The sequence below is a fragment of the Nocardia sp. SSK8 genome (assembly GCF_037034205.1).
GTDB lineage: Bacteria > Actinomycetota > Actinomycetes > Mycobacteriales > Mycobacteriaceae > Nocardia.
Genome location: NZ_JBAGKD010000009.1, coordinates 111,740 through 227,082 on the forward strand (window position 1 = coordinate 111,740; position 115,343 = coordinate 227,082).

The following is a 115,343-nucleotide window of genomic DNA, read 5'->3' on the forward strand; positions in this document are numbered from 1 at the left end:
TCGTCGGCCATACCGAGTCGGTGGCCACCAATCCCGAACTCGCGAAAGCCGACGCCGGAGTCTGATCCCCGGCCCGCCCGCCACACACGGTGCGGCGGGCGGGCCGTCACCGCACCAGATCGCTCAGCCGCTGCCAGTCGATCCGGCAGCGCACCAGCGACTCGACGATCGTCTCGCCCTCCGCGGGCTGAAGTTCGAGATGAGGCACGTACTGGCCGAGTACGTGATCGAGTACGAAGATCTTGATCATGCTGACGCTGTCGTCGGTGACCCACACCAGCCAGTACCACGGGATCCCCGCGAGGGCGTACTCCGTCTTCTTATCCGCGATGTCGACCTTTTCGGTGCCAGGGGAGACAACCTCGACCGCGATCTTCACCAGCGACGCGGGCAGCGGGCGCAGGTCATTCGGTGCGCAGTCGAACAGCGCGACATCGGGTCGGCGGATCGTCGCCCGGGGGAATTCCCACAGCACAACGTCGAAGTCCGTATCGACATCCAGGCAGCCGCCGTTCTGGCTGACGTGGGCCTCGGCCGCGGCTTCCAACAGGTCGGCGATTCGCCGTCCTGTCTTCTGATGCGCGCGGTTCGGTGCTTCGGCGCGAACGATATCGCCATTGACGACTTCGACCTGGCGGCAGTAGTCCTCCGGGAGTTCACGCCAGATCTCCAGGGTCACCGGCTCCGGCTGCAGGTTGTCGCTGGTCGCCCAGTCGAAGATGGCGGACACTCGGGCTCCTAGGTTGTGCTGAACTTGTGCACGAACATGCCCTATCTTGCCAGGAAAGTGGCAGGCCACTTCCGGAACCTGCGCTACCGCACCCCGATGGTGGGGGCGCCCGCGATCGTGAAGCCCGGCCGCGAAGTCGGCGCGAGGGGCCCGCGGGCCTGCGGCGGATTCGCACAGTCGCGTCGCGGACGGACAGGACCGCCACGGTCGGTAGTCTGCCCCGCATGACAGCTCGCACGCTTCCCCGATTCGTGGCCGCAGCTCTCCTGACCGCCGCGATTCCGCTGGTAACGCCTACCGCGCAGGCCACAGCGGCCCCCTGCGCCGAGATCGAGGTGGTCTTCGCCCGCGGCACCGCCGAGCCCGGCGGCGAACTCGGTCTCACCGGCACCTCGTTCGTCGAGGCGGTGCGCCTGAACTCCGGCGGCCGCACGGTCGGCGCGTACGGGGTGAACTACCCCGCCAGCGGCGATTTCACCGACCGGCTCGCCTTCGCCCGCACCGTCGTGCGCGGCATCGAGGACACCCAGCGCCGCGTCGAGGAGATCGCCGCGAACTGCCCCGGCACCCGCATCGTGCTGGGCGGCTACTCCCAGGGCGCGGCGGTGGCGGGCTTCGCCCTCGGCACCGGCGTCCCCGCGGGCGTCCCCGCCGAATACCACGCCGACCTGCCCGAGCCGCTGGCCCCCGAGATCGCCGACCACATCGCCGCGGTCGCCCTGTTCGGCAAACCCTCCGAGCGCTTCCTCACCGACGCGGGCGCCCCCGTCATCACCGTCGGCGCCCCCTACGCCGCCAAGACCATCGACCTGTGCATCCCCGCCGACAACATCTGCGACGGCTCCCCACTGGCCCAGCCCAACGCCGTCCACACCCTCTACGCCGTCAATGGAATGACCCTCACCGCAGCGGAATTCGCCGCCAAGCGCTACTGAAACACCAAACGGCCGGTCGCGCATACACTGCGCAACCGGCCGTTCGTTCACAACCCAACCAACACGGGTTCTCGGCCGCCTCGCGCCCGAGGAGCGAGACGTAACGGCGAAGCCGAAGTATCGCTTCTCGGGCGCGAGGCCCCAGGGGCCGAGAACCCCGCGGCGCCAGCCGCAAATGTCACGAGTAGATCTTGTCGACTTCGCTCGCGTACTGCTTCATGACGACGGCGCGCTTGAGCGACATCTTCGGGGTGAGCTCGCCACCCTCCTGGGTCCAGTCGACCGGGAGGATGCGGATCTTCTTGATCGCCTCGGCCTTGGAGACCTTCTTGTTGGTCTCGTCGACCGCCGCCTGCACCTCGGCGACCAGCGCCGGGTTCTCGATCAGCGACTCGATCGCGGTGTCGGCGGCGACGCCGTTGCGGTCCTTCCAGCCCGGCAGGGCCTCCGGGTCCAGGGTGATCAGGGCGCCGATGAACGGCTGCCCGTCACCGACGACCATGACCTGGCTGATCAGCGGGTGCGCGCGCAGGGAGTCCTCGAGCACGGCGGGGGAGACGTTCTTGCCGCCCGCGGTGACCAGGATTTCCTTCTTGCGGCCGGTGATGGTGACGAAGCCGTCGGCGTCGATGGCGCCCAGGTCGCCGGTCTTGAACCAGCCGTCGACGAAGGCTTCCTCGGTGGCCTCGGCGTTGCCCCAGTAGCCGTCGAACACCACGCCACCCTTGAGCAGCAGCTCGCCGTCCTCGGCGATCTTGGCCGCGTGGCCTTCGATCGGGCGGCCGACCGAGCCGACCCGGATCTGGTTCTTGGTGTTCACCGTGAACGCGGCGGTGGTCTCGGTCAGGCCGTAGCCTTCGTAGATCGTCACCCCTGCGCCGCGGAAGAAGTGGCCGAGGCGCGCGCCCAGCGGGCCGCCACCGGAGACGGCGGCGATGCACTCGCCACCCAGGGCCGCGCGCAGCTTGCTGTAGACGAGCTTGTCGAAGACGAAGTGCTTGAGCTTGAGCAGCAGGTCGGGGCCGCCCTTCTCCAGCGCCTCGCTGTAGGCGATGGCGGTCTCGGCCGCGGCGTCGAAGATCTTGCCCTTGCCGCCGTCGTGCGCCTTCTGCTTGGCCGAGTTGAAGACCTTCTCGAACACGCGCGGCACCGAGAGGATGAAGTTCGGCTGGAACTCGCCGAACTGCTCGACCAGGGTGGTCCAGTCCGAGGAGTGGCGGATGAGCACCTGCGAGTCGAAGGCGATCAGCGCGACCGCGCGGGCGAACACGTGCGCCAGCGGCAGGAACAGCAGGGTCTTCTGACCCGGCTTGACGAAGTCACCGAGGGCGACCTGGCCCGAACGCGACTCCGCGTAGAGGTTCGCGTGGGTCAGCTGCACGCCCTTGGGGCGGCCGGTGGTGCCCGAGGTGTAGATCAGGGTGGCGGGGGAGGCCGCGCCGACCTGCTTGCGGCGCTCGTGCACGACCGCGTCGTCGAGGTCGGCGCCACGCTTGGTGAGCTCCTCGACCGCGCCCTTGTCGATCTGCAGGGTCTCGGCCAGTGCGGGCAGCGCTCCGGCCTCGATCTCGTCGATGGTGCCGCGGTGCTTGTCGTTCTCGACGACGAGCAGCTTGGTCTCGGAGTCCTGCAGGATCCACTTGGCCTGCTCGGCGGCCGAGCTGTCGTAGATCGCGACGGTCACGCCACCGGCGGCCCAGATCGCGAAGTCGAGCAGCGTCCACTCGTACCGGGTGGCGGCCATGATGGCGACCCGGTCGCCCAGCTCGATGCCCGCGGCGATCAGGCCCTTGGCCACGCCGGTGACGGCCCGCTCGAACTGTGCCGCCGTGACGTCGTTCCAGCCGCCGCTGCCGTTCGGGACGTTGAACAAGACCGTGTTCGGCGTCTCCTCGGCGAAGCGGAAGACGTTGTCGGAATTGTTCGCATCGTCCGGGATGGTGTAGGAAGCCGGAACTTCGAACTCTCGCATCTGTGCCCTTCCAGTGGGTTCTACTCGCCAGTAATCTACGACACTCTCGGCCGGGTCGCGATATCGCCGCCCGAATTGCCCGTCACCAGGCTTTATCGTAAATCGTCTATCGATACCGGCTGAATTGCTTCTCGCAGGAACTCTGCGAGTTCGCTGAGTGCCTGCGCGGCCTCGGTGACCAGCGCGGCCTGCAGTTGCGCGACATGCCACAGGCCACGGGTTTCGCTGAAGCGGACGTGCACACCGGCCCCGCGCAGGGCCGAAACCAGCTGTTGGCACTGATCGTGTAACAGTTCGCTCACATCGACCTGCACGTAGGTGGGAGGCAGGCCGATCAGCTCACCGAGCAGGGGCGCGTAGCCCGCCTCGGTGACGGCGGCGTCGCCCAGATAGTGGGCGGCGCACGCCTGCGACCACGCCCGGTTGATCACCAGGTCGCGGTCGCGGGAGGGCACCTGGGTCGGGTCGACCCAGGGTGCGATCAGGCCCAGCGCGGCAGGCGCGATGCCGTGCCGGGCCAGCAGTCGCTGCGCCAGCGCCAGCGCCAGGCCGCCACCGGCCGAGTCACCCGCCACACAGATCTGCTCGGGCCGGTAGCCGACGTTCTCGACCAGGTCGAGGAACGCGGCCTCGGCGTCGTCGAGGCCGGCCGGGAACGGGTGCTCGGGGGCCAGCCGGTAGTCCAGCGAGTACACCGCGCAGGCGCTCTCCCTGGCCAGCTGGGCCACCAGCGAGCGGTGCGTGGCCAGCGAACCGACCACGTAGCCGCCGCCGTGCAGGTACAGGATCGCGCCCGCGGCGCGCTCCGGCGGGACCGCGTGGGTACGCGAACCCGGAATCGCGGTCTCAGCGATGACCCGCTCGGCCGGGCGGCCCCCCAGCCGCAGGCGCTGGACGATCGAACCGTCCGGCACCGGCTGCAGCAGGGAGACCGCGTCGAGCAGAGCGCGTTGCGCCGCGATCGGCAGGCGGGCGTGCAGGGTCACCCGGAAGACCGGGTCGAGCACCGCGCGCACGATCGGCAGCGGAATCTTGAACTCGCGCATGGGCGTTGTCCTGAGGTCAGTGCGGCATGAAGCGGCCGTTGACCACGGCCGAGATCCGGTTGTAGCCCGAGGCCAGGAAGCGCACGCTCACGTCGAGCACCTTCGCCTCCCAGCCGATCAGCACGCGCGCGTGACCCTTGCGCACACCCTCGGTGATGGTCTGCGCGGCCATCTCCGGGCTGTGGATCGCCAGGTACTTGTCGAACAGCGAGGCGGTGTTGGCGCCGTCGATGCCCTCGGCGTAGGTGGCGTTGCGGGCCACCGCGGTCTTGATGCCGCCGGGGTGCACGCAGGTCACCTTGACCGGCGCCTTGGAGATCTTCATCTCCTGGTAGAGCGCCTCGGTGAAGCCGCGCACGGCGAACTTGGCCGAGTTGTAGGCCGCCTGGCCGGGCACGGTGACCAGGCCGAACAGGCTGGAGACGTTGACGACGTGACCGTCGCCGGAGTCGATCAGCATCGGCAGGAACGCCTTGGTGCCGTTGACGACGCCCCAGAAATCGACATCCATGATGCGTTCGATGTCTTTGAAGTCGGTCTTGACCACGTCACCGTGGTAGGCGATACCGGCGTTGTTGTAGATCTGGTGCACGACGCCGAAGTGCGCCTTCACCGAGTCGGCGTAGAGCAGGAACGCCTCGCGCTCGGCGACATTGAGCCGGTCGGCCTTGACCTGCGCGCCCAGCGCCTCGGCCAGGCGCACGGTCTCGGCCAGGCCCTCGGCGTCGATGTCGGACAGCGCCAGCTTGGCGCCCCGGCGGGCCAGGTTCTCGGCCAGCGCGCGGCCGATGCCGGACCCGGCACCGGTGATCACACAGACCTTGTTCGTGAAGTAAGCATCTTTGCTCACTGTGCTGCCACCACTTTCAGTTCGGTGTCGGTGTCGATCGAGGAAGTCGTGTTGTAGGCCGCGACGTCGAAGTTCTTGGTCAGCCTACGGAACTGGAAGGTGAAGTCCGGCCACAATGTGGTGTTGTTGCCGTGCTTGTCCAGGTACCAGCTGGCGCAGCCGCCGTTCATCCAGACGCTGTCGGCCATCTTGTCCTGCAGCTCGGCGTTGTACACGCGCACGGCCTCGGGGCTGACCTCGACGGTCTTCAGTGCCTTGTTGTCGATGGTGGCCAGGGCGTCGGCCACGTAGTTGATCTGCGATTCGATCATGTACACCATCGAGGTGTGGCCAAGGCCCACGTTCGGGCCGAGCAGGAAGAACATGTTCGGGAAGTTCTCGATGGCCGAGCCCTTGTAGCCGCGCTGGCCGACCTCGTCGAACTGCTCGGCCAGGGTCTGCCCGGTCTTCCCGATGATGCCCTCGAAGGCGGGCGAGTCGGTGACGTGGAAGCCGGTGGCCACGATCAGCGCGTCGATCTCGCGCTCGGTGCCGTCCTTGGTGACGATCGAGCCCGCCTTCACCTCGGCGATACCGTTGGTGACGACCTCGACATTGTCGCGGTCGATGGCCGGGTAGTACTCGTTGGAGATCAGCATGCGCTTGCAGCCGATGCGGTAGTCCGGGGTGACCAGCGCGCGCTTGACCGGGTTGCGGACCTCGGCGAGCAGCTTGGCGCGCGAGATGGTCTCGAAGATCTTCATCAGCGCGGGGTACTTGGCCAGGCCGACGACCTGGGTCTCGCGGGCGGCGTAGATGGCCGCGCGGGACAGGCGCTGCACGCCCGGGATGTACTTGAACGCCAGGCGCTCGGGCAGCAGGTAGGGGCGGTCCATGCGCGGCAGCAGCCACGGCGCGGTGCGCTGGTAGAGGTCGAGGTGGGCGACCTTGCCCGCGATGGCGGGCACGATCTGGATGGCCGAGGCGCCGGTGCCGATCACGGCGACGCGCTTGCCGGTCAGGTCGACATCGTGATCCCAGCGGGCCGAGTGGAAGATGTCGCCGGAGAAGTCGTTGATGCCCTTGATATCCGGGAGCGAGGGCTCACAGAGCGCGCCCACCGCGGAGACGACGGTGTCGGCGGTGAAATCGCCCTTGCTGGTGGTGATGTCCCAGCGCGCGGTCTCGGCGTTCCATCGCATGCCGAGCACATCGCAGTCGAACAGGTGCTTGTCCAGCACATTGTTCTGCTCCGCGACGGTGCGGATGTAGGCCTGGATCTCGCCCTGCTTGGAGAACGAGCGCGACCAGTCCGGGTTCAGTGCGAAGGAGTACGAGTACAGGTGTGAGGGCACGTCGCAGGCGGCGCCGGGGTAGGTGTTGTCGCGCCAGGTGCCGCCGACATCGCTGCCGCGCTCGAGCACCAGGAAATCCTCGCGACCCTGCTGACGCAGGCGGATGGCCATGCCGAGGCCCGCGAACCCGCTGCCGACGATGATCGTCTTGATGTGGCGGGCAGCGCTGCGGTCGACGACTTTGTCTGTAACCTTGCGACTCATGTACAGCAGACTACGGTCTTATTGAGCCGGAGTCAACAGCTATTGAATGAAGTTCAGTAGCGCTACGATGGGCGCGTGACCATGAGGACTACCGGCGAGACCAAGCGCATCCGGCTCAGCCCCGAGGAACGTCGGCTGCAGCTGATCACCCTCGGCGCCGAGATGCTGGCAGGGCGCTCGCTCGAGGACATCTCGGTCGACGACATCGCCAAGCAGGCGGGCATCTCGCGCGGGCTGCTGTTCCACTACTTCGCGTCCAAGCAGGAATTCCACGAGGCCATCGCCCGGCACGTGATCGAGGAGTTCTACACCGCGATCGCCCCGAACCGGGAGCTGTCGCTGTTCGACATGCTGCGCGACTCGATCGAGCGCTTCGTCGACTACGTCACCGAGCACTCGGCGTCGTATCGCTCGGTACTGCGCGGCCCGGCCAGCATCACCCCGGAGATGTCGGGCTACGTCGACAGCACCCGCGCCACCATCGCCGACCTCATCGTCAGCGAACTACCGCTGCCCCCGACCGATCCGGATCTGGCCCGGCTCACCCTCGCCATTCGCGGCTGGATCGCCTTCGTCGAGGAAACGATTCTGACCTGGATGCTCGAAAAGCCGGTCAGCCGTGAGCAGTTGGTGGACCTGCTGGTGGAATCGCTGCCCGCGCTGGCCTTGAGCCCGGCGCTGATCGCGGCGCTACAGAGCTGAGGTGTCGGCGCGGATTGTCGCTGAGCGCTGAATCGTCGGTACTGATCGCCGCTCCGATGCCGCGCGGTGTATGCGGACCTGGCGACGAAGCCGACCGACCGCACGGCGCCCGCGGCGGCGAGTGTCAGCGTGGGCCGCCGCTGAGCCGAGCGCTCAGTTGCCGCTGAGCACGTGCCCCGGGCGCCGTGCCGCAGCTTGGGGATCAGCGCGTCGCTGCTCGGCGGGCCAGTAGCTGGATTGTCAGTACGCCCACGCAGGCGGCCACTGCGACCACCACGAGCACCGTGATCGACGGCGAGTTCCAGAAGACCAGGACCAGCGCCGCCAGGCCCACGACGGCCCAGCTCGCCATGCCCGGTCGGCGGCCCGCGGCCGCCCAGCCTGCCGCGATGCGCGCCCGTACCGCCCGCGCCGGTCGCGACGGCCCCATCAGCAGCGTGAACAGCACCAGGACGGCTCCGTAGGCGGCGACCGCGCGCAGCTTGCCGCGCACCGGATCGGTGACGGTGTCGAACAGCAGGCGCGCGACCTCGGGGCTCAGCGGCACCGCGGAGAGATAGAAGTGGCGGCCGAGCGCGAGCGCCACCGCGAGCAGCGCCATGGCGGCGATCAGGATGGCGCCGTGCAGGGCGACCGCGCGGCGGCGGGTGCCCGGCGGGGCGATCGCGATCGCGGCCACGGCCAGCAGCAGCGCGAGCACCGGCAGGGCGGTGGCGGCCCGGTCGAGCAGTCGGGTCGCGCGCTGGGCCTGCGCGACCCGTTCGTCCTGGAAGACGACCACTTCCGCGTGCGCCGTGCGCGATTCGGGGACCTCCACCCCGCGCTCGCTCAGCCGCTGCCGCACCGCGTCCACCACCTGGTCGAGCGGGACGCGCACGGTGCCGTCCTCGTCGACCTCGAGCGGGCCGGACCCGGTGAGCACCCCACTCACCGCGGTGTGCGCGCCACGATTGGCCGAGGTCCACAGTTCGGCGAAGCGCTCGCTGCGCACCACCGATTCGGTGGTCTCGCGCACCAGGTTGTCGAGTTCGGCGCGCACCAGGGCGGGCAGGGCGCGCAGGGCGGCCCGCAGGCGGGGTGAGTCGGCGGCGGTCTCGTCATCGGTGAGCGCGGCGGCGAGGTCGTCGGCCAGGGCGGTGTCGTCGAGGCGGGTCAGGATCGCGGCGCTGACCTGGTCGGTCACCGTGTCCTGGATGGCCGGTTCGGTGGCCAGCGGGGCCACGATGGCGACGTAGCGGTCGGTGTCGAGCAGATCCGAGTGCACGTAGCGGGCCGCGACCCCGGCGAGCACCAGCAGGCCGGTGAGCAGCAGGAGCACGACGGTGACGGTGAACCGGAACCGGCTCGCCCTCGGGGTGTGCTGCGCGTCCATCGGCCCTCCTCGGCGGAAGTGCTGGATGGGCTCAGAATACGACCGCGCGCGATGATCGCCGCCGCCCCCGGCCGGGCGGGCGCGTTGCGGGATCGAGACCGTTGTCCCGGCTAACGGACCGGGCCCCGCGCACGACATACGGGCACGGGGCGAGCACGTCTTTCCACACCCGGCAAGACCTCAAAACTGTTGTGCCCCTTGGTGATTCGTATACCGAATCGAGACGGTTACGGTGGTTAACGGCTGCACGGAAGGGTGCGAAGTACGAAACATGACTCTCCCGAACAGCAAGTCCTCGCTTCCCCGTCGTGTCGGCGTCGCCACCCTGGCGGCCGCGGCCGCTCTGATCGGCCTCACCGGCCCGGCCACCGCGATCCCCAGTGATCCGGTCGTCCAGTTCACCCCCACGCTCAGCCGGACGCCCGGCGCGAATTGCGCGGCGATCATCAATGCCCGGACGGTGCCGCAGCCGCAGTCCGGCCAGTTCGGCGTGAAGGTGGAGATCACCCAGACCGGCGACTTCTGCCAGTCCTACCGCATCGCGGTGCGTTTTCGGAACCTCGACACCGGCTACACCGACGGACAGTCGCACCGCGTCGAGAACGGCGCGCTCGTCGGCCTGCCCGACGGCGTGATGACCGGTATGGGTATGGGTCCGGGCGCGGGCGATATCGAAGCGTGGATCGTCACCACCGACGAGACCCTGCCGCAGCATCAGGAGCTCGAGCACATCTCCGGCCGGGCGAGCTTCACGCTCGGCTGATCAGTCGGAACCCCGGGGGCGGGCGCGCAGATGGGCGCGCTCGCCCTGTTTGCCGAAGAGGCTGAGGAATTCGACGGGCTGGTCGTCGGCGGCGCCGAACCAGTGCGGCACATGGGTGTCGAATTCGGCGGCCTCGCCGGGAGTGAGCACGATGTCGTTGTCGCCGAGGATCAGGCGCAGGCGGCCGTTGAGCACATAGAGCCACTCGTAGCCCTCGTGCACCTGCGGGGTGTCGGGGCGGTCGCGGGCACCCGGGGCGATGATCATCTTGAACGCCTGGATGCCGCCCGCGCGCTTGGTCAGCGGGAGCATGGTCATGCCGTGGCGGGTGATCGGGCGCAGGTGGATGCGCGGATCGCCGGTGGCGGGGGCGTCGACGAGTTCGTCCAGGGTCACCCCGTGCGCCTTGGCCAGCGGGAGTAGCAGTTCGAGGGTGGGTTTGCGGTCGCCGGACTCCAGGCGCGACAGGGTGCTCACCGAGATCCCGGTCTCCTGGGACAGATCGGCCAGGGTGGTGCGGCGCTGCTTGCGCAGGGCGCGCAGCCGGGGGCCGACCGAGTCGAGGGTCTGTTCGAGGTCGTCCATGCCCTCCAGTTTGCCATAGCGGCAAACAACCTTGCCGGTTCGGTGGTGCCGGGTGCACCGTGGTCGGCGAAGGAGGTCGAGATGAACGATTCGTATGACGTGGTGGTCATCGGCGGCGGCGCCGCCGGGCTGAGCGGGGCATTGATGCTGGCGCGCTCGCGGCGCTCGGTGGTGGTGATCGACGCGGGGTCGCCGCGCAACGCGCCCGCCGACGGGGTGCACGGGCTGCTGGCCCGGGACGGAACGCCGCCTCGGGAACTGGTCGCGCAAGGGCGGGCCGAGGTTGTCGGGTACGGCGGGGAGATCGTGGACGGGGTGGTCGTCGGGGTCGATCGGATCGACGGAGACGGCCAGGTCATCCCAGCCGAACCGCTGGACGGTGTCGAGTCGCTGGGCTCTGCCGTGGCAGGTCGCACCGACGCGGCGGGTCGTGATGGCGCGGTGGATCGCGTTGTGGTGGCCGATCGTGTCGAGGCGGCAGGTCTCGCTGACGCGGTGGATCGCCGTGGTGCGGGTGTGCTTGCCGGAGTGGGGGATTCCTACGTATTTCGGGTGTCGCTCGCCGATGGGCGGACCGTGCGGGCGCGGCGCGTGTTGGTGACCACCGGTCTGACCGATGTGCTCCCCGAGATTCCCGGGCTGCGCGAGCACTGGGGGCACGATGTCCTGCACTGCCCGTATTGCCACGGCTGGGAGGTGCGGGACCGGCGCATCGCCGTGCTGGCGAGCGGTCCGATGTCGGTACACCAGGCGCTGCTGTTCAGTCAGCTCAGCGATGACGTGGTGTTCCTGACCCACACCGCGTCCGCGCCCGCTGAGGAGGATGCCGAGAAGCTGACCGCGCGCGGTATCCGGATCGTCGATGGCGAGGTCGTCGAAGTTCGGTCGACGGGCGACCGGCTCGCCGGAGTCCGGCTGGCCGACGGCACGGTCCTCGACCGCGACGCCCTGGTCGTGGCGCCGCGCGCGAGCATCCGCGCCGATTTCCTCACCGGCCTCGGCCTCCCCGCGCAACCACACCCCGCCGGTATCGGTGACCACCTCCCCGCCGACCCGGTCGGCCGCACCACGGTGCCCGGGGTCTGGGTCGCGGGCAATGTCACCGATCCGTCCGCCCAGGTCGGCGCGGCCGCGGCGGCGGGTGCGATGGCGGGCGCGCAGATCAACGCGGAACTGGTGATGACCGAGACCACCGCCGCGGTCGCCGCCCGCCGGGCAGCCTCGGCGGCCGTGCTCTCCTGATCCCGTCGGCGGCTGGTCCACGGCGCTGTCCATGCCTCGCGGACCAGCCGCCGCGCTGCGTCTGAGCAGCGATAATGCCCACTTGGTGCCGCTGCCGGTGTGCCATACTGGGCGGTGTCAGATGATCGCCGTACGACGAGCGAGGAACCGATGACAGCGGAGCCGATGCCACCGGGGGGACGGGCCCCGTTGAGCTGGCCGGTCCCGCCACCGGGGGGATATTTCGCCGAGGACCTGGACCATCTGAGTGAACTGCCGCCGCACACTCAGTTGATCGACGGGAGCTTGGTTTTCGTGAGTCCGCAGATGATGTTTCACCTGCTCCTCATCCGATTCCTCGAGTGGCAGCTGCTCGCGCAGATTCCCGGGGAGTACACCGTCATCCGTGAGATGACAGTGACGCTGGGTGCGCGGCAGCGACCTGAACCCGACGTCATGGTTGTCGACACGGCGGCATTCACCGGGCTCGACCAGACCACGTTCCGTCCGGAGGACGTCGTCCTCGCGATCGAGGTCGTCTCCCCGGACTCCGTCGAACGCGACCGTCACCGCAAGCCCCAGCTCTACGCCGAAGCTGGTATCCCACACTTCTGGCGCGTCGAGAATGTCGACGGCCGCGCGGTGGTCTACGCCTACCAGCTCGACCCGGCGACAGGGAAGTACTCGACCACCGGCATCCACCACGGACGCATGAAGGTCGACCTCCCCTTCCCGCTCGACCTCGACCTCGCCCGCGCGGTCGACCCCAAGGGCTCCGCCGACTGACCTCTCCGATTCAGCGCTGCGCGATCGCGGCATCGATCGCGGCGGTGAGCAGGGTGTGGGCTCGGGCGGGGGAGATCTGGCCGAGGGTGGCGTGCAGGGCCAGGCCGTCGAGGAGGGCGAGGAGGGTGTCGGCGGCGGTGGTGGAATCGGGGTGGTCGGGGAGCATTGCGGCGAGATGGTCGCGGAAAGACCGGCCATTGGTGGCCATGGTCGCGGCGACCTGGGGGCGGACGGAGGCGAAGGCCAGATAGCCGATGAGGCTGCGGGCGTCGGCGGCCGAGTCGGCGTCGGTGGGGAGTAGTGCCGTGAGGATCTGGCGCAGGTCGGGGTCGGGGCCCGCGGTGGCGACGCGGGTGGCGATCCGTTCGGCGATGGCGCCTGCCGCGTACTCCATCATCGAGTCCTTGCTGGGGAAATAGTGCTGCACCTGCCCTGCTGAGACGCCCGCCTCGGCGGCGACATGGCGCAGGCTGATGGCTTCGAGTCCGTCGCGCGCGAGTAGTCGCATGACCGCGTCGCTGATCGCCGCCCGTCGCGCCTCGTGATCCACCCGTTTCGGCATCCCGCCATCTTTTCACGATGCGTTCGTATTGCCATATGCCCCCGCTCATCTTTACAATGCATTTGTATTGCAAAGGAGGGTTCGATGCGTGCGATGTGGCGGCTCGGCCTGGGCTTCGTCCGGCTGGAAACGGATATGTGGGTGAGTCTCGCGCGGGCGCTCACCCGCAGGCCCGACACCGCCGACGGTGCCCCGATTCGCTACGCGGGCGCGGAATCCCCTGTGCTGTGGGCGTTTCTGGCGGTGAGCGCGATCGAGATCCCGGCCGTGCACTTCCTCATCCCGTGGGCGCCGGTGCGGATCGTCGCGCTGGTACTCGGTATCTGGGGAGTGCTGTTGATGCTCGGCATGATCGCCGCCCACCACGTCTATCCCCATGTGCTCACCGCCGAGCGCCTGCGGGTGCGCTACCTGCGCCGCACCCGGCTCGACCTCCCCCTGGCCGAAGTCCGCGCGGTCCACCGGGACCTGAGCGGCTACGACGGCGGAAAGTCCGTGCAGCTCAACGGCACTACGCTCGCCGTCGTCGCGGGAAGCTCGACGAATATCCGCGTCGATCTGACCCGACCGCGCACCTTCGTGACACCGCAGGGCGAGTTCACCACCTCGATCATCGCCTTCTGGGCCGACGACCCGGGCGCGGCCGTGTCGGCGATCCGCGCGGAGATCGCGGCGCTCCGCCGGACCGGGGCACATGACGACCGTTAGGACAGCGGCGGACCCAGCCAGGGCATGCGGAGGTGGGCGCCGCCTCGGGCGTCAGAACGGCGGCAGACCGCGCCGAGTCCGAAGACAGGCGCTTGGCGTGGTAGGTCGGCGGGTTCGCGCCGGAGCAGGATGCCGCTGGTGTCGGTATGGCTGTGGCCCCGCACCGGCAGGTCGACCGGCGTGATCCTTGGTCGGTTACTTGTGGCCGCTGCCGTGGTCGTGGGCGCAGGTGTCGGTGCGGCGGCCGTCGGTGGATGCCTGGCCCGCACCGTGGCCTTCGAGGGCGGCGAAGGGGCCGCACTGGTGGGGCGCGATCCAGACGTGGACCATCGGGTTGCCCGCGCCGGGGTTGATCGAATTGGGCGGGCAGTTGCCCTGCTCGTCGGTGACGCCCGCGACCTGGGGGCCGTTGTCGCCCGCGCGCCAGCAGAGGTTGTCGTGGACGTGCCACTGCATGAGGGCGCCGCCGTAGTCGACGAGGTCGGGGTCGTCGATCTTCTTGCCCTTGGCGATGTACATGGCCGAGACCAGCGTGCGCTGGGTGCCGTCGACGCGGTAGACCAGCGATTCCGGTCGGGTGGCGTCGAGGAAGGCGTCGTCGCGGATATAGCCGGTGTTGATGTAATGCTCGTAGCCGGTGGCGGAGTCGCCGATCGAACGGAAGCCGAGCGCGCCGACAGTGTTCACGTCGGCGAAGGCGGGCAGGCCGTCCAGGGTGCTGCGGATGAGGGCGGCGGCGCGCTGTTCCTGCTCAGCGGTGACGCCGGGAACGCCGGAGACATCGATCGGCTGGGCGGGATCGAACGGGCGCGGCCAGGCGTCGCCGGTGTCGGGGTGGTCGCCGTGGGAGTGGTCGTCACCCGCCGCGTGCGCGTGGTCGCCGTCGCCGTGACTGTGCACGTGCCCGACACCGTTGAGCATCGCGGCGAGGGCCAGCACACCGACGGCGGCGGCCGCGATACCGGAACGCAGCGGCGGCAGGCTCGCCCCGGGCCGCACCAGCCCGATCCCCACCGCGACCACGGCCAGCGCACCCAGCGCGGCACACACGGTATCGGCGAGTTGCGGTGCCTCCGCGGTCAATCCGGCGATCCACGGCACATCGGCGAACCGCGTGAACACCCACACCGCCGCCGCGAACGCGTTCACCGCGAGCACCGACAGCGCCACCACCTTGCGCTCGACCACCAGCACCAGCAGCCCGGCCACACACTGCGCCGCCGCGAGCACCACCATCAGCCGCGCCAGCGTCGCGTGCTCGGTGTGCATCCCCGCCGCCAGGAAGTGCACCGCCCCCGCCCCGATCGACGCCACCGCGCCGACCAGCAGATACCCGTTCCGTGTGCCCGTCATCCCGACTCCTGTCCCGTCCGTCCGGCGGACACTACCGGCTCACCGTGAGCCGCACCGGGCAGCCGGATAAGAGAACTCTGTCAGTGCGCGCGAGGAGCTGCCCCCTGCGTGCGCCTCCGGTTTCGATCGGACCGGCGAGCGGGACCTCCCCGGCGGCGGCGTACGTCCGCGGGAGACGCGCGACCTGAGGTCCGATCCGGTCGGCGGTACCGAAGGATCGCCCCGGTACCTGATCCCTGTGCGCCACGGTAGGGCCGTCGGCTCGGTGCGCGTCTAGTGTTGTCCCGGTGGGAGGCATTCGGGGGCGCGCGAGAGCGGGAGGTGGCGGCAACCGCCTGGTCCCCGCCGTGATCGGGTTCGTTCTCGGGCTGCTGGTACTGGCGGTGGTCATGGTGCTGGACAGCCAGATCCACCCGCACCGCGTCGTCGACCAGAACCGGCAGCCGGATACGGTCAGCTACGCCGATGGGTCGACCCACTACGTGGCGATCTACGAGACGCGCACCCTGCTCGGCAGGGACCGCCACCACGAGATCTATTCCGGCCGCGACCCCTCCCTGTCCTACGGCCACTTCGTCCGCGTCGACTTCACCGCCACCGACAACCTGGAATTCGCCGCGGTCGACTGGCTTCCGGAAGGCGTCCGTCTCCGCTTCGATTCCGGCCATGAGCTGTTCATCCCCGCCGAGAAGTTCATCGGCGGTCGCTGAACGGCGGCAACGCGTCCCGCGCCTCGGCAAGGCGGAGGCCGCGGCAATCGGTCACCAAAGAAGTTGTGGGACTGAGGAATTCGTGGTTTGCTATGCGGTTCCGATCCTCGGGACTGGGTAAGAGGAGAAGGTTTTCGGATGAGTTTCATCGGTAAGGTCGGCGCTGCGGTGGTGGCGGTGGGCCTTGCGGCCGGGTCGGTGCTCGGTGCGGGTTCGGCGGACGCGGCGGGCGATCTGTGGGGGGCGTACGCGTTCAGCGGACAGCAGTGGGAGAGCTGGTCTGCGGTGGACTGGCCCAGTGCGGAGGAGGCGGCCGCTTCCGTGCGGGACCAGTGTGGTGGCGGGGAGGACTGCCAGGTCATGACGTGGGCCAACGGGTGCGGGGCATTGGTGTGGAGCGACCAAGGATGGGTCACGGGCGCATCGGGACCCACCCGTAGCGAGGCGATTCGCAAGGCCATCGACAACATGTCGGAACACGTCCCAGTCGCGCGATTGGCCAACTTCGGGTCCTCCCAGCTCAGTGGTACCGAGGTCGTCGACGTGCTGTGCACGGCGAACGCGCACTGACCGACCGGCCGAATACGGCGAACGCCGGGTGAATCGCGTCGGCCCGCACCGGGTGTGTCGTGCAGTGGCCCACCAGGGGACGCGAGTTGCCCGGACCATCGCGGGCACCTAGATTCGATCCGACCCGGGGGTGCCGAGCGATGTCGCGCCCTGGATGGCGGCGGTAGAAGGTGGGCAGGGGTGGAACGCGGAACACTGTTCGCCGGTTACACGATCGAACGGCTCCTCGGCACCGGCGGGATGGGCGCGGTGTATCTCGCCGAGCACCCGCGGCTGAACCGCCGCATCGCGATCAAGGTGCTGGGCCACGGGCTGTCACTGGACAGCAAGGCGCGCAACGCCTTCGAGCGTGAGGCGACGGTCGCCGCGCGGCTCGAGCATCCCAATATCGTCTCCGTCTACGATCGCAGCGGTCCGCAGGACCCGGTGCTGTGGCTGTCGATGAAATATGTCGCGAGTGGGGACGCGATCGGTCTGCTCGAGGCCGAGCCCGGCGGGCTGAACCCGGCCCGCGCCCTGCGCCTGATCCAGGGCGCCGCCGCGGCGCTGGACTTCGCGCACGAACAGGGTGTGCTGCATCGCGACGTCAAACCCGCGAACCTGCTCGTCGAACGTGACGCGGCGGGCCGGGAAACGGCGCTGCTCACCGACTTCGGTATCGCCCGCACGCTCGACGACACCGTCACCCTGTCCGGGATGGCGGCGACCTTCGCCTACGCCGCACCCGAACGGTTCCATGGTTCCACGGTGGACCATCGGGCCGACATCTACTCCCTCGGCTGCACGCTGTTCCAATTGCTCACCGGCCGAACACCTTTCCCGCGCGGCGACCAGGCCGCCGTCATCGCCGCGCACCTCGGCGCACCCCCCGCCCCGTCCGAGCGATCTGCGCCCCGAACTGCCCGCCGCCATCGACGGGGTGATCGCGACCGCCATGGCGAAACGCCCGGAGGACCGATTCGTCACCTGCGCCGCCCTCGCCTCCGCGGCGAGCCGTGCCTTCGCGACCGTCGCGCCGAATGATCGCCCGGACCCGCGGTTCGCCACCACCGTGGTGCCGGTACACGCCGGTTTCCCGGATGCCGGGGTCGTGGTGCCGCGCGGTGCGGAGCCGGAACAGGCTGCGCGGCGGCGTATTCCGCTCGTGCCGTGGGTGCTCACCACCCTGCTGACGATGGCGACCGTCGTGCTGCTCGTGGTCATGACGACCACCGACCTGGTCCGGGGGGAGAACCCGCGCGTCTACACCACACAGAGTGTCGGGAATGCCTGCGAGCTCATCGACACCTCGGCGATCGGCGAGTTCGGCGGGTCGCTGGGTCGGCCGCCCATTCACTCCGAATCCACGGACTCCGATCCGTATTCCAGTCATCACTGCTCGATCGGCTGGCGCTACGCGGCCGTCACCGTCCTGGTCCGGGTGGTGAACGACGGCCGCAGGCCATCGCATTTCTACCAGGCCGCCCTGGAGTGGGCGCGCGGCTCCGCGGGGACGCTGTCGGCCGACCGCCGCCTCGGCCTCGGCGACGACTCGTACTTCTATGTGCGCGCACCCACGTATCCATACGGTGCCACCTGCGATATCGGCCTCATGGACGACAACGTCGTCGTCTCCGTCCGGCTGACGACCGCCGAGGAATCGGACGTGAAAGAAGCGGACCTCGCGACCGCCTGTGAACATCAGGGCCGAACGATGTGGGAGCGCCTGGCATGACATCCCGGAACCGGCCCGCGCTGCGGTGGCTCGCGACAGCGGTCTCGGCGTGCGCGCTCGTCGTGGTCGTGGTGATCGCGGCCGCGATGTGGCTTGGACGTGCCACCACCGCCGAACCGACGGAACCGATACCCGGAACCCCGATCGACACTCCCGGTTCGCAGAAGTACCGCGACCACGGCAGTGGGAACTACTGCGAGCTGATGGACCTGGCGGAACTGGCCAGGCACGGCAGTGCCGGGTGGCGGCAGGACACCGCGACGAAGGGCTACTGTGCCGGTGAATTCGGTGATCTCCATGTGTCGCTGAATGTGCGGGTCACCCGGCCGGACGGGGATCGGCGGCGGTCCCACGATCAGTTCAAGGACCTCGTCGGCAACAGCTTCGCCGAGCCGGACGTCAGCTTCGAGTACCTGACCGGCCTCGGCGAGGCCGCCTTCGTGGCAGCGGAGACCGCGTCGTTCGGCAGACCGCCGACCAAGGTACGCATCGGCGTCCTCGACGAGAATCTGGAAGTCGATACCACCCTGGTGGTCACGAGCGACCGGATCACGAGCACCGAACTCCGTCGGCTGACCGAACAGCACGTCCGCGCGGTGATGCGCCATCTACTGGCCTGAACCGGCCCGGGCTCGAAGAGGCGACTACTCGTAGATGTCGCGGCGGTGACCGGCTGTGACTACGAGAATGATCAACTTGCTGTGGGATCGAGCGCAGCGCGCGGCGGGCGTACACCGATGTGTGTACACCACAGGGCTCGCGCCCGGAAACGGCGGACGCCGGGTGGATCGGAGGATCCACCCGGCGTCGGGCGTGAGGGGAAACCGATCAGCTGGTCGGTTCGAAGGCCTCGGCGATGATCTCGGCCTGTTCCACGGCGTGGACCTTCGACGAACCCGAGGACGGGGCCGACATGGCGCGCCGCGAGATGCGGCGGAGCTTGCCGAGGTGGTCGGGCAGGACCTCGGGGAGGTTGAGGCCGAAGAAGGGCCAGGCGCCCTGGTTGGCCGGTTCCTCCTGGACCCAGGCGATATCGGTCGCGTTGGGGTACTTGGCCAGGGCCTCGTTGAGGCGGTACGTCGGGATCGGGTAGAGCTGTTCGACCCGGACGATGGCCACGTCCTCGCGCTTGTGCTTGGCCTTCTCGGCGGCGAGCTCGTAGTAGAGCTTGCCGGAGGTCAGCAGGATGCGCTTGACCTTGGCGGTGTCGCCGATGCCCTGCTCGTAGGTGGGCTCGTCGAACACCGAACGGAACTTCGACTCGGTGAAGTCCTTGATGTCGGACACCACGGCCTTGTTGCGCAGCATCGACTTCGGGGTGAAGACGATCAGCGGACGGCGGATGCCGTCGAGCGCGTGGCGGCGCAGCAGGTGGAAGTAGTTCGCCGGAGTCGACGGCACCGCCACCGTCATCGAGCCCTCCGCGCACAGCTGGAGGAAGCGCTCGATGCGGCCGGAGGTGTGGTCGGGACCCTGGCCCTCGTGGCCGTGCGGCAGCAGCAGCACCACATCGGACAGCTGGCCCCACTTGGCCTCACCCGAGGAGATGAACTCGTCGATGATCGACTGCGCGCCGTTGACGAAGTCACCGAACTGGGCTTCCCACAGCACCAGGGCGTTCGGGTTACCCAGCGAGTAGCCGTATTCGAAACCGACGGCGGCGAATTCGCTCAGCGCCGAGTCGTGCACCGCGAACCAGCCCGGCTTTTCCGAGCCGATGTTGTGCAGCGGGGTGTACTCGTTGGCGTTGATGCGGTCGATGATCACCGCGTGGCGCTGGGTGAACGTGCCGCGGCGCGAGTCCTGACCGGTCAGGCGCACGTCGTGGCCCTGGTCGATCAGCGAGCCGAAGGCCAGCAGTTCGGCGAAGGCCCAGTCGACCTTGCCCTCGTAGGCCATCTCGCGGCGCTTCTCCAGCACCGGCTTGACGCGCGGGTGCACATTGAAGCCGTCCGGCGGGGTGTTGAACGCGTCGCCGATGCGCTGCAGGATCGACTTGTCGACGGCGGTCTGCACGGTGGCAGGCACCTTCTGGTCGTCCTCGACCGACTCCGAGGGCTCCGGGCTGTACTTCTCCAGCTCGCGGACCTCGTTGAACACGCGCTCGAGCTGCCCCTGGTAGTCGCGCAGCGCGTCCTCGGCCTCCTTCATGGAGATGTCGCCACGGCCGATCAGCGATTCGGTGTAGGCCTTGCGGACCGAACGCTTGGTGTCGATGACGTCGTACATCTCCGGCTGGGTCATCGAGGGGTCGTCGCCCTCGTTGTGCCCGCGGCGGCGGTAGCAGACGAGGTCGATGACGACGTCCTTGCGGAACTTCTGGCGGAAGTCCACGGCCAGGCGCGCGACCCAGTCGCAGGCCTCCGGGTCGTCACCGTTGACGTGGAAGATCGGCGCGCCGATGAACTTCGCGATGTCGGTGGAGTATTCGGTGGAGCGGCTGTTCTCCGGCGCGGTGGTGAAACCGATCTGGTTGTTCACCACGATGTGGATGGTGCCGCCGACCCGGTAGCCGCGCAGGCCACCCAGGTTCAGCGTCTCGGCGACCACGCCCTGACCGGCGAACGCGGCGTCACCGTGCAGCATCAGCGGCATGACCGAGAAGCCCTCGGGGCCATCGCCCTTGTCGAGCAGGTCCTGCTTGGCGCGCACCAGACCCTCGAGCACGGGGTCGACCGCCTCCAAGTGCGAGGGGTTGGCGGTGAGCGAGACCTCGATCTCGTTGTCGCCGAACATCTGCAGGTACTGGCCCTGCGCGCCGAGGTGGTACTTCACGTCACCGGAGCCGTGCGTGGCGGCCGGGTTCATGTTGCCCTCGAACTCGGTGAAGATCTTCGAGTAGGGCTTGCCGACGATATTGGCCAGCACGTTGAGGCGGCCGCGGTGCGGCATACCGATGACGACCTCGTCGAGCGAGTGCTCGGCGCACTGGTCGATGGTGGCGTCCATCATCGGGATGACGGCCTCGGCGCCCTCGAGCGAGAAGCGCTTCTGGCCGACGTACTTGGTCTGCAGGAAGGTCTCGAACGCCTCGGCGGCGTTGAGCCGGTTCAGGATGTACTTCTGCTGGGCGACCGTCGGCTTGACGTGCTTCTGCTCGACCCGGTCCTGGATCCACTGCAGCTGCTCGACGTCGAGGATGTGGGTGTACTCCACACCGACGTGGCGGCAGTAGGCATCGCGCAGGATGGAGAGCACATCGCGCAGCTTCATCCGCTCCTGGCCGTGGAAACCAGCGACGTTGAAGGTGCGGTCCAGGTCCCACAGGGTCAGCCCGTGCTCGGTGACATCGAGGTCGGGGTGGCTGCGGAACTTGTCCTTGACCAGGCGCAGCGGGTCGGTGTCGGCCATCAGGTGACCACGGTTGCGGTAGGCCGCGATCAGCTCGAGCACGCGGGCGCTCTTGTCCACGCCGCGCTCGCTGATGTCCTTGCGCCAGCGCACCGGCTCGTACGGCACGCCCAGGCCGTGGAAGATCTCGTCGTAGAACTCGTCGGAGATCAGCAGGTTGTGGATGGTGCGCAGGAAATCGCCCGACTCGGCACCCTGGATGATGCGGTGGTCGTAGGTCGAGGTGAGCGTCATCAGCTTGCCCACGCCGATATCGGCGATGCGCTCGTCGCTCATGCCCTGGAACTCGGCCGGGTACTCCATGGCGCCCGCGCCGATGATCGCGCCCTGGCCCGGCATCAGCCGCGGCACGGAGTGCACGGTGCCGATGGTGCCCGGGTTGGTCAGCGAGATGGTGACACCGGCGAAGTCGTCGGCGCCGAGCTTGCCCTCGCGGGCGCGGCGGACGATGTCCTCGTAGGCGCCGTGGAACTGGCCGAAGCTCATGTCCTCGGTGCCCTTGATGGCGGCCACGACCAGCGAACGGTTGCCGTCCTTGCCCGCGAGGTCGATGGCCAGGCCCAGGTTGGTGTGCGCGGGGGTGACCGCGTTGGGCTTGCCGTCGATCTCGGCGAAGTGGCGGTTCAGGTTCGGGAACGCCTTGACCGCCTGCACGATCGCGTAGCCCAGCAGGTGGGTGAACGAGATCTTGCCACCGCGGGTGCGGGCCAGGTGGTTGTTGATCACCAGGCGGTTGTCGATCATCAGCTTGGCCGGGATCGCGCGCACCGAGGTGGCGGTGGGGATGGTCAGCGAGGCCGACATGTTCTTGGCGATCGCGGCGGCCGGGCCGCGCAGCACCTTGGACTCGTCGGCGGCAGCGGCGGCCTTGGGTGCGGCGGTGGCCGGTGCGTTCGACACCGGGGCAGGGGTGGTCTGCGGTGCGCGCGCGGTCGCGGCCTTGGGCGCCGGAGCCTGCGCGGGCGCCGGGGCGGCGGCCGCGGGCTTGGGCGCGGGAGCGGGCGCGGCGGCCGGAACCGGCGCGGGAGTGGGAGCCGCGGCGGCGGCCGGAGCGGCGGCGGGGACCGGTGCCGGGCTGCTACCGGATTCGGCGCTCGCTTCCGGGGTGTAATCCGCGAGGAACTCGTGCCAACTCGCGTCGACCGAGGACGGGTCCTGTTTGAACTTCTGATACATCTCGTCGACTAGCCACTGGTTCTGTCCGAACTGGGAAGTTGAGCTGCTCACAGCTGGTGTTCGCCTCATTTCGTTCTTCGCGCTGCGACGTTTGTGACGTGCCCGGCAGGGGTATCAGCGGATGGCTGCCGATGCGCCCTCACCGAGCATATGCCCAGCGGCATATCGACGTTGCTACTGACCCGATCTCCTCACCTACGACCGGTCCCGCGCCGACAGTATTCCCTCGGCTTCGGCACCCGCCGCCCAGAGTCGCGCGTAACGGCCGCCGCGGTCGCGGAGTTCCCGGTGGGTCCCGAACTCGATGACACGTCCCGCGTCGATGACGCCGATCAGGTCGGCGCGCGCCGCGGTGGACAGCCGGTGCGCGACCACCACGGTGGTCCGGCCCCTGGCCAGCGATCGGCTCGCTACCAGCACCGATGTCTCGGTCTCCGGGTCGAGGGTGGAGGTCGCCTCGTCGAGCAGCAGCAGGTCCGGATCGACCAGTTCGGCGCGGGCCAGGGCGATCAGCTGACGCTGTCCGGCGGACAATCCGCGCCCGCGTTCACCGACCGGCTGGTCCATTTTCCGGGGTAATCCGTCGATCATTTCCGCCGCGCCGACGGAGGCGGCCGCGGTGCCGATGTCCACTGCCGAGGCGAAAGGTTGCCCGAATGCAATGTTGCTCGCCACGTCGCCGGTGAACAAGTGAGCTTCCTGAGGCACAATTCCCAGCCGCCGCCGGTAGTCGGTGAGCACAAATTTACGTAAATCGACCCCGTCGACCCGGATCGCGCCCGCAGCGGGGTCGTCGGGAAGGTCGTAGAGACGCGCCAGCAGCTTCACGATGGTCGACTTGCCCGCGCCGGTCGCTCCGACCAGTGCCAGCGTGGCGCCCGCCGGGACGGTGAAGGAGACACCGTCGAGCGCGGGGGTGGGCGCGCCCGGATAGCGGAAGGCGACCTCGTCGAACTCGATCTCGCCGTCGAGGCGGGCCACCGGCACGGCATCGGGCGGATCGGGCACGATCGAGGACTCGGTGCGCAGCAGGTCGCCGATGCGGCGCAGGCCCACCCTGGCCTGCTGATAGCCGTCGAAGACCTGCGAGAGCTCCTGGATCGGGCTGAACAGCAAACCCAGATACAGCACGAAGGCGACCAGCGTGCCGGTGGTGGTGCGCCCGTCGGCCACGGCGGTGGCGCCGAGATAGACCACCACGGCCAGCGCCAGATCGGCCCAGGCCAGGCCGAAGGAGAAATAGGCCGCGATGGCGCGCTGGGCGCGCATGCGGGCGTCGCGATAGCGGTGCGAGTACTCGGCGAAGCGGCGCGCGGCGACCGGCTCGGTGCGCGCGGCCTGCACCGCCCGCAGCCCGGCGATGTTCTCCTGGAAATCGGCGTTGACCACCGAGACCCGCTCCCGGGAGACGGTGTAGGCGCTCGACGAGACCCGCCGGAAGGCCAGCGTGGCCAGCAGCATCGGCGGCACGGTGGCCAGCACCACCAGGGCCAGCCCGGCATCGATGAACACCAGGCCCACCGCGACGCCCAGCAGGGTGATCACCGCGACCAGGCCGGTCGCGACGCCGGTCTGCAGGAAGGTCGACAGGGCGTCCACATCGGTGGTCATCCGGGTCATGATCCGGCCGGACAGCTCGCGCTCGTAGTAGTCCAGGCCCAGCCGCTGCAACTGCGCGTAGCTGCGCACCCGCAGGCCGAACAGCACCCGTTCGCCGGTGCGGGCGGTGAGCACGGTGACGGCCGCGCCCACGACCAGCCCGGCCAGCACCAGCCCGACACCTGCCAGCCCGGCGCGGACCAGCGCGGTGTCGTCGGCGGCGGTGACGCCGGTATCGATGGCATAGCGGACCAGCGGCGGGAAGGCGACGCCGATCAGCGCGTCGGCGGCGAGCAGGGCCATCACCGCGAGCACCAGCCCGCGCACCGGCCGCAGCAGCGCGCGCAGGCCGAACTCGGGCTGGGGTGCGCGCAGGTCGCCGGGCAGGCGGGGCGGTTCGGTGGCCGGGGGCAGGGCGGCGACGGCGGCGCGCAGTTCGGGGGTCTCGCTGAGTTCGGTGGCGGTGGCCGACATCGACCGGGGTTTGCCGAGGTCGATGCGCGGGCGGTCGGCGGCGGCACCGCTCGGCAGGGCCGCCGCGACGGGCGCGGGCAGCCGGATGACGCGGTCGGCCTGGGCCAGCGTGGACTCGCGGTGGGCCAGGATCAGCGTGGTGCGCCCGCCGCGGTCGGGCAGCCTGCGGAAGATCTCGGCCTCGGTGACGGCGTCGACGGCGGAGGTGGCGTCATCGAGGACGAGCACGCGTGGGCGGGTGAGCAGCACCCTGGCCAGCGCGATGCGCTGCCGCTGCCCGCCGGACAGTGTCAGGCCGCGTTCGCCGATCACCGTGTCGTAGCCCTCGGGCAGCGCGGTGATGAACTCGTCGGCGGCGGCCGCCGTGGCCGCGGCCCGGATCTCGGCGTCGGTGGCCTCGGGGCTGCCCAGGGCGATATTGGCGGCGATGGTGTCGGAGAACAGGAACGGATCGTCGAAGACCACGCCGAGCGCGCCGCGCAGGTCCCCGGCACGCAAGTCGGCCAGGTCGGCGCGGGAGCCGTCGGCGCCGACCAGGCTGATCCGGCCCGCGTCGGGGGCGTAGAAGCGGGGTAGCAGCAGCGACAGGGTCGACTTGCCGGAACCGGCCGGGCCGATGATCGCCACCGTCTCGCCGGGACGCACGGTGAGATCGAGCTCGCGCAGCACCGGCTGCTCGGGATCGAAACCGAAGCGCACGCCCTCGAACTCGATCCCCAGCGGCCCCTCCGGCAGCGCGACCGGCCGGTCCGGGTCGACGAGCACCGGTGCCGCGTCGATCACCTGGAACACCCGGTCCACCGCGGCCTTGGTGAGCTGGCCCATGATCACCACCGAGGTGATGGTGCGGGCCGAGGCGGTCATGGTGGCGAGGTAGGCGGTGAAGGCCAGGAAGGTGCCGACACCGATGGCGCCGTGCCGGGCCAGCAGCCCGCCGACGACGATCACCGCGACCAGCCCCGCTTGCGGCAGCGCCGACACCACCGGCGCGAAGCGGGCATTGATCTTGGCCGCGCGCAGCCGTTCGGCGTAGAGCTCGCGGCTGTGCCGCTCGAGGATGTCGACCATCCGGGCTTCCTGCCCGAAGCCCTTCACCACGCGCACACCGGTGACGGTCTGCTCGACGTGTTCGGCCAGGTCCGCCGCGCGCTGCTGGGCCGACCAGGTCGCCGCGTAGAGCCGGGGCCGCAGCCGCAGCACGACCACCGCCATGGCCGGGGCCACCAGCAGCGCGGCCAGGGCCAGCGGCGGGCTCAGCCACACCATCACCACCGCCGAGAGCACGAACTGCAAGACGGCCAGCCCCGACCAGGGCACCATCGCCAGCAGGCCCTGGACCAGCTGCAGGTCGGTGATCGAGCGCGAGACCACCTGACCGGTGCGGATCGCGTCCTGCCCGGCACCGTCGAGCCGTTGCAGCGCCGCCAGCAGCGCGACGCGCAGCGTGTGCTGGACCTCGAGCGAGAGCTTGCCCGCCCACAGCCTGCGCGCGAAGGTGGCGCCGAAGCGGGCCACCGCGAGCCCGGCCAGCAGGGCCGCCGCGCCGCCGATCACCGCGGTGTCGCCCGCCTCGGCGGCGTCGACCGCGCGCTTGGTGGCCAGCGGCGCCGCGATGGCGACCGCCGCCCCGGCCAGCACCGACAGCACGATGCCCGCGAGCAGCCGAGGATGACCCAGGCACAGCCGCCAGAGCCTGCGGATCCAGCCCGCCTCCGCGCGCACTACAGATCGCGGGTGCGCAGGTCCCACCATCCGGCGGCGCCCACCGCGGCGGTCCACAGCACCAGCACCACCAGCGCGGCCGGGGTCGGCGCGAAGACCTCGGCCTCCTGGAATGACCCGGCGCTCACGCCCGCGACGGTCGCCGACACCGGCAGGATCGCCGCCATCCCGCCCGCGCCGAAGCCCTTGGCCACCAGCCAGATCAGCGGCTCGAGCACGAAGGCCCAGCCGAGCACCAGCCAGATCGCACCGCTCAGGGTGCGCAGCAGCAGCCCGGTACCCGCGCCGAGCACGGCCCAGCACATCGCGACCAACAGTCCCGCGCCGAGCACCTCGAACAGTTGCCAGCCGAGCTCGAACTTGCCGCGCCCGGCCGCCAGCAGCACCAGGAAACTCACCAGTTCGGCGACCACCGCGGTGGCCAGCGCGAACCCGGCCGTCACCAGGTATTTCGCGGTGACGAGCCGGTCGCGGTCGGGGGAGAGCTGCACCGACAGCGCCATGGTCTTGTGCCGGTACTCGCCGCCGGTGGCGGCGATGCCCAGCAGGGCGGCCGCGGTGAACACCGCGATCATCCCGAGGTAGAGCCCGATGGTGGCGGCGCCGGTCGCGGGCTGACCCGTCGGATCGGCGGGCCCGGACATCAGCGCCGTGATCAGCGTGCCGACCAGCGCGAGCACCACCGGCGCGCCCAGCAGCAGCCGCACGCGCGGGACGGCGAGGATCTTGCGCGCCTCGGTCTCGGCACCGGGCAGCAGGTCGGCGGGCAGCACAGCGGTCATCGGGGCATCCCATACGAGGTCGGCGCCGGGGCGAAGCCGCCGGGAGTCACGGGCGGGGTGGGGGCGTGGTGGGCGTGCCTGCGCGGTTTGGTCAGCGAGGCCAGCACCCGATCGGGATGGATCGGGTCGGACACGATGCTGCCGATCCGCACCTGGGCGGCCGCGGCGACCGACCGGATGGTGGCCTCGCTCGCCTCGGCCACCGCCAGGCGCCCGTCCGGGCGCATGACCGCGTCGGTGAAGCCCTGCGCGGCCAGCGCGGTGGCCAGCGCGATGGACGGTTGCGCGGCGACGACCAGCCGGTCGGGATGGCCGCGGCGCAGCTTGGCTGGCGTGCCCTGCCAGACCACCGCGCCCTCGCTGAGCACCACCAGCTGATCGGCCACCGCCACCACATCGGCGAGGGTGTCGGCGCTCACCAGCACCGCGCCGCCGCGCTCGGCGTGCCCGCGCAGCAGACCGGACAGCCAGCCGCGCTCGAGGCCGTCGGCCCCGGCGAACAGATCGTCGAGCACCAGCAGCGGGGGATCGGCCAGCAGCGCGATGGCCAGGGCCAGCCTGGTCTGCTGCACCGGATGCAGCCGCTCGACCGTGCTCTGCGCGACCGCGGCCAGCCCGGTGTGCTCGAGCACCGCGGTGACCCGCCGCCGCGACGCCCCGACCACCGGCGCGTAGCAGGCCAGCTGATCGCGCACCGTGCGCGCCGGATGCAGTCCGCGCGGGGTCAGCACCGCGCCGAGCGCGGCGGGACCGGAACCGGGCACGCCGATCTCGATCGCGCCGCTGGTCGGCCGCTGCAGACCCAGCACCATCCGCAGCACCGTCGACTTGCCCGCGCCCGCGGGCCCGACCAGCGCGGTCACCGACCCGGCGGGCACCGCGAAATCGATCCCGTCGACGGCGACGGCCTGCACGAACTGCTTCCCGACACCGCGCACGCGGACGGCGTCACCGCGGCCCGCGCTCACCGGTTGTTCACCTCGGCGGCGTCCAGCGCGGGCAGCGGGTCGGCGTCGATCACGTTGTGCAGCGGGGTGGCCCAGCGCGCGGGGGCGGGCCCGAAGGCCTTGCGCGCGTTGTCGATGGTCACCTTGCCCAGGGCCCGGTTGCCCGCGCCGCCGATGGCCGCGCCGATCCCCGCGGGCAGCACCTTGCCCGCCATCAGCGCGGCGCGCTTGGTGATGAAACGCTTGATGAACTGCTGCAGCAGCGAACTGTTGATGGCGCCGAGGCCGGGCACCTTGCCCGCCAGCGCGCCCGCCCAGTTCTTCGAGGAGGTGCGCAGCCCCTTCTGCACGATCGCCATGCCGGTGTCGCCGAGGACCACCGCCAGCACCATCGCGCGCCGGGCCTCCTTGTTCTCCGGCTCGATGCCGTGCACATAGGCCTGGGCCAGCGTGAACAGGGCCGAGGCCTCCATGAAGAACGCGGTCTCCGCGCCGACGGCGCTGAGCGCGGCCAGCGTGCCGACACCGGGCACGGCCGCGGTGGCACCCACCGCGGCACCGCTGCCGGTGACGGCGAGCAGGTACTGCTTCTCCAGCCGGTTCACGATCTGGGCGGGATTTTCCCCGGGGTGGCGTTCACGGAGGAATGCGACATACCGGCGCACGGCGGGCGCCTGCAGCCTGGAACCGGTGTCGAGTACATCGACCACGGCCTTTTCGATCGCGTTCTTGAACACGGCGTCGTCCTCCTCTTCGCCCAACGAGTCGAACTGTAGGGCACTTCCGTGCGGGACAGCTCATCATGTCAACGACCACCGACATCCCGGGGTTCCGTGCGTTCTACGCTGACCGGATGAGTGAAACGAAGCCCACCCGGTTGACGCGCGAATTCACCGACGCCGGTGCCGAGATCGCCACCATCACCCTCGCGCACCCGCCGCTGAACCTGTTCGATCGCGCGTTGATGGAATCGCTGATCGCCGATATCGACGCGGTGCGCGCGCAGCCGCCGCGCGCGCTGCTCATCGACGCCGAGGGCAAGGTCGTCTCCGGCGGCGTGGACGTCAACGTCTTCGACGGGCGCACCGTCGAGGAGGGCGCGCAGCTGTGGCGCGAGCTGTTCGAGCAGATCATCCACCCGATCGAGGCCCTGCCGTGCCCGGTGGTCTTCGCCGCGCACGGGCTCACCCTGACCGCCGCCTTCGAGATCTCGCTGGCCTGCGACATCATCCTGGCCGCGCCGAAGGCGAAGTTCGGCCTGGTGGAGACCGTGGTCGGGCTCACCCCGTCGATGGGTGGCCCGCAGCGCCTCGCCGAGCGCGCGGGCTCGGGCCGGGCCCGCGAGTTCGTGATGACCGGTGATCTCTACGACGCGGCGACCATGGCCGACTGGGGCGTGGTCAACGCGGTGCACGACGATGTCGCCGCCGCCGCGCGGGCCCTGGTGACCCGCCTCGCCGACGGCCCGACCAAGGCCCACGCCGCCACCAAGCAGATCATCGAGGCGTGGCGTTCCGGCGGTGTGGCGCACGCGGATTCGGTGACCCCGCAGGTCTCCGGCGAGCTGTTCGCGACCGCCGACCTGCGCGGCGCGGTGCGCAGTTTCCTCGAGATCGGGCCGGGTAAGGCGACCTATCGCGGCGAGTGAGCGCGCCGAGTGCCTGACAGGAATGTGATCCACGTCATATAGTTCAGGTGCGGTGCTGCATCGACGTACGTGGAGGTCCGGATGGGTCACAGCGAGCACGAACCGGGCGCGACCATCATCGAGTTCCCCGCGCAGGGGGCGGCGGCGTCGCTGCGGCGCGGTGCCGACGGCGTGCTGCGCTATGGCGATCTGCACCCCGCGCTCACCGAACTGCTCGACCTGCGGGTGCACGCCTTCACCGGGCGCGAGGCCGTCGTCGAGGTCGGCGGCCCGCGCCTGACCTATCGCGAACTCTGGTACAGCGCCGCGCGGATCGCGGGCGGGCTGCAGGCGCACGGCATCGGCTCTACGGCGACCGGGTCGCGGTGCACATGCCGACCAGTGCCCGCTGGGTGCAGGCCTTCCTCGGCGCGCTGCTCTCCGGCGCGGTGCCGGTGCTGGTGCCCGACGCCCTGCCCGCGCCGGTCGCGCGGCGGGTGATCGCCGACAGCAGTGCCGATTTCGTGCTCGGCCCCGACGGCGCGCTGCCCGACGGCACCGCCTATATCGACGACGGCGCCGCCCTCGACGACCCGGCCCTGCTCTGCTACACCGGCACCGCCGCGCGTCAGCCGGTGCCCGCGGGCGTGGAATTGAGCAACGAGAACCTGCTCTCGGCCGTCTCGTCGGTGGTGGGCGCGCTCGGTCTGCCCGCCGACGGGCTGCGCAATCTGGTGCTGCTGCCGCTCGCGCACGCCAGTGGCTGTGTGGACCAGCTGTTACCGACCTTCGCCGTCGGCGGCACGGTCGTGCTCGCGCCGGGGGCCCGGCGCCTGGCCGAGGTGCTCGACGCCGAACGCGTCGACACCATCTCGGCCACCCCGCGCATCTTCGCCGGGCTGCTCCCGGAACTGGCTGTGCGGCAGGCGGGTTCGGCCGTGCGCCGGATCAGCAAGGCGTGTCACCGGTCCGAACGCGCCGCCGCCGCGGCCCCGGCCACCCTCACCGCGGCCCTGCGCGCCCGGTTCCCGGCGGCCCGGCAGTGGTCGGTCTGGGGCGCCACCGAGACCAGCGGCATCGGCCTGATGGTCGACGACACCGACCTGACCGACACCGGCTCCACCCTCGGATTCGCCTTCGGCGGTACCGAATTGGCCCTGGCGGGCCCGCAGGCCGACCAGGGGCGCGGCGAATTGCTCTGCCGCGGACCGAATGTCAGCCGCCGCTACTGGAACGACCCGGTCGCCGCCCGCGCCCGCTTCAGCGGATCCTGGTTCCACACGGGCGACCAGGTGAGCATCGATCGCGACGGTCTCGTACGCATCGCCCCGAAGCGAGCCAGCGGTCTGTAGGGCTTCGCGCCGCTCCTGCCCCCGCCTCGGATGCGAGGCCCGCAGGGCCGAGAATCCCGCGGCGCCAGCCGCAAATGTCACAGCAGCCGCTGGTGGAGGGCCTTGCGGAGGTCGCCGGTCAGCCCGATCGCCTTCAGATAGCCCTCGGTGTCGCCGTACTGTTCGCGCACCGTCGCGTCGGCGGTGCGCAGGTACTCCTCGTGCACCCCGAGCAGGTCCGCCGACAGCGCGGCTCCGTTGCCGATCTTGGGCTCGAGTAGTCGGCGCAGGGGTTCCACGGCGGCGTTGCTGGCCAGGAAGTCGGTGTACACCTGCTCCTCGGTGACGCCCACCGCGCGCAGCACCGTGGCCACCGCCCAGCCGGTGCGGTCCTTGCCCGCCGCGCAGTGCACCAGCGCGGCGCCCGCGCCCGCGGCGATCGAGCCCGCCAGCCGGGTGATGGCGGTGTGCGCCTCGGGGAGCACGGGGAACTGCCGGTACACCTCGATCATGTGGGCCTTGGCGGAGCTGGTCTTCGCCTCGTGCGGCGGCGCGTCGTCCATGCGCGAGTCGAACGGGGTGACGTGTAGGCGCACGCCCTCGGGCAGGGTGTCGTGGCCGATGTGGGCGATCTCGGCGTGGCCCCGCAGATCGTGCACGTCGGTGACCCGCAATTCTCGCAGCGTCACCAGCCCCTGCGCGTCGAGTCCGCTCAGCTGGGCCGAGCGCAGCAGCACGCCGGGGCGCACGGTGGCGCCGTCGGCGGTGCGCAGCCCGCCCACATCGCGGAAATTGAAGGTGCCGCTGACGGCGAACTGATCGGCAGAGGGGGAGAGAGTCACTTGTCCAGGTTATCGGCGGTTCCGTACGCGACGCGCCCGAGTTCGCAGAACGGCCACGCACTGTGTCGTGTCCGTTTCGCCGGGTGTCGTTGTGACGTCGCCCACGGGCGGGGAGTGATCGGTCGTGAACTTGTACAATCGACCAGTATGCGCTTTTCGGGGCGTGGGGGCGCCGGATGTTTTGCAGTGCGATCAAATTAAGGCCGTATGGTCGGTTTTAAAAAGGGTCGCATTCGGATAACAAAACAATCTTTGAGTCTGAAAAGGACGGCTGAAGCAGTTCGTGAATCCAGAAAACCTTCTAAGATCGAGCTCGCTGGATAGGACGACCGTCATCGGACGACCTGTCTACAGTGCTCGCACCGCCGCGGGCAGCGAAATTTGTTGCCGAGGAGTTGTCGTTGAGCGCCAGTTCTGAACTTACCGAAGCGCCGTTGCGGTCCGCCGTCTGCGATGCCATCGAGCAGGCCGCCGCCAGTGTCGACGTCAGTGGTCTGCGGGCCCTGCGGGTATTCCTGCACGCGGGCATGAGCGCCTACTGGCCGTTGATCAAGGCCGCCCCGGCCCGGCAGGTCGCCGCCTACGAGACCGCTCTGCACACCCTGCGCCAGCGCTGGTCGCCCTCCGGCGAGACCATCGGCGATCCGACCGCCGCCGCCATGTTCCGGCAGATGGACGCCGAGGCCGTGGCCTTCCTCGACATGTGCGCCCAGCGCTCCGGCACGCAGTGGATCGAGCCGCTGGACTCGGTGGCCACCTACCTGGTGTCGGTCCTCTACGGCGCCGTGCTGCGCTGGCTCGCCGACGGCAACGACGAGACCACCCTGGTGGTCATCGACGACCTGGTCGGCTGCCTGACCCTCAAGGCCGTCGAGGTCTGATCGCGACAATGCTGGACGACTGACCAAATCGGTGGTTCAGTAGGAGAGTGACCTCCACGACAGCCCTGCCCGAGCTGCACGCGGCGACCGCCGAGCTCGACCCGCCGCTGGCCGCCCTCGACCTGGCCGCCCTCGACGCCAATGCCGACGACCTGGTCCGCCGCGCGAACGGCGTGGCGATCCGCGTGGCCAGCAAGTCGGTGCGCTGCCGGGCCGTGCTCGAACGGGTGCTCGGCACCGGCCTCACCGCGCGCGGTGGCTTCGCCGGGATCATGGCCTATTCGCTGCGCGAGGCGCTCTGGCTGGCCCGTCTCGGCGCCCGCGACATCCTGCTCGGCTACCCCGTCCTGGACCGGGCCGCCCTGGCCGAACTCGCCACCGACCCCGAGCTGCTGCGCGCGATCACCCTGATGATCGACGACGTCGACCAGCTCGAACTCACCCGCGCCGCGCTCGGCACCGACCTGGTCCACCCCCGCGTCTGCCTCGACGTCGACGCCGCCCTGCGGATCGGCCCGCTGCACCTGGGCACCCGCCGCTCGCCCCTCCGCGGCCCCGAGCAGGCCGCCGCGCTGGCGAGCGAGGCGCGGCGCCGGGGCTTCGACGTGGTCGGCGTGATGACCTACGAGGCGCAGATCGCGGGCCTGCCCGACAGCAACCCCGCGGTGCGGGTGGTCAAGCGGCTCTCGGCGCTCGAGATCGGCCGCAGACGCACCCGGGTGCTCGACGCGGTGCGCTCGGTGACCGGCCCGCTCGAGCTCGTCAACAGCGGCGGCACCGGCTCGATCGAGGTGTCGATCACCGACCCCGAGGTCACCGAGGTGACCGCCGGTTCCGGTCTCTACGTGCCGACCCTGTTCGACCACTACCGCTCGTTCACCCCGCGCCCCGCGCTGTTCTTCGCCACCCCGGTGCTGCGCAAGCCGACGCCGACCATCGCCACCGTCTTCGCGGGCGGCTACATCGCCTCCGGTCCCGCCGGGCCCAGCCGGGTGCCGCTGCCCGTCTGGCCCACCGGCCTGAAACTGCTCGGCGCCGAGGGCGCGGGTGAGGTGCAGACCCCGCTGGCCGGGGCCGCCGAGGTCGCGATCGGTGATCGCGTGTGGTTCCGGCACGCCAAGGCGGGGGAGCTGTGCGAACGCTTCGCCGAGATCCACCTCGTCGACGAGTCCGGCACCCGCACCACCGTGCCCACCTATCGCGGTGAAGGGCAGTGCTTCGGCTGAGCTGTCAGCGCAGCAGCTCGACGACCTCGGCGTCGGCGAGCTGGTGGAAATCGGCGTAGGCCATGCCGACTCCGCCCAGATCGGCGGGCGTCCACAGGCACACCAGCTCGTCGCACTCCGGGCGCACCCGGCGCGCGGCCTCCGGCGAGGACACCGGCACCGCCACCACGATCCGCGCGGGTTCCTGCTCCCTGGCCACCCGGCAGGCGGCCGCGACGGTCGCCCCGGTGGCCATGCCGTCGTCGACGATGATCACCGTGCGCCCGGCCAGCGGGATCGGATCGCGCTCGCGCAGCATCGCCTGCCTGCGCGCGAGTTCGGCCAGCTCGGTCTGCTCGACATCGAGGAAGGCCGCCTGCGAGACCCCGCTGCGGTCGACCACGTCCCGATTGAGCACCACCACCCCGCCCTCGCCGAGCGCGCCCATGGCCAGCTCCGGTTGCCAGGGCAGGCCCAGCTTGCGCACCAGCAGCACGTCCAGATCGCCGCCGAGCACCGCGCGCACCGCCGCGGCCACCGGCACACCGCCGCGCGGCAGGCCGAGTACCAGGGGGTCGGTATCGCGCAGATGCTCGAGGGCCGTGCCGAGAGCGTGGCCCGCCGCTGCGCGATCCGGATACACCATCGTCTTCGAACGCTACTCCGCGCCGGGCTCCGGCGATACGCGCTCGACCACCGCGAAGCGGCGCAGCGACAGGCTGGGATTGGCGGTGCGCACCCGGGCCAGATGCGCCGGATCGACGGTGGCGACCAGCACGCCAGGATCGTCACCGAGCTCGGCCAGCACGGCACCGGCCGGGTCCACGATCATCGACGCGCCCGCTCCGCGCGGGGCGCACTGATCGGCGGCCGCCACGTAGACGGTGTTCTCGATCGCGCGGGCCCGCAGCAGGGTGGTCCACTGGTCCACCTTGGCCGGGCCGGGAATCCACTGCGCGGGCAGCAGCAGCACGTGCGCGCCCGCCGCGGCGACACGCCGGGCCCCCTCCGGGAAACGCAGATCGAAACAGGTCTGCATGCCGAAGATCACACCGTCGACGGCGAAGGTGGCCGGTTCGAGCAGCGGTCCCGGCACCACCACCTCCGATTCCCGGTGCCCGAACGCGTCGTAGAGATGCACCTTCCGGTACACCGCGCGCACGGTGCCGTCGGGCCCGTGCGCCACCAGGGTGTTGCTGATCCGCGCCGATTCGGTCGCGGGCCGCTCGACCATCCCGGCCACCAGGAACACCCCGAATTCGGCTGCGAGCGCGCCGAGTCCGGTGGTGAACGGGCCGTCGAGCGGTTCGGCGATCGCCACGACCCGCTCGTCGAGGCGGGTCACCGCAAACATCGAGTATTCCGGCGCGAGCACCACCCGCGCCCCGGCCTCGGCGGCGGTGCGCACGTGTTCGCGCAGGGCCGTCAGATTCGCGGCGGGGTCGGTCGTCGGGGCGAATTGGACGACCGCGATCGGCACCGCCACCGGCGCCGGTTCCTGATGCGCTGACCCGTTCTGCAGTTGCATAGGTCTCACCGTATTCACCTGGTGGTTGGGACAGCTACCGCCAGGCAGTAAACTCCTGGTCAATGAGTACCAATGAGGTCGACAGCGTTCCTGCCGACGACGACAGGCACGACGACGGCCCGACCTTCGCCGACCTCGGAATCGATGACCGCGTCCTGCGGGCCATCGCCGATGTGGGCTACGAGTCGCCGTCCCCGATCCAGGCGGCGACGATTCCCCCGCTGCTCTCCGGCGCCGACGTGGTGGGCCTGGCCCAGACCGGCACCGGCAAAACCGCGGCATTCGCGATCCCGATCCTGATGGGTCTGGACACCGCGCAGCGCAAGCCCAGCGCCCTGGTGCTCGCGCCCACCCGCGAGCTCGCCATCCAGGTCGCCGAGGCCTTCGGCAAGTACTCCGCGCACATCCCCGGACTGCACGTGCTGCCCATCTACGGCGGGCAGAGCTACGGCGTGCAGCTGTCGGGCCTGCGCCGCGGCGCGCACGTCGTCGTCGGCACGCCCGGCCGCGTGATCGACCACCTGGAGAAGGGCACGCTGGATCTGACCCAGCTGCGCTACCTGGTGCTCGACGAGGCCGACGAGATGCTCAAGATGGGCTTCCAGGAAGACGTCGAGCGCATCCTGCGCGATACGCCCAACGACAAGCAGGTCGCGCTGTTCTCGGCGACCATGCCGGGCGCGATCCGCAAGATCTCCAAGCAGTACCTGCACGACCCGGTCGAGATCACGGTCAAGTCCAAGACCCAGACCAACACCAACATCACCCAGCGCTACGTGCAGGTCTCGCACCAGCGCAAGCTCGACGCCCTGACCCGCGTACTCGAGGTCGAGGACTTCGAGGCGATGATCATCTTCGTGCGCACCAAGCAGGCCACCGAGGAGCTGGCCGAGAAGCTGCGTTCGCGCGGTTTCTCCGCCGCCGCGATCAACGGTGACATCGCGCAGAACCAGCGTGAGCGCACCATCGGCCAGCTCAAGTCGGGCGCGCTGGACATCCTGGTCGCCACCGATGTGGCCGCGCGCGGTCTGGACGTGGACCGCATCTCGCACGTGGTCAACTACGACATCCCGCACGACACCGAGTCCTACGTGCACCGCATCGGCCGCACCGGCCGCGCGGGCCGCTCCGGTGAGGCGCTGCTGTTCGTGGCCCCGCGCGAGCGGCACCTGCTCAAGGCCATCGAGCGCGCCACCAAGCACCCGCTGACCGAGATGCAGCTGCCCAGCGTCGACGATGTCAACGCCCAGCGCGTGTCGAAGTTCGGCGACTCGATCACCGAGAACCTGTCCTCGGACAATGTGGCGCTGTTCCGCAAGCTGATCGAGGACTACGAGGCCGAGCACAACACTCCGCTCGTCGACATCGCCGCGGCCCTGGCCGTCGCCTCCTACGACGGCGACAACTTCTTCATGGCGCCCGAGCCGGAGCCCGCCCCGCGCCGCGAGCGCGAGTTCCGTGACCGCGACCGCGAGCGTGCCCCGCGCCGCTACGACGACGAGGACCGCGGCCCGCGCCCACCCTCGTTCTCCCGCGAGACCGGCCAGGAGCTGGCCACCTACCGGATCAGCGTCGGCAAGCGGCACCGGGTGGTGCCGGGCGCGATCGTCGGTGCCATCGCCAACGAGGGTGGCCTGCGCCGCAGCGATTTCGGGCACATCAGCATCCGCCCGGACTACAGCCTCGTCGAGCTGCCCGCCGACCTGCCGCACGAGACCCTGGAAGCCTTGCGCCGCACCAGGATCAGCGGCGTGCTGATCCAGCTGCAGCCCGATCAGGGCCCGCCCGCGCAGCGGCTCAACGCCCGCGGCCCGCGCCGCGATCGCGATGCCCGGCCGCGCACGGATCGGCGCAAACCGCGTTCCTGACCGGCGGCGCGCGCACCAGCGGGTGGGGTCACCGCGGCGGGGTAGGTTCGACATGTCCGCGGGTAGCGCCCTGGTCGCCCGCGACGCTGGTTAAGGTGTTGCCGTCGGGTGTGCGTGAACACAGGAGGGCCGCGTTTGTTCGTGTCCGGTGATCGGGTGATCGGTGCCGTCGGCGATCTCGCACGCGCGGCGAACTGCGAGTTCGCGCTCCTGCGGGCCGTCGACGCCGCCCTGGGCAACCTGCCCGCCGCACCGGATTCCGCCGCGCCCCTGCTCCGCTCGCGCCCGCCTGCCCCGGAGTTGCTCGCGCACTTCGGTTCCCGCCTGCCCCGCATTCCGTCCCCGGAGATCCCCGGCGCCGATGCGGCCGCCCGCATCGCCGCCCTCACCATCGCCGCCACCTGTACCGCCGATGCGGTCCGCGCGGGCGCGGAGGCGATCGTCGGCGCGGTCTTCTTCGACGGCCGATTCGCCTGCGGGGTCGACCTTCTGCTGCGCACCGGCGACGGCCCCCGCTACACGATGTACGCGTCCATCGGCTCCGACACGGTCCGGCTGCCCGCCGGTCTGCGCCACCCGGCGATGGTCGGTGCCGCGTACGACGGGCGCAGGGTGGACCGGCCTGGCACCCCGGCGGGCGACGGCGGACCGCTCGACTCCGAGCAGCGCCCCTGGGGCAACTCACCCGGCGCGACGGTGCGAGACACCGACCGGCGCGGTGGGTTCGATGCGGAGAGTCCTTCTCGGGCAACTGGATCCGTCCGGGCGGATACCGGTTCGGGGGATCTCGGCAACGTGTGGGCAGGGGCCGCAGACCGAGCCGGGGCGGGAGACGCGGGCGACGCGAGGCCGGGCAGCATCGGTGGTGCCGGGCAGGTGGATACAGGCGGCCCGAGGCCGGGCGGTTTCGGCGGTGGCGGGCAGGTGGACGCAGGCGGTGTGCGGCCGGGCGCCGCGGGCGAATCGCGGCCGGAGGGTGCCGATCCGCGGCTCGGCGGTGCGGACGGGGCTCGCGCGCTGCGCCGGGAAGCGGTCGCGGGCCGGACACCGTTCGAGCGGGTGGCCGCGTCGGTGCAGGTGACTCCCGTCGATCCGGTGCGCGAGGCACTCTGCGCGCGGCTCGAATTCGCCGCCGTGACACAGGAGCTCGCGGCGCTGGGGGCGAGTGTCGATCCGGTGGCGTATCTTTCGGGCCCGCACGGCGAAGAGCGCACTGCGGCGGCCGAACTCACGCCGCTGTACCGGGCCCGGCGGGCGCGCGTCGAGCACATCATCGAGGACAAGCTGGCCGAACTGCTGCCGGTGCAGTGGGGCGACCCGCGGTATCTGGCGTGCGGCCGCTGCCCGAGCTGCCGGACCGCCGTGGCGACCGCGCGGGATCTGTTGCTGGTGGCGGGAATCCGGCCCATCCAGCGCGCGCGATTGCGGGAGGCGGGGGTGCTCACCGTCGACCGGCTGGCCACCACCAGCACCCCGGTGCCCGGCCTGACCCCGCGCACCGTGCACGCCCTGCGCCGCCAGGCCGAGATCCAGCTGCACCGCGAACGCACCGGCGAACCCACCTACGCGCTGCGCGACGCGACCGCGCTGGGCGCGTTGCCCGCCCCGTGCCCCGGCGACCTGGCCCTGATCCTCGATCTCGACCATCACGGCGCGGTGCGCGCCGTCGAACTGGCCGACTCCGGCGCCGTCGTCTATCGGCCGGAGGTCCCGCCGGTGGCCGATGCCGCGCTGCTCGACGAACTGCTCGACATCATCGCCGAACATCGCGCCGCCCACCCGGATGTGCGTGTCTACCACTACGGTTCGGCTGTGCGCACCGCGCTGCTGGACTGGTCGGGCCGGGTCGGGGCGGGCGCCGATCTGCTCGACGCGCTGCTGGCCGCCGGTGCCCTGGTCGATCTCGCGCCGATCGTGCGCACGGCCGTGCTCATCGGCGAACAGTCCTACGACACCACCGGTCTGGCCGCCCTGCTCCCGGAAACGCGCAGCCGCGCCGCCACCGTGCTCGCCCTGCGCGACTGGCTGCTCGACCGCGCCGCCGCCGCGGGCATCGAGGTGCCGGGCAGCCGCTTCGCCGTGGCCGCCGCCGATTTCCCGCCCTCGCTGCGCACCGGCTCGCTGGAGGCCGCGCTCACCGAGTTCGCCGCCGACAGCACCGGTGACGCCGCCCGCGCCGCCGCGCTCACCGCCGCCGTGCTCGGCTACCACCGCCGCGAACGTCAGCCGCGCTGGTGGGCGCATATCGACCGGCTCGGTCATCCGGTCGGGGAATGGGCCGACGAACCCGGCGTGCTCATCGCCGAGTGGGGCACCGTCGACACCAAATGGCATCGCACCCCGCAACTTCCGACCATGCGCCGCTATCTCACCCTCACCGGGCGCCTCGGCACCGGCGCCACCCTCACCCCCGGCACCCAGATGGTCACCATCTACGACGGTGCCGCCGCCGCGGGCATGACCCAGACGCTGGGCCGTCGCGCCACCGCGACCGCCACCGTGCTCGGCAGCGCGATCGACGCCAACTTCGACGACACCGTCCGCCTGGAGGAACTGCTGCCCGCGGGCTGCCCCTCCTACGACGACCTGCCCGCCGCCATCGCCCCCGGCCCGCCCGACGGCGAGGCCGAGATCGAGGCGGCCCTGGAATCCACCGCCCAGAACCTGCTGATGACGCTGCCGTGGGTACCCGAGAACGCCGTCTACGACCTGCTGCTGCGCCGCCCGCCCCGCCTGCGCGACGGCCTGACCCTGCCCGAGGTGCACGGCGATCCGGCCGCCGCGCTGGCCACCGCCGTGGGCGCGCTGGACGCCTCCTACCTGGCCGTGCACGGTCCGCCCGGCACCGGCAAGACCGGCACGCTCGGGCACGCCATCGAGCGGCTGGTCACCCGGCACCGGTGGCGCGTCGGGGTGGTGGCGCAGTCGCACGCGGTGATCGAGCGGATCTTCGACGCGGTGGTCGAGGCGGGGCTGCTACCCGAGCTGGTGGCCAAGAAGGATGTGGCCTCGGTGGGGCCCGAGTGGTCGGCCATCGACGCCGCGCGGTACCCGCGTTTTCTCGACAACGCGGTCAACGGCTGCGTGATCGGCGGCACCCCGGCCGATTTCGTCGACGACGCGCTGATCCTGCCCGGCAGCCTGGACCTGCTGGTGATCGCCGACGCGGGGGAGACCTCGGTGCCCGACACCGTCGCGGTGGCGGTGAGCGCGCGCAATCTGCTGCTCGTCGGCGACCCGCAGCCCTCGCGTGCCCAGGCCGCCCACCCGCTGCCGGTGCAGGTCTCGGCGCTGGGCTGGCTCTGCGACGGCGCGCGCACGCTGCCCCCGGCCTACGGCTATTTCCTCGACCGCACCTGGCGCATGCACCCGGCGGTGTGCGCGCCGGTGTCGGCGGGCTGCTACGACGGCAAGCTGCGGGCCAGCGAGACCGTCACTCTCGCCCGCGATCTCGCCGGGATCGCCCCCGGCGTGAGCACGGTGCTGGTCGAGCATCGCGGCAACGCCACCGAGGCCGACGCCGAGGCCCGCGAAGTGGTGCGCCGGGTGCGCCTGCTGCTCGGCGAGACCTGGACTTCGGCGGGGCGTACCCGCAAGCTGCACCCGCACGACGTCTTCGTGGTCGCCCCCTACGCCGCCCAGGTGGCCCGCATCCGAACCCTGTTGGCGCGCGCCAAGATCGAGGACGTGCTGGTGGGCACCCCCGACCGTTTCCGGGGGCGCGAGGCGGCGGTCGTCCTGCTGTCGATGACCACCTCCACCCCCGCCGACGCCCCCTTCGGGATGCGCGCCATGCTCTCACCCACCGTCATCCACGCCACCCTGAGCCGCGCGATGTGGAAGGCGATCATCCTGCGCTCGCCGCTGCTCACCGAATACCTCCCGGACACACCGGAAGAACTCTCCGCGCTCAACGGATTCCTGCGCCTCGGAACCGACCCCACCGCGTAGCGACCCACCGCGAGTCCGGGGTCGGGGGTCAGACGTTGCGGAGTAGGTGGCGGAGCCAGTCGACGGAGGATTCGGCGGTGGCGGGGGTGATGTCGACCTGGTGGGCGGTGTGGACGAGGTAGCGGCCGTCGCCGGTGAGATCGATCCAGGACAGGACGCCGGAGGGATCCTTGTGGCGGCCCGCGGCGACCAGGATCTGGCCGATGCCGGTGCGTGGGCGTTGCAGGAGTTTGCGGATGCGGGCGGCTTCCGACGGGCCCGCGACGGGGGCGGTGACGAGGTCGCGGCTGTCCTCGCGGACCTTGGCCACCGGGGCGCCCAGGCGGGGCAGGCCACCCGGTCGCTGAGCGGGGAGCCGCGAGAAGATCTGGGCGGCAAGCCGTTTCGTGCTGCCGACCTGCACGTGCACCGGGCCGCCGCGATCCTCGGCGCTGCCGGGCTCCTGCACCGCGAGCACGGCGATATCGGCGCTCACCGCCCCGTACATCCGCACCGGGACCGCGGTCCGGCCGCACACCTCGACGCGGATCTCCGGGTCGGCCAGCACCCGCAGCGCGGCCGAGAGGTCGGCGTCGAGCGTGCGGGCGCACCAGGCGTCGAGGGCGGGGCGCTGCGCGGCGAGTTCGGCGGTGTCGCGGGCGGACGCGCGGACGGCGAGCGGATACGGGATCCGGTCGCCGTCGGTGCGCGCCCAGGCCAGCGCGAACTGATCCGGGGTGAGATGCCAGTTCACTCCCGTTCGGTCCACTCACCCAGCACGGCGGGGCTGGTCGGCTCCATCCGGCCGATCAGCGCGTTCACCTCGTCGGCGGGCTCGAGATAGGTCGGCTCCTCATCGAGGAAGCGCAGGAACTCGTCGTCCTCGTCCTCGGGTTCCTCCGGCGGCGCGGGATGCCGCGGACCACCCGGCGCCCGCTGATTGTCGGCCGCCGCCATGGCCCCACCCATCAGCCCACCGATCGCCCCCGCGCTCATCCCGGCCGCGGCCTCACCCCCGGCAGCCGCCGGATCGCGATCCGTCCGCGCCTCGGTGGCGGCGGCCCCGGTATCCGCCGCGGGCGTGGTGCCTGCGGTATCCGGGCGTACCGCGGTCGGATCGGCAGGCGAAGCGCCTGACGCGGTATCGGGATGTACGTCGGTCGCGGTCGTGCCAGCGGGTGAGGTACCTGCCGCAGTGGTGTCCGGGTGTGCGTTGGTCGCGGTCGGGACGGCGGGTGACGTTCCTGCTGCGGTGGTTTCCGGGTGTGCGACGGTCGCGCTGGGGATGGCGGGCGAGGACGCGGCAGGCACGGTGGCGTCGCCGGGGTGGGCTGTGGCGCCCGTGGCGGGCGCACCCGCGCCGAGGGGTGTCGTCGTGGGCGCATCGTCTGTATTGCCGGAGCCGCCCGTTGCTGATGCGTCCGCCGGTTTTCCGGAACGGTCGCGGCGATTGCGGGGGTCGGTGCCCGGGACGGACCCTGCGACGTAACCCGGTGTCGTGGCCGGGGACCCGGCGGTGGCGGCCGTGGTGGAGGCAGTGGTGACCTGGCCCGGCTGTGTGGCGGCGAGTGTGGTCGGCGCGGCGGCTGCGGGCACCGTGCCCGGGGCCGCGGTTGTCGCCGGGGTGGTGCCGGTCGCGGGGGTCTGCGGCTGACCGGGAGTGCCCGCGGTGGTGTCGCCGGGGAGCACGGTCACTACCCCGGCCACCTGGGTTTCTCCGGTGGTGGTCGTGGACGGATCGGTCATCGCCGGGTTCGCGCCGGTGAGGGTGACCGCGGGGGCGCCCGTGGTGGGCGGGGTGCCGGTGCCGGGGGCGGTGGCCGTGGCGGTGTCGAGGACGGGGAAGGACGGCACGCCCGAGCCGGTCGGCACCAGGGCTCCGCCGTAGATCGTCTCCATGGCCCGGACCGCGTCCAGTCGCGCGTTCTCGGCCTGGCGCACCACGGTGGCGTTGTCGGCGGCCTGCTGGGAGTCCAGCAGGGCGGCGGCCGGATCCGGCTGGGCCGCATCGGGTTCGGCGATGGCGGCGCGCACGGATTCGGCGGCGTCGCCCGCGCGGGCCAGCCGCACGCCGACGGCGGTGAGCACATCGGCGATGCGCCTGCCCGCCTGCTCGAACTCGCTCACCGCGTCGACCGCCTGCTGGGCGGCCGCGCCGCGCCAGCCGTCGGCCAGGGCCGCGCGGATCTCGCCGTGCGCGTTGTCGACCTCGTCGCCGAGACCGGTGGACGCGCTGAGGAAGGCGTCGCCCGCCACGGCCAGGGCGGCCGGGTCGAGCTGCTGCACGGCCCGGTGGATCTCGGCGTGCGAGAGATTGTCGAAGACCTCGACCACGGGCGCGTAGTCGGGATCGGTGCCGGAGATGCTACGCATGGCCGTCCCCCTGCGGGTCGAGCGCGGCGACCGCGCCCGCCAGCGCCTGGTCGCTGTCGCGGTAGGCGGTCCCGGCGGCGCGGAACACCATGGCCAGCTCGCGCGCGGTGCGCGCGTAGGCCCGCAGCTGATCCAGCGCGTCACCGGTCTTGGACTCGAAGCCGGTGCGCAGCGCGGTCCCGGAGGCGAGATCGCCGAAGCCCGGCAGCGTCTGCGCCGCGCCGAGGACCTGCAACTGCGCCTCCACCGCGTCGGCCAGCCGCTCGTAGCGCAGCGCGCAGCGCTCGGGCGCGCCGTCGGCGACCAGCACCCCGTCGATCCACAGCCCGCCCTCGTCGACGGCCGTGCCCAGCGCCGCCGTATTCGGCAGCCCCGTTCGATTCGGTTGCACCGTTTCCCCCTTCGTCGTTCATCGCGCGCAGGTCAGGACCCACTGCGCGATATCGGCCGCCACGCGCTGCTGTACCGGTTCGTGCAACAGGTCGTGGCCCGCGTCGGCGTACTCGCGCAAATCTACCGATCCGTGCCGCGCTGTCCATAGCCGGATCACATCGATCGGCGCCCGCCGATCGTCGACCCCGTGCACCGCCAGCACCGCCAACCCTGGGCTGAGCGTGATCTCAGTACCCCTGCGCGGGGTGCCACAGAGCACCAGTCCGGCGATGCCCGCGCTCGCTCCGGCGGCCACTCCTACATCGCGGCTCGCCCCGGAGTCGACGGCCACATTGGAGCTCGCCGCGGAGTCGGGGGCCACACTGAGGCTCGTTCCAGAGTCGACGGCCATATCCGGGCCTGCCCCGGAGGCGACGGTCGGGTTGGGCGTCCCTCCGGCGGCCGGGGCCGCACTGGGGCTCGCTCCACCAGTCATGGCTGTGTCGCGGCCTGCTTCGGTGGCCACGGCTATATCGGGCCTCGCATCGGGGCCCACGGCCGGGCCGAGGTGCGCTTCGGCGGCTACGGTCAGCGCGGTGGCCGCGCCGAGCGAATGGCCCATCAGGAAAGGGGCGGACCCGTGTTCGGCGTGGGCCAGGGCGAGGAGCAGGCGAGCGTCGGCGGCGAGTTCGGGGAGGGTGCCGGGGGCGTCGGGATCGCCTTCGCTCAGGCCCTGGCCCGAGGTGTCCAGGGTCCACAGCTCGATCCGGGCCGGGCGGAGGGCGGCGGCGAAGCGGTGGTAGTGCCCGCTGTGCTGACCGGTGCCCGGCAGCAGGACCAGCGTGGCCGCGGGCCGTTCGAGGGACCACCGCCGGTAGTGCAGGCGGCCGCGGTCGCTGTCGAAATAGGGCACCGTCCGATTATGGCTGTCGCGGGGCGGGCGAGCGTAGGGGGAGTGCACCGGATTTCGGGCGCGGACTTGTGACATCGCGGCGGGCCCGGTCGAATTGCTCTGTGCGACAAGATCAGTCCGTGCGGGGTTCGGCGTGCAGGCTGTCGTGCGCGGGGGCGGTGCGCGGTGCAGAGTGCGCTCACCATCGATGCGCCGGAGCCGCTAGACTTCCCGCGTCGAACTGAGTCAACAGAGTCGAGGTTTGTGCATGTTGTCGTTCCGCCGTTGCGTCGCCCACGTTGTCGTCGGCGCGGCCGTCGTGACCACTGCCTCCCTCGGCACCGGTGCCGCGGGCGCGGAACCGGTCGCCGCCTGCGCGCAGGCACGCGAGGACATCGCCATCCGCTCGAGTGTGCCGCTGCTGGACTGGTCGGAGAACTTCGGCATCGACGCCGACGGCGCGCTGTGGGTGGCGCGGGTGATGCGCGGGGAGGTCCAGCGCTACGACGCCGACGGGCGGCTCACCGCCACCGTCGCGATCCCCTCGCCCGGCGCGGTCCGGCTCGGCCCCGACGGCCTGCTCTATGTGGTGACCGGCAATTCGCCGCTGTCCGGCGCGGGCGGCATCGTCCGCTTCGACCCCACCGCCGCCGACCCCGAACCGGTCTCCTTCGCCACCGGCTTCCCGCACCCGAACGGCGCCGCCTTCGACGACGAGGGCAACCTCTACGTCACCGCCTCCGACGGTGTGCACCGGCTGCGCCGCGACGGCAGCGAGGACATGGACTGGTGGGCCGGGGTGGCCGTCGAGGGCCCCAACGGCATTGCCGTGGTGGGTGATTCGGTCTACGTCACCGCGAACTTCGTCGCCGATTCCGGCCCGGTCGGCCGGGTACTGCGCCTGTCGCGCACCGACCCCGCCGCCAGCACCACCATCGCCGACCTGACCTCCTTCGGCGCCCTGCCCGACTTCGTCGACGATCTCGTCGTCCGCGACGGCGACCTCTACGTCACCACGCTGGCCGGTCACCTCGTCCGCGTCGACCCGGTCACCGGCGCCGCCTGCAACGTGCTGTCGACCCAGCCGCTCACCGCGGTCGTCGCCGACCCCGCCGACCCGTCCGCACTGCTGGCCGGTTCGGAAGAAGGCACCGTCCTGCGCATCCGCCCGCTGGGCTGATTTCTTTCCGAAAGCCGCACCACGACCAGTGATTCCGGGCCGCACGGGCGGCGGCGGGTGGCGCGAGCGCGTACGCCGCGTTGCCTGCGGCGTCACCGCGCCGATGAGCGCCACCGCGGCCGAGCCCGGTGGCGGTAGGTCGGCCGCGCGCGGAGCCGCGGCACGGACGCCGTGACCGATTGCCCGGCAGTCGTTCCCGGCGCGACTCGGCCGGTGCGCCGGGCGGGCCGAAGATCAGCCGACGAGCTGCCCGGCGCCGTTCAAAGACTCGCGCCGACCCGCTGAGGGTGTCCGGGCGGATCAGCCGCCGACGGTGACCGCGGACGGCGCGCTCGGCGGCTCCGGAGCGGGTGCGGGCGCCGGGGTCTCCGCGGGGGCCGGAGCCGGTGCGGGAGCGGGGGTTTCGGGGGCCGGAGCCTGCGAGGTGTTGGGACCACCCGAGGACGATTCGCCCGAACCGGGGTTGGTGAGTTCCGGTTCCGGCGCGGGCGGGGCCGCGGGCGCCTCGGTCTGCTCGACCGGCAGATCCGGGACGACGAAGGTGCCCACGGTCGGGGTCATCACGCAGCGCGCGCCGGGGTAGTCGATGGAGCCCCACATGGAGGCGATCACAGTACCGGCCCCCGTGTGCACGGTCTTCGACAGCGACGGCAGGTGGTATTCGGTCTGGTCGTCGAGGGCGATGATGCCGCTCTGACCGGTGTTCACGTTCACCCAGGCCACGCTGAGCCCCGAGGACAGCGGCACACCGGTGTGGCGCGGGCTCGCGCTGAAGCGCATATCGCCCGGCGTCAGGCTGAACTCATCGCGCGGGCCGGGGCCCTCGTAGGTGGCGGCGGCGATGATCGTGGTGATCGGGCCGTTGCTGCCGCAGCCGAAAGTCGGTGCGGCATAGGTGAACGGGGTGAACTGCGCCGAGATGTCGCGCAGCGCGTCGCCGCCGACGATCTTCGTGAAGCTGGTCAGCGCGCCGACCCCCGCCTTGGTGGCGGCATCGTCGGCCGCGATCTCGGTGAGGTGGGTGAGGCCGTCGTCGAGCGGTGCGGCTCCGGCCGGTGCCGCCAGCAGCGCCAGCGCGCCGATGCTCGCCGCGGTGACCGTCGCCGCCCTGCTTGCGATGGATCTGCCGTTCACCCGTAACTCCTCGAGGATGCTCGTCGCCGGTTCCCCGGCTCGTCTGGCAACGTACCAGTTCGCCGACGCGGTCGGGGACCGCCGCGGGCACCGCGACGACGGGTCCGCGCCGGGTGTGATGTAGTCGACATCCGGGTTTACCAAGGGGTAGGTTTTCTCTCGACGGCTACGAGACGCTGGGAGACCCGTATGAAGTTAGCCTTGTCCCCCGAAGAGCTCGCCTTTCGCGACGAGCTCCGGCAGTTCTACCGGACCGAGATTCCGGCCGAGATCCGCGACCGGGTGAAATACGGCCACGAATTGTCCCGCGACGACATCGTCACCGCGAACAAGATCCTCAACGACCACGGCCTGGCCGTGCCCAACTGGCCGGTGGCCTGGGGCGGCAAGGACTGGACGCCTATGCAGCGCCACCTGTGGCTCGACGAGATGCAGCTGGCCTCGGTGCCCGAGCCGCTGACCTTCAACGCCTCCATGGTCGGCCCGGTCATCGCCCACTTCGGCTCCGAGGAACTCAAACAGCGGTTCCTGCCGCCCACCGCCGCCCTCGACATCTGGTGGTGCCAGGGCTTCTCCGAACCCGACGCGGGCTCCGACCTGGCCTCGCTGCGCACCACCGCCGTGCGCGACGGCGACTCCTACATCGTCAACGGCCAGAAGATCTGGACCACGCTCGGCCAGTACGCCGACTGGATCTTCTGCCTGGTCCGCACCGACCCGAACGCGCCCAAGAAGCAGGCGGGCATCTCCTTCCTGCTCTTCGACGTGAAGTCACCCGGGGTCACCATGCGCCCGATCAAGCTGATCGACGGCAGCTACGAGGTCAACGAGGTGTTCTTCGAGAACGTCCGGGTGCCCGCCGACCAGCTCGTCGGCGAGGAGAACCAGGGCTGGACCTACGCCAAGTTCCTGCTCGGCAACGAACGCACCTCGATCACCGGCGTCGGCAAGACCAAGGTCAAGATCGGCCTGGCCAAGGACCATGCCCGCTCGGTCAGCACCGGCCACGGCACCCTGCTCGACGATCCGGTCTTCGCCGCCCGGGTGGCCGAACTGGAGAACGAGCTGCTGGCCCTGGAACTCACCCAGCTGCGGGTGGTGTCCAACTCCAGCGACGGCAAGCCCAACCCGGCCTCCTCGGTGCTCAAGCTGCGCGGCTCGGAGTTGCAGCAGGCGGCCACCGAGCTGCTGCTCGATATCGCGGGCGCCGACGCGCTGCCGGTCGACGCCGAGAACATCGCCTCCCCGCCGTGGGCCCAGCACAGCGGCCCCGGCTATCTGAACTACCGCAAGGTGTCCATCTACGGAGGCTCGAGCGAGGTCCAGCGCTCGATCATTTCCTCCACGATCCTCGGATTGTGAGGCGCTGACATGGATCTCGCACTGACCGAAGAACAGACGATGCTGCGCGACACCGTGCGCGATCTGCTGCGCCGTTTCTACGACGGCGAGGCGCTGGCCAAGGTCGGCGAGACCGACCCCGGCTGGAACCGCACGGTTTGGAAGCAGCTCGCCGACCTGGGCGTGCTCGGCCTGACCATCGACGAGGACGACGGCGGCGCGGGCGCGGGCCCGGTCGAGGCCATGCTCGTGCAGGAGGAACTGGGCCGCGCGCTGGCCCCGGAACCGGTGCTGGACGCGGTGGTCATCCCGGCCGAGCTGCTGAAGCTCACCGGCAGCGCCGAACAGCGCGCCCGGCTGCTGCCAGCGTTGGCCGCCGGGGAGAAACTGCTCGGCTTCGCCCACGCCGAACCGGGCAAGCGCTGGCCGTCCACCGAACTCGGCACCACCGCGAGCGGCCAGGGCGATTCCTACACGCTGACCGGCGTGAAGAACCCGGTGCTGCGCGGCGACTGTGCCGACGAGCTCATCGTCAGCGCGGTGCTCCCGGGCGGGGGCGTCGGCCTGTTCCTGGTCGACCCGACCGCCGCCGGAGCCGTGCGGCGCACCTACCGCACCTTCGACGGCCGCCGCGGCGCCCAGCTCGAACTCGACGGCGCGGCCGGGGAACTGCTCGGCGACACCGTCGACGCGGCCGAACAGATCGCGCTGGTGCAGGGGTACGCGCAGGCGGCGCTGTGCGCGGAATCGGTCGGCGCCATGGAGATCGCGCTCACGCTGACCACCGAGTATCTCAAGACCCGCAAGCAGTTCGGCGTGACACTGTCGAAGTTCCAGACGCTGACCCAGCGCGCGGCCGACTGCTACGTCTCGCTGGAGCTGGCCCGCAGCATGAGCCTCTACGCCACCGCGGCGCTGGCCGACGGCGGCAACGATCCGGTGGTGGCCTCGCGGGCGCGCCTGCAGATCGGCAAGTCCGCCGAGCACATCGGGCAGGAGGCGATCCAGATGCACGGTGGCATCGGTGTCACCGCGGAGTATCCGGTGAGCCACTATGTCGCCCGGCTGACCGCGATCGGGCAGACGCTCGGTGGCGCGCTGGAGCATCGGCGGGTGCTGGCCGATCGGGTGGGCTCCTACGATCTGCCCGAGTTCTAGGCGGTCGCTGTCGAGGGTGCGTGCCCGGTTCGGGTGCGCACCCTCGTGCTGTCAGCCCTCGAAGCGCGGGGTGGGCTGGGTGACCGTCGTTTCGGTGGTCACCGGGGGAGTCGGCGTCGCGCCGGTGTCGGCCGGAAGTGGGCCCGCGGGTGCCGGGGCCGGGTGGCGGTCGGTGCCCGCCGATGCCGCCGGGCGCTGCTCGGAGGTCTCGGGCGCGGTGGGGGTCGCGTGGTCGTAGGCGTGGGTCGGCGGGAAGACCGGCTCGGTGACTTCCTCGTCCTCGTCGTAATCCGGGGTCGGAATCCGCAGCGGGGTGGTGAGCCGGGGCGGGAGCGTCCGGGTCGGGCTCGGCGTGGTGACGCGCGGGGTGGTGGTGATGCGGGGCCGGGTGGTGGTCACCGGCTGGTCCTCGACGGTGGTGGTCTCGGGCGGATGCGATTCGGTGGTCGCCTCGGACGGGCGCGGATTCTCGCTCGGCTCGCCCTCGGCGGGCGGCTCGGAGGGTTCGGTCTCGGTGGAGCTGAGGCTGAACGGTTTCCGCGGCGACATGTGCGGGGCGATCCGCCAGGTCGGGGACGGCGGGATCGCGATGGAGTAGGTCGTGGAGGTGACCTCGTCGGCCACCGGGGCCGGGGCCACGGCCAGCTCGGCTTCGATCGGCGGGGGCGGAACGTAGACATCCTGCTGTCCGACACCGCACGCACCGATGATGATCAGTCCGAGCGACACCGCGCCAACAGCGATTGCCGGACCTACGACCTTGGCCCTGCTGTCATCCATCGCCTACTACTCCTCGTCGGCTTCGAGTCGCCTCACAGTAGTGCAGGTCGGCCGAAACAGCGCATTTTAAATGGCGGTGGTCCACATATCGGATTGATCTCTTCAGCGTGTCGTGGGGACGTGTCGCGCGCGTTCGGCGTCCCCGAGTCGTAGCGTGTGTGAGCAAAGTTACGCATGAGACGCCCGGAACGAAACCCCTGACGCGCGAGGTCTGCGCGACGCAAGAATCTGATCGGCGTCATCGAGGGAGAATCTGATGGGAGCTTACTCGACACCCCGGCTGGAAGAGCCCCAGATCCAGCGCGCGCTGTCGACCGCATCGGGCAATCGCGGTGTGGCGGTGGTGGCCCGGGTCTTGGGCTGGCTGTTCTTCGTCGGCGGACTCGTCGGCGCCGGGCTCGGCCTGGCCGGGCTGCACGTGGAGATCACCGTGGCGGGCCTGATCCTGGCCTGCACCGCGGGCCTGATCCTGCTCAAGCTACGCACCGATCGGGATGCGCTCGAAACGAACTGAGGCACACCGAAATCCGGCTGCGTCCCGCGCCCGTCCGGCCTACCGTCGACGGAGTGCGGATCGACATCACCGGTGACGCGACCCGGTTCCTGACCCAGGCCGAGACCTTTCTGCGCGGGGATCCGCTGCGCTACACCGTCGTTGCCACGGTCGCGGTCAGCCAGTCGCGCAACAACACCGCCGGGACACGGTTCCTCACGGTGCGCGACGACGACGGTGTGCGCGGCATCGCGCAGTGCACCGCCGACGGCCGCGCCTATCTCGCCGCTGTTCCGCCGGAGGGTATTCCGGCCGTCGTCGAGGTGTTGATGGGCCTTGACACTCCGCTGGTCAGTGTCGAAGGACCGGCCGCCGAGATCGAGGCCTTCCTCACCCACTGGCCGGGCACCCACGAGCGGGGACACACCGCCCGGCTGTTCGAGCTCGGCGCCCTGCGCACACCGGAGGTTCCCGGCACACCCCGGCTCGCCGGACCGGGTGACCTCGACGTCGGCCTGCGGATGGTCCAGGAGTTCCACGCGGAGACCGGATCCCCGCGCGGTGTCGCCCGCGGTGTCGCCGAACGGCAGATCGCGGCCGGGCTGTGGTGGCTGTGGGAGCGTGACGGTGTCGCGAGCGCGTTCGTCGCCCGGCAGACCGAGGCGTTCGGGTGGGCCAGGATCGGGCCGGTCTACACGCCACCGTCCCTGCGCGGTAACGGGTACGCCAGCGCGCTGACCGCCGCGGTCTGCGGGGTGATCCGCGCCGAGGGCACCGAGGTCTGCCTGTTCGCCGACCTGGCCAATCCCACCTCGAACAAGATCTACCGGGCCATCGGCTTCGCGCCGGTATGCGATTTCGTGCACCACCGGCTGGCCGCTTAGACCAGCGGCGCGGCGTACCACCAGTCGAGCATCCGCGCCTCGTCGGTGGTGGTGGTCCGCTGCGCCACGGTGGTCGTGCTCTCGACGACGACCTCGTTCACCGACGCTCCCGAGGAACTGTCCTCGGCGGGCATGTTCACGATCTTCACGACGAACACCACCACCAGCACGACCAGGATGATCAGGGCGATCCAGCCGCCCGGCGTGGCCTGCCAGCGCGATTGCCGCTTGGGTCCGAGATAGGACTCGGCGACGGAACGTTCTTGTTTGCCGGGCCGCCCGGTCCCGGCACGATCCCGAACCGCCTGGGCGCTACCCCGGGCGTCCACCGAACCCGCCCACGCGGGCGCGGCGCCCGGCCGCCCGCCCGGCATCGCCTGATTCGCGTGCGGCCATGCCGTGCCCGGCGTTTGTCCCGCACCGGGCCACGAGCTGCCCGGCGCTCGCCCAGCGCCGGGTAACCCCGCGCCAGGGTGTGGTCCGACACCCGGTGAACCCGCGCCAGGAGCCTGCCCCGCAGCGGACCATGCCGCGCCGGGAGTCTGTTCGGCGCCCGGCCGGGATTCGGCGGTAGTGCCGGGCCAGGACTGGCCTGGCCCGGAAACCACACCTGCGGGCCAGGATCCGGCGCTGGAGACGGGCCAGCCTTGGCCCGGGGTGGCGCCTGGGATCGGGTGGCCCGGTGCCGGGGTGTGGGGTGAGTTCGGGGGATAGGTGCGGGTCGGGGCGGCGGCGGGGTAGGGCTGGGCGCCGGTGAGGGCTTGCTCGGCGGCCGTGGCGAATTCGGCGCAGGTGGCGAAGCGTTCGGCGGGGCGCTTGGCCATGGCGCGGGCGATCACCGCGTCGAGGGCGGGTGGGAGGTCGGGGCGCAGGGCGCGGGCGCTGGGTGGGCGGAGTTGCAGGTGGCCGGAGATGACCGCGACGGGGTTGGGTGCCTCGAACGGTGTGGTGCCGGTGAGCAGGCGGAACAGCGTGCAGGCCAGCGAGTACTGGTCGGCGCGGCCGTCGAGCGCGATCCCGGACAGCTGCTCGGGGGAGGCGAAAGCCAGGGTGGCGGTGAAGGTTCCGGTCTGGGTGAGTTTGGCGGCGCTGTCGTCGTGCAGGCGCGCGATCCCGAAATCGGTGAGGTACACGCGCTCGCCGCCGTGGGCCTGCTCGAGCAGGATATTGGCCGGTTTCACGTCCCGGTGCAGCACCCCGCGGCTGTGCGCGAAGTCCAGTGCCGCCGCGGTTTCGGCGACGACGCGCACCGCGCGCGCCGGGTCCACCGGCATCGGCAGCGAGGCCGCGTCGGAGCCCTCGATGTAGCGCATCGAGATCCACAACTGCTCGTTCTCCACCCCGCGGTCGTAGACCGTCACGATGTTCGGATGCTCGAGCTGGGCGACCAGATCGGCCTCGCGCTCGAAGCGGGCCCGGATCTCGTTGTCGGAGTACAACTCCCGGTTCAGCAGCTTCATCGCGGTGCGCCGGGGCAGCCGCGGATGGCGGGCCAGGTATACCGACCCCATGCCGCCGCGGCCGAGCAGCCGTTCGATGGTGTACCCGGCGAAAACGCCGGTCTCCTCGTGCATCACGTCAGTTCAGCGGTGCCGAGCGCCACCAGCGCAGCACGTCGTTCGGGTCGCCGTAGCCGTCGGTGAACATCAGGAACTGGGCGCGGTCGGGTTCACCGGTGAACTGGGTGATGATCTTGTTGCCGTTGTCGGTGTACTTGTAGTTGGTGTACTGCTTGCCGCCGTTGGTGTCGGTGGACTTGGTATTGCTGGGCAGCCCGTCGATCACCGCCTGCACATCGGCGGCCGAGTTGTAGACGTAGAACCGGTAGAACGGATCGTCTCCGTCGGAGCCGCCGCCGTCGTAGCAGCGCCACTGCCACACCCATGCACCGAAATCCGGGTCGCCGTCGCTGGTCGTCGGCGTGTAGCCGGTGTCGGTCTCCCAGCAGGTGGCCTGGTTGTAGCCGGTCTCGCCGTCGACGGTGGCGGGCACCATCCGGCTGAACGCGGCGCTGATCGCGTCGGCGTTCGGCGTCACCTGCTTGCCCGCCACCACACTGGTCGTGGTGGTGGAACTGGTGGTGCCGCCGGACTTGTCGTCGCTGACGGCCACGCCGATCGCGATGAGCAGCACGATCACCAGCAGCACCGCCACCACGATGCCGATGATCAGCCCGTTGTTGGACTTGCCTGCCGGGCGCGGACCCTGCGGATACTGGGCGAAATTGCTCGGCGGCGAGGTGGGCGGCGTCGGGTACTGCGGCCGCGACTGCTGGGCATACGGGGCCTGCCCGCCGGTGTTCTGCGGGGTGGGCAGCTGGTTGGCGGTCATCGGGCCCTGGGTGCCCGCGCCGGTCATCGGCGAGGCCACCGGGTACGGCGCGCCTGTCTGCGGGAGGGCGCCACCCGTGGTGGGACGCGGGCCACCGGTCTGCGGCATCGCGCCACCGGTGGTCGGCCGTGGACCGCCGGTCTGCGGGTACGCGCCCCCGGTCTGCGGGTAGGCACCGCCGGTCTGCGGGTACGCACCGCCGGTGGTCTGCGGGTAGGCGCCGCCGGTGGCCGGATGCGGGCCACCGGCCAGCGGATGGGCGCCGCCGGTCCCGGGACGCGGACCGGCGATCGGCAGGGCGGGCGCGCTCGGATTGTTCAGCGCGGCCAGCGCGGCGGCGGCGAAGTCCGAGCAGGAGTCGAAGCGGTCGTCGGGGCGCTTGGCCATGGCTTTGGCCAGCACCGCGTCCAGCGCGTAGGGCAGGCCGGGGCGCACGCTGCTCAGCGGCGGCGGTGGCTGCTGCAGGTGTCCCTGGATGACCGCGGCCGGGTTGGTCGCGGTGAACGGGCCGGACCCGGTGAACAGCCAGAACAGCGCGCACGCCAGCGAATACTGGTCGGAGCGGTGATCCAGCGCGGCGCCGGTGAGCTGTTCGGGCGAGGCGTAGGCCAGGGTGGCGGTGAAGGTGCCGGTCTGGGTGAGATGACCGGTGTCGTCGCGCAGGCGGGCGATGCCGAAGTCGGTGAGGTAGACCCGTTCGCCGCGGCCCGCGCCGGACCGGGCCAGCAGGATATTGGCCGGTTTCACATCGCGGTGCAGCACGCCCATGCCGTGCGCGTAGTCCAGCGCGTCGGCGGTCTCCTTGACGATCTGCAGGGCGCGCGCGGGCGGCAGCGTCTGCGGGTCCACCGAGGCGGCGTCGATGCCGTCGATGAACTGCATGGAGATCCACAGCTGTTCGTCGTCGAGCCCGCGGTCGTAGACGGTGACGATGTTCGGATGATCCAGGCGCGAGACCAGATCCGCCTCCCGCTCGAACCGCGCCCGCACCTCCTGATCGAAGAACATCTCGCGATTGAGCAGCTTGAGCGCGGTCATCCGCGGTAGCCGCGGGTGCTTGGCCAGATAGACCGAACCCATGCCACCACGACCGAGTTGCCGTTCGATGACATAGCCCGCGAAGACATCTCCGTTGGCCAGCATGTCTGCTCCACTTCCCGCCGTGCGCCGGGACCCACCAGCGCACACGCGTACAGCACGAAAGCCGCGGCCGGGTGGCCCGCCACGGGGAAAATCACCGAAACCTTAGCAGCCGGTACCGACCCCGGCGGCGGCCTCGATCACGACGGACGACGAGGCTGCGGCGGCACGATATAGCCGGGATGGTTACGCCCACCGGGGAAATCGATGGTCGCCGGGCGCGGTGCGACCCGGCGCCCCGGCCCCGACGGTGGCCGCGCGGCGTGCGGATGCGGCTGCGCGGGCGTGGCCGACGGCGGTGGGGACGCCTGGGGATAAGGCTGCGGTGGGGTGTTCGGCCGCGGATAGCCGGTGGCCTGCGGATACTGCTCGCGGGCGCGCAGCACCACACCGGTGGCGGTGGGCTGCGGCTGGTGGTGCCACGGACCGGGCGCGGCGAACAGCGCCGCCTTGGCGGCCTGCGCGAACTCCGCGCAGCTGGCGTAGCGCGCCCCGGGCCGCTTGGCGGTGGCCCTGGCCAGCACCGTGTCCAGGGTGGCGGGCAGGTCGCCGCGCAGGCTGCGCAGCGGCGGCACCGGCGCGCTCAGATGCGCCTGGATGACGGTGGCCGGGTTCGGTCCGGGGAACGGCACCGAACCGGTCAGCATCCAGAACAGCGTGCAGGCCAGCGAATACTGGTCGGCGCGATGATCCAGCGGCGCCCCGGCCAGCTGTTCGGGCGCGGCGTAGGCCAGGGTGGCGGTGATGGTGCCCGCCGAGGACAGCGTGGTCTCGCTGTCGCGCACGGCCGCGATGCCGAAATCGGTGAGTACCACCCGTTCCGGGCGCCCGATCGGCGGCTTGGCCAGCAGGATATTGGCCGGTTTCACATCCCGGTGCAGTACGCCGCCCGCGTGCGCGAAGTCCAGCGCGGTCGCGGTCTCGATCACGATCTGCACGGCGCGGTCGGGCGTCAGCACGTTCACATCGGCGGTCGCCACATCGGTTCCGGCCACGAACTGCATCGAGATCCAGAGCTGGTCGTCCTCGGTGCCGCGGTCGTAGACATTGACGATGTTCGGGTGCTCGAGCTGCGCGACCAGATCGGCCTCACGCTCGAAACGCTGCCGGATCTCGGCATCGGCGGACAGCTCGCGGCTGAGCAACTTGAGCGCGGTCAGCCGGGGCAATCGGGGATGACGCGCCAAATACACCACGCCCATCCCGCCCTGACCCAGGACACGGCGGATCGTGTACCCGGCGAACACGTCGCCTTTGCGCAACACGCGAAGTCACCCCCTCCAGGGCAGAGCACCCGTCGAAAATTCTACCGATGTATCTCGGGTAGCACCCAGAGTGCAACATCGTTGCCGACCACCACGGTGTGCGGCCCAAGGGGGCCGCACACCCGCGGCGCCAGCCGCCATAATGACAGCATGCGCATTGGAGCACACGTTCGTGATGAGAGCGATCCGATCGGCTTCGGTGAGAAGCTCGGTGCCGAGGTCATCCAGATGTTCGTGGTGGATCCGCAGAGCTGGGACAAACCCCAGCCGCATCCCAGGGCCGCCGAGATCCTGGCCAGTCCGATCGATGTCGTCGTGCACTCGTCGTATCAGATCAATGTGGCCAGCCTGAACAACCGGCTGCGAATGCCCTCGCGCAACGCGGTGGCCCAGCAGGCCGCGGCGGCGGCCGAGCTCGGCGCGTTCGGCCTGGTCGTGCACGGCGGGCATGTGCGTTCCGACGCCGAGCGCGATACCGGAATCGATAACTGGCGCAAGCTGTTCGAACGTCAGCAGGACAAGGGCGGGTTCGCCGTGCCGATCCTGATCGAGAACACCGCGGGCGGCAATCACGCCATGGCCCGCCACTTCGACGCCATCGCCCGGCTCTGGGACGCCGTCGGCGATTACGGCGCGGGCTTCTGCCTCGACACCTGCCACGCCTGGGCGGGCGGGGAGGAACTGGTCGGCGTGGTCGAGCGGATCAAGGCCATCACCGGCCGGATCGACCTGGTGCACCTGAACTCCTCGCGCGACGAGTTCGACTCCGGCGCCGACCGGCACGCCAACTTCGCCGACGGCACCATCGACCCGCGGCTGCTGGCCGAGGTCTGCCGCACCGCGGGCGCGCCCGTCATCCTGGAGACCCCCGCCGAAGGTGTCGCCGAGGACCTGGCCTACCTGCGCGAGAACCTCGGCTGAGGGTTGGGATCAGCCGGAAGGAAAACCTGTCTGCCGAACGGATTTCGCGGTGTGCTTGATGCATCAGCAACCGATCGAAGACAGTGAAGGTGATCCCATGACGGTCGACCACGCCACCCCCGCCACCGTGACGGTGACCAAGCTCGGCGCGCACATCGGCGCCCAGGTGGACGGCGTCCGTCTGGGCGGTGACCTGGACGCGGCGACGGTCGCGACCATCCGCCGCGCGCTCAACGAGCACAAGGTGATCTTCTTCCGTGGTCAGCAGCACCTCACCGAGGACGGCCAGCACGAGTTCGCGGCGCTGCTCGGCAGCCCGACCGCCCCGCACCCGACGGTGACCTCGCAGGGGGTGAAGAGCCTGGCCATCGACTCCGAGAACGGGCGCGCCAATTCCTGGCACACCGACGTGACCTTCGTCGACCGGATTCCCAAGGCCTCGATCCTGCGGGCGGAGCGCCTGCCCAGCTACGGCGGCTCCACCACCTGGGCCTCCACCGTCGCCGCCTACAACTCGCTGCCCGATTCGCTCAAGCTGCTCGCCGAGAACCTGCGGGCGGTGCATACGAATGTGTACGACTACGCGGCGCGCAATGTCGAGCCCATTCGCCCGAATTCGGAGAAGTACCGCGCGGAGTTCCAGTCGACCTACTACGAGACCGAGCACCCCGTCGTGCGGGTGCACCCCGAGACCGGGGAGCGGGCGCTGCTGCTGGGCCACTTCGTGAAGAACTTCGTCGGCCTGTCGACCAGCGAATCGCAGGCGCTGTTCCGTCTGTTCCAGGATCGCGTCACCCGCCTGGAGAACACCACCCGCTGGAACTGGGCAGACGGCGATGTCGCCATCTGGGACAACCGCGCCACCCAGCACTACGCCGTCGACGACTACGACGACCAGCCCCGCCGCCTGACCCGCATCACCCTCGCCGGTGACATCCCGGTGGGTGTCGACGGCAAGCCGAGCACCGTCATCGAAGGAAACGCGGACCACTACTCGGTGGTCGAGCAGGTCGAACTGCTCGCCTCGTAATCAGCGACACCGGGCCCGGCACCGCCACCACCACGGTGTGCGGCCCGCCTCGCGTCCGAGGGGCGAGACGTAACGGCGCAGCCGGAGTATCGCCCCTCGGACGCGAGGCCCAAGGGGGCCGCACACCCCGCGGCGCCAGCCGCCATAATCACAGCATGGAAATTCGGCCTCTGGATGGCGTGCGCGTACTGGAACTCGGTAACTATGTCGCCGCGCCCACCGCCGGACGGATTCTCGGGGACTTCGGGGCCGAGGTGATCAAGGTCGAGCGGCCCGGCACGGGCGACGAGCTGCGGAATTGGCGGTTGTACGGGGGTGACACCTCCATGCTGTACCGGACCGTCAACCGGAACAAGAAGTCGATCGTGCTGGATCTGCGGACCGAGGCGGGCCGGGCGGTGGTGCTCGAGCTGGTGAAACAGTGCGATGTGCTGCTGGAGAACTTCCGGCCGGGCATGCTCGAGAAGTGGGGGCTGGGGCCGGAGGTGCTCGAGGCCGCCAAGCCCGGGCTGGTCATCACCCGGATCTCGGCCTATGGACAGACGGGTCCGATGGCGGCGCGGCCCGGGTTCGCGGCGGTGGCCGAGGCGGTCGGTGGCCTGCGTGAGCTGGTCGGCGACCCGGATCGGCCGCCGGTGCGGGTGGGTGTCTCGATCGGTGACTCGATCGCGGGCATCTACGCCGCCTTCGGCACGGTCATGGCGTTGTTCCAGCGGGAACGGGTCAGCGGGACGGTGCCGCAGGCCGAGCGGATCATCGATGTCGCGCTCAACGAATCGATCCTGTCGGTGATGGAATCGCTGGTCCCGGACCACTTCGCCTACGGCATCAATCGCGAGCGGGTCGGCGGCCGGATGGAGGGCATCGCGCCGAGCAACGCCTACCCGACCAGCGACGGGTACAGCATCATCATCGGCGGCAACGGCGATGCCATCTTCCAGCGCTATATGACGGTCATCGATCGTCCCGACCTGGCGGCCGACCCGGACCTGGCCGACAACGCGGGCCGCTGGCGGAATCGCGAGCGCCTCGACGCCTCGATCGCGGAGTGGACGATCAAGCACACCCGCGACGAGGCGCTGAAGCTGCTCGACGCGGCGGCCATCCCGTGCGGGCCTATCTACACCGCCGCCGATATCGTGGCCGACGAGCAGTACCGGGCACGCAATATGATCCAGACGTTCCCCGTCGACGTGGGCGAGCCCGAACCCAAGCAGGTGGGGTTCGGCGGCATCGTCCCGGTCATCGGGGGCGAGTCGCTGCCGATCCGGAATGTCGGCCCCGACCTCGGCGAGCACACCCGAGAGGTGCTCGGCGGGTTGCTCGGAATGACCGAGGACCAGATCGACGCGCTGGAGGCATCGTGACGAGGCGAGTACACGGCAGACGCCGCCCACCGGTGCGCAGCAAGTGGGAACCGCGCGGCCCCGGCCATGTGCGCCCGACCGTGCACCCGACCCCGGCCAGCGTCGGCGACAAGCCCTGCGGCGGGGTCATGTGCGTGCCGCATCAGGAGCCGGAGCAGCGGCGATGACCGCGCCGCTGCTGCGCGATGTCACCCTGCGTGACGGCTTGCAGCTCACCGGCAAGGTGCTGCCCACCGAGCAGAAGATCGACGTGGTCCGGCGGCTGCTGGCCGCCGGGGTGCCCGCGCTCGAGATCGGCTCGATGGCCCGCCCCGACCTGGTGCCGCCGATGGCCAACTCGCTCGAGCTGATCGCCGCGCTCACCCCCGACGAATTGGCGAAATGCTGGGTCTGGGTGGCCACGCCCCGGCACGTGGAGAAGGCCGCGGCGGCGGGCGCGCGCAACTTCCAGTACTGCTTCTCGGTCTCCGACGCGCACAACAAGGCCAATATCGGCCGCGACACCGAAACCTCGGTGGCCGCCATGCCCGACGCCATCCGGCTCGCCGAGCAGGCGGGCGGACAGCTCCAGCTGTGCCTGGCGACCGCGTTCACCTGCCCCTTCGACGGCCCGGTCGACCCCGAGCGGGTGCTCGCCATCGCCCGCGACCCGCGCACCGAGGGCGCCGCCGACATCGTGCTCGCCGACACCCTCGGCCAGGCCCACCCCGGCCAGGTCGGCGCCCTGGTCACCGCGGTGCGCGAGCAGACCCCGCCGCGCCGCATCGTCTTCCACGGCCACGACACCTGGGGCATGGGCGTGGCCAACACCCTCGCCGCCGTCGCGGCGGGCGCCACCATGGTCGACGGCGCCCTGGGCGGGCTGGGCGGCTGCCCGTTCGCGCCCGGCGCCAGCGGCAACACCGCCTCCGAGGACATCCTCTTCGCCACCCGCCCGGACTGGTTCACCCCCGAGCGGCTGACGAGCCTGGTCGGCCTCACCGAGGAACTGCTCGCCGAGCTGGGCGAGCCGAATCGCTCCCGGGCCGCCCAGGGGGCGCGCTCGGAGGCCGCGGCGTTCGAGTGGGTCATCCGCTAGGTATCGGGGGAAATCCGGATGGCGCGGTGCGGCGCGGCCCGCCAGACTGGACACCATGACTTCGCACCCCATGGGGACCGAGGCCGTCGACCCGGCGGCCGTCACCGAGACCGCGGCCGCAGCACAGGACCTGGTGAAGCTGTACGGCACGGGAGACACACAGGTCAAGGCCCTGGACGGGGTGTCCGCCGATTTCGCCAGGGGCGAGTTCACCGCCATCATGGGCCCCTCCGGCTCCGGCAAATCCACCCTCATGCACTGCCTGGCCGGGCTCGACAGCGCCAGCTCCGGCGAGGTCCGCATCGGTGACACCGCCCTGACCGGCCTGTCCGACAAACAGATGACCGCGCTGCGCCGCGACCGGATCGGCTTCGTGTTCCAGGCGTTCAACCTCGTCCCCACGCTGACCGCGTTGGAGAACATCACGCTCCCGCTCGACATCGCGGGCCGCAAGGCCGACCAGGACTGGCTCGAGACCGTGGTCAAGCGCCTTGGCCTGGGTGACCGGCTCGACCACCGGCCCTCGGAACTCTCCGGCGGTCAGCAACAGCGTGTGGCGTGCGCCCGCGCACTGGTCGGCAAGCCGGAGATCATCTTCGGCGACGAGCCGACCGGCAACCTGGACTCGCACTCCTCCGGTGAGGTGCTGTCCATCCTGCGCGCCTCGGTCGACGAGTTCGGCCAGACCGTCGTCATCGTCACCCACGACCCGCGCGCCGCCTCCTACGCCGACCGGGTGGTCTTCCTCGCCGACGGCCGCATCGTCGACGAACTGCGCGACCCCACCCAGGACTCGGTGCTCGACCGGATGAAGGCGCTGGAGACCAAGTGAGCGACGACGTCACGGGCGGCGGGGGCAACCCCATGCGCAAGGTCGCCCTGCGCAATCTGGCCGCGCACAAGGTGCGCCTGGCCCTGACCCTGCTCTCGGTGGTGCTCGGCACCGCCTTCATCTCCGGCTCGTTCGTCTTCACCGACACGCTCCAGCGCACCTTCGACAGCATCTTCGAGGGCCAGGCCCAGGGCGTCGACGTGCGCGTCGGGCCGGAGGCGCAGCAGTCGCTCGGCGTGCCGACCAATATCGTCGCCGCGCTGGCCAAGACCGAGGGCGTGGCCCGGGTCGCGCCCGCGGTGAACGGCCCGGTCGTGCTGCTCGAACCCGACGGCAAGAAGGCCGTGCAGACCGGCGGCGCGCCGAGTTTCGGCGTGTCCTACCTGCCCCCGGACAAGGCCGTCGAGGACCCGCAGACCTTCGTCGCCGGTGCGCCGCCCGCCCGGCCGGGCGAGATCGCGCTCAACACCACCGGCGCGGAGAAGGCCGGTCTGCGTGTCGGCGACAAGACCAAGGTGCTCATCCCGGCCAAGGGCGACCCGTTCGAGGTGACCCTGTCCGGCATCTACGAGATGCCCGGCACCGAGGGCGGCGGCGTGGTGGCGGTGATGTTCACCGAGGCCCAGGGCACCCAGCTGTTCACCGACGGCACCCACGTCGCCTACGCCGATATCGCCGCCGCGCCGGGCACCTCGCCCGACGAACTGCGCGACCGCCTGGCCGCCGGGCTGCCCGACTACAAGGTGCAGAACGCCGACGAGGTCCGCGAGGACATGAAGAAGCAGGTGTCCGAGGCGCTCACCTTCATCAACTACTTCCTGCTGGCGTTCGGCGCGATCGCGCTGATCGTCGGCACGTTCATCATCTACAACACCTTCTCGATGATCGTCGCCCAGCGCCTGCGCGAGCTGGCGCTGCTGCGCGCGATCGGTGCCAGTCGCGCCCAGGTCGGGCGCTCGGTGGTGTCGGAGGCCGTGGTGATCGGCCTGATCGGCAGCGTGCTCGGCCTGCTGGCGGGCATCGGGCTGGCCTTCGGGCTCTCGGCGCTGCTCAACGCCTTCGACCTCGGCCTGCCCACCGGTTCGCTGACGGTGCTGCCGCGCACCGCGATCGTCGCCTTGCTGGTCGGCCTGATCGTCACCGTGGCCAGTGCCTACGCCCCGGCCCGCCGCGCGGCCAAGGTGCCGCCGGTGGAGGCGATGCGCTCGGAGTTCGCCAGCACCGGCGACTCGCTGCGGGTGCGCACGGCGTTCGGCGCGGTGCTGGCGGTGGCCGGCGGCGTGCTGGTCTACGTCGGCGCGCAGGGCACCGGCAAGCCCGCCGCGGCGACGGTCGGCATCGGCGCGCTCGCGCTGATCCTGGCGGTGCTGCTGGCCGCACCCGCGCTGGCGCGGCCGATGGTGCTGGTGCTGGGCGTGCTCACCCGCCCGTTCGGCGCGATCGGGCAGATGGCGCGCAACAACGCGGTGCGCAATCCGCGCCGCACCGCCGCCACCGCCTTCGCGCTGACTCTCGGGCTCATGCTGGTCTCGGCGATCGGCATTCTCGGCGCCTCGGCCAAGACCAGCGTCGGGGTGCTCATCGACAAGGGTGTTAAGGCCGAATACGTGCTGGCCGGGCCGCAGATGATCGGCGCGCCGATCGGCGCGGTGGACGCGGTGCGTGACCAGGTGCCGGGGATCAGCGATGTCACCGGAATCCGGTTCGTGGGGTTCAAGGTCGACGGCGACCAGCTCGGTGCCACCTCGCCGGACGGCCCGCTCGACCCGGTCATGGATATCGACATGATCAGCGGCAGTTCCACCCCCGCCGAGAACGGCATCCTGGTCGGCGCGACCGAGGCCGAGGACCGCGGCTGGAAACAGGGCGACACGATCGAGATCACCAGTCTCGACAACAAGAAGCTCGCGCTCACCGTCGGCGGCATCTTCGCCGACAACGCCCTGCTCGGGCCGATGGTCGTCGATCCGGGTGTCTACGAGCAGCTGATGCCGCCGAGCCTACGCACCAATATCTTCGTGCTGGTCAAGGCGGAGCCGGGCGCCGATCTCGCCGCCATGCGGACGAATCTGGAGCAGGCCACCGAGCCGTTCGTGGTGGTGCAGGTGCAGGACCACGAGGAGTTCAAGGGCGCGCAGGGCAGGCAGATCAACACCCTGCTGGCCATTCTCTACGGCCTGCTCGCGCTGGCGGTGGTGATCGCGGTGCTCGGCATCATCAACACCCTGGCCCTGTCGGTGGTGGAGCGGCGCCGCGAGATCGGCATGCTCCGCGCCGTCGGTACCCAGCGCTCGCAGGTGCGCCGCACGATCTACCTGGAGTCCATGCTGATCGCTATCTTCGGCGCCATCGTGGGCCTGGTCCTCGGTATCGCCCTGGGCGTCGGCTTCCTGCGCACCCTGCGTGACCTGGGCATCGACCAGATCACCATCCCGTGGTCGCAGCTGGTGACGGTGCTGATCGCCTCGGCGGTGGTGGGTGTGCTGGCCGCGGTGTGGCCGGGCATCCGGGCCGCGCGCACGCCTCCGCTGGCGGCCATCGCGGATCTGTAGACGGTTGGTCTGCGTGCTTCGCCCTCGCACCGGATGACGGTGCGAGGGCGAATCGCGCGTTCGGAGTAGCGCGCCGGATGTTCGGTCGAGTCGATGGGCGATTCCTGCCGGGAGCCTGCGGGTTCGGGTGCGGGAGGGGAAGGGTCGAAGATCGCGGCGGCGCTCGCGTGCTGGCCTCGGTGCGCGTGCTGACGGCGCGACGGCCGGGGAGTATGTGCTGCTGGTCAGGCCGGGTAGCGGTCGACCCAGGTGGTGGGGGGTCGGCCGTGGTTGTCCTTGGGTGGGTTCAGGCCGAATTCCGTGCAGTAGTCGGTGGCGAGGCGGTCGAGGACGGGGCGGGCGTCGACGGTGTTCGACCAGCGGCGGGGGAGGGCGGTGCGGCCGTGGCGGGCGCCGAGCAGGCTGCCCGCGAGGGAACCGGTGGCGTCGCTGTCGCCGGAGTGGTTGACCGACAGCAGTAGTCCGGTGCGCACGATCTGGTGGGCCGGGCCGCCGATCGATTCGGCGGCGAGCAGCGCGAACACGGCGATGGCGAGGGCTTCCGGGCCGATCCAGCCCTGGCCGAGGGTTTCGAGATCCTCGGGGGTCGCGGTCCGGCCCGCCCGGGCCAGGCGTGCGGCCAGCCCGCTCGCGGCCTCGAGTGCCGCCGAGGTCTCCTGATGGTCCGGGTAGCTCGCGAGTTCGGCGCGGGCCCGGTCGAGGGCGGTGGGCGTATCGGTGCCGCGCGTGAGCTGGTAGACCAGCGCGGCCAGCGTGCCCGCCGGTAACCACCCGCTCGGATGACCGTGCGTGAGTGCGGCGGTGTCGCAACCCAATTCGAAGATGGCGCTCAGGGCCGCCCCGCTCCGGTCGGCCGCGTACCCGAATCCGCACGGCGCCGCCCGCATCACCGCGCCACTGCCCTTGGAACCGTTGACCGGCCGCTCCCTGGTGCCGAGCGGATCGGTCGGCGCCCCGCGCTCGGCGGCCCGCCGCAGCGCCGTGTACACCGAATTCGCCAGTCCCCGTTGCTCGACCAGCTCGACATGCCTGCTCAAGGTGCTGAACAGCGGCACCGGCTGCTCCGGCACCTCCTCGACCTGCCCGCGCAACCACACCAGCATCCCCTGCTGCAACAACCCCAGCGTGGCCCCGCCGACCCCATCGGCCCTGGCCCGCACCGATCCCCGGATCAGCGCCTCGACCGTGAACGCCGTCAGCTGCGTCTCCTCCGAGATCCGCAGCACCGCGGGGTCGGTCAACCCGGTTGCGCCGTACTCGCCGCGGATCTGCCGCAGCGACCTGTTCTCCACCGGCGCCCCGAGCGCGTCACCGACCGCCCCACCCAGCAGGCACCCGTGCACGGCCTCTAGCCAGGCCGGAGCCGCGTCACGATACCGATGCGCCGACCGCGCGAAACGGTGTTCGCCACTCCCCGAGGAGGTGCCGACCGCTGCGGGCCGCGGGGTGGGCGTCGCGGGCCCGCCAGCGGTCGAGTGGGCGGTGACCGCGTTGGTGGGCCTGGCGTTCGGGTCGTGGGTGGTCGCGCTCGGGGCGGTGGTGGCGAGGCGGGCGTGGTCGTGGGTGGTGGCTCGGAGGTCGGGGTGGGGGCTGGTGCGGGTGCGCAGGGCGGTGGTGAGGGCGGTGGCGAAGTCGGCGCAGGTGGGGAAGCGGTGGGCGGGGTTCTTGGCCATGGCCTTGGCGAGGACGGCGTCGACCGCGGTGGGGAGGGTGCTGCGGTGGGTGCTGGCCGGTGGGGGCGGGGCGTTGAGGTGGCCGAGCATGACGGTGGCGGGGTTGGGGGCGTCGAAGGGGCCGGTGCCGGTGAGCAGGCGGAAGACGGTGCAGGCCAGGGAATACTGGTCGCCGCGGCCGTCCAGCGGGGCGCTGCTGAGCTGTTCGGGGGAGGCGTAGGCGATGGTGGCGGTGAACTGGCCGGTGCGGGTCAGGCCGCCGGTGTCGTCGAGCAGCTTGGCGATGCCGAAATCGGTGAGCAGCACCCGTTCGTCGAAGCCCGCGCCCACCCCCGCCGTGCGGGAGAGCAGGATATTGGCCGGTTTCACATCCCGGTGCAGCACGCCCTGGCGGTGCGCGTAGTCCAGCGCGCTCGCGGTCTGCGCCACGATCTGCGCGATCCGCTCTACCCCGAACTCCCGCACCGGCACCGCCGCCGCGTCCACCCCGTCGACGAACTGCATGGCGATCCACAGCCGGTCCTCGTCCATCCCCCGGTCGTAGACGGTGATGATGTTGGGATGGTCGAGCTGGGCCACCAGATCGGCCTCGCGCTCGAACCGGGCCCGGATCTCGAAGTCGGTGAACAGATCCCGGTGCATGAGCTTGAGCGCGGTCAGCCGCGGCAGCCGCCGGTCCCGGGCCGCGTACACCGCGCCCATCCCGCCGCGTCCCAGCTCCCGCTCGATGACGAACCCGGCGAACACCTCCCCGTGCCGCAACATCGCCTCACCCCGTTCACCGAACTCGATCGTTCGCAGCCTAGTTGGCCTCGGCCGGGAACGCGCCGAGTCCACGGCACCCGGTGTGGCCGGGATGGGTCATACCGCTGGTGCGTTGGTGTCGGCCCAGCGGGTGAGATCGCCACGATCGAGGGCGGTGGCCAGCAGGTCGGGGAACTTGTCCGGGGTGCAGGCGAAGGCCGGGATGCCCAGGGCGGCCAGGGCCGCCGCGTTGTCGCGGTCGTAAGCCGGGGCGCCCTCGTCGGAGAGCGCGAGCAGCACCACCACCTGCACCCCCGCCTCCTTCATCGCGTTCATCCGGCGCAGCATCTCCTCGCGCACCCCGCCCTCGTACAGGTCGGAGATCAGCACGAACAGGCTGTCGGTGGGCCGGGTGATCAGCGACTGCGAGTAGGCGATGGCGCGATTGATATCGGTGCCGCCGCCGAGCTGGGTGCCGAACAGCACGTCCACCGGGTCGCTGAGCTGCTCGGTGAGATCGACGATCTCGGTGTCGAACACCACCAGCGAGGTCTTCAGCGAGCGCATCGAGGCCAGCACCGCCCCGAATACCGAGGCGTAGACGACGCTGGCCGCCATCGACCCCGATTGGTCGATCGCCAGCACCACATCCCGCTGAATCGCCTGCGCCTTGCGGCCGTAGCCGACCAGTCGTTCGGGCACCACGGTGCGCTGTTCGGGCAGGTAGTTGGCGAGGTTCTTGCGGATGGTGCGATCGAAGTCGATATCGCGCAGTTTCGGCCGGTGCGTGCGCGCGGCCCGGTTGATCGCGCCGGACACCGCGGCCACCGTCTTGGCCGCGATGCGCCGCTCGATCTCGCGCACCACCTTCTCCACCACCATTCGGGCGGTGGCCTTGGTGGTCTCGGGCATCACCCGGTTGAGGCCGAGCAGCGTACCCACCAGGTGCACATCGGGTTCCACCGATTCCAGCAGCTCGGGTTCGAGCAGCAGCTGGGTCAGGTGCAGGCGCTCCACCGCGTCACGCTGCATCACCTCGACCACCGTCGCCGGGAAATACGTGCGGATATCGCCCAGCCAGCGCGCGACCCGCGGCGCCGAACCGCCCAGTCCGCCGGACCGTTTCGGCGAACCGCTCGCCTCGCCGGTGTTGTAGAGCGCGGCCAGTGCCTGATCCATCGCCTGGTCGGCACCGCCGGACAGCCCACCGAGCTGTTCCTCGGCGGCTGTGCCGAGCACGAGCCGCCAGCGGCGCGACTGGGTTTCGTCGAGGTCGGTCATGCGGTGTGCTCCTGGTGGTCTTGCGGGGAAGCGGTGCGTGCGGGGCGCCGCTGGTCCGGTGGCTGCGACGCCGGTCGCGGCGCTGTCCCGCGGGGCCTGCCGGGCGGGCGGGGCCGGAGGCGTGTCGGCGCGGGGCGGTTCGGTGCAGTGAACCGGGCGGGGCACGGCCTGCCACGGTGGGGTGGGCTCGGTGCTCGGTCACCTTGGCGGGTATCGGTGGGCCGGGACGGTGACGTGCCAGCGGGAACCCGGTGGCGAGTGCGGAGGCGGCGCGCGCTCGGGGTGGTCATCCGGCGGCGGCGAGGATCGTGGCGGCGGCGAGCAGCGCCTGCTGTCCACGTTCGTGGTCGAAGGCGGTGGTGCCCGGCGCGGTGGGCGTGGTGGTTCCGGTGTCGCGCAGGGCCTGGCCGATGGCGCGGCGTTCGCCGGATTCGAAGGAGCCGAAGGTGCGGCGCAGCAGCGGGAGGGTGGCGACGAACTGGTCTTCGGCCAGTTCGCGCAGCCATTCGTCGATGCGGCGCAGTAGTTCCCGGTCGTGTACGAGCAGCAGGCCGCGGCCGCCGAGGAAGCCGTCGATCCAGGCGGCCTTGGCGGCGGGGGTGTTGCCGACGGACAGGGCCGCGGCCAGGCGGCGCGCGGAATCGGCGTCGTCGATGCGTTCGGCATCGCAGAGCAGGCGGACCGCGCGGCCCGCGATGGCGCCGTGCACATCGTCGCGATCGGCGATGCGCTGGAGGGTGGCCAGCCATTCGGCGGTGGTGTGGTCGTCGTCGCGGGTGCTGATCGCGGTGTGCGCGGCGTCGATCTGGGCGCGCAGCGCCTCGGCGGCGTCGGTGTCGAGGCCGGTGACCGCGCCGGGCAGACCGGCGCAGATCCGCACCAGCAGACCGTCGGCCACGTGCGCCAGCGCCTTGGTGTCGGTGCCGCGTACATCGCCGTAGCGCAGGGTCCGGGTGAGGCCGGGCAGGGCGGTGAGCAGGTGGGTGACATCGTGGTCGAGGGCGGCGGCCGCCTCCAGCCGGGTGATCAGCCCGTCGGTGGCGCCGCCGAGATCGGCCAGCAGGGCCAGCTCGAGCGCCTCGGCCAGCGCGGCGACGGTGACATCGTCGCGGGCGGCGGTGTCGAGGATCTTGGCCTCGGCCGCCGTGCGCAGCGTCGTACCCCAGACCGCGGCCTCGACGATGCGGACCTCGAATTCCGGTTCCCAGCGCAGCGCCCAGGTCTCCCGGAAGGTGCCGGTACTGCGGGTCTCGCCGACGGTCGGGGTGCCCCACTCGATGCCGAGCAGCCGGAGCCGGTGCAGCAGGTGCGAGCGTTCCACATCGCGTTCCTTGCGCAGGTCAAGATCGACCGTGCGGGCGAGCGCCTCCTGCTTGAGCCGCAGCGTCTTGATCCGGGCGCGCAGGTCGGCGGCCAGCGGCACGGTCGGGGTGTCCTCGGGGACGCCGCCCAGGGTCTCGCCGACCACGAGTTCGTCGATCACCAGCCGCAGCATGGTCTCGTCGCCACCACACATCACCGACCGCACGGCCTCGGTCACCTCGGACAACCCCGCCAGCGGCCGCCCGCGCAAGGCGGCCATGGTGTCGGCCAACCGCACCGCTTCGATGATGTGCGCGCTCGACACCGGCAGATCATGGGCCCGCAGCACCCCGGCGACCTTGGTGAGCCACCGCGCCACCGGCCGCTCGGTCTCGCTGAACAGATGGTGGTACCAGCCCGGAGAGGTGACGCCCGCGCCGCACCCCGACCCGGCGGCCAGCCGCGAATGCGTCCACGGCACCCAGGTCAGCGCCGCCTTGGTCTTCGGCAACCCCTTGAGCAGCCGCGCATCCGGCGCGGCGGGCCCGAGCGGCCCGGTGAGCGCGGGCGCGTGCCACGCACCGCACACCACGGCCAACCGCGTGGCCCCACCCTTGAGCACCTGCCGCATGGTCTGCCGCATGTGCGCCTCACGCCGCAGGGTGTGCTGGTCGACGACCAGCGGCGCGAATCCGTCTGCCGCCGAGGCATTCTCGCCTTCGTGAGCCATCGCCGGACCGGCGAGCTCACCGGGAGATTCCGCGGTCGCCGGTTCCAGGTCCGAACGATCGGCGTGGGTAGTCGCCGACTGGTCGCGATGCCCGTGGGCGACCGAGGTCGCCGAAGGACCGGTGCCATCGGTGGCATCCGCACCCCGATACGAGTGTGCGGTATCGCTGGCGGGTGGTGTCGCCGAGCCGGTCCCGGCCGCAGGGTCCGGTGGCGCCGGAGTCGTCGGTTCGGGCCGGGAGGCCGGGCTGGTCGCGGAGTCCGGGGAGGTGCGGGCGTCCTCGCGCAGGGCGGCCATGGCTTCGGTGATGGCGTCGAAAGCGGTGCTGTCGGGGACGGATTCGACCACCGCGTCCCACCAGCGTTCGGCGTCGTCGTAGCCCGCGGCGGCGGCCAGGGTGCCGAGGGGGTCGGTGCGGTCGCCGCGGTCGGCCTCGTCGGCGGCGAGGACCTGAGACGCGGGCAGGTCGCAGAAACGGACCGGCACGGCGTGGTCGACGCCGTAGCGCATGGCCTGCCACTCCGGGGAGAACACCGCGAAGGGCCAGAACGCCGCGCGGGCGGGCGAATCCGGTACGTAGGCCAGCAGGGCGACCGGTGGGGTCATGGTGTCGGCGGCGACGAACCCGACCAGCGGGTCGGCATCCGACGGACCCTCGATGAGGATCGCGTCCGGGCGGAACTCCTCGAGCGCTTGCCGCAAGGACCGGGCGGAGCCGGGACCGTGATGCCGGATGCCGAACACCCGCGTCACCGGCGCCGCCGTGCCGTGATCCGCACCGGCTGTGGCGGGAGTGCCCGCGTCGAGTGGCGTACCGGCGTCATCGGATGTCCGGTTGGTGGTTGCCCGGCGGGTGGTGCCGCCGTCTGTGTGTTCACTCATCGATACCCCATAGTGCTGTGCGGTCCGTCCTCCCCGGCGGTGTGCGGGTCAGCCGGCGATCTCGCGGCAGGCGCGGTAGAAGTCGGCCCAGTCGGGGCGTTCGCGGACGACGGCCTCGAGGTATTCGGTCCAGATCACCGAGTCGGCGACCGGGTCCTTGATCACCGAGCCGAGCACGGCACCGGCGATATCGGAGGCGCGCAGCACGCCGTCGCCGAAGTGCGCGGACAGGGCGAGGCCGTTGGTGATCACCGAGATCGCCTCGGCGGTGGAGAGGGTGCCCGAGGGGGACTTGAGCTTGGTCCGGCCGTCGGCGGTGATGCCCGAGCGCAGTTCACGGAAGACCCGGACCACCCGGCGCACCTCCTCGGCGGCCGCGGGCACGGTGGGCAGTTCCAGCGCGGCGCCGAGCTGTTCGACGCGGCGGCTCACGATGGCCACCTCGGAGTCCTCGTCGGCGGGCAGCGGGAGCACCACCGTGTTGAAGCGGCGGCGCAGGGCCGAGGACAGATCGTTGACGCCCCGGTCACGGTCGTTGGCGGTGGCGATCACATTGAAGCCCTTGGCGGCCTGCACTTCCGCGCCGAGCTCGGGCACCGGCAGCGTCTTCTCCGAGAGCACCGTGATGAGCGCGTCCTGCACATCCGACGGGATACGGGTGAGTTCCTCGATGCGGGCGATGGCGCCGGTGCGCATGGCGGTCATCACCGGCGACGGGACCAGCGCGGCATCGCTGGGGCCCTCGGCGAGCAGGCGCGCGTAATTCCAGCCGTACCGGATGGCCTCCTCGGCGGTGCCGGAGGTGCCCTGCACCAGCAGGGTCGACTCGCCGCTCACGGCCGCCGAGAGATGTTCCGACACCCAGGTTTTCGCGGTGCCGGGCACCCCGAGCAGCAGCAGTGCGCGATCGGTGGCCAGGGTCGCGACGGCGACCTCCATGAGCCGGCGCGGGCCGACGTACTTGGGCGTGATCACCGTGCCGTCGTCGAGGGTGCCACCCAGGACATAGGTGACCACGGCCCACGGCGACAGCTTCCACGACGGGGGTCGCGGGCGGTCGTCGAGGCGGGCCAGTGCGGCCAGTTCGTCGGCGAAGGCCTGTTCGGCGTGCGGGCGCAGCAGGGTGGTGGTGGCTTCGGCAGTGGTCATCGGAGCTCCTCGAGCATGGTCGCGCGGTCGGTGAGATCGTGGGCGAGTCGGTGGAAGGCCTGGTGCCAGGCCGGATCGTCGGTCGAGTCGGCCAGCGCGGTGACGCGTCCGGCCAGGGTGACGGGCAGGTGCACACCCGCCGCGGTGAGCAGGGCGCGATCGGCGTAGACGCCGGCGTTCGCGTGGGGTTGCCGGGCGGTGGTGCGGGCACGTTCGCCGAGCAATCGGAGGAGATGCCCCGCGACCGTGTCCGGCCAGGGGTGGTCCAGGCCGGGCAGGATCGCGTGCAGTTCGGTGAGCTGATGGGCGTCCAGCTCGAGGATGTGCGCGATCCGGTCGTCGCGGTCGAGCAGGGTGAACAGTTCGCGGCGGCGCAGGACGGCCTGTTCGGTCGGGGTCGCGCGCCCGAAGAGCTCGCGGGCCCAGACGCTGTCGCCCGCCGCCAGTGCCGCGTCGACCCAGCCGTCGACGATCACCTTGGCGTAGCGCGCGGGCAGCGAGATCGACAGGGCGGCGGCCGCCGTCTCCGCGCCGGTTCCGGTGCCGAGGATGCCCGCCCAGGCAGGCAGCGGCGTCGCGGCGATCACCTGGTGCAGGGTCTTCAGCCGGGCATCGCCGGTGTCCCAGCGCAGTTTCGGCTGATCGGTGCTGTCGGTGATGCCGTCCCGGTGGGCCGCGGCGTCGACCTCGACGGGCACGTCGACGACCAGCGCGCCGTCCGCACCCACCCGGACCCACGCCGCCAACCGCGCCGTCATCCGGGCGCCGTACGCCGAACCCGGCAGCCGCACCAGCAGTTCCGCCGCCGTGCGCCGCACATCCCCACGCCGATCGTCGAGCCCGCGCTCGAGCAACGACTCGTCGCTCGTGCTCAACCCGATCCGCACCAGCTCGAGCAGTTCGGCTTTGACCGGTCCGGACTCCTTCGACCACGCGGCATCGAGGACCGCGAGCGCCGCGGCCGCATCCGAACGGCGCAGCTCCCGGAACCAGTCCTTGCGCTCACCCGGCGTGCCGAACAGCCAGATGTCGTGGCCCACCGGCACCGCGTCGGACGTGGTCGGCGAGCCGTCGGGCTGCGGTGCACCAGCCGTCGAGGACGACTCTGTGCCGGATTTTGTGTTCGGTTCAGGGCTGGTGGACTGCCCGACCGGCTCGGCCTGAGCGGTGACGGTGCCCGCAGGGGTACTGGTCGCCGCTTCGAGAGCACCGCGGTCGATGGGGAACTCGTCGACCAGCTTGGCCCACGCGGGATTCCGCGCGGCCAGCCAGCGACCGCGCCGTCCGGCGAGCCGCAGGAGATTGCCGCGCAGTGATGTGTCGGCCGCCGCGGCCGAGAGTGCCTGCACACACAGCACATCCGGCAGCCGGAAGTCGAAAGGCGCGGCGGTGGCGAACCATTCGGGCAGGAAGGGTGACTTCTCGGTGAGCAGGCGGCTGAGCCGGGCGGCGGGCAGACGCGGCAGCAAGGGACGCGGATCATCCAGGGCGGGAGCGGGTTTGGGCGCGGTGCCAGGAAGGCGGCCCGCGCGCAGGTAGAGGTCATGGAGCGCGACCGTGTCGAGCAGGCGGGTGGCGGGTTCCCCGGCGTGCCGCGGGAGCGCGGTGGCGACCGCGGAATCGAGATGGATCCCGTCGACACCGCGCCGGGCGGTGCCCATCAACGCGACCGAAACCAGCTCGGCCAGTGCGGGAGTCGCGGGGGTGACGGTGGGGAACTCGGTCTCGAGATCGCTCACCACACCGGCGCTGAGTACCGAGATCGGATCGAAGCCCTCCGCGCCCCATTCGCCTGTCACCGTCACCGGATGACCACCCGCCACGGCCACCAGCCGCCACGGCCGCACCCCGGCGGGCAGCGGCAGCGCCACCCCGTCGGCGTCGACGAGCTGCCAGCCGTGTTCGTCGAGCACCGGCACCACCTCGGCCAGGACGGCGGGCCAGGACCGCAGCCATGGGTCCTGCCCGAGCGCGGCGGCGTAGGAGTCGAGCGCGTCATCGATCGTCGTGCCGCCGATCGCGGGAACCGTGGTAAACGGTTCCGGGACGCCGTGGCGGGTGCCGAGATGTGCGCGCAGCGGCGCCGGACCGGGGTAGAAGTGCAGCTCGGCGTCGATCTCGCTGCCCGGCGCGGGTACCTCGCCGGTGAAATTCGGGGAGCCGAAGGAATGCTCGATGAGCAGGGCCCAGCGGCCGCTGCTCCGCCCGCGCAGCCAGGTGCGGCGGGTGTGCAACCGTTCCTCCTCGCCCACCCGCATCCCGAGCACCGACCAGCGGTCCCGCACCGCGGGCTCGGTCAGCACCGACTCCGCCGCGACGGGATAGCCGACCTGCGTGCGTACGCCCGCCTGGAGCGGTTCGGGCAGCGCGTCCAGCGAGTGGTGTGCCCGCACCAGCAGGTGCAGCCGGGCGTACTCGCGCAGCAGCACCTCGGGCCAGTGCTCGGTGGTCACCACCGCGGCGGGCAGCCTGCGCAGGGCCTCGGCGATGCGCGGGGCCTGCGCGTCCACCATGCGGGCCGCGATGGTCTCGTAGGCCGCGAAGGAACGATCCGCCTGGGCCAGCCCGGTGCGGATCTGATCGGTGAGCCACACGTCGAGCTCGGTGAGGCCCGCCGACACCCGCGTACGCCGTTGCTCGACGGTTGCCTGTGCGGGCACCTTCGCCGCCTTGGGCTTGGCGGGCGCGGCCGCCTTCGCCGCGCGACCGGCTAGCCACTCCGCCGCGAAATCGGCGGGTTCGGCCGCCACCGGCACCGTGCCGCCCGCCCAGCCGAGCAGCAGCGACAGCGCGTGCTTGCAGGGGAACTTACGGCTCGGGCACGAGCATTTGTACGCCGGACCCGCCAGATCGACCACGGTCTGATACGGCTTGGACCCGCTGCCCTGGCACAGCCCCCACACCGCGGTGGCCGCGGTGCCGGTCTCGCGCCAGCGACCGGCCAGCTTGCGCGCGGCAGTCAGCGAGCTCGCGTCGGGTGCGAGAGCGCGGACCTGATCCTCGGTCCACGGCGTGTGTCCATCGGTCATCGGTTCCCCCGTTCTGTGTCGCCGAAATATCTACCGGAGCACACCGACAACTTTCGGTCCGAGCGGAGAAAGACCTGGAAAACGTTGGTGCGATGGCGGATTCGCGCGACCGGACTTGCCATGAACAACAATGTCTGGCATTCTGACCTGTTCGGCACGCCCGGACCGCCCGCACCGCTCACCGGAGCGTATCGCGGGTGAGAGCACCTCATCGAGCTGCCCGCCGGGGTGGGCGAGGGGTGGACATCGAGGGCCCGCCGCGGCGCCACGATGGCCATTCCACTCCCGCGGGCAGATTCGCTGGGGCCCAAGGCATCCCCTGGGCGAACGCCCGGCGATCGGGTAGCGTTCCGGGCAGGGACTCGGCACCGGGCAACCAGGTCGCCGCACGGCGCGCGGGCGCGAAGGGGGTTGTCGGAAGTGTGCTCCGATCGGATCGCCGAGGTGGTCGCGCGCGAGCTCGCCGCCGATCCGGCTGTGGAGGACCGGGTCGGCGAATGCGTGCTCGCCGCGCTCACCGAGCATGAGGGCGAGCGGCCCGCGGAGGCGGGCGATACCGGGGTGTTCCTGCGCGCCATCACGGTGCACGGCTTCCGTGGCATCGGCCCGACGGCCACCCTGCGGCTGAATCCCGGCCCCGGTCTCACGCTGGTGGTCGGCCGTAACGGCAGCGGGAAATCCAGCTTCGCCGAGGCCGCCGAATTCGCGCTGACCGGGGGAAACCGCCGCTGGGACGGCCGGTCAACGGCCTGGCGGGAGGGTTGGCGCAATCTGCACGAGCCCGAGCTGGCGCGGATCGAGGTGGATCTGCTCACCGCGGGCGACGAACCGGACCGCACCATCGCGACGTACTGGGCGCCCGGCGCCGAACTGGCCGACGCGCGCTGGACCGAGCGCCGGGGTAGCGCCGCGCCGGTGCCGATGGACCCGCGCAGCACGCGCAGGCGCCTGGACCTCTACCGCCCGTTCCTGTCCTACAGCGAGCTGGGCAGCCTCGTCGACGGCAAGCCGAGCGACCTGTTCGACGCCCTGCACCGCCTGCTCGGCCTCGACGAACTGGCCGCCGCCGCGGAACGCATCCGGGTGCGCAAGCTGGAACTCGATCGCGCCGTGAAGGATTCGCGCCAGTCGAAGGCCGACCTGCTCGCCGACCTCGACGCGGTCGACGACGAACGCGCCCGCCGCGTCGCCCAACTCCTGCGCGCCCCCGAACCCGACCTGGACGCGGTGGCGGCCGAGGTCGCTGGCTCGACCCTGGGCGCCGACGACCTGCGCGCCCTGCTGCGCCTGACCCTGCCCGACCCGGCCGAGGTCGCCGCGGCCACCGACCGGCTCGCCGAGGCCACCACCGACCTGACCCGGCACGCCACCACCGATGCCGAAGCCGACCTGCGCGTCCTCGACCTGCTCATCCGGGCCCGCGACCACGCCACCGCGAGCGGCACCTGCCCCTGCCCGGTCTGCGGCCGCGGCGACCTCGACGCCGCCTGGCTCACCGCCGCCGACGCCGAGATCACCCACCGCGGCACCCAACTCGCTGCCCTCCGCGCGGCCCGCGCCGAATACGACACCGCCCTCACCGCCGCCCGCACCCTCCCCACCCCGCCCCCGATAGCGCCGCCCGGGCCGGAGTCCACCGAGCCCGCCGGGCCGCAGCCGATCGGGTCGGCCGCGCCGGAACCGACCGGGCCGACCGGGCTGGAGCTGACCAGGCCGGAGTCGACCAGGCCGACCGGGCCGGGGTCGACCGCAGATGGCGCGGCGCGTGGGCAGACGCCGGGTTCGGCGGTCGGCGGTACCGCGAGCGGCTCGGCGACCGCCGCCGGGTCCTCGCGGCCACCGGTGGCGCCGGTCGTGGGCGACGAGCACCCGGGCACCGGCTTTCTGGGCGGCCGCGTCGAGATCGTGCGGCGGAACTGGGCGGCTTGGGCCGCGCTCGCGAGCGCCGAACCCGGGGATGACCTGGCCGAGCGTCTGCGGGCGACCTACGCGAGCCTCGCGGCCGAACTGGCGGTCCTGCACGAGCAGGCGCGGGCGGAATTGAAACGGCACGACGCGGTGTGGTCGCCGCTGGTGCCACGGATTCTGGCCTGGCTCGATCCCGCGCGGGCCGTTTCGGTCGACGCCGACGAACTGCGGGTGGTGAAGAAGGCCGCCGACTGGCTCAAGTCGGCGACCGCGACCATCCGGGGTGAGCGGATGCGGCCGCTGGAGAGCACCGCGCGCTGGGTGTGGAGCACGCTGCGCCAGCAGAGCAATGTGGAGCTTGGCGCGATCCGGTTGCAGGGCAGCGCGGGCACGGCGCGGCGGGTGCTGCTCGATGTGACCGTCGACGAGGTGGACGGCGCGGCGCTGGGTGTGATGAGCCAGGGTGAGCTGCACGCGCTCGGGCTCTCGCTGTTCCTGCCCCGGGCGACGGTGGCGCACAGCCCCTTCCGCTTCGTGATGATCGACGACCCGGTGCAGGCCATGGACCCCGCCAAGGTCGACGGGCTCGCGCGGGTGCTGGCCGAGGTGGCCGCGACCCGGCAGGTGGTGGTGTTCACCCACGACGAGCGCCTGGCCGAGGCGGTGCGGCGGATGCAGCTCGACGCCACCGTGCTCGAGGTGCAGCGCCGCGACCGCTCGCTGGTGGAGGTGCGCGTCACCGGCGACCCGGTGCGCCGCTACCTCGACGACGCCCGCTCGCTGGTCCGCACGCCCCAGCTGCCCCCGGCCATCGCCGACGAACTGGTCGCCACCTGCTGCCGCTCGGCCATCGAGGCGGCCGGGCTGGCCAAGGCCCGCCACGAACTGCTCGCCCGCGGCCTCGACCACGCCGAGGTGGAACGGCGCGTGCGCAACGCGCACACCACCCGCGCCATGATCACCCTGGCCCTCATGGGCCCCGGCGCCCGCGTCGACGACCTGAACAAGCACCTCAGCGCGGTCGGCGGCCGCTGGCTGGTCGGCGTCCTGCGCGACGCCACCGCGGGCGCCCACGTCCCCATCGACCGCCCGATGCGCGAATTGATCAGCGACACCGAACGTTTCATCACCTGGCTGCGCGCCCACGAACCGGCCCCGGCCCGCGCATGAGCGGCGGGACCCACCGCGCCCGCCCGCGTCGACCGGCGCGGGCGAAATTCACCCCGCGGCCGTCGGTGGCCGAGCGGCTCGACGCGGCCGAACACCTGCTGGCGGGGGCGGTGCCGGACGCGGGTGGGGTGTGGTCGCGGGCGGTGGCGTGGATTCTGCGGCTCGCGCTCGAGCAGGCCGTCGACGAGCTGTGGGCGCAGATCGCGCCGGAACTCATGCGCTGCCCGATGCGCGCCCAGCTGCTGGCGCTGCGCGTCTACGCCGGGCCGGAGACCGCCGGTGAGGTGGGCGCGCTGTGGGCGGCCCTGTCGCGGGCGGCCCACCACCTCGACTACGAGATGGCGCCCAGCGTCACCGATCTGGGCCGCTGGCGCGAACAGACCGCCGCCATGGCCGCCGCCCTCGCGCTGGTCCCCCTTGCCCACCAACCGTTCGGCTGAGGCCGGTCGGCGGCCGAGTACGACGCGCCGGGTGCCCACCTCGACCAGCGACCGGTCGAGGTACGGCGTCGGCTGGCGCCACGATCCGGCAGGATGACCCCGTGGCTGATCCGAAACCGTGTCCGTGCCGTCGCGGCGAACCGTTCGACCTGTGCTGCGGCCCCATCCTGGCGGGCGAGCGGGCGGCGCCGACCGCCGAGACCCTGATGCGCTCGCGCTACACCGCCTACGTCGTCGGTGATGTCGACTACCTGCTCCGGTCCTGGCATCCGGGCACCCGCCCCGCGAGTCTGGACCTGGACGACGATCAGCGCTGGCTGTTCCTGGAGATCGTCCGGACCGAGCGCGGCGGGCCGTTCGACGACAACGGCACCGTGGAGTTCGTGGCCCACTACAAGCTGGACGGGCGGCGCGACAGCATGCACGAGGTCAGCACCTTCGTGCGCGACGACGGCGCGTGGGTGTACCTGGACGGCACGTTCCAGGGCTGAGACATCCGGGGAGGATACTGCGTAGATGCCCCGGATCACGATCGAATACTGCACCCAATGCCACTGGCTGCTGCGCGCGAGCTGGATGGCACAGGAACTGCTGAGCACCTTCGCCACCGAGCTCGGTGAGGTGGCGCTGATCCCCGGTGTGGGCGGCGTCTTCCGCATCACCCTCGACGGGGAGCAGATATGGGAGCGCAAGGCCGACGGCGGCTTCCCCGATATCGTCGTGCTCAAACAGCGGGTCCGCGACCACGTTGCCCCGGACCGCGACCTCGGCCACCTGGATCACCGCAACCGCTGACGGCTCTCAGCAGCACCCGCCGCCACCGCAGCAGCCGCCCCCGGCGGGCCGCGGTGCTGGCGCGGGCGCGGAACCGCGTCCCACCGCCGCGAAGGTGGTGAGCAGTTTGACGGTGTCCTCGTGCCCCGCCGGGCACGACGCCGGATCCGACGACTGTGCCATCGGACGGCTGACCTCGAACGTATCGCCGCACGAGCGGCACCGGAAGCTGTAGTTCGGCATCGGCCCAGTGTAGGCACCGGGTTGGGATCACCGTGCGCTGAAGCCTTCGCCGCGCCCGCCGCGCTCCGTACCGTGATCGGTCTGAATGACGGCGAGGTGTGGCACATGACGAACAGCAGTGCGGGGGCGGTTCTGCGGGCGGTGCTCGCACTGGGCTCGGCGCCGCGCAGCATCGTGGCCAAACGGGCGGGGGTGTCCCCGGCGACGGTGACCTGCCAGAGCCGGGCGCTGCTCGACGCCGGGCTGCTGGTCGAGCTGCCCGAGACCGCCGGACCCGGTGGAGTCGGGCGCCCGCACAGCCCGATCGCGCTCGACAGCGCGGGCAATGCGGTGCTGGCGGTGCACATCGCGGCTGCGCAGAGCACCGTCGCGGTGGTCGACATCGCGGGCACGGTGCTGCACTCCGAACAGCTCCCGCATCGCACCCTGGCCCCCTACGACATCCTCGACACCGCGATCGAGCGGGTCGGGGCGGTGGCCGACGGCCTCGCCGACGGCATCCGGGTGCGCGGCCTCGGGGTGGCGATCGGCGGCCGGGTCGACACCACCACCGGCTCGGTCGTGGACCACTCGTACCTGCGCTGGCGCGACATCCCGGTGCGCGAGTACTTCGCCACCCGCACGGGTCTGCCGGTGAGCGTGGACAGCCACACCCGCGCCCTCATGCACGCCGAACAGCTCTACGGCCATCTGCGCGCCACCACCAGCTCGATCGTGCTGTTTGTCGGCAATGTCATCGACGCGGCCTTCGCCGTGCACGGCCGGGTGCACTACGGCCCGCACTCCGGTGCCGGGTCGGTGGCCCGCTTGCTCAGTGCGACAGCCGGTCCCACCCTGCTGGCCGACCTGGGCGATCAGGCGCTGCTGAGCCGCGCGGGTGGAAACCACGCGACCGTGCCGGACCTCATCGAGGCCGCCGCCGCGGGCGGGCCCGAGCGCGCGCTGTTCCTCGAGCGCGCCACGGCGATGGGCGCGGTCGCCGCCGCCCTGATCGACCTGCTCGACCCCGAGGCACTGGTCCTGGTGGACCGGGCCCTCGGTCGCGTCGCCGGGCTGCGTGCGGCCTATGACGAGGCGGTGCGCGCGCATTCGGTGATCGGCGCCGACCCGGCCGAGGTGATCGTGGAATCGGCCTTCCCCGGCCGCGTGCTGGTGATGTCGGCCGCCGCGGTGGTCCTGCACGAGCTGTTCCGGGACCCGCTGGCATCGGTGTCCGCGCAAGCGGTTTGATTCGTGGTTATTTTAAGGCGGTCGAATATTGACCGGAATGGGCCCGGAAAGCGACAGTTATCGGCATGAACAAAATGCACACCGGCGACGTCCGGGAAATTCCGGGCCTGCGGTGTTGTCGCGGTTCGAATTCAGCTGACACCATTCCGTCGATTCGATCCGAGAAATCATCATGCGTAAAACCATTCGTCGAATAGCTCTGCTCGCCGCGGCCACCTCGCTGCTGGCGGTGTCCTGCGCGACCGGCGACGAGGACACCTCCGCCCTCACCGCCCCGCTGCCCACCACGGTCCCGCCGGGCGTCGCGCTGACCGTCGCGGCCAATACCGCCCGGGTAGCGCTGGAAGCCTCCGGCGAACTCGGCAAGCTGCCGTTCACGGTGTCGTCGTGGCCCGCGGTCTCCGCCGGACCCGACGTGATCCAGGCCTTCCGCGGCGGGTCGGTCGACCTGGCCACCAACGCGGGCATCCCGCCGATCCACGCCCACGCCACCGGATTCGACGCCAAGATCGTCGGCGTCAAGGTGCGCACGACGCCGCTGTACAAGCTGGCCACCGCGCCCGGTTCCGGCATCAACACCCTCGATGACCTGCGCGGCAAGAAGATCGCCTTCTCGCCAGGGCAGGCACAGGGCCTGGTGGTGCTGCGCACCCTCGCGGCCGCGGGCATCCGCACCGACGAGGTGCAGCTGGTCGAGATCACCGGCCCGAAGTTCCTCACCGCGCTGCAGGCCAAGGAGATCGACGTCGCCCCGCTGGGCGAGCCGACCCTGACCAAGTACCTCGACAAGTACGCCGCCGAGGGCGCGACCGCGGTCGCCACCCCGGCGGTCGACGCGCTGAGCGTGCTGTGGGCCCCCACCTCGGTGCTGCGCGACGACAGCAAGGCCGCGGCCGTCGCCGAATTCGTGAAATTCTGGGCGCGCGGCGAAGTATGGGCCTGGGAACACCCCGACGAATGGATCGACGCGTACTACGTGAAGGACCAGTCGGTGTCGGTGGCCGACGGTAAGCGCATTCTGACCACGGTGGAACAGCCGTATTTCCCGGAGAATTGGGACGAGGCCATCGCCTGGGAACAGGAAACGATCGATCTGGTGACGAGTGCCGGCTTCTTCGGTAAGTCGTTCGACGCCGCCGACCTGTTCGACCGGCGTTTCGAGAAGATCGCCTTCGATGCGGTGTCGGCGCCCTATCGCAACAAGGGGGCGTGATGACCATCGCCCTGCCGCGCACCGCGGCCCCGGCCGGTGCGCCCGCCGCCGACGGCTTCGTCGAACGGCGGGCCTTGCGCAGGCTCGGCTTGCGCAAGGCCCTGCCCGCCGCCCGCCTCTTCGGCGTGGTGCTGATCCTGGGCGCCTGGGCGGGCGGCGCCCTGCTCGGGCTGATCGACCCGCGCAAACTCTCCGCCCCCTGGACGGTCCTGCAGACCGGCTGGGACCTCACGGTGAACGGCCCGCTGCTGGCCAATCTCGGTGTCTCGCTGCAACGCGCGATGCTCGGCCTGGTGATCGGTGTGCTGATCGGCACCACCCTCGCGGTGATCGCCGGGCTGTCCCGGCTGGGCGAATCGATCATCGACGGCCCGGTCCAGATCAAACGCGCCATCCCGACCCTGGGCCTGATCCCGCTGATGATCCTGTGGCTGGGCATCGGCGAGCAGTTCAAGGTCGTGCTCATCACCCTCGGCGTGATCGTGCACATGTACATCCAGACCCACGCCTCGCTCACCACGATCGACCAGAAACTGGTGGAACTGTCCGAGGTGCAGGGGGTGTCGCGGGCGGAGTTCATCCGCAGCGTGGTGATCCCCGGCTCACTGCCCGGCTTCTTCCTCGGGTTGCGGCTCTCGGTGACCAGCGCGTGGCTGGTGCTGATCGTGGTCGAGACGGTCAACGCGACCGACGGCCTCGGCAAGATGATGACCAACGCCCAGAACTACGGACAGGCCGATGTGATCCTGGTCGGCCTGGTGGTCTACGGCGTCTTCGGCCTGATCTCGGACTCGGCGATCCGGCTGCTGGAACGAAAGGTGCTGTCATGGCGACGCACGATCGCGGGGTGACCGAGGCGAAGGTCGCCGGGGTGGCCGTGCGCGGACTGACCCGCAGGTTCGGTGACCGGGCGGTGCTCGACTCCATCGACTTGACCATTCCGGCGGGCCAGTTCGTCGCCCTGCTCGGGCGCAGTGGCTCGGGCAAGAGCACGCTGCTGCGGGCCCTGGCCGGGCTCGACTACGACGTCGACGGCGATGGCACCCTGCGTGTGCCCGCGAAAACCTCGGTGGTGTTCCAGGATTCGCGGCTGCTGCCCTGGCAGCGGGTGCTGCCCAATGTGCTCTACGGGCAGCCGCGCACCCGGCGGCCCGCCGCCGAGCAGGTGCTGGCCGAGGTCGGCCTGGCCGGACGCGAACGGGCCTGGCCCAGCGAACTCTCCGGCGGTGAGCAGCAGCGGGTCTCGCTGGCCCGCTCGCTGGTCGGCGAGCCCGACCTGCTGCTGGCCGACGAACCCTTCGGCGCGCTCGACGCGCTCACCCGGATCAAGATGCACGCGCTGCTGCGGGATCTGATCGCCCGGCACCGGCCGACCGTCCTGCTGGTCACCCACGATGTCGACGAGGCGGTCGCGCTGGCCGACCGGGTGCTCGTGCTCGACGAGGGCAAGCTGTCCGTGGACCTCCTCGTCGATCTGCCCGGCGGCCGCGACGCGAGTCTGCCCGCCTTCCAGCGCGTCCGGCGCACCCTGCTCACCGCGCTCGGTGTCGCCGACGACGTCATCCTCGAACCCGCCACCGTCGCCTGATCTCTCGACGGCGCGGCCCGAAAGGCACATCCATGTCCAAATATCTGCACCTCAACGCGTTCCTGATGTCGGTCGGTCATCACGAGGCGGCCTGGCGGCTGCCCGAGAGCGACCCGCACGCGCACACCGATATCGACTACTACGTCAAGCTCGCGCAGACCGCCGAGCGCGGCAAACTCGATTCGATCTTCTTCGCCGACAGCCCGGTACTGATGGGTGATCCCGGCCGCAGGCCGAGCGGCAAGCTCGAGCCCACGGTGATCCTGACCGCCGTGGCCGTGCAGACCAGCCGCATCGGTCTCATCGCGACCGCGTCCACCAGCTACAACGACCCCTACAACCTGGCCCGCCGGTTCTCCTCGGTGGACTGGGCCAGCAACGGCCGGGCCGGGTGGAACATCGTCACCACCGCCGGTGGGGACGCCGCGCGCAACTTCGGTCTCGACGACACCCCCGAGCACAAGCTGCGCTACGAGAAGGCCGCCGAGTTCGTCGAGGTCGCCACCAAGCTGTGGGACAGCTGGGACGACGACGCCGTGCTCGCCGACAAGGAACTCGGCATCCACACCGACGCGTCCAAGGTGCGCAAGATCCTGCACCACGGCGAGCACTTCCGCGTCGACGGCCCGCTCAATGTGCCGCGCTCCCCGCAGGGCTATCCGCTGCTGGTGCAGGCGGGTTCGTCGGAGGACGGTAAGGAGTTCGCCGCCCGCTACGCCGAGGCGGTGTTCACCGCGCAGCAGACCCTCGAGGACGCCAAGGCGTTCTACACCGATCTGAAGGCGCGCACCGTCGCCGCGGGTCGCGATCCGGAGACCATCAAGATCCTGCCCGGCATCGTCCCGATCATCGGGGACACCGAGGAGGAGGCCAAAGCGCTCGATGCCGAACTGGCCCGGCTGATCTCGCCGGAATACGCGCGCAAGCAGCTCGCCGAACGGTTCAAACTGCCCATCGACGAGCTCGACCTCGACGCCGAGCTGCCCGAGGACCTGCCCACCGAGGACGATATCGAGGGCGCCAAGAGCCGCTTCACCCTCATCGTGAATCTGGCTCGCCGCGAACGGCTCACCCTGCGCGAGCTCATCGCCCGGCTCGGTGGTGGTCGCGGCCACCGCACCTTCGCGGGCACCGCGGTGCAGGTCGCCGACGCCATCGAGGACTGGTACCGGCAGGGCGCGGCCGACGGGTTCAACATCATGCCCGCCGTACTGCCCTCTGGCCTGGAACGTTTCGTCGACGAGGTGGTCCCGATCCTGCAGGAGCGCGGCCTGTTCCGCACCGAATACACCGAGACCACCCTGCGCGGCCACTACGGCCTCGCCCGGCCCGCCAACCAATTCGACACCGCGGACACGCTCGTGGCCGCCCGATGAGATCGGATTGGATTCGCTACCTGCTCGCGCGCTGTCTCGAGCACCGGCGGCTGGTGATCGTCAGCTACACCGGTGCGCTGGCGGCGGCGCTGCTCACCGCGGCGCTGCCGCTGGTGGTGCGGCACGTGGTCGACACCCTCAGTGCCACCGCCGCGTCGGTGACGCCGTGGGTGGTGGTGCTGCTGGTGCTGGGCGGCGCGCGGTTCGGCGCGTCCTACGCGCGGCGGGTGGCGTCCTCGGAACTCTCGCTCGGGGTGCAGCACGACCTGCGCCGTGACCTGTTCGCGGCGCTGCTGCGCCTGGACGGGCGCGAGCAGGCCCAGCTGCGCACCGGGCAGGTGGTGAGCCGGGCGATCACCGATGTGACGCTGATCCAGATGTTCCTGCAGCTCATCCCGATGATCGCGGGCAATGTGGCGCTGCTGGTTGCGGTGCTGGTGCTGATGACGGTGATGTCACCGGCGCTCACCGTGATCGCGCTGCTGGTGCTGCCGGTGCTGTGGATCGTCACCCGGCGCAGCCAGCGTCAGCTCTTCCCGGCCAACTGGGACGCCCAGGCCCGCGCGGCCGAGGTCGCCATGCGGGTCGAGGCGGCGGTGGCCGGGGTGCGGGTGGTGAAGGGGTTCGGGCAGGAGCGCTACGAACTCGATGAGCTCGGCGCCAGCGCGCGGGTGCTGTATCGCTCGCGGTTGCGGGTTACCCGGATCACCAGCCGGTTCACCCCGCTCGTGCAGGCGATTCCCGCCGCCGGGCAGGCGCTGATCCTGATCGTCGGTGGGCTGCTCGCGCTACGTCAATCCATCACGCTCGGCACGTTTCTCGCCTTCATGACCTATCTGAGCGCCTTCGTGGGTCCGGTGCGGCAGTTCTCCATGCTGCTCACGGTGAGCCAGCAGGGCAAGGCCTCGCTGGACCGGGTACGCGAGGTGATCGAGGCGCCGGACGCCGACGCTGTTCCCGCCGTTGGGGGCACCGACCCGGTGCGCGTCGAAGCCATGACGCAGGGCGTCGCCGGGCCGCCGTCGATCGAATTCGATGCCGTCAGCTTCGGTTTCGACACCACCCCGATTCTCGACCGGCTCGACTTGACGATCGGCTCCGGCGAGACCGTCGCCATCGCGGGCGGGGCGGGCAGCGGGAAGACGATCCTGGTGTCGCTGCTGCCCGCCCTGCTCGAACCCGACGCGGGAGCGGTGCGGTTCGACGGTGTCGACCTGCGCACGCTGGCCGATCCGCGCGCCCAGGTGGCGATGGTCTTCGAGGACACCCACCTGATGGCCGACTCCATCCGAGCCAATGTCGCCTACGGCAGGCCAGCGGCCACCGACGAGCAGGTCTGGCACGCCCTGTATCTGGCCGCCGCCGACGAGTTCGTCACCGCGCTGCCGCACGGTCTGGACACCACCATCGGCGAACGCGGCCAACGCCTCTCCGGCGGCCAACGTCAACGGATCGCGCTGGCCCGCGCGCTGCTCACCGAAGCCCCGATCCTGGTGCTCGACGACGCCACCTCGGCTATCGACGCCCAGGTCGAAGAACTGATCTACCAGCGCGTCGGCGCGGAGCTCACCAAGCGCACGACCATCGTGGTGGCCCACCGGCTCTCGACGCTGGCACTGGCCGACCGGGTGGCCGTGCTCGACGGCGGCCGGGTCGCCGAACTGGGCACGCTGCGCGAACTCCAGCACTCCGGGGAGCTGTTCCGCGCGCTGTTCACCCCGCCGGAAGTGGTGGGCATCGGCGCCGACCCGCAGCGCGACACCGCGCGGGTGGCCACCGAAGAGCTCTGGGTGGCACCGGAAGTCGACGAGAGCGACGACCGCACCATGGAACATCTGGCCAGGGCCTTCGCGCGTCGGTCGGCGGGCGCGCCCGCCGGTCCGGGCGGTGGCGCCGGGGGCGGCATGATGGCGAGCGCGCCGCCCACCGGCGACCTCGTCGCCCTGCTCGATCGCCTGCCGCCGGTCTCGGGCGAACCCGAGGTCGACCGCTCGTTCTCGCACACCCCCGACACCGCCTTCTCGCTGCCGCGCCTGCTGCGCCCGTTCACCTGGCCGCTGCTGGCCGGGCTCGGCCTGGTCGGCCTCGACGCCATCGCCCAGGTGCTGATCCCGTTCCTGGTGCGCTACGGCATCGACCACGGCGTGCTGGCCGGGGCGCGCGATGTGGTGCTCGGCGCGGCGGCGCTGGCCATCGCGGTGGTGGTGATCGACTGGGCGATCAGTGTGGCGCAGGTGCGCGTCACCGGGCGGGCCGGGGAGCGGCTGCTCTACGGGCTGCGGGTGAAGACCTTCGCCCACCTGCAACGCCTCGGTCTGCAGTACTACGAGCGCGAGCTCGGCGGCCGGATCATGACCAGGATGACCACCGATGTGGACGGCCTCTCGGCCTTCCTGCAAACCGGCCTGGCCACCGCGCTGACCAGCACCGTCACCATCGCCGGTGTGGTCGCCGCGCTTCTGGTGATCGATGCCGGGCTGGCCGTGGTGGTGCTCGCGCTGCTGCCGGTGCTCGCGGTGGCGACGGTCGCGTTCCGGCGGGCCTCGGTGCCCGCCTACAACCTGGCCAGGGAGCGGGTCAGCGCGGTCAACGCCTACCTGCAGGAGAATGTCGACAACATCACCGTCACCCAGGCGTTCCGCCGCGAGGCGGTGAACCAGACCGAGTTCGAGCGCCGGTCCTGGGCCTACCGCACGGCCCGGTTGCGCTCGCAGGTGCTGATGGCGGTGTTCTTCCCGTGCATCGAGCTGATGTCGGTGATCGCCACCGCCGCAGTCCTCGCCGTCGGGGTGCACCAGGTGCGCGACGACCTGCTCACCGCGGGCACGCTCATCGCGTTCCTGCTCTACATCGAGCTGCTGTTCGCCCCGATCCAGCAGCTCTCGCAGGTCTTCGACAGCTACCAGCAGGCCGTGGTCGGCGTCGACCGGATCGGTGAGCTGCTGCGTACACCGGTGGACACCCCCGAGGCCGACGACCCGCTGCCGGTGACCCGCCTGGACGGCGCCATCGAGCTGCGCGCAGTGAGCTTCGGCTACGCCGCGCGCGACAAGACCGTGCTCGACGGGCTCGACCTGCGGATCGAACCGGGCCAGAAGGTCGCGCTGGTGGGGGAGACGGGCGCGGGCAAGTCGACGCTGGTCAAGCTGCTGGCGCGGTTCTACGACCCGACCGAGGGCGCGGTGCTGGTCGACGGTGTCGACATCCGGCGGTTCCGGCTGCGCGACTTCCGCAAGCGGCTCGGGGTGGTGCCGCAGGAACCGTTCCTGTTCGGCGACACCGTGCGCGAGGCCATCGCCTACGGACGGCCCGAGGCCGAACCCGCCGAGATCGAATGGGCCGCGCGGGCGGTGGGCGCGCACGAGATGATCGCCGCGCTCGAACACGGCTACTACCAGTCCATCGGGGCGCACGGGCGCAGCCTGTCGGCGGGGCAGCGGCAGCTGCTCGCGCTGGCCAGGGCCCAGCTCGTCGACCCGGACATCCTCATCCTGGACGAGGCGACCGCGTCGCTGGATCTGGCCACCGAGGCCAGGGTGCGCGCTGCCGTCGACGTGTTGACCACGGGCCGCACCACCCTCGTGGTGGCGCACCGGCTGGCCACCGCCGCCGACGCGGACCTGATCGCGGTGGTCGGCTCGGGATCGCTGGTGCAGGTCGGTACGCACGCCGAGCTGCTCGCCGTGGACGGGCCGTACCGGCGGCTGTGGGCGGCCTACGTGGGCGACGAACCACAGCGTATTTCCAGCTAACGGGCGTGGGGACGGCTGCCGTCCGGAGGGGATCCTCCGGACGGCAGCCGATTTTTCGCTGTCCGGCGCGCGGAAAACCGGTGTGACCGTCGGCCCCGTGGATGGATCCGGACATCGTTGGCGTTCCACGGAGTAACTGTTACCTGCGGGAATGGTGCGTTGAGGGCGTGTTCCTGGCGTCCACACGTACGCTCGTAGGAAGTCACCAGGTGCTGTGACCGGCGGAGCTAATCCCCAGGCACCCGTGCGGTCGCGCCGGCTAGGAGGTGTGCGATGAGCATTCAGCCCGAGATCGAGCCCGAGGTGCGGGCACCCGAGGCCGAACCGATGGCACACACCCAGGACGGCACCGTCAGCGGGATCTGGGACGGACCGGTCGCGGTCTGGCGCAGCATCCCCTACGCCGCGCCCCCCGCCGGACCGCACCGTTTCGCGAAGCCGCGCCCGCCCGAGCCGTGGGAGGGGGTGCGCGATTGCGCGGTATTCGGTGAGATCGCCCCGCAGGCCATGGGCTCGATGGTGCCGGTCGACTCGGATCTGCGGATGGGCGAGGACTGCCTGTGGGTCAATGTCTGGTCGCCGCGTCCCGAACCGAGCGACGCCGAACCCCGCCCGGTGATGGTGTGGTTGCACGGCGGCGCCTACTGCCTCGGCACCGCCGCGCAGGCCATCTACGACGGCCGCAAGCTCGCCGAGGCGGGCGAGGTGGTGGTGGTCTCGGTGAACTACCGGCTCGGCGTGCTCGGGTTCCTCGACCTGTCGTCGTTCGGTGCGGAGTTCACCCCGAATCTCGGCCTGCACGATCAGCTGGCCGCGCTGGCCTGGGTCCGCGACAATATCGCCGCCTTCGGGGGCGATCCGGGCAATGTCACCGTCTTCGGGGAGTCCTCCGGCGCGGGCTGTGTGACCGCGCTGCTCACCTCGCCCGCCGCCGCCGGGCTGTTCCACAAGGCGATCGCGCAGAGCCCGCCCGCCACCACCGTCTTCGGGCAGGAACGCGCCGCCGTGGTCGCCCAGCGCTATCTCGAACTGCTCGAACTCGGCCCGGACGATACCGCGCAGCTGCTGGAACTGCCGGTCGAGCGGCTGGTCGAGGTGGGCGCGGTGCTGCTGGACGAGGTGCCCATCCGGGAACCGGGCAGGCTCGCGGCGGCGCCGGTGGTCGACGGCGATCTGCTGCCCGGATATCCGATCGACCGCTTCCAGCAGGGTCGCTCGCACCGGGTGCCGCTGCTGATCGGGACCAATCGGGACGAGGCCTCGCTGTTCCGGGTGCTGCGTTCCCCGATCATGCCGGTGACCCCCGACGCGGTGAACGCCATGCTGCGCGATGTGGCCGCCTCGCATCCGGAGATGTCACCCGAGCGCATCGCCGAGATCACCTCGGCCTACCCGGATCTCGCCAAGACCAGGGGCGCGCTGGCCATGTCGACCGACGCGGCCTTCCGGATGCCCGCGGCCTGGGTGGCCGAGGCGCACGCCCAGCACTCGCCGACCTGGATGTACCGCTTCGACTACGCCACCCCGATGCTCAAGGCGGCCCGCGTCGGCGCCGGACACGCCACCGAATTGCCGTATGTCTTCGGCAATTTCGGCACCCTCAACCACGACCCGACCTTCTGGCTCGGCGGCCGCAAGGTCTCGATCGCGGTCTCGGGTCGCATGCAGCGGCGCTGGCTGGCCTTCGCCGAACACGGTGTCCCGGCCGCCCTCGACGGCTCCAAGCACTGGCCGTACTACCGCCCCGCCGCCCGCACGACGCTGCTGATCGACACCATCGACCGCGTCGTCGACAACCCCGACGCCTACCTGCACTCGGCCTGGGGTGACCAGGCGGTCGGCTTCAGCTAGCCGCTCAGAACAGCAGGCCGAACAGCCACTCGAGCGCGCTGCCGAGAATCCGCCAACCGCGGCGGCGCGGCTTTCCGACGCGAGACGGCTTCTTGGTCAGGTCGACAGCGGACACGCTCGCGTTCAGACGTCGGTCGAGAACCGGATGCCGCCGTCGGGGATCTCCACGCCCGGCCACACGCGGGCGCCGCGCAGGAGCTCGCAGCGGGCGCCGACCTGGGCGCCGTCACCGATGACGCCGTCGCGCACCAGGGCGCGCGGACCGATCCGGGCGCCGAAGCCGACGATGGAGCGTTCCACGGTCGCGCCCGCTTCCACGATCGCGCCGTCGAAGATGACCGCGCCGTCCAGCCGGGCACCGGCGCCGATCTCGGCACCCCGGCCGACCACGGTGCCGCCGATCAGCAGCGCGCCCGGCGCGACACCCGCGCCGGGATGCACCAGCGACTCGCCCCGCTGACCCGGCAGTGCGGGCGAGGGCGCGATGCCACGGACCAGGTCGGCCGAGCCGCGCACGAAGTCCTCGGGGGTGCCCATGTCCCGCCAGTAGGAGGCGTCGACGTGGCCCTGCACCCGGGCACCCTCGGCCAGCAGCGCGGGGAAGACCTCGCGCTCCACCGACACCGGGCGACCGGACGGGATCTTCTCGATGTACTCGCGGCGGAACACGTAGCAGCCCGCGTTGATCTGGTCGGTCGGCGGATCCTGGGTCTTCTCCAGGAACGCGGTGACCCGGCCGTCGGCGTCGGTCGGCACGCAGCCGAAGGCGCGCGGGTCGCTGACCCGGACCAGATGCAGGGTGACATCGGCGTTGGACTTCTCGTGGGTGTCGAGGATCGCACCCAGATCGGTGCCGCCGAGCACATCACCGTTGAAGACCATCACATTGTCCGCGCGCAGCTTGGGCAGCACATTGCGGATGCCGCCACCGGTCCCGAGCGGCTCGGTCTCGGTGACGTACTCGATCTCGAGCCCGAGCTCGGCGCCGTCGCCGAAGTGCTCCTCGAAGACCTCGGCCTTGAACGAGGTGCCCAGCACCACGTGGGTGATCCCGGCCTCGGCGATGCGGGCCAGCAGGTGGGTCAGGAAGGGCAGCCCGGCCGTCGGCAGCATCGGCTTGGGCGCCGAGAGGGTGAGCGGACGCAGCCGCGTGCCCTGTCCGCCGACGAGGATGACCGCGTCGGTGCCTGAGTTGCCTGCCATCGAGTTTCCCCTGTTCACAGTGAACGGCGTCTCACTCAGACGCCGGTGCGCGCTTTCTCGCGCAGCGCCGATCGAACCGCAATCCTGGAGCGAACCGCAAGTCCGGCGCGCAACGCGCTCCGCAACGGGGCCTGCCACCAGTGCGGATGCCGGTCGGCCTGGAAGCGGTAGGCGCTGGCGTGATGCGCCGGGAGCATGATCTCCGGGTGCTTGCCCGCGGCGTGGCCCTTGGCGTGGGTCACCTCGGCGTCCGGGACGAACACATTGTGCCAGCCCGCCTTGCCCATGCGGTCGCCGAAGTCCACGTCCTCCATGTACATGAAGTAACGCGAGTCGAAGCCGTCGATGGTGTCGAAGGCGGCCCGGCGCACCAGCAGGCACGAGCCCGACAGCCAGCCCACGATCCGCTCGGAGATCTGCTCGTTCTCCTGGCGATAGCGCACCGACCAGGGGTTCTTCGGCCAGATGGTGCCCAGCACGGCGTGCCCGGCGCCGTCGGCCAGGCCGGGGACCCGGCGCGCGGAGGGGTAGACGCTGCCGTCCGGCTCGCGCACCATCGGCCCGATTGCACCCGCCCGCGGCCAGCGTTTGGCGGCCGCGAGCATGGTGTCGATGGAATCCACGCCCCAGCGGATGTCGGGGTTGGCCAGGATCACGAACTCGATCGACGGATCGATCTCGGCCACGGCCCGGTTGATGGCACCGCCGTAGCCGATATTGCCGCCGGTGCGCAGCAGCCGCACGTGTGCGTTGGCCTCGGCGACCAGCTCGGGGACACCGTCGGTGGACCCGTTGTCGGCCAGGATCACCTGCGGCTTCTCGCTGGTGGCACCGGCCAGGGTGGTGATGAAATGCTCGAGGTGCTCGCCCGGTGAATAGGTCACCGTGACGACCGCGAGGCTCGCGGGGGCTGGAGAATCGGCTGCGTCGGCTGCGTTCACGACTGCGGAGCCTAGTCGGACAAGCCGCGCAGTGTGGCGGTGAGTGCGCGACGCCAGGACCGCAGCGGGGTGAGCCCGGCCGCGTTCCAGGCGGCGGGGGACAGCACCGAATAGGGCGGGCGCGGTGCGGGTCTGGGGAAGGCGCCGGAGTCGCACGGCAGCACCCGGGCGGGGTCGGCGCCGAGCTCGGTGAACACGGCGACGGCCAGGTCGAACCAGGTGGCGGCCCCGGAATTGGTGGCGTGCAGCACACGCGGGGCATCCGGGCGGGTGCTCAGTTCCAGCAGCGCGGCGGCCAGATCGGCGGCGCTGGTGGGCGAGCCCAGCTGGTCGTCGACGACGCTGACGGTCTCGCGTTCGCGCTCGAGCCTGCGCATCGTGGCGACGAAATCCCCCTCGACACCGCCGTACACCCAGGCCGTGCGCACCACCTGCGCAGCGGGATGCCGCGCCAGCACGGCCTGCTCGCCCGCCAGTTTGGAGGCGCCGTAGACGGTGGCGGGGCCGGTCGGATCGCCGGGTTCGTAGGGTGTGTGCGCGGTCCCGGGAAAGACGTAATCGGTGGAGACGTGCACGAGCCGGGCGCCCGCGTCGGCGCAGGCAGCGGCCAGGACGGCCGGTCCGGTGGCATTGGCGGCGAAGGCGGCCTCGCGGTCGGTCTCGGCGGCGTCGACGGCGGTGTAGGCCGCGCAGTTGAGCACCACCGCGCCCGGGGTGAGCACGGCGTCCACGGCGGCCCGGTCGGTGATGTCGAGCTCGGCGCGGCCGAAGCCCGCGGCCGCGGGTGCCAGGCGCAGGATCTCTCGCCCCAGCAGGCCGCGCGCGCCGGTTACGATCAGGCGAGCGGGGTCGGGGAAATCGGCGTTCACGCGGCAAGTCTGGCACGCCGGGGCACCTGCGGTTGGGCCCGACTGTGGTAACTGTTGGTTAGCCTGTGATGGCTGCCAGGTGACGGGGTATTCCGGGGGACAGGTGCGGTGCCGGGCGCGGAGTTCGTCGAGAGGATGCGCGAGTGCGAGAGTCGACACGACCACCAGCGGTGAGCACCCCGATGGGCGCGGTGGGTCCCGCGAAACTCATGGTGGCGATCTCGGCTGTGCTGGTGCTGGCGCTCACCGGATTCGCTTGGCGCAGTGTCGACAACCTCATCGCCAATATCGACCGGATCGGCGGGCTCGGCCTGGGCGGCGGCCGCGACGGCGCGGTCGACATCCTGCTCGTCGGCGTGGACAGCCGCACCGACGCGCACGGCAACCCGCTCACCACCGCGGAGCGCGCCATGCTGCACGCTGGTGACGAGGTGGGCACCAATACCGACACCATCGTGCTGGTCCGGGTGCCCAACGACGGCCGCTCGGCCACCGCCATCTCGATCCCGCGCGACTCCTACGTCGACGTGCCCGGCCAGGGCAAGGCCAAGATCAACTCCGCCTACGGCGCCACCAAGGAGACCGAACGCGCGAAACTGCTGGCGAAGGGCAGTTCCGAGAGCGAGGCGGAGAAGGAGTCGACCAAGGCGGGCAGGCAGGCGCTGATCAAGTCGGTGGCCAACCTCACCGGCATCACCGTCGACCACTACGCCGAGGTCAGCCTGCTGGGCTTCGTGCTGCTCACCGATGCCGTGGGCGGGGTCGAGGTGTGCCTGAACGAGGCGGTGGACGAACCCATGTCGGGCGCGGACTTCCCCGCCGGGCAGCAGCGCCTGGACGGGCAGCAGGCGCTGAGCTTCGTGCGCCAGCGGCACGGGCTACAGCGCGGTGACATCGATCGCATCGTGCGTCAGCAGGTGTTCATGGCCCAGCTGGTCGGGCAGCTGCTCAATGCCAGGGTGCTGGCCAATCCGGGCAAGCTCGGCGAGCTCAGCGAGGCGGTCGGGCGCACGGTGGTGCTCGACGAGGACTGGGACGTGCTGGCCTTCCTGCAGCAGCTCAAGGATCTCTCCGGTGGCAAGGTGGAATTCGAGACCATCCCGGTGGCCGATCTCAACAGCATGACCACGGCGGGCGAGTCGGTGGTGCGGGTGGACCCGAAGACCGTGCAGGCCTACGTCAGCGGGCTGGTCGGCGAGGAGCCGGAGAGGGTTGAGAACACCCCGAAGATCGACCCGTCGACGGTGACGGTCAGCGTCTACAACGCCGGTGGCGCCACCGGTCTGGCGGGCAAGGTGTCGACCGCGCTGATCGGCAAGGGTTTCGGTGAGGGCACGGTGGGTAACTACACCGGTGGCAGCGTGAGCTCGAGCCGAGTGCTCGCCGCCGACTCCGCCGATCCGAAGGCCGCCGCGGTGGCCGAGGCGCTCGGTGGTCTCACCGTCGTCGCGGATTCGTCGCTGTCGGCGGATACGGTGAGCGTTGTCCTGGCGAGCGACTACTCTGGTCCCGGCTCGAGCGCGGCGGGCATGTTCGACTTCGACTCCACGTCCTCCTCGGCGACCGCGACGCCGGTACCGCCCGCCCCGCCGATCGACGCTGGCCAGAACGGACCGAAATGTGTGAACTGATCCATGCGTGAGCCGAATTCGACGCTGACCGATACGCTCCTCGACCCGATCCTCGAACGCGACCCCGCGGGCCCGCGCGTCACCTGGTACGACGACGCGACCGGCGCCCGGATCGAGCTGTCCGGCCTGACGCTGGCCAACTGGGCGGCCAAGACCGCCAATCTGATCCGCGACGAGTTCGCGCTCAGTCCCGGCGCCCGGGTCGCGGTGCCGCTGCCCGCGCACTGGCAGACCGCCGCGGTGCTGCTGGGCTGCTGGTGGGCGGGCACCGAGGTGGTCCTCACCCCCGATCCCGACGCCGACCTCGCGCTGGTCACCCCCGACCGGCTCGACGACGTCGACGGGGTGGGCGAGGTGGCGGTGCTGTCGCTGGACGCCATGGGCACACCGGTGCGCGATCTGCCGCCGGGCGTCACCGATTTCGCGACCGCGGTGCGCGTGCACGGAGATCAGTTCCGCCCCGGCGGTTTCCGCGCGGCGCTCGATGGGCTCTCCGTCGGCGAGGTGCTCGACGCGGCCCGCAGATCCGCCCAGTTGCAGGGCATCTCGGCCGGGGACCGGGTGTTGTCGAGCTCGCCGTGGGAGACCGTGGACGAGCTGATCGACGGGTACATCGCGGTGCTGTACGCGGGGGCGTCGCTGGTGCAGGTGGTCAATCCCGACCCCGCCGCGGTGGCCCATCGCGTCGCGACCGAACGTGTCACGGTGCGGCGCTGACCCGCCCGGCCGCGCGGAGTCCCGACCGGTGCCCGCCACGCACCGGTTTCCCGGCCCGTCCGCGCACTGTGCGTATGTCGCCGTCTCCTACCCGGGTATAGGTCGGGCTCCTTCCGCGGGACGTGTCGCGTGTCACAGGGTGTCGGTACCGTGAATGGCACGTTCGGACATGACGGCACAAAGGGGTGGCGATGATTCCTCGGTACTGGTGGCGATGGTCGGCCGAGCACGGGGCGCCCCGGGCCATCCTGGGCTGGCGCCGGTGGCGCGCGGACCCCTTCGCCCTGCTGCTCAGCGGGCAGCAGGGCCTGCACGATCCCTACCCGCTGATCGACGAGCTGCGCGCCCAGGGCGGTGGCCTGCGCCGGACGCCGCTGGCGTACGTCACCTTCGAGCACGCCCAGGTGCGAGCCATCCTGCGCGACAACCGCTTCGGCGTGCGCCCGGCCATCACCCAGGACGTCCCGGCGCCGTGGCGCAAGCTCGCCGACGGGGTGGCGGTGCCGCCGAATCCGGTCGAGCCGCCGTCCATGCTGGTGCTGGACCCGCCCGAGCACACCCGGATGCGCAAGCCGGTGGCCTCGGCGTTCACCCCGCGTGCCATCGCCCGGCTGCGCGATCGGGTGGAGGTGGTCACCGCCGAACTGCTCGACGCCATGCCCGCGCACGGTTCGGTCGACCTGATCACCGATTTCGCGGCCCGGGTGCCCATCGCGATCATCGCCGAGATGCTCGGTTTCCCGGCCGCCGACCGTGAGCTGTTCCTGCGCTGGGGCGACCGGGTCACCCCGCTGCTCGATATCGGCACCTCGTGGCGCACCTACCGCGCCGCGCTGGCGGCCATCGAGTCCATGGACGACTATCTGGCCGCCCACATCGCCAAGCTGCGGGAGAACCCGGGCGAGGACATCCTGTCCACCCTGGTCACCTCCGGTGACCTGAGCCTGCGCGAGCTCCAGGCCAGCGCGAGCCTGCTCATGGGTGCCGGGTTCGAGACCACGGTCAACCTCATCGGCAATGCCATCGCGGCCCTGTCGGCCCACCCCGACCAGCTCGCCCTGGCCCAGGCCGACCCTGACCGCTGGGGTGCCGTGGTGGAGGAGACGCTGCGGTTCGATCCGCCCGTGCAGACCACCGCCCGGCAGACGCTCGAGGATGTCGAGATCGACGGTGTGCGGATCCGCGCCGACAGCACCGTCATCGTGTCGCTGGCGGGCGCCAACCGCGACCCGGCGGTCTTCGCCGACCCGCACCGCTTCGACATCACCCGCCCCAATGCCAAGGACCACGTGTCCTTCAGCAGCGGCATCCACTCCTGCCTCGGCGCCAGCCTGGCCCGCATGGAAGCCGTCCACGCCCTGCGCGCCCTCTACGAGCGCTACCCGGACCTGCGCCTGCGCGGCGAGCCCACCCGCCGAAACCTGTTCACCCTGCACGGCTACGAACACATGCCGGTCGACCTGGGCCCCATCGCCCGCACCACCGCCCCCGACGACTTAGCGGGCGCCGCCCGCCGGGGGTGAGGCCAGATTCGACGGTCCGCCCGGCGAGCTGCCTTGCGCGCCACGGGCTTACGCCCGCGCCCGCGCCCGTGTGCGCTGGCGGGTCGTGAGCCTGGCCGGCCGCCCCGCACGCGGATGCCAGGGCTTGATTCGACGATTCGCCCGGCGCGTCGGAGCCTTACGCGCCCGCGCGCCAGCGGTAGCGGGTCTTGGGGCGGCCCGCACGGCCGTAATCCGCGCGGCGCTCGGCCAATCCGTCATCGGCCAGCTTCTCCAGATAGCGCCAGGCGGTGATCCGGGAGACGCCGACGACGGCCGCCGCGTCCGTGGCGGTGATGCCGGACTCGGCCGAGCGGACGGCCCGCGACACCTCCTCGAGGGTGTGCTGGACGACGCCCTTGGGCGCGCCCGCGCGCTGGTCGGCGGTGCGCAGGGCGCCGAGCGCGCGGTCGATGTCGTACTGCGACAGGGCCGCCTCGCCCGCGGGCAGGGCGGTGTCGAAATCGCGGTAGCGTTCCAGCTTCTCGCGGAAGGCGGCGAAGGTGAACGGCTTGAGCAGGTACAGCACCACGCCGTGGGCCACCGCGTTGCGCACCATGGTCAGCTCGCGCGCGGAGGTGATCGCGATGACGTCCGGGCGTGGTTCCAGCGCGTTGAGCGCCGCGGCCACCTCGAGGCCGCTGATATCGGGCAGCCCGATATCCATGAGCACCAGGTGGAACGGCTTGTCCGCGTCGATGGCCTCGGCCGCCAGCGCCAGCGCGTCGCGGCCGGTGTGCGCGACCCCGCCGGTGACGAAACCGTCGAGCCGTTCGAGATAGGCCCGGTGGGCCTGCGCGATCAACGGCTCGTCCTCGACGATCAGGACGCGGATCATGGCTTCTCCCTCAACGGAATACGAACGATGACCGCGCTGTGTGGTGCGGCCGTGGTGGTGATGGCACCGCCGTGCCGATCGACGAGGCGGTGCACCAGCGCCAGGCCCAGCCCGGCGTGGTCGGATTTCGTGGTGTAGCCGCGTTCGGCGGCCCGCACGAACATCTGCGCGGACATTCCCGGTCCGCTGTCGGCGACCCGGACCACCAGGTCCCCGTCGCGGTGATGCACCGACACCTCCACCCGCTTGTCCACGGTGCCCGCGGCGGCGTCGATGGCATTGTCGATCAGATTGCCCACCAGGGTGACGGTCTCCTGGGCGGAGAGCGGGTCGGTGGAGTCCAGCGCGGTGTCCTCGGTGATGGCCAGGCCCACCCCGCGTTCGGCGGCCTGGTCGACCTTGCCGAGCAGCAGCGCGGCCAGCGCCGCGTCACCGACCGCGGCCAGCAGCCGGTCGATGAGCACCTGCGAGAGCTTCAGTTCGGCGGTGGCGAAGGCGACGGCCTCCTCGGGGCGGCCCAGCTCCACCATGGTGACCACGGTGTGCAGCCGGTTGGCCGCCTCGTGCGCCTGCGCGCGCAGCGATTCGGCGAAGCCGCGCACCGAGTCGAGCTCGCCGAGCACCGCGCGCAGTTCGGTCTGGTCGCGGATGGTGAGGACCGTGCCGATGGCCTTGCCCTCCCAGGTGACCACGTCCTGGTTCACCAGCAGTACCCGGTCGGTGGTCACGTGCGTCTCGTCGCGCACCACCCCCCAGCGCATCTGCTGCAGCGAGACCGGCAGGTCGCCGCGGTGCACCGGGCCGTCGGGCAGGTCGAGCAGGGTGCGGGCCTGGTCGTTGACCACCTCGGCGGGCCCGGAGTCCGCGCCGAACACCACCAATCCCTCGTGGACCGAATGCAGCACCGCGTCGTGGTGCTCGTAGAGCGCGCGCAGCTCCTCCGGGGCCAGGCCGTGGGTCTGGCGGCGCAGCCTGCGGCTGAGCAGGAACGAGGAGAACGCGGCCAGCGCCAGCCCCGCCGCGGAGACCCCGAGGATGACCGGCACCTGCGAGGTCACCTGGGTGCCGATCTTGGCCCGGGTCACCCCCGCCGAGACCAGCGCCACCACCTTGCCGTTGTCCAGCACCGGGGTGACCGCGCGGATCGAGGGGCCCAGCGTGCCGGTGAAGGTCTCGGTGAAGGTCTGCCCGGCCAGCGCCTTGTCGATATTGCCGACGAACGGCCTGCCGATCATCTCCGGGGTGGTGTGGGTGAAGCGGGTGCGGTCCGGGGCCATCACCACGATGAAGTCCATGCCGGTGTCGACCCGGATGCGCTCGGTGGTCGGTTGCAGCAGCCCGCTCGGGTAGGGCGAGTTCACCGCCGCCAGCGTGGAGGGGGAGCGCGCCACCGTCACCGCCACGTCGCGGACCTGCAGCGTGGTCGCCACATCGTGGTCGTGGCGCGCGTCGAGCACCGCCAGCACGGTTCCCGTGCCGATCATCAGTGCCAGCACCACCAGCTGCCAGACGAAGGCCTGCCCAGCGAGCGACAGCCGTCCTCGTCGCATCGTGCGTCCGACCTCGTTCCTCGATGTTCCAGAACCGCGACCCTACCGACTGGTTGTGTTGCGCGGCGACCTTCGCCCCGATAACGAGGTCAGCGACACCGCTAGCCTTGCTAGAATTTCGAGCATGAGTACGCAGACGCGCAAGGAACGCGACCGCGCCGGGCGGCGGCAGGCCATCGTCGACGCGGCCAGGGAGCTGTCGGCGGCCGACGGGTGGGAGGCGGTGACGATCCGCAAGCTCGCCGAGCGCATCGAGTACAGCCAGCCGGTGCTCTACAGCCACTTCGCAGGCAAGGCCGCCATCGTCGGCGCCGTGGCGCTGGAGGGCTGCGTCGAACTCACCGTGGTGCTGCGCCGCGCCCACGACGCCGCGCGCACCCCGCGCGAGGTGATCGACAAGATCGCCCGCGCCTACCTCGACTTCGCCGACGCCGATCCCGCCCGCTACGAAGCCATGTTCGTGCTCGACACCGACCTGACCTTCGGCCTGGACGCCCCCCAGCCGCTACGCGACGCCTTCGCCGCCTTGGAGGCGATGTTCCGCGGCACCGCCGAGGGCGACGAGCTCGGCGCCCGCACCGAAGCCGCCTGGGCCGCCCTGCACGGCCTGGTCACCCTCGACCGCAGCGGCCGATTGCGCCCCGAACTCCGCGAGCGCCGCATCGAACTGCTCGTCGATATGTGGAGCTCGCTGAGCTGAGGCCCGTGACCACCACCTCATCGGCGTGCCTGCCGGGCCCCGCGTACGTTGGAGACCAAGAGATCCGTCGAGCTGGGAGGACATCGATGGCGGAGGTCGTAGTGGTCGGCTCCGGCCCGAACGGCCTGGCGGCCGCGGTGATCGCGGCCAGGGCCGGGCTGTCGGTGCGGGTGCTGGAGGCCCAGGAGCAGGCCGGTGGCGGGTCGCGCACCGCCGAGCTCACCCTGCCCGGCTTCCACCACGACGTCTGCGCGGGCGCGCACCCGATGGCCCTGGCGTCGCCGTTCTTCCGCGCCTTCGACCTGGCCGCGCACGGTGTGGAACTGCTCGCGCCCACCGTCTCCTACGCGCATCCGCTCGACGGTGGCATCGCCGGACTGGCCTGGCGCAACCTGGAATCCACCGTCGCCGACCTCGGCCGCGACGGCCCCGCCTGGCGCGCGCTGTTCGCCCCCCTGGTCGAGCGCTGGCCCGACGTGGTCGAGCTGGCCATGTCGGACCTGCGTCATCCGCCGACCCGCATCCCCACCGCCGTCCGCTTCGGTCTGCGCCTGCTCGAACAGGGATCTCCGCTGTGGAACAAGCGTTTTCACGACGAGGTCGCGCCCGCGCTGCTCACCGGTGTCGCCACCCACGCCATCACCGTGCCGCGCGCGCTGCCCGCGGTCGGCGCGGCGCTGCTGCTGGGCACCCTCGCCCACGCGGGCGGCTGGGTGATCCCGCGCGGCGGCAGCCAGGCCATCCCGAACGCGCTGATCGCGGAACTGGAACGCCTCGGCGGCGAGGTGGTGACCGGGCACCGGGTCGATGATTTCGCCGAACTCGCCACGGCCCGCGCCGTCCTGTTCGACACCTCGCCCGCCGAATTCCTGCGGATCACCGGCGACCGCGTGCCCGAGCGCTACCGCCACCGCCTGAGCCGCTTCCGCTACGGCGGCGCCGCCTGCAAGGTCGACTTCGCGCTGTCGGGCCCGGTGCCCTGGGCCGCGCCCGGCGCCGACCTGGCGGGCACCCTGCACCTGGTCGGCACCCGCGCGGAGGCGATGCGGGCCGAACAGCAGGTCGCCGCGGGACGATTCGCCGACCGACCGTACGTGCTGGCCATCCAGCCCGGCGTGGTCGACGCGACCAGGGCTCCCGCCGGGCAGCACACCTTCTACACCTACGCCCACGTGCCCAACGGCTCCGACCGCGATATCAGCGAGACCGTCATCGCCCAGGTCGAACGCTTCGCCCCCGGCTTCCGCGACCTGATCCTGGCCACCCACGTGCGCCCCGCCGCCTTCATGCCCGCCCACAATGCCAACTATGTCGGCGGCGACATCTCCGCGGGCGCGATGACCCTGCGCCAGACCGCCTTTCGCCCGCTGGCCCGCTGGAACCCCTATTCCACCCCGATCCCCGGCACCTACCTGTGCTCGTCCTCGACCCCACCCGGCCCCGGCGTCCATGGCATGAGCGGCTTGCATGCGGCCGGGCACGTCCTGCGCACGCGTTTCGGCATCGTCACCGACCCGCTCGACTTGCTGCGCGGCGCGACTCCCTCGTATCACCGCGCCCGCTGATCACAACCGATCGGGACGGCTACCCGGCCGGATCATGTCCGGTTCGAGATAGACCGTTCCGGTGTTCGGCGCCGCCTCGTGGATCCGCTCGTCGGCGGCATCGATGGCGGCGCCCACCTCCGCGATATCGAGCCCCGGCCGCATGGCGATCTTCGCGTTGACCAGCACATCGCTGGGCCCGAGGTACTGGGTCTGCATCCGGATGACCCGCACGATCCGCGGATCGGCCAGCAGCGCGGCCCGGATCGCGCTGTCCTCCTTGGCTGTCACGCCCTCGCCGATGAGCAGGCTCTTGGTCTCGATGATGAGCACGATGGCATTGGTGCCCAGCAGCAGGCCGATGAACAGTGTGCCCACCCCGTCCCACACCGCGTTGCCGGTGAGCATGGTCAGCCCGACCCCGGCCAGCGCGAACACCAGACCCACCAGCGCGCCCGCGTCCTCGAGCAGCACCACCGGCAGTTCCGGATTACGGGTATCGCGGATGAAATGCCACCACGAGTGCTTGCCCTTGAGCGGGGCCGACTGCCTGCGCGCGGTCCGGAAACTGGCCGCCTCCAGCACCATCGACACCAGCAGGATCACGATCGCCACCGTGGGCGAGTCCAGTTCCTCGGGGAACCGGATCTTGTGGATCGCCTCGTTCACCGCGAACAGGCAGCCCATCGTGAACAGCACCAGCGCCACCACGAACGAATAGAAGTACCGGTTGCGCGAGTACCCGAACGGGTGCAGCGAGTCGGCCGGTTGATCGGCCCGCTTGCGCCCGAGCAGCAGCAGCGCCTCGTTGCCGGTATCGGCCACCGAGTGCACCGCCTCGGCCAGCATCGACGACGACCCCGTGATGAACGCGCCGATGAACTTCGCGATCATGATCCCGGTGTTCGCCCCCAGCGCCGCGAGGATCGCGATCGCGCTGTCTTCGCCCTGCGCCGCCATACCCGGCGACGCTACCCGCCGATCCGTACGGCCCCGTCGACTTCACCCCCGGTGTCGACCACGGGTTTTCGGCCGCGAGGCCCAAGGGGCCGAGAACCCCGCGGCGAAGCCGCAGATATCACAGCGTGCGGTACAGGTCGGGTTCCAGGTAGATCAGTCGCGCGGTCGGCACCGCCGTACGCACCCGCATCTCCGCCGCGTCGATCGCCTCGGCGACCCCGGCGATATCGAGCCCCGGCGCGATGGCCACCTTGGCCGCGACCAGCATCTCCTCCGGACCCAGGTACTCCGACTTCAGGTGGATCACCGAGGTGATCAGCGTGCCGTCGACCAGGTTCTCGCGAATCGCGCGGTCCTCGTCGGGCGTGGCACCCTCACCGATGAGCAGGCTCTTCATCTCCACGATCAGCACGACCGCGATGAGGCCGAGCAGCACACCGATGCACAGCGTGCCGATACCGTCGTAGATCGGGTCGTCGGTGACCACGGTCAGCCCGACGGCGGCGAAGGCGATGATCAGACCGATCAACGCGCCGGTGTCCTCGAGCAGCACCACCGGCAGTTCGGGGCTGCGCGAGTTGCGGATGAACCGCCACCAGCTCGCTGACCCCTTGAGCGGCTTGGACTCCCGCACGGCGGTGAGGAAACTGAAGGTCTCCAGGCCGATCGCGATGCCGAGGATGACGATCGCCACGATCGGCTGACTCAGTTCCTCGGGATGCTGGATCTTGTGGATGCCCTCGTAGATCGCGTACACCGAGCCGAGGGTGAACAGCACCAGGGCCACCACGAAGGAATAGAAGTACCGGTTGCGCCCGTAGCCGAACTGGTGCAGTTCGTCGGCGTCCTTGGCGGCCGCGCGCTGGCCGAACAGCAGCAGACCCTGATTGGCCGTATCGGCCACCGAGTGCACCGCCTCGGCCATCATCGACGCCGATCCGGTGATCGCCGCGCCGACGAACTTCGATACCGCGATCCCCGCGTTGGCCGTCAACGCGGCGATAATCGCCTTCTTGCCACCACCAGCCGACATCTGCGCCCGCCCTTCCGCTCCGCTGAACACGTTCGTGCCCGCAACAGCCTAGGCGCCGCGCGCCGATGCGCGCGCCGCGGCTCAGTGGCCGGTGCCCACGCAGGCGTTGAACAGCTGGGCGGGCCCGCGCACCGCCCGCGCGCGGATATCGCTGTCGGCGGCGGAGATCCACGCGGCGTGGCCCCGTTCGACGGTGAGCACCCGCCCGTTCTGGTAGAGCTCGACGGTGCCCGCCGTGCACAGCACGATGCCCGGTCCGGCGTCGGCGAGTACCACCGGTGCGCCGTCGGCGGGCAGATCGAAGCGGCACAGCGCGAATTCCGGTGCGGGCGTGCGATAGCGGGCTCCGCCGTCGGCGCCCGGTTCCGGTTCGATCACCGGCAGGTCGATCGGCTCGAAGTCCAGCACGCGCAACAGTTCCGGCACGTCCACGTGCTTGGGCGTGAGCCCGCCGCGCAGCACATTGTCGGAGTTGGCCATGATCTCCACGCCGACCCCGCGCAGGTAGGCGTGCAGGTTGCCCGCGTCCAGGAACAGGCCCTGGCCGGGTTCGAGGGTGAGCCGGTTGAGCAGCAGCGCGGCCAGCACGCCCGCGTCGCCGGGGTAGACCTCGGCCAGTTCCAGCGCCGTGCGCACCTCGGCGGCGAAGGCACGCGGGCCGGGCCCGGACAGGTAGCGCACGCAGCCTTCGAGCACCGCGGGCAGCAGCGTCGACAGCGCGGCGGGCGGCAGCGTGATCCAGGTGGTGAACAGCGTGCGCAGCCCGGCCGAATCGGGCTGGGCGGCAAGCAGTTCGGCGTACACGTTCAGACCGGGCACGTCGAGGGCGCGCAGCAGCTCGACGGTGCGATGCGGATCGCGGAACCCGGCCAGCGCCTCGAACCGGTCCAGCGCCACCACCAGCTCGGGCTTGTGGCTGTCGTCGCGGTAGTTGCGCATGGGCGAGTCCAGCGGCACGCCGGTGCGGTTCTCCCGGTCGAAGCCAGCCTTGGCCTGCGCGGAACTGGGGTGCGCCTGCAGCGACAGCGGTTCCTCGGCGGCCAGGATCTTCAGCAGGAACGGCAGCCGGGTGCCGAAGGTGTCGGCGACCGGGCCGAGTTCCCGGATCGGGTCGGCGGCGACCACGTCGAGCAGCGAGTGCTTGCCGTCGACGGTCGTGATGTGGGCGGGGTCGGCCGGGTGGGCACCGAACCAGAGTTCGGCCTCGGGATGGGCCGAGGGCACCGGGCGGCCGCACAGCTGAGCGAGCGCGGTGCGCGATCCCCAAGCGTAAGAACGCAGCGCACCAACGAGTTCCTGCACTAGTAGCGTCCCCCGTCGTGGAATCGGTCCGGGTCGGTCGCGGTCGCGCCGCGGGCCTCCAGGAGTCGGAGATAAGCCGCCGCCATGTCCAGGCGCAGGGCCAGCACAGCCAGCTGCTCGAGCTCGCTGCCGTGCCCGCCGCCCGCCGCGGAGGTGGCCGCGGCGCTCTCCTGGGCCGGGGCGACGCCGGGCTCGGCGAGCTGGGATTGCAGCACGTCGACATCGGCGTGCACCAGATCGGCGTCCACCAGGCCGCCGCCCGCCCCGTCGAAGACCGCCAGCTTGCGGCGCGCGGCCGCCTGGTCGGGGTGCACGCTCAGCGCCAGGACCCGCACCCGGTCGACCGGGGCCGGACCGTCGAGTTCCTCGTCGTGGAACAGCGGATCGAAACCCGGTGCCGTGCTGCCAGCGGCCTCGGTGAGCCTGCCGATCGAGGCGACCGCGTCGGCCAGATCGGCGGCCGCGGCCAGCTTGCCCGCCGACTGCAACAGCACCTCGGCGCCGTGCCCGGCCAGTGCGACCGCGGCGGGGGAGTCACCGGCCAGCACCACGCCGACCCCGTGCATGCGCGCGGCCAGCGTCTTGGCCGGATTGTGGAATACCTCGTTGTGTGGGCCGTCGCGCAGCGCCTCGGCGTCGAGCATGTCGGCCAGCGCGGTGAGTTCGGGGGTGACGGGCACGCTGCGCTGGGCGTCGACCGCGCGCAGCACCGCGATGCCGACGGCGACGAACCGCAGCAGCCGGTTGTGGTCGAGGACGGGCACGCGCGGCTCGAGCACGATGGCGCGGCCCGCGGCGACCGCGCGCAGCGGTCCCTCGTTGGGCGCGGCGATCACCACCTCGGCGCTGCGGCGCAGCGCGCGGTCCACGGCGTCGATCAGGCGCGGGTCGCCCGCGTCGTCGCCCGCGACGAGGACCACGTCGAGCGGGCCCACCCACGGCGGCAGCGCGGTGACCGAGACGATCGGCAGCCCGGCCCGGTCACCCAGGGTGGCCACCAGCAGGCCCGCGGCCCGTGCGGCCCGTCCCGATCCGGTGACCAGCACCAGGCTGCGCGGGCGCAGATCGGCCAGGCGTTCGGTGAGCGCGGTCTCGGCGACCGCGGCCGCCGTCGCCCGCACCTGGGCGCCGCCCGAGGCCGCCGAGCGCAGGGCACCGCCGGTGTCGGCCGCCTCCAGCGATGCGGCATCGTCGAGGTCGAATACCGGTGTTCCAGCGATCATCGCCGAGTCCACCTCCCCTCATCGCACCGTGTCGTCTGTAATTCCACTATTCCAGTCAGGCGCGGACGATGGTGAGATTCCCGGGACCGACCATGCGATTCCACCTGCACTGGTTTCATTTTCCCGCATCAAGCGCGGACGATGCCCAGGATCTCGGTCACGATGGCGTTTACTTCGGCCTGCGATCCGGCCTCGACATTGAGCCGCAGCAGCGGTTCGGTATTGGACGCGCGCAGGTTGAACCAGGCGTGCTCGCCCAGGTCCACGGTGACGCCGTCGAGCCGGTCCACCGAGGTGGTGCGGTCGGCGAAGGCGGCCAGCACGGCCTCGGTGCGCTCGGCGGCGTCGGCGACGGTGGAGTTGATCTCGCCGGAAGCGGCGTACACATCGTAGGCGGCCATCAGCTCGGAGACCGGACGCTGACCCTCGCCGAGCGCGGCCAGCACGTGCAGCGCGGCCAGCATGCCCGAGTCGGCACCCCAGAAGTCCCGGAAGTAGTAGTGCGCGGAGTGCTCGCCGCCGAAGACCGCGCCGGTGGCCGCCATCTCCTGCTTGATGAACGAGTGCCCGACGCGGGTGCGCACCGGCTTGCCGCCCAGCTCCTCGACCAGCTCGGGCACCGCGCGCGAGGTGATCAGATTGTGGATGACGGTGGCACCCGGCTCCTTGGCCAGCTCGCGCTGCGCGACCAGCGCGGTGATCGCCGAGGGCGAGACCGGCTCGCCGCGCTCGTCGACGACGAAGCAGCGGTCGGCGTCGCCGTCGAAGGCCAGGCCGATGTCGGCGCCGCTGCGGCGCACCAGCGCCTGCAGGTCGACCAGGTTCTTCGGATCGAGGGGGTTGGCCTCGTGGTTGGGGAACGAGCCGTCGAGCTCGAAGTACAGCGGCACGATGGTGACCGGGCCCAGGGTGCCCAGCACGGCGGGCACGGTGTGGCCGCCCATGCCGTTGCCCGCGTCGACCGCGATGGTCAGCGGACGGATGTCGTCGAGGTTCACCAGCTCGCGCAGGAAGCTCGCGTAGTCGGCCAGCAGGTCGGTGCTGGTGGCGGTGCCGGGGGCGCCGTCGTAGGCGGGCACGCCCGCGACGATCTCGGCGGAGATGGTGGCCAGGCCGGTGTCCTGCCCGACCGGCAGCGCGTTGGCCCGGCACAGCTTGATGCCGTTGTAGCGGGCCGGGTTGTGGCTGGCGGTGAACATCGCGCCGGGGCAGCCGAGCTTGCCGGAGGCGAAGTAGAGCTGGTCGGTCGAGGCCAGACCGATGTGCACCACATCCAGGCCCTGGGCCCGCACGCCGTCGGCGAAGGCCCGTGACAGCTCGGGTGACGACTCGCGCATGTCGTGACCGATCACGATCCGGGTGGCGCCTTCGGCACGCATGAGCCGGGCGAACGAGGCGCCCACATCGCCGACGAATCCCGCGTCGATCTGTTCGCCCACCACCCCGCGGACGTCATAAGCCTTGATCACGGCGTTCACGAGTTCGCCAGAGCGCGCGACAGTCGTCATGACACCTACCCTAAACGGCGCGGTGACCTGATAGTGACCAGGCACCCACCCGAGCGCATTTCGCGCGAGCCCGGCCTACGGATCGGGCAGGACGCGCAGGTGCCCGCGGCGGCCCGTGCGGCCGGTGCGCGGGGGCGCCGACTCGGCGTAGCCCGGCTGGTCCGGGTCGGCGGGGCGGCGGCGCAGCCCCGCCTCGCGCACGGCCTCGGCCAGGGCGGTGAGATCGTCGTCGTCGGGGGAGCTCGACGAGAATCCGCCTTCGTGGCGCACCAGTTCCCAGCCCTTGGGGGCGGTGATGCGGCAGGCGTGGGTTTCGCACAGATCCCAGGAATGCGGTTCGGCGACGGTGGCCAGCGGTCCGACGACGGCGGTCGAGTCGGAGTACACATACGTCAGCGTCGCTACGGCCGGGTTCTTGCAGCCGGGTCGGCAGCAACGACGCAAGGGAATCACGATGTCGAGGTTAACCCTCCGGCTCGCAAAAGGGGATACGGACACGCCCTTATTCGGGCTCCGGATCGATCAGATCGGGGTCCACGCCGAGGTAGGTGGCGATCTGCTGGACAAGCACCTCGCGCAGCAATTCCACCAGATCGTCGGGATCGGCGGCCCGCAATTCGAGCGGTTTGCGGAACAGCACCACCCGCGCCCGGGTGGCGGCGCCGTGCCGGTCGACACCGGCGGGAATCAGCCGGGAGAGCGGGACCGGGCCGTCGGCGACCACCTCGTCCGGCCAGGTGACCGAATCCGGATGCAGCGGACGGATTTTCGGCACGTCGTCGACGGCGATGTCGAGCTTGGTGAGCCGGTCGTGCCAGCGGGTGTCCAGCGGTGCGAAGGCCTCGAGCACCAGCCGGTCGAACTTCTGCCCCCTGGTGCGCCAGGCGGGCACCGTCGGCGGGAGCATGGGGCCTCGGACTCCGCGGCCCCGACGGGTCACCGATCGTGCGGTGGGCGCCGGGAAATGACGCCGGGAGCGTGCCATCGTCTTCTCCGCCTCTCTCGCGTGTACATCGGTGGTACCCGCGCGGCGCCGGAAGACCTGCGACGCGACTGCTGGGCGTTCGCCCGGAGACACCGACGTACTGCGCCTGCGTGTGCTCCGGGCCAGGCCTCAGAGTCTACTTTCGAACTATTCGCTAACCGATTCCGCGCTTCAGCCTGCGGCGCTCTCGTTCCGAGAGACCACCCCAGATGCCGAAGCGTTCGTCGTGCGCCAGTGCGTATTCCAGGCACTGGTCACGTACTTCACAGCCCATGCAGATGCGCTTGGCCTCACGCGTCGAGCCGCCCTTCTCGGGGAAGAACGCCTCGGGATCGGTCTGGGCGCACAGCGCGCGTTCCTGCCACTGCTCTTCGATGGATTCGAACATCTCGTCGAAGCCCGTCACGACCAGACTCAGCCGGGGCGCCGCGACTTCGGTGACCACGTCCGGTTCCTGCCAGCTCACCTCGGCGCAGACAGCATGAGCTGCGCCTGCTGTGGAATCGGTCGGCGAGACCATATCTTCGGTCATCGTTCCGCCTCCTCACTATGTGTTAGCGCAGAATGATTCTTTCCGTCGGACCAACACGAACCCCGACGGCCCAACACCGCGACGTCGTCTCGCGGGCATCCCCGAACCTGTCCTCCGGCGAGCCAACACCCTCTCGCAAACGCCCCCGCGCTATGCCTCTCGCGGTGACCGGAATGACATGTCTGTGATTAGACACGCCGCACTTGCGCGTGGTCAACCCGCCGTCACCCTTCCGTTACACTCCGGACCCGCCTTTCGTGTTGATCTTGTTATGTGCTGTGGCAAATGACCAGCAACTTCGCTCCTCCTCGCCGCCGGAGCACCCCCGCGACGGCACCGCATAGGCGAAACCTCCGCCTGCGCTCCGGCCGTGCGCACGGCTGCGGATCGCTGACGCGACGGCGCTCACTACGCTGTGATCCCGTGACTGCACAACACGTGGCGCGCGAGCCCAAGATCGCCGTTCTGGTCGGCGGCGTCGGCGGTGCCCGGTTCCTCCAGGGCGTCCGGCAGCTGCTGCCCGACGCCGACATCTCCGCGATCGTCAATGTCGGCGACGACGTGTGGATGCACGGGCTGCGGATCTGTCCCGACCTCGATACCTGCATGTACACCCTCGGTGGCGGCATCGACCCCGAGCGCGGCTGGGGCCACGTCAACGAGACCTGGCACGCCAAGGAGGAGCTGGCGAAGTACAACGCCCAGCCCGACTGGTTCGGTCTGGGCGATCGCGACATCGCCACCCATCTCATCCGCACCGAGATGCTGCGCGCCGGATACCCGCTCTCCGCGGTCACCGAGGCGCTGTGCAATCGGTGGCAGCCGGGCGTGAAGCTGATCCCGGCCACCGACGATCGGTGCGAAACCCACGTCGTCGTCAGCGATCCCGACAACCCCGGCGAACGTCGCGCGATCCACTTCCAGGAGTGGTGGGTGCGCTACCGCGCGGCGCTGCCGACTCACGGATTTGCCTCGATCGGTGCCGAACAAGCCTCTCCGGCACCGAATGTGACCGAAATCATAAGCGCCGCCGACGCGGTGCTGCTGGCCCCCTCCAACCCCGTCGTGAGTATCGGCGCGATCCTCGCGGTGCCCGGAATCCGGGGCGCGCTGCGCACCACCGAGGCGAAGGTGATCGGCCTGTCGCCGGTGATCGACGGAAAGCCGTTGCGCGGCATGGCCGATGAGTGCCTCACCGCGATCGGTGTCGAGTCCACCGCCGCGGCGATCGGCCGCCACTACGGCGCCCGCTCGGCCACCGGCATCCTCGACGGCTGGCTGGTGCACTCCACCGACACCGCCGAGGTGCCCGGCGTCGAGGTACGCAGCGTGCCGCTGCTGATGACCGACCCCGAGGCCACGGCCGAAATGGCCCGCGCCGCACTGGAACTGGCGGGAGTGAAGGCATGAGCGGTCAGCGGCCGGAGGCGGCAGCGGAGCGTGACCACGGAGGCCGCCCGAGCATGCCGGAGGTGCACAGCATGGGCGCGCCGTCCGATCACGCCGCCGGGGAACTGCGGATTCTGCCCGTCACCGGGTTGCCGGAGTTCCGCCCGGGCGACGACATCGCCGAACACCTTGCGGCACAGGCTCCTTGGCTCGCCGACGGGGACGTCCTCGTGGTCACCAGCAAGATCGTGTCCAAGGCCGAGGGTCGCATCGTGGCCGCGCCGACCGACCCCGAGGAACGCGACACCGCCCGGCGCGTGCTCGTCGACCAGGAGGCGGTGCGCGTGCTCGCGCGCAAGGGCCGCACCCTGATCACCGAGAACCGCCTCGGCATCGTGCAGGCGGCCTCCGGGGTCGACGGCTCCAATGTCGCCGAGGGCGAGCTGGTGCTGCTGCCCACCGATCCCGACGGCAGCGCCAAGGCGCTGCGGGCGGCGCTGGCCGCCCGGCTGGGAGTCGAGGTGGCCGTGGTCATCACCGACACCATGGGCCGGGCCTGGCGCAACGGCCAGATCGACGCCGCCATCGGCGCCGCGGGCCTGCGGGTGCTGCACGACTACGCGGGCGCGGTCGACGGGCAGGGCAACGAACTGCACGTCACCCAGGTGGCGATCGCCGACGAACTGGCCGCCGCGGCCGACCTGGTCAAGGGCAAGCTCGGCGGGGTCCCGGTGGCCGTGGTGCGCGGGCTGCCGATCACCGACGACGGGTCGAGCGCGGCGGCGCTGCTGCGCGGCGGCGTCGACGACCTGTTCTGGCTCGGCACCGCCGAGTCGATCGAGAAGGGCCGCAAAGAGGCTGTGCCCCTGCGCCGTTCGGTGCGCGCCTTCGCCGCCGAGCCGGTGGACCCGGAACGGATCAGGGCCGCTGTCGCGGCGGGCCTGACCGCGCCCGCGCCGCACCACACCCATCCTGTGCGCTTCGTCTGGCTGCGCGACCCGGCCAAGCGCGCCGCGCTGCTCGCGGCCATGGCCGACAAGTGGCGGGCCGACCTCACGGCCGACGGACTCGACCCCGAACGGGTGGAGCGCCGGGTGGCGCGCGGGCAGATCCTGTTCGACGCGCCGGAGGTGATCATCCCGTTCTGCGTGCCCGACGGCGCGCACGACTACCCCGACGCGCGCCGCCAGGCCGCCGAAAAGACGATGTTCACCGTCGCGGTGGGCGCGGCCGTGCAGGGCCTGCTGGTAGCACTGGCCGCCGACGGCCTCGGCAGCTGCTGGATCGGCTCGACGATCTTCGCCCCGGAGGTCACCCGGGAGGTCCTTGACCTGCCCGCCGACTGGAATCCCTTGGGCGCCATCGCCATCGGACACCCGCTCGACGAGCCGACACCACGCACTGTCGGCGCGCCCGGCCCCGGCCTGGTGGAGCTGTGAACGCGCGCGGGGCGGTCCGCCTCGCCCCGGCCCCGGCCCCGGTGCCAGCGGCTGCCGGGCGGGTGGCGCGATGAGCGCCGAATCGCTGCACGCCTCGGCGACCGAACTGCTCACCGCGTGGAAACCCGAAGCGCGACACGATCATTCACTGAGGGAGGCGATGCTGGCCTTCCTCGGCTCGGCTCCGCGCGGCTGCCTGCGCGAGCACGCGCCGGGCCACATCACCGCCTCGGCCATCGTGTTCTCGCACGACCGCAGCGAGGTGCTGCTGACCCTGCACCCGCGCGTGGGCCGCTGGATCCAGCTGGGTGGGCACTGCGAGCCCGGCGACGAGACCGTCGCCGACGCGGCACTGCGCGAGGCGGTCGAGGAGTCGGGCATTCCGGACCTGGTGCTCACCCCCGGTCTGTACGGCGCGCAGGCTCATCCGATCACCTGCTCGCTCGGGGTGCCGACGCGGCATCTGGACCTGCTCTTCGAGATCGTCGCCCCGCCCGGCGCGGTGCCGGTCCGCAGTGCCGAATCGACGGATCTGCGCTGGTGGCCGGTGTCCGAGCTACCGGCAGGCGCGGACGTGCTGCTCGTGCCATAACCGGCCCCTGACCGGACCCGAAAGACGGTCGCGCCCACCCGGGCGTGACCGTCTTTTCGTTATCTCGCCGTTGCAACTTTACAAATCTCCGGATTTGTCTAGACGCCGGACAATTCGGGCCCTATCGTCTGTGACAGAGAGTTACGCACATCACAGGTGTGAGATGTGCCTCAGAAGGAGACGACGATGTCGACCGATGCCCACGCGTCCGAGCCGCGGGTCGCGCCGCCGCAGTGGCGTGATTCCAAGCGCTATCTCTGGCTGTGGGGGCTGTTCGCCCCGACCGGCCTGTTCACCATCGCGATCCCGCTGATCTGGGGTCTCAACCAGCTCGGCTGGCATCGCCTGGCCGAAGTGCCGTTCTGGCTGGGCCCGGTGCTGGTGTACCTGGTCATCCCGCTGGCCGACCTGTTCTTCGGTCCCGACGGCGACAATCCGCCCGACGAGGTCATGGAGTACCTGGAGAACGACAAGTACTACCGCTACCTGACCTACCTGTACCTGCCGTTCCAGTACGCCTCGCTGATCTTCGCCTGCTACATCATCACCGCCGACAACCTGCACTGGCTCGGCTTCCCCGGCGGGGCCAACGTGGTCGACAAGATCGGCATCGCGATCAGCGTGGGCATGATCGGGGGCATCGGCATCAACACCGCGCACGAACTCGGGCACAAGAAGGTCGACCTGGAACGCTGGCTGGCCCGCATCGCGCTGGCCCAGTCCTTCTACGGCCACTTCTACATCGAGCACAACCGCGGCCACCACGTGCGCGTCGCGACGCCGGAGGACCCGGCCAGCTCGCGCATCGGCGAGAGCTTCTGGGCCTTCTGGCCGCGCACGGTCTGGGGCAGCCTGCGCTCGGCCTGGCATCTCGAGAAGGACCGCCTGGCCCGGCTGGACAAGAGCCCGTGGACGCTGCGCAACGACGTGCTCAACGCCTGGGCCATGTCGGTGGTGCTGTGGCTGGGTCTGATCGCGGTCTTCGGCATCGAGGTGCTGCCGTATCTGATCCTGCAGGCGGTGATCGGCTTCAGCCTGCTCGAATCGGTGAACTACCTCGAGCACTACGGCCTGGTCCGGCAGAAGACGCCCAGCGGCCGCTACGAGCGGCCCGCGCCCACGCACAGCTGGAACAGCGACCACATCGTCACCAATATCTTCCTGTACCACCTGCAGCGGCACAGCGACCATCACGCCTACCCGACCCGGCGCTACCAGACGCTGCGCAGCTGGGACGGCGCGCCCAACCTGCCCAGCGGCTACGCCAGCATGATCCTGATCGGCTACTTCCCGCCGATCTGGCGCCGCGTCATGGACAAGCGGGTGCTCGCCCACTACGACGGCGACGTCACGCGCGCCAATATCGAACCCCGGCACCGCGACAAGGTGCTGGCGCGGTACGGAACGGAGAATCCGGCATGAGTACGTATAAGTGCCCGGTCTGTGATTATGTCTACGACGAAACGAAAGGTGCCCCGCGCGAAGGGTTTCCGGCAGGCACGCCATGGGCCTCGGTGCCCGACGACTGGTGCTGTCCGGACTGTGGGGTGCGCGAGAAGATCGACTTCGAGGCAGTAGGAGTTCCGCAGTGACCCCGTACAAGCTCTACCAGTGTGCCCAGTGCGGCTTCGAGTACGACGAGGCGCAGGGCTGGCCCGACGACGGCATCGCCCCCGGCACCCGCTGGGACGACATCCCCGAGGACTGGACCTGCCCGGACTGCGGCGCGCGCAAGTCCGACTTCTTCATGGTCGAGATCGAACGTTCGTGAGCGTGGCGGGGACGCCGCGGACGGGTCAGCGCGTCCCGTACCAGGAGTCGGCGCGCGAACTGCTGCGCACCTCGGTGCTGGACGGCATGCGCGACCTGCTCACCGAACGGGACTGGTCCAAGATCACCCTCGGTGACGTCGCGGCGCGGGCCGGAGTCAGCAGGCAGACGCTCTACAACGAGTTCGGCTCGCGCTCCGGCCTGTCCCAGGCCTACGCCCTGCGGCTGGCCGACGAGC

Annotated in this window: 99 protein-coding genes (2 of these 99 running past the window's edge); 54 read left to right on the forward strand and 45 right to left on the reverse strand. The window is 71.0% G+C overall.

The window, feature by feature from the left end; translation table 11 throughout:
- On the forward strand, window positions 1–65 hold the 3' end of the coding sequence (locus WA675_RS18345; protein ID WP_336085812.1) for a DHA2 family efflux MFS transporter permease subunit. It extends 1,408 nt beyond the left edge of the window; only the last 65 of its 1,473 coding nucleotides appear in the window; the start codon falls outside the window, past its left edge; the stop codon is at window positions 63–65.
- A gap of 41 nt (window positions 66–106) precedes the next feature.
- Here the strand turns inward: WA675_RS18345 and WA675_RS18350 are convergent, their stop codons facing one another.
- Window positions 107–679, reverse strand: a complete 573-nt coding sequence (locus WA675_RS18350; protein ID WP_336085813.1) for a Uma2 family endonuclease — start codon at window positions 677–679, stop codon at window positions 107–109.
- Between the two features lie 275 nt (window positions 680–954).
- On the opposite strand from WA675_RS18350, the gene WA675_RS18355 reads away from it, so the two are divergent.
- Window positions 955–1,665, forward strand: a complete 711-nt coding sequence (locus WA675_RS18355; protein WP_336085814.1) for a cutinase family protein — start codon at window positions 955–957, stop codon at window positions 1,663–1,665.
- A 178-nt stretch (window positions 1,666–1,843) separates the two neighbouring features.
- Here WA675_RS18355 and WA675_RS18360 read toward each other — a convergent pair whose 3' ends face one another.
- From WA675_RS18360 to WA675_RS18375, 4 genes are all read right to left on the reverse strand, one after another.
- Window positions 1,844–3,637, reverse strand: coding sequence for an AMP-dependent synthetase/ligase (locus WA675_RS18360; RefSeq protein WP_336085815.1), 1,794 nt, complete (start codon window positions 3,635–3,637; stop codon window positions 1,844–1,846).
- A 92-nt stretch (window positions 3,638–3,729) separates the two neighbouring features.
- Window positions 3,730–4,683: an alpha/beta hydrolase gene (locus WA675_RS18365; protein WP_336085816.1), complete on the reverse strand. Its 954-nt coding sequence runs from the start codon at window positions 4,681–4,683 to the stop codon at window positions 3,730–3,732.
- Between the two features lie 16 nt (window positions 4,684–4,699).
- A complete protein-coding gene (locus tag WA675_RS18370; protein ID WP_336085817.1) occupies window positions 4,700–5,533 on the reverse strand; it encodes an SDR family NAD(P)-dependent oxidoreductase in 834 nt (277 codons plus the stop codon).
- Window positions 5,530–7,071, reverse strand: coding sequence for a flavin-containing monooxygenase (locus WA675_RS18375; RefSeq protein ID WP_336085818.1), 1,542 nt, complete (start codon window positions 7,069–7,071; stop codon window positions 5,530–5,532). Before WA675_RS18375 ends, WA675_RS18370 begins: the two co-directional genes overlap by 4 nt.
- An 81-nt stretch (window positions 7,072–7,152) precedes the next feature.
- Between WA675_RS18375 and WA675_RS18380 the strand changes: the two genes are divergently transcribed.
- Window positions 7,153–7,773, forward strand: a complete 621-nt coding sequence (locus WA675_RS18380) for a TetR/AcrR family transcriptional regulator (RefSeq protein WP_336085921.1) — start codon at window positions 7,153–7,155, stop codon at window positions 7,771–7,773.
- Between the two features lie 202 nt (window positions 7,774–7,975).
- On the opposite strand, the gene WA675_RS18385 is transcribed toward WA675_RS18380, so the two are convergent.
- On the reverse strand, window positions 7,976–9,145 hold the full coding sequence (locus tag WA675_RS18385; RefSeq protein WP_336085819.1) for a hypothetical protein: 1,170 nt from the start codon (window positions 9,143–9,145) through the stop codon (window positions 7,976–7,978).
- A 271-nt stretch (window positions 9,146–9,416) separates the two neighbouring features.
- On the opposite strand from WA675_RS18385, the gene WA675_RS18390 reads away from it, so the two are divergent.
- Window positions 9,417–9,908 carry a hypothetical protein gene (locus WA675_RS18390; RefSeq protein WP_336085820.1) on the forward strand — a complete coding sequence of 164 codons (492 nt, stop codon included), beginning with the start codon at window positions 9,417–9,419 and terminating at the stop codon, window positions 9,906–9,908.
- Here WA675_RS18390 and WA675_RS18395 read toward each other — a convergent pair whose 3' ends face one another.
- Complete coding sequence (locus WA675_RS18395; RefSeq protein ID WP_336085821.1) at window positions 9,909–10,493, reverse strand: helix-turn-helix domain-containing protein; 585 nt, start codon at window positions 10,491–10,493, stop codon at window positions 9,909–9,911.
- 81 nt (window positions 10,494–10,574) lie between these two features.
- Between WA675_RS18395 and WA675_RS18400 the strand changes: the two genes are divergently transcribed.
- Window positions 10,575–11,735 carry an NAD(P)/FAD-dependent oxidoreductase gene (locus WA675_RS18400; RefSeq protein WP_336085822.1) on the forward strand — a complete coding sequence of 387 codons (1,161 nt, stop codon included), beginning with the start codon at window positions 10,575–10,577 and terminating at the stop codon, window positions 11,733–11,735.
- A gap of 165 nt (window positions 11,736–11,900) precedes the next feature.
- On the forward strand, window positions 11,901–12,500 hold the full coding sequence (locus WA675_RS18405) for a Uma2 family endonuclease (protein WP_336085922.1): 600 nt from the start codon (window positions 11,901–11,903) through the stop codon (window positions 12,498–12,500).
- A 10-nt stretch (window positions 12,501–12,510) separates the two neighbouring features.
- Here WA675_RS18405 and WA675_RS18410 read toward each other — a convergent pair whose 3' ends face one another.
- Window positions 12,511–13,062, reverse strand: a complete 552-nt coding sequence (locus tag WA675_RS18410; RefSeq protein ID WP_336085823.1) for a TetR/AcrR family transcriptional regulator — start codon at window positions 13,060–13,062, stop codon at window positions 12,511–12,513.
- Window positions 13,063–13,146: 84 nt separating this feature from the next.
- Here WA675_RS18410 and WA675_RS18415 point away from each other — a divergent pair, with 84 nt between their 5' ends.
- Window positions 13,147–13,770, forward strand: coding sequence for a hypothetical protein (locus tag WA675_RS18415; protein WP_336085824.1), 624 nt, complete (start codon window positions 13,147–13,149; stop codon window positions 13,768–13,770).
- Between the two features lie 195 nt (window positions 13,771–13,965).
- Here WA675_RS18415 and WA675_RS18420 read toward each other — a convergent pair whose 3' ends face one another.
- A complete protein-coding gene (locus WA675_RS18420) occupies window positions 13,966–15,123 on the reverse strand; it encodes a hypothetical protein (RefSeq protein ID WP_336085825.1) in 1,158 nt (385 codons plus the stop codon).
- Window positions 15,124–15,470: 347 nt separating this feature from the next.
- Between WA675_RS18420 and WA675_RS18425 the strand changes: the two genes are divergently transcribed.
- The 5 genes from WA675_RS18425 to WA675_RS18445 all read left to right on the forward strand — a co-directional run bounded on the left by WA675_RS18425 (window position 15,471) and on the right by WA675_RS18445 (window position 18,737).
- Window positions 15,471–15,833, forward strand: coding sequence for a hypothetical protein (locus WA675_RS18425; RefSeq protein ID WP_336085826.1), 363 nt, complete (start codon window positions 15,471–15,473; stop codon window positions 15,831–15,833).
- Between the two features lie 138 nt (window positions 15,834–15,971).
- Window positions 15,972–16,403, forward strand: a complete 432-nt coding sequence (locus WA675_RS18430; RefSeq protein ID WP_336085827.1) for a DUF4189 domain-containing protein — start codon at window positions 15,972–15,974, stop codon at window positions 16,401–16,403.
- Between the two features lie 180 nt (window positions 16,404–16,583).
- Window positions 16,584–17,426, forward strand: coding sequence for a serine/threonine-protein kinase (locus tag WA675_RS18435; protein ID WP_336085828.1), 843 nt, complete (start codon window positions 16,584–16,586; stop codon window positions 17,424–17,426).
- Window positions 17,427–17,454: 28 nt separating this feature from the next.
- A complete protein-coding gene (locus tag WA675_RS18440) occupies window positions 17,455–18,117 on the forward strand; it encodes a hypothetical protein (protein ID WP_336085829.1) in 663 nt (220 codons plus the stop codon).
- Complete coding sequence (locus tag WA675_RS18445) at window positions 18,114–18,737, forward strand: hypothetical protein (RefSeq protein ID WP_336085830.1); 624 nt, start codon at window positions 18,114–18,116, stop codon at window positions 18,735–18,737. Before WA675_RS18440 ends, WA675_RS18445 begins: the two co-directional genes overlap by 4 nt.
- 208 nt (window positions 18,738–18,945) lie before the next feature.
- Here WA675_RS18445 and WA675_RS18450 read toward each other — a convergent pair whose 3' ends face one another.
- From WA675_RS18450 to WA675_RS18470, 5 genes are all read right to left on the reverse strand, one after another.
- A complete protein-coding gene (locus WA675_RS18450; RefSeq protein ID WP_336085832.1) occupies window positions 18,946–22,713 on the reverse strand; it encodes a multifunctional oxoglutarate decarboxylase/oxoglutarate dehydrogenase thiamine pyrophosphate-binding subunit/dihydrolipoyllysine-residue succinyltransferase subunit in 3,768 nt (1,255 codons plus the stop codon).
- A gap of 126 nt (window positions 22,714–22,839) precedes the next feature.
- A complete protein-coding gene (locus WA675_RS18455) occupies window positions 22,840–26,439 on the reverse strand; it encodes an ABC transporter ATP-binding protein (protein ID WP_336085833.1) in 3,600 nt (1,199 codons plus the stop codon).
- A complete protein-coding gene (locus WA675_RS18460) occupies window positions 26,439–27,221 on the reverse strand; it encodes an ABC transporter permease subunit (RefSeq protein WP_336085834.1) in 783 nt (260 codons plus the stop codon). Before WA675_RS18460 ends, WA675_RS18455 begins: the two co-directional genes overlap by 1 nt.
- Window positions 27,218–28,189, reverse strand: coding sequence for an ATP-binding cassette domain-containing protein (locus WA675_RS18465; RefSeq protein WP_336085835.1), 972 nt, complete (start codon window positions 28,187–28,189; stop codon window positions 27,218–27,220). Before WA675_RS18465 ends, WA675_RS18460 begins: the two co-directional genes overlap by 4 nt.
- Complete coding sequence (locus WA675_RS18470) at window positions 28,186–28,905, reverse strand: hypothetical protein (protein ID WP_442945668.1); 720 nt, start codon at window positions 28,903–28,905, stop codon at window positions 28,186–28,188. The genes WA675_RS18465 and WA675_RS18470 overlap by 4 nt, the downstream gene beginning before the upstream one ends.
- 116 nt (window positions 28,906–29,021) lie before the next feature.
- On the opposite strand from WA675_RS18470, the gene WA675_RS18475 reads away from it, so the two are divergent.
- The 3 genes from WA675_RS18475 (at window position 29,022) to WA675_RS18485 (ending at window position 31,147) form a co-directional block, all read left to right on the forward strand.
- Entirely contained in the window at window positions 29,022–29,816 is a 795-nt protein-coding gene (locus WA675_RS18475; protein ID WP_336085836.1) for an enoyl-CoA hydratase/isomerase family protein, read from the forward strand.
- A gap of 81 nt (window positions 29,817–29,897) precedes the next feature.
- Window positions 29,898–30,296: a hypothetical protein gene (locus tag WA675_RS18480; RefSeq protein WP_336085837.1), complete on the forward strand. Its 399-nt coding sequence runs from the start codon at window positions 29,898–29,900 to the stop codon at window positions 30,294–30,296.
- Window positions 30,188–31,147 (forward strand): class I adenylate-forming enzyme family protein, encoded by a 960-nt coding sequence (locus WA675_RS18485; protein ID WP_336085838.1) that lies wholly within the window; start codon window positions 30,188–30,190, stop codon window positions 31,145–31,147. Before WA675_RS18480 ends, WA675_RS18485 begins: the two co-directional genes overlap by 109 nt.
- 77 nt (window positions 31,148–31,224) lie before the next feature.
- Here the strand turns inward: WA675_RS18485 and WA675_RS18490 are convergent, their stop codons facing one another.
- Complete coding sequence (locus tag WA675_RS18490; RefSeq protein ID WP_336085839.1) at window positions 31,225–31,968, reverse strand: tyrosine-protein phosphatase; 744 nt, start codon at window positions 31,966–31,968, stop codon at window positions 31,225–31,227.
- Between the two features lie 401 nt (window positions 31,969–32,369).
- Here WA675_RS18490 and WA675_RS18495 point away from each other — a divergent pair, with 401 nt between their 5' ends.
- Both WA675_RS18495 and WA675_RS18500 read left to right on the forward strand, forming a co-directional pair.
- Window positions 32,370–32,849 carry a TetR family transcriptional regulator gene (locus WA675_RS18495; protein ID WP_336085840.1) on the forward strand — a complete coding sequence of 160 codons (480 nt, stop codon included), beginning with the start codon at window positions 32,370–32,372 and terminating at the stop codon, window positions 32,847–32,849.
- 47 nt (window positions 32,850–32,896) lie between these two features.
- Complete coding sequence (locus WA675_RS18500) at window positions 32,897–34,075, forward strand: alanine racemase (protein ID WP_336085841.1); 1,179 nt, start codon at window positions 32,897–32,899, stop codon at window positions 34,073–34,075.
- Between the two features lie 4 nt (window positions 34,076–34,079).
- Here the strand turns inward: WA675_RS18500 and WA675_RS18505 are convergent, their stop codons facing one another.
- Together WA675_RS18505 and WA675_RS18510 are read right to left on the reverse strand one after the other, a co-directional pair.
- A complete protein-coding gene (locus WA675_RS18505) occupies window positions 34,080–34,700 on the reverse strand; it encodes a phosphoribosyltransferase (RefSeq protein WP_336085843.1) in 621 nt (206 codons plus the stop codon).
- A 12-nt stretch (window positions 34,701–34,712) separates the two neighbouring features.
- Window positions 34,713–35,582 (reverse strand): carbon-nitrogen hydrolase family protein, encoded by an 870-nt coding sequence (locus tag WA675_RS18510; protein ID WP_336085844.1) that lies wholly within the window; start codon window positions 35,580–35,582, stop codon window positions 34,713–34,715.
- Window positions 35,583–35,644: 62 nt separating this feature from the next.
- On the opposite strand from WA675_RS18510, the gene WA675_RS18515 reads away from it, so the two are divergent.
- Complete coding sequence (locus WA675_RS18515; protein ID WP_336085845.1) at window positions 35,645–37,450, forward strand: DEAD/DEAH box helicase; 1,806 nt, start codon at window positions 35,645–35,647, stop codon at window positions 37,448–37,450.
- Between the two features lie 141 nt (window positions 37,451–37,591).
- The gene (locus WA675_RS18520; RefSeq protein ID WP_336085846.1) at window positions 37,592–41,401 is read left to right on the forward strand and encodes a bifunctional RecB family nuclease/DEAD/DEAH box helicase; all 3,810 of its coding nucleotides are present in this window, start codon (window positions 37,592–37,594) and stop codon (window positions 41,399–41,401) included.
- Between the two features lie 28 nt (window positions 41,402–41,429).
- Here the strand turns inward: WA675_RS18520 and WA675_RS18525 are convergent, their stop codons facing one another.
- Genes WA675_RS18525 through WA675_RS18540 form a run of 4 tightly spaced genes read right to left on the reverse strand, consistent with a single transcriptional unit; the run spans window position 41,430 to window position 45,038 of the window.
- Entirely contained in the window at window positions 41,430–42,134 is a 705-nt protein-coding gene (locus WA675_RS18525) for an ESX secretion-associated protein EspG (protein WP_336085847.1), read from the reverse strand.
- A complete protein-coding gene (locus WA675_RS18530) occupies window positions 42,131–43,753 on the reverse strand; it encodes a WXG100 family type VII secretion target (RefSeq protein WP_336085848.1) in 1,623 nt (540 codons plus the stop codon). Before WA675_RS18530 ends, WA675_RS18525 begins: the two co-directional genes overlap by 4 nt.
- On the reverse strand, window positions 43,746–44,144 hold the full coding sequence (locus WA675_RS18535) for a hypothetical protein (protein ID WP_336085849.1): 399 nt from the start codon (window positions 44,142–44,144) through the stop codon (window positions 43,746–43,748). The genes WA675_RS18530 and WA675_RS18535 overlap by 8 nt, the downstream gene beginning before the upstream one ends.
- 18 nt (window positions 44,145–44,162) lie before the next feature.
- Window positions 44,163–45,038 (reverse strand): alpha/beta hydrolase, encoded by an 876-nt coding sequence (locus WA675_RS18540; RefSeq protein WP_336085850.1) that lies wholly within the window; start codon window positions 45,036–45,038, stop codon window positions 44,163–44,165.
- A 247-nt stretch (window positions 45,039–45,285) separates the two neighbouring features.
- On the opposite strand from WA675_RS18540, the gene WA675_RS18545 reads away from it, so the two are divergent.
- Window positions 45,286–46,197: a Vgb family protein gene (locus tag WA675_RS18545; RefSeq protein ID WP_336085851.1), complete on the forward strand. Its 912-nt coding sequence runs from the start codon at window positions 45,286–45,288 to the stop codon at window positions 46,195–46,197.
- Window positions 46,198–46,497: 300 nt separating this feature from the next.
- Here WA675_RS18545 and WA675_RS18550 read toward each other — a convergent pair whose 3' ends face one another.
- On the reverse strand, window positions 46,498–47,331 hold the full coding sequence (locus tag WA675_RS18550; protein WP_336085852.1) for a hypothetical protein: 834 nt from the start codon (window positions 47,329–47,331) through the stop codon (window positions 46,498–46,500).
- 189 nt (window positions 47,332–47,520) lie between these two features.
- On the opposite strand from WA675_RS18550, the gene WA675_RS18555 reads away from it, so the two are divergent.
- Window positions 47,521–48,693: an acyl-CoA dehydrogenase family protein gene (locus WA675_RS18555; RefSeq protein ID WP_336085853.1), complete on the forward strand. Its 1,173-nt coding sequence runs from the start codon at window positions 47,521–47,523 to the stop codon at window positions 48,691–48,693.
- Window positions 48,694–48,702: 9 nt separating this feature from the next.
- On the forward strand, window positions 48,703–49,830 hold the full coding sequence (locus tag WA675_RS18560) for an acyl-CoA dehydrogenase family protein (protein ID WP_336085854.1): 1,128 nt from the start codon (window positions 48,703–48,705) through the stop codon (window positions 49,828–49,830).
- A gap of 51 nt (window positions 49,831–49,881) precedes the next feature.
- Here the strand turns inward: WA675_RS18560 and WA675_RS18565 are convergent, their stop codons facing one another.
- Entirely contained in the window at window positions 49,882–50,610 is a 729-nt protein-coding gene (locus WA675_RS18565) for a hypothetical protein (RefSeq protein WP_336085855.1), read from the reverse strand.
- A 256-nt stretch (window positions 50,611–50,866) separates the two neighbouring features.
- Between WA675_RS18565 and WA675_RS18570 the strand changes: the two genes are divergently transcribed.
- A complete protein-coding gene (locus WA675_RS18570; RefSeq protein ID WP_336085856.1) occupies window positions 50,867–51,124 on the forward strand; it encodes a hypothetical protein in 258 nt (85 codons plus the stop codon).
- Between the two features lie 53 nt (window positions 51,125–51,177).
- Window positions 51,178–51,987: a GNAT family N-acetyltransferase gene (locus WA675_RS18575; RefSeq protein WP_336085857.1), complete on the forward strand. Its 810-nt coding sequence runs from the start codon at window positions 51,178–51,180 to the stop codon at window positions 51,985–51,987.
- Here WA675_RS18575 and WA675_RS18580 read toward each other — a convergent pair.
- The 3 genes from WA675_RS18580 to WA675_RS18590 form a co-directional block, all read right to left on the reverse strand.
- Complete coding sequence (locus WA675_RS18580) at window positions 51,984–53,561, reverse strand: serine/threonine-protein kinase (RefSeq protein WP_336085858.1); 1,578 nt, start codon at window positions 53,559–53,561, stop codon at window positions 51,984–51,986. The genes WA675_RS18575 and WA675_RS18580 overlap by 4 nt on opposite strands.
- Window positions 53,562–53,565: 4 nt before the next feature.
- Complete coding sequence (locus tag WA675_RS18585; RefSeq protein ID WP_336085859.1) at window positions 53,566–55,461, reverse strand: serine/threonine-protein kinase; 1,896 nt, start codon at window positions 55,459–55,461, stop codon at window positions 53,566–53,568.
- Window positions 55,462–55,598: 137 nt separating this feature from the next.
- Window positions 55,599–56,723 (reverse strand): protein kinase domain-containing protein, encoded by a 1,125-nt coding sequence (locus WA675_RS18590; RefSeq protein ID WP_336085861.1) that lies wholly within the window; start codon window positions 56,721–56,723, stop codon window positions 55,599–55,601.
- Between the two features lie 150 nt (window positions 56,724–56,873).
- On the opposite strand from WA675_RS18590, the gene WA675_RS18595 reads away from it, so the two are divergent.
- From WA675_RS18595 to WA675_RS18625, 7 genes are all read left to right on the forward strand, one after another.
- Window positions 56,874–57,644, forward strand: a complete 771-nt coding sequence (locus WA675_RS18595; RefSeq protein ID WP_336085862.1) for a deoxyribonuclease IV — start codon at window positions 56,874–56,876, stop codon at window positions 57,642–57,644.
- A gap of 97 nt (window positions 57,645–57,741) precedes the next feature.
- Window positions 57,742–58,674 (forward strand): TauD/TfdA dioxygenase family protein, encoded by a 933-nt coding sequence (locus WA675_RS18600; protein ID WP_336085863.1) that lies wholly within the window; start codon window positions 57,742–57,744, stop codon window positions 58,672–58,674.
- Between the two features lie 155 nt (window positions 58,675–58,829).
- Window positions 58,830–60,041, forward strand: coding sequence for a CaiB/BaiF CoA transferase family protein (locus WA675_RS18605; protein WP_336085864.1), 1,212 nt, complete (start codon window positions 58,830–58,832; stop codon window positions 60,039–60,041).
- Window positions 60,038–60,208, forward strand: coding sequence for a hypothetical protein (locus WA675_RS18610; RefSeq protein ID WP_336085865.1), 171 nt, complete (start codon window positions 60,038–60,040; stop codon window positions 60,206–60,208). Before WA675_RS18605 ends, WA675_RS18610 begins: the two co-directional genes overlap by 4 nt.
- Window positions 60,205–61,119 carry a hydroxymethylglutaryl-CoA lyase gene (locus WA675_RS18615; RefSeq protein ID WP_336085866.1) on the forward strand — a complete coding sequence of 305 codons (915 nt, stop codon included), beginning with the start codon at window positions 60,205–60,207 and terminating at the stop codon, window positions 61,117–61,119. The genes WA675_RS18610 and WA675_RS18615 overlap by 4 nt, the downstream gene beginning before the upstream one ends.
- A gap of 55 nt (window positions 61,120–61,174) precedes the next feature.
- Window positions 61,175–61,951 carry an ABC transporter ATP-binding protein gene (locus tag WA675_RS18620; RefSeq protein ID WP_336085867.1) on the forward strand — a complete coding sequence of 259 codons (777 nt, stop codon included), beginning with the start codon at window positions 61,175–61,177 and terminating at the stop codon, window positions 61,949–61,951.
- 32 nt (window positions 61,952–61,983) lie between these two features.
- On the forward strand, window positions 61,984–64,503 hold the full coding sequence (locus WA675_RS18625; RefSeq protein WP_336085924.1) for an ABC transporter permease: 2,520 nt from the start codon (window positions 61,984–61,986) through the stop codon (window positions 64,501–64,503).
- A 224-nt stretch (window positions 64,504–64,727) separates the two neighbouring features.
- Here WA675_RS18625 and WA675_RS18630 read toward each other — a convergent pair whose 3' ends face one another.
- From WA675_RS18630 to WA675_RS18650, 5 genes are all read right to left on the reverse strand, one after another.
- Window positions 64,728–66,941 (reverse strand): ADP-ribosylglycohydrolase family protein, encoded by a 2,214-nt coding sequence (locus WA675_RS18630; RefSeq protein WP_336085868.1) that lies wholly within the window; start codon window positions 66,939–66,941, stop codon window positions 64,728–64,730.
- A 96-nt stretch (window positions 66,942–67,037) separates the two neighbouring features.
- Entirely contained in the window at window positions 67,038–68,201 is a 1,164-nt protein-coding gene (locus WA675_RS18635) for a VWA domain-containing protein (RefSeq protein WP_336085869.1), read from the reverse strand.
- Window positions 68,202–68,487: 286 nt separating this feature from the next.
- The gene (locus WA675_RS18640) at window positions 68,488–71,115 is read right to left on the reverse strand and encodes a DUF5682 family protein (RefSeq protein WP_336085870.1); all 2,628 of its coding nucleotides are present in this window, start codon (window positions 71,113–71,115) and stop codon (window positions 68,488–68,490) included.
- A 48-nt stretch (window positions 71,116–71,163) separates the two neighbouring features.
- Complete coding sequence (locus tag WA675_RS18645; protein WP_336085871.1) at window positions 71,164–72,264, reverse strand: ATP-binding protein; 1,101 nt, start codon at window positions 72,262–72,264, stop codon at window positions 71,164–71,166.
- Window positions 72,261–75,293 carry an SWIM zinc finger family protein gene (locus WA675_RS18650; RefSeq protein ID WP_336085872.1) on the reverse strand — a complete coding sequence of 1,011 codons (3,033 nt, stop codon included), beginning with the start codon at window positions 75,291–75,293 and terminating at the stop codon, window positions 72,261–72,263. Before WA675_RS18650 ends, WA675_RS18645 begins: the two co-directional genes overlap by 4 nt.
- Window positions 75,294–75,713: 420 nt before the next feature.
- Between WA675_RS18650 and WA675_RS18655 the strand changes: the two genes are divergently transcribed.
- The 4 genes from WA675_RS18655 (at window position 75,714) to WA675_RS18670 (ending at window position 79,606) form a co-directional block, all read left to right on the forward strand.
- The gene (locus tag WA675_RS18655) at window positions 75,714–78,371 is read left to right on the forward strand and encodes an AAA family ATPase (RefSeq protein ID WP_336085873.1); all 2,658 of its coding nucleotides are present in this window, start codon (window positions 75,714–75,716) and stop codon (window positions 78,369–78,371) included.
- Window positions 78,368–78,811 carry a hypothetical protein gene (locus WA675_RS18660; protein WP_336085874.1) on the forward strand — a complete coding sequence of 148 codons (444 nt, stop codon included), beginning with the start codon at window positions 78,368–78,370 and terminating at the stop codon, window positions 78,809–78,811. Before WA675_RS18655 ends, WA675_RS18660 begins: the two co-directional genes overlap by 4 nt.
- Window positions 78,812–78,912: 101 nt before the next feature.
- Window positions 78,913–79,302 carry a YchJ family protein gene (locus WA675_RS18665; protein WP_336085875.1) on the forward strand — a complete coding sequence of 130 codons (390 nt, stop codon included), beginning with the start codon at window positions 78,913–78,915 and terminating at the stop codon, window positions 79,300–79,302.
- Window positions 79,303–79,327: 25 nt separating this feature from the next.
- Window positions 79,328–79,606, forward strand: coding sequence for a SelT/SelW/SelH family protein (locus WA675_RS18670; RefSeq protein ID WP_336085877.1), 279 nt, complete (start codon window positions 79,328–79,330; stop codon window positions 79,604–79,606).
- 6 nt (window positions 79,607–79,612) lie between these two features.
- Here the strand turns inward: WA675_RS18670 and WA675_RS18675 are convergent, their stop codons facing one another.
- Window positions 79,613–79,828: an FmdB family zinc ribbon protein gene (locus WA675_RS18675; RefSeq protein WP_336085878.1), complete on the reverse strand. Its 216-nt coding sequence runs from the start codon at window positions 79,826–79,828 to the stop codon at window positions 79,613–79,615.
- A gap of 105 nt (window positions 79,829–79,933) precedes the next feature.
- Here WA675_RS18675 and WA675_RS18680 point away from each other — a divergent pair, with 105 nt between their 5' ends.
- The 7 genes from WA675_RS18680 to WA675_RS18710 all read left to right on the forward strand — a co-directional run bounded on the left by WA675_RS18680 (window position 79,934) and on the right by WA675_RS18710 (window position 90,838).
- Complete coding sequence (locus WA675_RS18680; protein ID WP_336085879.1) at window positions 79,934–81,058, forward strand: ROK family protein; 1,125 nt, start codon at window positions 79,934–79,936, stop codon at window positions 81,056–81,058.
- Window positions 81,059–81,230: 172 nt separating this feature from the next.
- A complete protein-coding gene (locus tag WA675_RS18685; protein WP_336085880.1) occupies window positions 81,231–82,271 on the forward strand; it encodes an ABC transporter substrate-binding protein in 1,041 nt (346 codons plus the stop codon).
- Window positions 82,271–83,122 (forward strand): ABC transporter permease, encoded by an 852-nt coding sequence (locus tag WA675_RS18690; RefSeq protein ID WP_336085882.1) that lies wholly within the window; start codon window positions 82,271–82,273, stop codon window positions 83,120–83,122. Before WA675_RS18685 ends, WA675_RS18690 begins: the two co-directional genes overlap by 1 nt.
- A complete protein-coding gene (locus WA675_RS18695; protein ID WP_336085883.1) occupies window positions 83,098–83,859 on the forward strand; it encodes an ABC transporter ATP-binding protein in 762 nt (253 codons plus the stop codon). Before WA675_RS18690 ends, WA675_RS18695 begins: the two co-directional genes overlap by 25 nt.
- Window positions 83,860–83,891: 32 nt before the next feature.
- Entirely contained in the window at window positions 83,892–85,235 is a 1,344-nt protein-coding gene (locus WA675_RS18700) for an LLM class flavin-dependent oxidoreductase (RefSeq protein ID WP_336085884.1), read from the forward strand.
- Complete coding sequence (locus WA675_RS18705; RefSeq protein ID WP_336085885.1) at window positions 85,232–88,987, forward strand: ABC transporter ATP-binding protein; 3,756 nt, start codon at window positions 85,232–85,234, stop codon at window positions 88,985–88,987. The genes WA675_RS18700 and WA675_RS18705 overlap by 4 nt, the downstream gene beginning before the upstream one ends.
- A 273-nt stretch (window positions 88,988–89,260) precedes the next feature.
- Entirely contained in the window at window positions 89,261–90,838 is a 1,578-nt protein-coding gene (locus WA675_RS18710; protein ID WP_442945660.1) for a carboxylesterase/lipase family protein, read from the forward strand.
- Between the two features lie 123 nt (window positions 90,839–90,961).
- Here the strand turns inward: WA675_RS18710 and WA675_RS18715 are convergent, their stop codons facing one another.
- From WA675_RS18715 to rfbD, 3 genes are read right to left on the reverse strand one after another with little or no spacing between them, the layout of a single operon-like run.
- Entirely contained in the window at window positions 90,962–92,041 is a 1,080-nt protein-coding gene (locus WA675_RS18715) for an NDP-sugar synthase (protein ID WP_336085887.1), read from the reverse strand.
- Window positions 92,042–92,076: 35 nt separating this feature from the next.
- A complete protein-coding gene (locus WA675_RS18720; protein WP_336085888.1) occupies window positions 92,077–92,982 on the reverse strand; it encodes a glycosyltransferase family 2 protein in 906 nt (301 codons plus the stop codon).
- An 11-nt stretch (window positions 92,983–92,993) separates the two neighbouring features.
- Window positions 92,994–93,851, reverse strand: a complete 858-nt coding sequence (gene rfbD, locus WA675_RS18725) for a dTDP-4-dehydrorhamnose reductase (RefSeq protein ID WP_336085889.1) — start codon at window positions 93,849–93,851, stop codon at window positions 92,994–92,996.
- 182 nt (window positions 93,852–94,033) lie between these two features.
- Between rfbD and WA675_RS18730 the strand changes: the two genes are divergently transcribed.
- From WA675_RS18730 to WA675_RS18740, 3 genes are all read left to right on the forward strand, one after another.
- Window positions 94,034–95,482, forward strand: coding sequence for an LCP family protein (locus tag WA675_RS18730; RefSeq protein WP_336085928.1), 1,449 nt, complete (start codon window positions 94,034–94,036; stop codon window positions 95,480–95,482).
- Window positions 95,483–95,485: 3 nt separating this feature from the next.
- Window positions 95,486–96,199, forward strand: coding sequence for a TIGR03089 family protein (locus tag WA675_RS18735; RefSeq protein ID WP_336085890.1), 714 nt, complete (start codon window positions 95,486–95,488; stop codon window positions 96,197–96,199).
- Window positions 96,200–96,390: 191 nt separating this feature from the next.
- A complete protein-coding gene (locus WA675_RS18740; protein ID WP_336085891.1) occupies window positions 96,391–97,722 on the forward strand; it encodes a cytochrome P450 in 1,332 nt (443 codons plus the stop codon).
- 157 nt (window positions 97,723–97,879) lie between these two features.
- Here WA675_RS18740 and WA675_RS18745 read toward each other — a convergent pair whose 3' ends face one another.
- Window positions 97,880–98,578 (reverse strand): response regulator, encoded by a 699-nt coding sequence (locus WA675_RS18745; protein ID WP_278263331.1) that lies wholly within the window; start codon window positions 98,576–98,578, stop codon window positions 97,880–97,882.
- A complete protein-coding gene (locus tag WA675_RS18750; RefSeq protein WP_336085892.1) occupies window positions 98,575–100,128 on the reverse strand; it encodes a sensor histidine kinase in 1,554 nt (517 codons plus the stop codon). Before WA675_RS18750 ends, WA675_RS18745 begins: the two co-directional genes overlap by 4 nt.
- Window positions 100,129–100,252: 124 nt before the next feature.
- On the opposite strand from WA675_RS18750, the gene WA675_RS18755 reads away from it, so the two are divergent.
- Entirely contained in the window at window positions 100,253–100,828 is a 576-nt protein-coding gene (locus WA675_RS18755) for a TetR/AcrR family transcriptional regulator (protein ID WP_336085893.1), read from the forward strand.
- A gap of 86 nt (window positions 100,829–100,914) precedes the next feature.
- Complete coding sequence (locus tag WA675_RS18760; RefSeq protein WP_336085894.1) at window positions 100,915–102,393, forward strand: phytoene desaturase family protein; 1,479 nt, start codon at window positions 100,915–100,917, stop codon at window positions 102,391–102,393.
- On the opposite strand, the gene WA675_RS18765 is transcribed toward WA675_RS18760, so the two are convergent.
- The 8 genes from WA675_RS18765 to WA675_RS18800 form a co-directional block, all read right to left on the reverse strand.
- A complete protein-coding gene (locus tag WA675_RS18765) occupies window positions 102,394–103,332 on the reverse strand; it encodes a cation diffusion facilitator family transporter (RefSeq protein ID WP_336085895.1) in 939 nt (312 codons plus the stop codon).
- 118 nt (window positions 103,333–103,450) lie between these two features.
- Window positions 103,451–104,365: a cation diffusion facilitator family transporter gene (locus WA675_RS18770; protein ID WP_336085896.1), complete on the reverse strand. Its 915-nt coding sequence runs from the start codon at window positions 104,363–104,365 to the stop codon at window positions 103,451–103,453.
- A gap of 81 nt (window positions 104,366–104,446) precedes the next feature.
- Window positions 104,447–105,667 (reverse strand): mannose-6-phosphate isomerase, class I, encoded by a 1,221-nt coding sequence (manA, locus tag WA675_RS18775; protein WP_336085897.1) that lies wholly within the window; start codon window positions 105,665–105,667, stop codon window positions 104,447–104,449.
- A complete protein-coding gene (locus tag WA675_RS18780) occupies window positions 105,667–106,890 on the reverse strand; it encodes a tobH protein (RefSeq protein WP_336085898.1) in 1,224 nt (407 codons plus the stop codon). The genes manA and WA675_RS18780 overlap by 1 nt, the downstream gene beginning before the upstream one ends.
- Before the next feature lie 128 nt (window positions 106,891–107,018).
- On the reverse strand, window positions 107,019–108,398 hold the full coding sequence (locus tag WA675_RS18785) for a phosphomannomutase/phosphoglucomutase (protein WP_336085899.1): 1,380 nt from the start codon (window positions 108,396–108,398) through the stop codon (window positions 107,019–107,021).
- Between the two features lie 75 nt (window positions 108,399–108,473).
- On the reverse strand, window positions 108,474–108,851 hold the full coding sequence (locus tag WA675_RS18790) for a DUF3499 domain-containing protein (protein WP_336085900.1): 378 nt from the start codon (window positions 108,849–108,851) through the stop codon (window positions 108,474–108,476).
- A gap of 49 nt (window positions 108,852–108,900) precedes the next feature.
- Window positions 108,901–109,383 (reverse strand): metallopeptidase family protein, encoded by a 483-nt coding sequence (locus WA675_RS18795; protein WP_278263341.1) that lies wholly within the window; start codon window positions 109,381–109,383, stop codon window positions 108,901–108,903.
- Between the two features lie 154 nt (window positions 109,384–109,537).
- Window positions 109,538–109,771: a WhiB family transcriptional regulator gene (locus WA675_RS18800; protein ID WP_085999665.1), complete on the reverse strand. Its 234-nt coding sequence runs from the start codon at window positions 109,769–109,771 to the stop codon at window positions 109,538–109,540.
- A 567-nt stretch (window positions 109,772–110,338) separates the two neighbouring features.
- Here WA675_RS18800 and cofD point away from each other — a divergent pair.
- The 7 genes from cofD to WA675_RS18835 all read left to right on the forward strand — a co-directional run.
- Complete coding sequence (cofD, locus tag WA675_RS18805) at window positions 110,339–111,325, forward strand: 2-phospho-L-lactate transferase (RefSeq protein ID WP_336085901.1); 987 nt, start codon at window positions 110,339–110,341, stop codon at window positions 111,323–111,325.
- Window positions 111,326–111,396: 71 nt separating this feature from the next.
- Window positions 111,397–112,743 (forward strand): coenzyme F420-0:L-glutamate ligase, encoded by a 1,347-nt coding sequence (locus tag WA675_RS18810; RefSeq protein ID WP_442945661.1) that lies wholly within the window; start codon window positions 111,397–111,399, stop codon window positions 112,741–112,743.
- A gap of 70 nt (window positions 112,744–112,813) precedes the next feature.
- Window positions 112,814–113,335, forward strand: coding sequence for an NUDIX hydrolase (locus WA675_RS18815; RefSeq protein WP_336085904.1), 522 nt, complete (start codon window positions 112,814–112,816; stop codon window positions 113,333–113,335).
- 186 nt (window positions 113,336–113,521) lie between these two features.
- The gene (locus WA675_RS18820; RefSeq protein WP_336085906.1) at window positions 113,522–114,757 is read left to right on the forward strand and encodes an alkane 1-monooxygenase; all 1,236 of its coding nucleotides are present in this window, start codon (window positions 113,522–113,524) and stop codon (window positions 114,755–114,757) included.
- Window positions 114,754–114,927 carry a rubredoxin gene (locus WA675_RS18825; RefSeq protein ID WP_336085907.1) on the forward strand — a complete coding sequence of 58 codons (174 nt, stop codon included), beginning with the start codon at window positions 114,754–114,756 and terminating at the stop codon, window positions 114,925–114,927. The genes WA675_RS18820 and WA675_RS18825 overlap by 4 nt, the downstream gene beginning before the upstream one ends.
- On the forward strand, window positions 114,924–115,106 hold the full coding sequence (locus tag WA675_RS18830) for a rubredoxin (RefSeq protein WP_278263347.1): 183 nt from the start codon (window positions 114,924–114,926) through the stop codon (window positions 115,104–115,106). The genes WA675_RS18825 and WA675_RS18830 overlap by 4 nt, the downstream gene beginning before the upstream one ends.
- Window positions 115,103–115,343 carry the 5' portion of a TetR family transcriptional regulator gene (locus tag WA675_RS18835; protein WP_336085908.1) on the forward strand. 419 nt of this gene lie beyond the right edge of the window, so the window shows 241 of its 660 coding nt (coding positions 1–241); it begins with the start codon at window positions 115,103–115,105; the stop codon falls past the right edge of the window. Before WA675_RS18830 ends, WA675_RS18835 begins: the two co-directional genes overlap by 4 nt.

Excerpts from the sequence above, each read along its gene's own strand:
- WA675_RS18675 (WP_336085878.1), bottom strand. The coding sequence starts at position 79,828 with ATGCCGAACTACAGCTTCCGGTGCCGCTCGTGCGGCGATACGTTCGAG.
- WA675_RS18745 (WP_278263331.1), bottom strand. The coding sequence starts at position 98,578 with ATGATCCGCGTCCTGATCGTCGAGGACGAGCCGTTGATCGCGCAGGCC.
- WA675_RS18660 (WP_336085874.1), top strand. The coding sequence starts at position 78,368 with ATGAGCGGCGGGACCCACCGCGCCCGCCCGCGTCGACCGGCGCGGGCG.
- WA675_RS18640 (WP_336085870.1), bottom strand. The coding sequence starts at position 71,115 with ATGAGTGAACACACAGACGGCGGCACCACCCGCCGGGCAACCACCAAC.
- WA675_RS18390 (WP_336085820.1), top strand. The coding sequence starts at position 9,417 with ATGACTCTCCCGAACAGCAAGTCCTCGCTTCCCCGTCGTGTCGGCGTC.
- WA675_RS18385 (WP_336085819.1), bottom strand. The coding sequence starts at position 9,145 with ATGGACGCGCAGCACACCCCGAGGGCGAGCCGGTTCCGGTTCACCGTC.
- WA675_RS18780 (WP_336085898.1), bottom strand. The coding sequence starts at position 106,890 with ATGATCGCTGGAACACCGGTATTCGACCTCGACGATGCCGCATCGCTG.
- WA675_RS18395 (WP_336085821.1), bottom strand. The coding sequence starts at position 10,493 with ATGGACGACCTCGAACAGACCCTCGACTCGGTCGGCCCCCGGCTGCGC.
- WA675_RS18355 (WP_336085814.1), top strand. The coding sequence starts at position 955 with ATGACAGCTCGCACGCTTCCCCGATTCGTGGCCGCAGCTCTCCTGACC.
- WA675_RS18735 (WP_336085890.1), top strand. The coding sequence starts at position 95,486 with ATGCGTGAGCCGAATTCGACGCTGACCGATACGCTCCTCGACCCGATC.
- WA675_RS18815 (WP_336085904.1), top strand. The coding sequence starts at position 112,814 with ATGAGCGCCGAATCGCTGCACGCCTCGGCGACCGAACTGCTCACCGCG.
- WA675_RS18795 (WP_278263341.1), bottom strand. The coding sequence starts at position 109,383 with ATGGCACGCTCCCGGCGTCATTTCCCGGCGCCCACCGCACGATCGGTG.
- WA675_RS18600 (WP_336085863.1), top strand. The coding sequence starts at position 57,742 with ATGACGGTCGACCACGCCACCCCCGCCACCGTGACGGTGACCAAGCTC.
- WA675_RS18710 (WP_442945660.1), top strand. The coding sequence starts at position 89,261 with ATGAGCATTCAGCCCGAGATCGAGCCCGAGGTGCGGGCACCCGAGGCC.
- WA675_RS18460 (WP_336085834.1), bottom strand. The coding sequence starts at position 27,221 with ATGACCGCTGTGCTGCCCGCCGACCTGCTGCCCGGTGCCGAGACCGAG.
- WA675_RS18670 (WP_336085877.1), top strand. The coding sequence starts at position 79,328 with ATGCCCCGGATCACGATCGAATACTGCACCCAATGCCACTGGCTGCTG.
- WA675_RS18580 (WP_336085858.1), bottom strand. The coding sequence starts at position 53,561 with ATGCACGAGGAGACCGGCGTTTTCGCCGGGTACACCATCGAACGGCTG.
- WA675_RS18405 (WP_336085922.1), top strand. The coding sequence starts at position 11,901 with ATGCCACCGGGGGGACGGGCCCCGTTGAGCTGGCCGGTCCCGCCACCG.
- WA675_RS18510 (WP_336085844.1), bottom strand. The coding sequence starts at position 35,582 with ATGCAACTGCAGAACGGGTCAGCGCATCAGGAACCGGCGCCGGTGGCG.
- WA675_RS18450 (WP_336085832.1), bottom strand. The coding sequence starts at position 22,713 with ATGAGGCGAACACCAGCTGTGAGCAGCTCAACTTCCCAGTTCGGACAG.
- WA675_RS18605 (WP_336085864.1), top strand. The coding sequence starts at position 58,830 with ATGGAAATTCGGCCTCTGGATGGCGTGCGCGTACTGGAACTCGGTAAC.
- WA675_RS18480 (WP_336085837.1), top strand. The coding sequence starts at position 29,898 with ATGGGTCACAGCGAGCACGAACCGGGCGCGACCATCATCGAGTTCCCC.
- WA675_RS18750 (WP_336085892.1), bottom strand. The coding sequence starts at position 100,128 with ATGCGACGAGGACGGCTGTCGCTCGCTGGGCAGGCCTTCGTCTGGCAG.
- WA675_RS18570 (WP_336085856.1), top strand. The coding sequence starts at position 50,867 with ATGGGAGCTTACTCGACACCCCGGCTGGAAGAGCCCCAGATCCAGCGC.
- WA675_RS18770 (WP_336085896.1), bottom strand. The coding sequence starts at position 104,365 with ATGTCGGCTGGTGGTGGCAAGAAGGCGATTATCGCCGCGTTGACGGCC.
- WA675_RS18485 (WP_336085838.1), top strand. The coding sequence starts at position 30,188 with ATGCCGACCAGTGCCCGCTGGGTGCAGGCCTTCCTCGGCGCGCTGCTC.
- WA675_RS18505 (WP_336085843.1), bottom strand. The coding sequence starts at position 34,700 with ATGGTGTATCCGGATCGCGCAGCGGCGGGCCACGCTCTCGGCACGGCC.
- WA675_RS18615 (WP_336085866.1), top strand. The coding sequence starts at position 60,205 with ATGACCGCGCCGCTGCTGCGCGATGTCACCCTGCGTGACGGCTTGCAG.
- WA675_RS18420 (WP_336085825.1), bottom strand. The coding sequence starts at position 15,123 with ATGACGGGCACACGGAACGGGTATCTGCTGGTCGGCGCGGTGGCGTCG.
- WA675_RS18400 (WP_336085822.1), top strand. The coding sequence starts at position 10,575 with ATGAACGATTCGTATGACGTGGTGGTCATCGGCGGCGGCGCCGCCGGG.
- WA675_RS18545 (WP_336085851.1), top strand. The coding sequence starts at position 45,286 with ATGTTGTCGTTCCGCCGTTGCGTCGCCCACGTTGTCGTCGGCGCGGCC.
- WA675_RS18825 (WP_336085907.1), top strand. The coding sequence starts at position 114,754 with ATGAGTACGTATAAGTGCCCGGTCTGTGATTATGTCTACGACGAAACG.
- WA675_RS18760 (WP_336085894.1), top strand. The coding sequence starts at position 100,915 with ATGGCGGAGGTCGTAGTGGTCGGCTCCGGCCCGAACGGCCTGGCGGCC.
- WA675_RS18820 (WP_336085906.1), top strand. The coding sequence starts at position 113,522 with ATGTCGACCGATGCCCACGCGTCCGAGCCGCGGGTCGCGCCGCCGCAG.
- WA675_RS18560 (WP_336085854.1), top strand. The coding sequence starts at position 48,703 with ATGGATCTCGCACTGACCGAAGAACAGACGATGCTGCGCGACACCGTG.
- WA675_RS18430 (WP_336085827.1), top strand. The coding sequence starts at position 15,972 with ATGAGTTTCATCGGTAAGGTCGGCGCTGCGGTGGTGGCGGTGGGCCTT.
- WA675_RS18740 (WP_336085891.1), top strand. The coding sequence starts at position 96,391 with ATGATTCCTCGGTACTGGTGGCGATGGTCGGCCGAGCACGGGGCGCCC.
- WA675_RS18380 (WP_336085921.1), top strand. The coding sequence starts at position 7,153 with ATGAGGACTACCGGCGAGACCAAGCGCATCCGGCTCAGCCCCGAGGAA.
- WA675_RS18755 (WP_336085893.1), top strand. The coding sequence starts at position 100,253 with ATGAGTACGCAGACGCGCAAGGAACGCGACCGCGCCGGGCGGCGGCAG.
- WA675_RS18375 (WP_336085818.1), bottom strand. The coding sequence starts at position 7,071 with ATGAGTCGCAAGGTTACAGACAAAGTCGTCGACCGCAGCGCTGCCCGC.
- WA675_RS18715 (WP_336085887.1), bottom strand. The coding sequence starts at position 92,041 with ATGGCAGGCAACTCAGGCACCGACGCGGTCATCCTCGTCGGCGGACAG.
- WA675_RS18410 (WP_336085823.1), bottom strand. The coding sequence starts at position 13,062 with ATGCCGAAACGGGTGGATCACGAGGCGCGACGGGCGGCGATCAGCGAC.
- WA675_RS18445 (WP_336085830.1), top strand. The coding sequence starts at position 18,114 with ATGACATCCCGGAACCGGCCCGCGCTGCGGTGGCTCGCGACAGCGGTC.
- WA675_RS18475 (WP_336085836.1), top strand. The coding sequence starts at position 29,022 with ATGAGTGAAACGAAGCCCACCCGGTTGACGCGCGAATTCACCGACGCC.
- WA675_RS18595 (WP_336085862.1), top strand. The coding sequence starts at position 56,874 with ATGCGCATTGGAGCACACGTTCGTGATGAGAGCGATCCGATCGGCTTC.
- WA675_RS18365 (WP_336085816.1), bottom strand. The coding sequence starts at position 4,683 with ATGCGCGAGTTCAAGATTCCGCTGCCGATCGTGCGCGCGGTGCTCGAC.
- WA675_RS18695 (WP_336085883.1), top strand. The coding sequence starts at position 83,098 with ATGGCGACGCACGATCGCGGGGTGACCGAGGCGAAGGTCGCCGGGGTG.
- WA675_RS18690 (WP_336085882.1), top strand. The coding sequence starts at position 82,271 with ATGACCATCGCCCTGCCGCGCACCGCGGCCCCGGCCGGTGCGCCCGCC.
- WA675_RS18415 (WP_336085824.1), top strand. The coding sequence starts at position 13,147 with ATGCGTGCGATGTGGCGGCTCGGCCTGGGCTTCGTCCGGCTGGAAACG.
- WA675_RS18555 (WP_336085853.1), top strand. The coding sequence starts at position 47,521 with ATGAAGTTAGCCTTGTCCCCCGAAGAGCTCGCCTTTCGCGACGAGCTC.
- WA675_RS18635 (WP_336085869.1), bottom strand. The coding sequence starts at position 68,201 with ATGACCGACCTCGACGAAACCCAGTCGCGCCGCTGGCGGCTCGTGCTC.
- WA675_RS18785 (WP_336085899.1), bottom strand. The coding sequence starts at position 108,398 with ATGACGACTGTCGCGCGCTCTGGCGAACTCGTGAACGCCGTGATCAAG.
- WA675_RS18800 (WP_085999665.1), bottom strand. The coding sequence starts at position 109,771 with ATGTTCGAATCCATCGAAGAGCAGTGGCAGGAACGCGCGCTGTGCGCC.
- WA675_RS18705 (WP_336085885.1), top strand. The coding sequence starts at position 85,232 with ATGAGATCGGATTGGATTCGCTACCTGCTCGCGCGCTGTCTCGAGCAC.
- WA675_RS18585 (WP_336085859.1), bottom strand. The coding sequence starts at position 55,461 with ATGCTGGCCAACGGAGATGTCTTCGCGGGCTATGTCATCGAACGGCAA.
- WA675_RS18360 (WP_336085815.1), bottom strand. The coding sequence starts at position 3,637 with ATGCGAGAGTTCGAAGTTCCGGCTTCCTACACCATCCCGGACGATGCG.
- WA675_RS18630 (WP_336085868.1), bottom strand. The coding sequence starts at position 66,941 with ATGTTGCGGCACGGGGAGGTGTTCGCCGGGTTCGTCATCGAGCGGGAG.
- WA675_RS18700 (WP_336085884.1), top strand. The coding sequence starts at position 83,892 with ATGTCCAAATATCTGCACCTCAACGCGTTCCTGATGTCGGTCGGTCAT.
- WA675_RS18530 (WP_336085848.1), bottom strand. The coding sequence starts at position 43,753 with ATGCGTAGCATCTCCGGCACCGATCCCGACTACGCGCCCGTGGTCGAG.
- WA675_RS18680 (WP_336085879.1), top strand. The coding sequence starts at position 79,934 with ATGACGAACAGCAGTGCGGGGGCGGTTCTGCGGGCGGTGCTCGCACTG.
- WA675_RS18650 (WP_336085872.1), bottom strand. The coding sequence starts at position 75,293 with ATGACCGATGGACACACGCCGTGGACCGAGGATCAGGTCCGCGCTCTC.
- WA675_RS18625 (WP_336085924.1), top strand. The coding sequence starts at position 61,984 with ATGCGCAAGGTCGCCCTGCGCAATCTGGCCGCGCACAAGGTGCGCCTG.
- WA675_RS18620 (WP_336085867.1), top strand. The coding sequence starts at position 61,175 with ATGACTTCGCACCCCATGGGGACCGAGGCCGTCGACCCGGCGGCCGTC.
- WA675_RS18810 (WP_442945661.1), top strand. The coding sequence starts at position 111,397 with ATGGGCGCGCCGTCCGATCACGCCGCCGGGGAACTGCGGATTCTGCCC.
- WA675_RS18515 (WP_336085845.1), top strand. The coding sequence starts at position 35,645 with ATGAGTACCAATGAGGTCGACAGCGTTCCTGCCGACGACGACAGGCAC.
- WA675_RS18730 (WP_336085928.1), top strand. The coding sequence starts at position 94,034 with ATGGGCGCGGTGGGTCCCGCGAAACTCATGGTGGCGATCTCGGCTGTG.
- WA675_RS18565 (WP_336085855.1), bottom strand. The coding sequence starts at position 50,610 with ATGGATGACAGCAGGGCCAAGGTCGTAGGTCCGGCAATCGCTGTTGGC.
- WA675_RS18645 (WP_336085871.1), bottom strand. The coding sequence starts at position 72,264 with ATGACCACTGCCGAAGCCACCACCACCCTGCTGCGCCCGCACGCCGAA.
- WA675_RS18685 (WP_336085880.1), top strand. The coding sequence starts at position 81,231 with ATGCGTAAAACCATTCGTCGAATAGCTCTGCTCGCCGCGGCCACCTCG.
- WA675_RS18765 (WP_336085895.1), bottom strand. The coding sequence starts at position 103,332 with ATGGCGGCGCAGGGCGAAGACAGCGCGATCGCGATCCTCGCGGCGCTG.